At 60.1% G+C, this 108,941-nt stretch carries 119 protein-coding genes and 1 pseudogene (1 of these 120 running past the window's edge); 62 read left to right on the top strand and 58 right to left on the bottom strand.

The window, feature by feature from the left end; translation table 11 throughout:
- A protein-coding gene (gene glp / locus Q1A32_RS23945; protein ID WP_366141178.1) for a gephyrin-like molybdotransferase Glp crosses the window boundary here: on the top strand, positions 1 to 1,120 show its 3' portion. The gene continues 125 nt to the left of window position 1, outside the view; only the last 1,120 of its 1,245 coding nucleotides appear in the window; its start codon lies off the left edge, out of view; the stop codon is at positions 1,118 to 1,120.
- A gap of 60 nt (positions 1,121 to 1,180) precedes the next feature.
- Positions 1,181 to 1,759, top strand: coding sequence for a chemotaxis protein CheB (locus tag Q1A32_RS00590; RefSeq protein WP_299648094.1), 579 nt, complete (start codon positions 1,181 to 1,183; stop codon positions 1,757 to 1,759).
- 4 nt (positions 1,760 to 1,763) lie between these two features.
- On the opposite strand, the gene Q1A32_RS00585 is transcribed toward Q1A32_RS00590, so the two are convergent.
- The 3 genes from Q1A32_RS00585 to Q1A32_RS00575 form a co-directional block, all read right to left on the bottom strand.
- Positions 1,764 to 2,780, bottom strand: a complete 1,017-nt coding sequence (locus Q1A32_RS00585) for a hypothetical protein (RefSeq protein ID WP_299610598.1) — start codon at positions 2,778 to 2,780, stop codon at positions 1,764 to 1,766.
- A 4-nt stretch (positions 2,781 to 2,784) separates the two neighbouring features.
- Positions 2,785 to 3,255, bottom strand: a complete 471-nt coding sequence (greA, locus tag Q1A32_RS00580) for a transcription elongation factor GreA (RefSeq protein ID WP_299610600.1) — start codon at positions 3,253 to 3,255, stop codon at positions 2,785 to 2,787.
- Positions 3,256 to 3,467: 212 nt separating this feature from the next.
- On the bottom strand, positions 3,468 to 3,848 hold the full coding sequence (locus Q1A32_RS00575) for a VOC family protein (RefSeq protein WP_299648090.1): 381 nt from the start codon (positions 3,846 to 3,848) through the stop codon (positions 3,468 to 3,470).
- 92 nt (positions 3,849 to 3,940) lie between these two features.
- Here Q1A32_RS00575 and soxR point away from each other — a divergent pair, with 92 nt between their 5' ends.
- Positions 3,941 to 4,393, top strand: a complete 453-nt coding sequence (gene soxR, locus Q1A32_RS00570; protein WP_299610604.1) for a redox-sensitive transcriptional activator SoxR — start codon at positions 3,941 to 3,943, stop codon at positions 4,391 to 4,393.
- Here soxR and Q1A32_RS00565 read toward each other — a convergent pair.
- Positions 4,390 to 4,695, bottom strand: coding sequence for an EthD family reductase (locus tag Q1A32_RS00565; RefSeq protein ID WP_299648087.1), 306 nt, complete (start codon positions 4,693 to 4,695; stop codon positions 4,390 to 4,392). The two genes, soxR and Q1A32_RS00565, sit on opposite strands and share 4 nt — an antisense overlap.
- A gap of 194 nt (positions 4,696 to 4,889) precedes the next feature.
- Between Q1A32_RS00565 and Q1A32_RS00560 the strand changes: the two genes are divergently transcribed.
- The 3 genes from Q1A32_RS00560 (at position 4,890) to Q1A32_RS00550 (ending at position 9,189) form a co-directional block, all read left to right on the top strand.
- Complete coding sequence (locus Q1A32_RS00560) at positions 4,890 to 6,539, top strand: electron transfer flavoprotein-ubiquinone oxidoreductase (RefSeq protein ID WP_299648084.1); 1,650 nt, start codon at positions 4,890 to 4,892, stop codon at positions 6,537 to 6,539.
- 147 nt (positions 6,540 to 6,686) lie between these two features.
- Positions 6,687 to 8,399 (top strand): tetratricopeptide repeat protein, encoded by a 1,713-nt coding sequence (locus Q1A32_RS00555; protein ID WP_299648081.1) that lies wholly within the window; start codon positions 6,687 to 6,689, stop codon positions 8,397 to 8,399.
- Positions 8,389 to 9,189, top strand: coding sequence for a 4-(cytidine 5'-diphospho)-2-C-methyl-D-erythritol kinase (locus tag Q1A32_RS00550; protein WP_299648079.1), 801 nt, complete (start codon positions 8,389 to 8,391; stop codon positions 9,187 to 9,189). The genes Q1A32_RS00555 and Q1A32_RS00550 overlap by 11 nt, the downstream gene beginning before the upstream one ends.
- 6 nt (positions 9,190 to 9,195) lie before the next feature.
- Here the strand turns inward: Q1A32_RS00550 and Q1A32_RS00545 are convergent, their stop codons facing one another.
- A complete protein-coding gene (locus tag Q1A32_RS00545; RefSeq protein ID WP_299648076.1) occupies positions 9,196 to 10,194 on the bottom strand; it encodes a polyprenyl synthetase family protein in 999 nt (332 codons plus the stop codon).
- Positions 10,195 to 10,250: 56 nt separating this feature from the next.
- On the opposite strand from Q1A32_RS00545, the gene Q1A32_RS00540 reads away from it, so the two are divergent.
- From Q1A32_RS00540 to Q1A32_RS00530, 3 genes are all read left to right on the top strand, one after another.
- The gene (locus Q1A32_RS00540) at positions 10,251 to 10,466 is read left to right on the top strand and encodes a DUF2007 domain-containing protein (protein WP_299610618.1); all 216 of its coding nucleotides are present in this window, start codon (positions 10,251 to 10,253) and stop codon (positions 10,464 to 10,466) included.
- The gene (locus Q1A32_RS00535; RefSeq protein ID WP_299648073.1) at positions 10,444 to 11,187 is read left to right on the top strand and encodes a tRNA1(Val) (adenine(37)-N6)-methyltransferase; all 744 of its coding nucleotides are present in this window, start codon (positions 10,444 to 10,446) and stop codon (positions 11,185 to 11,187) included. The genes Q1A32_RS00540 and Q1A32_RS00535 overlap by 23 nt, the downstream gene beginning before the upstream one ends.
- A 111-nt stretch (positions 11,188 to 11,298) precedes the next feature.
- On the top strand, positions 11,299 to 11,463 hold the full coding sequence (locus tag Q1A32_RS00530) for a YdcH family protein (RefSeq protein ID WP_299610622.1): 165 nt from the start codon (positions 11,299 to 11,301) through the stop codon (positions 11,461 to 11,463).
- Here Q1A32_RS00530 and Q1A32_RS00525 read toward each other — a convergent pair.
- The 5 genes from Q1A32_RS00525 to Q1A32_RS00505 form a co-directional block, all read right to left on the bottom strand.
- A complete protein-coding gene (locus Q1A32_RS00525) occupies positions 11,444 to 12,328 on the bottom strand; it encodes a DMT family transporter (protein ID WP_299648070.1) in 885 nt (294 codons plus the stop codon). The two genes, Q1A32_RS00530 and Q1A32_RS00525, sit on opposite strands and share 20 nt — an antisense overlap.
- Positions 12,325 to 13,272 carry a transcriptional regulator GcvA gene (locus Q1A32_RS00520; protein WP_299648067.1) on the bottom strand — a complete coding sequence of 316 codons (948 nt, stop codon included), beginning with the start codon at positions 13,270 to 13,272 and terminating at the stop codon, positions 12,325 to 12,327. The genes Q1A32_RS00525 and Q1A32_RS00520 overlap by 4 nt, the downstream gene beginning before the upstream one ends.
- Before the next feature lie 379 nt (positions 13,273 to 13,651).
- On the bottom strand, positions 13,652 to 14,374 hold the full coding sequence (gene phbB, locus Q1A32_RS00515; RefSeq protein ID WP_299610629.1) for an acetoacetyl-CoA reductase: 723 nt from the start codon (positions 14,372 to 14,374) through the stop codon (positions 13,652 to 13,654).
- A 171-nt stretch (positions 14,375 to 14,545) separates the two neighbouring features.
- Positions 14,546 to 15,721 (bottom strand): acetyl-CoA C-acetyltransferase, encoded by a 1,176-nt coding sequence (locus Q1A32_RS00510; protein ID WP_299610632.1) that lies wholly within the window; start codon positions 15,719 to 15,721, stop codon positions 14,546 to 14,548.
- A gap of 146 nt (positions 15,722 to 15,867) precedes the next feature.
- Complete coding sequence (locus tag Q1A32_RS00505) at positions 15,868 to 16,716, bottom strand: EAL domain-containing protein (RefSeq protein ID WP_299648064.1); 849 nt, start codon at positions 16,714 to 16,716, stop codon at positions 15,868 to 15,870.
- A gap of 123 nt (positions 16,717 to 16,839) precedes the next feature.
- Between Q1A32_RS00505 and Q1A32_RS00500 the strand changes: the two genes are divergently transcribed.
- Positions 16,840 to 17,418, top strand: coding sequence for a DNA-3-methyladenine glycosylase I (locus tag Q1A32_RS00500; protein ID WP_299648061.1), 579 nt, complete (start codon positions 16,840 to 16,842; stop codon positions 17,416 to 17,418).
- Positions 17,419 to 17,557: 139 nt separating this feature from the next.
- The gene (rpsD, locus tag Q1A32_RS00495; RefSeq protein ID WP_189369417.1) at positions 17,558 to 18,178 is read left to right on the top strand and encodes a 30S ribosomal protein S4; all 621 of its coding nucleotides are present in this window, start codon (positions 17,558 to 17,560) and stop codon (positions 18,176 to 18,178) included.
- Between the two features lie 183 nt (positions 18,179 to 18,361).
- Here rpsD and Q1A32_RS00490 read toward each other — a convergent pair whose 3' ends face one another.
- Positions 18,362 to 18,658 (bottom strand): phage tail protein, encoded by a 297-nt coding sequence (locus tag Q1A32_RS00490; RefSeq protein WP_299648058.1) that lies wholly within the window; start codon positions 18,656 to 18,658, stop codon positions 18,362 to 18,364.
- Positions 18,659 to 18,826: 168 nt separating this feature from the next.
- Here Q1A32_RS00490 and Q1A32_RS00485 point away from each other — a divergent pair, with 168 nt between their 5' ends.
- On the top strand, positions 18,827 to 19,312 hold the full coding sequence (locus tag Q1A32_RS00485; protein ID WP_299648055.1) for a DUF2867 domain-containing protein: 486 nt from the start codon (positions 18,827 to 18,829) through the stop codon (positions 19,310 to 19,312).
- A gap of 50 nt (positions 19,313 to 19,362) precedes the next feature.
- Here the strand turns inward: Q1A32_RS00485 and Q1A32_RS00480 are convergent, their stop codons facing one another.
- Positions 19,363 to 20,142 carry a universal stress protein gene (locus tag Q1A32_RS00480; RefSeq protein ID WP_299648052.1) on the bottom strand — a complete coding sequence of 260 codons (780 nt, stop codon included), beginning with the start codon at positions 20,140 to 20,142 and terminating at the stop codon, positions 19,363 to 19,365.
- A gap of 119 nt (positions 20,143 to 20,261) precedes the next feature.
- Entirely contained in the window at positions 20,262 to 21,035 is a 774-nt protein-coding gene (locus Q1A32_RS00475; protein WP_299648049.1) for a helix-turn-helix domain-containing protein, read from the bottom strand.
- A gap of 107 nt (positions 21,036 to 21,142) precedes the next feature.
- Here Q1A32_RS00475 and Q1A32_RS00470 point away from each other — a divergent pair, with 107 nt between their 5' ends.
- The 5 genes from Q1A32_RS00470 (at position 21,143) to Q1A32_RS00450 (ending at position 25,557) form a co-directional block, all read left to right on the top strand.
- On the top strand, positions 21,143 to 21,568 hold the full coding sequence (locus Q1A32_RS00470) for a hypothetical protein (RefSeq protein ID WP_299610654.1): 426 nt from the start codon (positions 21,143 to 21,145) through the stop codon (positions 21,566 to 21,568).
- A gap of 69 nt (positions 21,569 to 21,637) precedes the next feature.
- Positions 21,638 to 22,675, top strand: coding sequence for an endonuclease/exonuclease/phosphatase family protein (locus Q1A32_RS00465; RefSeq protein WP_299648046.1), 1,038 nt, complete (start codon positions 21,638 to 21,640; stop codon positions 22,673 to 22,675).
- Between the two features lie 106 nt (positions 22,676 to 22,781).
- Positions 22,782 to 23,864 (top strand): histidinol-phosphate transaminase, encoded by a 1,083-nt coding sequence (hisC, locus tag Q1A32_RS00460; protein ID WP_299648043.1) that lies wholly within the window; start codon positions 22,782 to 22,784, stop codon positions 23,862 to 23,864.
- Positions 23,858 to 24,778 carry a prephenate/arogenate dehydrogenase family protein gene (locus Q1A32_RS00455; RefSeq protein ID WP_299652696.1) on the top strand — a complete coding sequence of 307 codons (921 nt, stop codon included), beginning with the start codon at positions 23,858 to 23,860 and terminating at the stop codon, positions 24,776 to 24,778. The genes hisC and Q1A32_RS00455 overlap by 7 nt, the downstream gene beginning before the upstream one ends.
- Positions 24,775 to 25,557 carry an extensin family protein gene (locus tag Q1A32_RS00450; RefSeq protein WP_299648040.1) on the top strand — a complete coding sequence of 261 codons (783 nt, stop codon included), beginning with the start codon at positions 24,775 to 24,777 and terminating at the stop codon, positions 25,555 to 25,557. Before Q1A32_RS00455 ends, Q1A32_RS00450 begins: the two co-directional genes overlap by 4 nt.
- A gap of 95 nt (positions 25,558 to 25,652) precedes the next feature.
- On the opposite strand, the gene Q1A32_RS00445 is transcribed toward Q1A32_RS00450, so the two are convergent.
- Entirely contained in the window at positions 25,653 to 26,651 is a 999-nt protein-coding gene (locus Q1A32_RS00445) for a DUF2125 domain-containing protein (RefSeq protein ID WP_299648037.1), read from the bottom strand.
- A gap of 65 nt (positions 26,652 to 26,716) precedes the next feature.
- Between Q1A32_RS00445 and Q1A32_RS00440 the strand changes: the two genes are divergently transcribed.
- The 3 genes from Q1A32_RS00440 (at position 26,717) to Q1A32_RS00430 (ending at position 31,012) form a co-directional block, all read left to right on the top strand.
- A complete protein-coding gene (locus Q1A32_RS00440; RefSeq protein WP_299648034.1) occupies positions 26,717 to 27,247 on the top strand; it encodes a gamma-glutamylcyclotransferase in 531 nt (176 codons plus the stop codon).
- Between the two features lie 73 nt (positions 27,248 to 27,320).
- Positions 27,321 to 28,526 carry a biopolymer transporter ExbB gene (locus Q1A32_RS00435; RefSeq protein ID WP_299610672.1) on the top strand — a complete coding sequence of 402 codons (1,206 nt, stop codon included), beginning with the start codon at positions 27,321 to 27,323 and terminating at the stop codon, positions 28,524 to 28,526.
- A 2-nt stretch (positions 28,527 to 28,528) separates the two neighbouring features.
- Positions 28,529 to 31,012 (top strand): peptidoglycan -binding protein, encoded by a 2,484-nt coding sequence (locus Q1A32_RS00430; protein WP_299648031.1) that lies wholly within the window; start codon positions 28,529 to 28,531, stop codon positions 31,010 to 31,012.
- A 75-nt stretch (positions 31,013 to 31,087) separates the two neighbouring features.
- Here the strand turns inward: Q1A32_RS00430 and Q1A32_RS00425 are convergent, their stop codons facing one another.
- From Q1A32_RS00425 to gloB, 3 genes are all read right to left on the bottom strand, one after another.
- Positions 31,088 to 32,059, bottom strand: coding sequence for a M23 family metallopeptidase (locus tag Q1A32_RS00425; RefSeq protein WP_299648028.1), 972 nt, complete (start codon positions 32,057 to 32,059; stop codon positions 31,088 to 31,090).
- Positions 32,059 to 34,380 (bottom strand): ATP-dependent Clp protease ATP-binding subunit ClpA, encoded by a 2,322-nt coding sequence (clpA, locus tag Q1A32_RS00420; RefSeq protein WP_299610681.1) that lies wholly within the window; start codon positions 34,378 to 34,380, stop codon positions 32,059 to 32,061. The genes Q1A32_RS00425 and clpA overlap by 1 nt, the downstream gene beginning before the upstream one ends.
- Positions 34,381 to 34,577: 197 nt before the next feature.
- Complete coding sequence (gene gloB, locus Q1A32_RS00415) at positions 34,578 to 35,345, bottom strand: hydroxyacylglutathione hydrolase (RefSeq protein ID WP_299648025.1); 768 nt, start codon at positions 35,343 to 35,345, stop codon at positions 34,578 to 34,580.
- A gap of 72 nt (positions 35,346 to 35,417) precedes the next feature.
- Here gloB and Q1A32_RS00410 point away from each other — a divergent pair, with 72 nt between their 5' ends.
- On the top strand, positions 35,418 to 36,161 hold the full coding sequence (locus Q1A32_RS00410; RefSeq protein ID WP_299648022.1) for a hypothetical protein: 744 nt from the start codon (positions 35,418 to 35,420) through the stop codon (positions 36,159 to 36,161).
- Positions 36,162 to 36,165: 4 nt separating this feature from the next.
- Here Q1A32_RS00410 and Q1A32_RS00405 read toward each other — a convergent pair whose 3' ends face one another.
- Positions 36,166 to 37,596, bottom strand: coding sequence for a hypothetical protein (locus Q1A32_RS00405; protein WP_299648019.1), 1,431 nt, complete (start codon positions 37,594 to 37,596; stop codon positions 36,166 to 36,168).
- Positions 37,597 to 38,026: 430 nt separating this feature from the next.
- Between Q1A32_RS00405 and Q1A32_RS00400 the strand changes: the two genes are divergently transcribed.
- The 6 genes from Q1A32_RS00400 to Q1A32_RS00375 all read left to right on the top strand — a co-directional run bounded on the left by Q1A32_RS00400 (position 38,027) and on the right by Q1A32_RS00375 (position 43,430).
- Positions 38,027 to 38,587 (top strand): F0F1 ATP synthase subunit delta, encoded by a 561-nt coding sequence (locus Q1A32_RS00400; protein WP_299610690.1) that lies wholly within the window; start codon positions 38,027 to 38,029, stop codon positions 38,585 to 38,587.
- Positions 38,588 to 40,129, top strand: a complete 1,542-nt coding sequence (gene atpA, locus Q1A32_RS00395; RefSeq protein ID WP_299648016.1) for a F0F1 ATP synthase subunit alpha — start codon at positions 38,588 to 38,590, stop codon at positions 40,127 to 40,129.
- Between the two features lie 12 nt (positions 40,130 to 40,141).
- Positions 40,142 to 41,014 (top strand): F0F1 ATP synthase subunit gamma, encoded by an 873-nt coding sequence (locus Q1A32_RS00390; RefSeq protein ID WP_299648013.1) that lies wholly within the window; start codon positions 40,142 to 40,144, stop codon positions 41,012 to 41,014.
- Positions 41,015 to 41,032: 18 nt separating this feature from the next.
- On the top strand, positions 41,033 to 42,457 hold the full coding sequence (gene atpD / locus Q1A32_RS00385) for a F0F1 ATP synthase subunit beta (protein WP_299648010.1): 1,425 nt from the start codon (positions 41,033 to 41,035) through the stop codon (positions 42,455 to 42,457).
- Positions 42,458 to 42,536: 79 nt separating this feature from the next.
- Positions 42,537 to 42,962, top strand: coding sequence for a F0F1 ATP synthase subunit epsilon (locus Q1A32_RS00380; RefSeq protein ID WP_299648006.1), 426 nt, complete (start codon positions 42,537 to 42,539; stop codon positions 42,960 to 42,962).
- Between the two features lie 117 nt (positions 42,963 to 43,079).
- Complete coding sequence (locus Q1A32_RS00375; RefSeq protein ID WP_299610703.1) at positions 43,080 to 43,430, top strand: H-type lectin domain-containing protein; 351 nt, start codon at positions 43,080 to 43,082, stop codon at positions 43,428 to 43,430.
- A gap of 95 nt (positions 43,431 to 43,525) precedes the next feature.
- On the opposite strand, the gene Q1A32_RS00370 is transcribed toward Q1A32_RS00375, so the two are convergent.
- From Q1A32_RS00370 to Q1A32_RS00355, 4 genes are all read right to left on the bottom strand, one after another.
- Positions 43,526 to 43,903 (bottom strand): NUDIX hydrolase, encoded by a 378-nt coding sequence (locus Q1A32_RS00370; protein WP_299648003.1) that lies wholly within the window; start codon positions 43,901 to 43,903, stop codon positions 43,526 to 43,528.
- A 210-nt stretch (positions 43,904 to 44,113) separates the two neighbouring features.
- On the bottom strand, positions 44,114 to 44,842 hold the full coding sequence (locus Q1A32_RS00365; protein ID WP_299648000.1) for an amino acid ABC transporter ATP-binding protein: 729 nt from the start codon (positions 44,840 to 44,842) through the stop codon (positions 44,114 to 44,116).
- Positions 44,829 to 45,638: an amino acid ABC transporter permease gene (locus Q1A32_RS00360; RefSeq protein WP_299647997.1), complete on the bottom strand. Its 810-nt coding sequence runs from the start codon at positions 45,636 to 45,638 to the stop codon at positions 44,829 to 44,831. The genes Q1A32_RS00365 and Q1A32_RS00360 overlap by 14 nt, the downstream gene beginning before the upstream one ends.
- Positions 45,635 to 46,450 (bottom strand): ABC transporter substrate-binding protein, encoded by an 816-nt coding sequence (locus tag Q1A32_RS00355; protein WP_299647994.1) that lies wholly within the window; start codon positions 46,448 to 46,450, stop codon positions 45,635 to 45,637. The genes Q1A32_RS00360 and Q1A32_RS00355 overlap by 4 nt, the downstream gene beginning before the upstream one ends.
- A 202-nt stretch (positions 46,451 to 46,652) precedes the next feature.
- On the opposite strand from Q1A32_RS00355, the gene Q1A32_RS00350 reads away from it, so the two are divergent.
- A complete protein-coding gene (locus tag Q1A32_RS00350; protein ID WP_299647991.1) occupies positions 46,653 to 47,399 on the top strand; it encodes a glycoside hydrolase family 25 protein in 747 nt (248 codons plus the stop codon).
- A gap of 2 nt (positions 47,400 to 47,401) precedes the next feature.
- Here Q1A32_RS00350 and Q1A32_RS00345 read toward each other — a convergent pair whose 3' ends face one another.
- Positions 47,402 to 48,421: a ribose-phosphate pyrophosphokinase gene (locus tag Q1A32_RS00345; RefSeq protein WP_299647989.1), complete on the bottom strand. Its 1,020-nt coding sequence runs from the start codon at positions 48,419 to 48,421 to the stop codon at positions 47,402 to 47,404.
- 105 nt (positions 48,422 to 48,526) lie between these two features.
- Between Q1A32_RS00345 and Q1A32_RS00340 the strand changes: the two genes are divergently transcribed.
- Together Q1A32_RS00340 and Q1A32_RS00335 are read left to right on the top strand one after the other, a co-directional pair.
- A complete protein-coding gene (locus Q1A32_RS00340; protein ID WP_299647986.1) occupies positions 48,527 to 49,126 on the top strand; it encodes a 2-hydroxychromene-2-carboxylate isomerase in 600 nt (199 codons plus the stop codon).
- On the top strand, positions 49,123 to 49,920 hold the full coding sequence (locus Q1A32_RS00335) for an alpha/beta fold hydrolase (protein WP_299647983.1): 798 nt from the start codon (positions 49,123 to 49,125) through the stop codon (positions 49,918 to 49,920). Before Q1A32_RS00340 ends, Q1A32_RS00335 begins: the two co-directional genes overlap by 4 nt.
- A gap of 5 nt (positions 49,921 to 49,925) precedes the next feature.
- Here the strand turns inward: Q1A32_RS00335 and Q1A32_RS00330 are convergent, their stop codons facing one another.
- From Q1A32_RS00330 to Q1A32_RS00310, 5 genes are all read right to left on the bottom strand, one after another.
- Positions 49,926 to 50,396: a YcgN family cysteine cluster protein gene (locus tag Q1A32_RS00330; RefSeq protein ID WP_299647980.1), complete on the bottom strand. Its 471-nt coding sequence runs from the start codon at positions 50,394 to 50,396 to the stop codon at positions 49,926 to 49,928.
- A complete protein-coding gene (locus Q1A32_RS00325) occupies positions 50,393 to 51,325 on the bottom strand; it encodes a bifunctional riboflavin kinase/FAD synthetase (RefSeq protein WP_299647975.1) in 933 nt (310 codons plus the stop codon). Before Q1A32_RS00325 ends, Q1A32_RS00330 begins: the two co-directional genes overlap by 4 nt.
- Positions 51,326 to 51,441: 116 nt before the next feature.
- A complete protein-coding gene (locus tag Q1A32_RS00320) occupies positions 51,442 to 51,885 on the bottom strand; it encodes a MaoC family dehydratase (RefSeq protein WP_299647972.1) in 444 nt (147 codons plus the stop codon).
- A gap of 88 nt (positions 51,886 to 51,973) precedes the next feature.
- Positions 51,974 to 52,846, bottom strand: a complete 873-nt coding sequence (locus Q1A32_RS00315) for a TIGR01459 family HAD-type hydrolase (RefSeq protein ID WP_299647969.1) — start codon at positions 52,844 to 52,846, stop codon at positions 51,974 to 51,976.
- A 111-nt stretch (positions 52,847 to 52,957) separates the two neighbouring features.
- Positions 52,958 to 53,878 carry a manganese-dependent inorganic pyrophosphatase gene (locus Q1A32_RS00310; protein WP_299647966.1) on the bottom strand — a complete coding sequence of 307 codons (921 nt, stop codon included), beginning with the start codon at positions 53,876 to 53,878 and terminating at the stop codon, positions 52,958 to 52,960.
- A 298-nt stretch (positions 53,879 to 54,176) separates the two neighbouring features.
- On the opposite strand from Q1A32_RS00310, the gene Q1A32_RS00305 reads away from it, so the two are divergent.
- On the top strand, positions 54,177 to 54,350 hold the full coding sequence (locus tag Q1A32_RS00305; protein ID WP_299647963.1) for a hypothetical protein: 174 nt from the start codon (positions 54,177 to 54,179) through the stop codon (positions 54,348 to 54,350).
- A gap of 62 nt (positions 54,351 to 54,412) precedes the next feature.
- Positions 54,413 to 55,087: a DUF2161 domain-containing phosphodiesterase gene (locus tag Q1A32_RS00300; RefSeq protein ID WP_299647960.1), complete on the top strand. Its 675-nt coding sequence runs from the start codon at positions 54,413 to 54,415 to the stop codon at positions 55,085 to 55,087.
- A gap of 8 nt (positions 55,088 to 55,095) precedes the next feature.
- On the opposite strand, the gene Q1A32_RS00295 is transcribed toward Q1A32_RS00300, so the two are convergent.
- Complete coding sequence (locus tag Q1A32_RS00295) at positions 55,096 to 56,091, bottom strand: TraB/GumN family protein (RefSeq protein ID WP_299647957.1); 996 nt, start codon at positions 56,089 to 56,091, stop codon at positions 55,096 to 55,098.
- A 213-nt stretch (positions 56,092 to 56,304) separates the two neighbouring features.
- Between Q1A32_RS00295 and Q1A32_RS00290 the strand changes: the two genes are divergently transcribed.
- Both Q1A32_RS00290 and groL read left to right on the top strand, forming a co-directional pair.
- On the top strand, positions 56,305 to 56,592 hold the full coding sequence (locus Q1A32_RS00290) for a co-chaperone GroES (RefSeq protein WP_299610746.1): 288 nt from the start codon (positions 56,305 to 56,307) through the stop codon (positions 56,590 to 56,592).
- A gap of 52 nt (positions 56,593 to 56,644) precedes the next feature.
- Positions 56,645 to 58,285, top strand: a complete 1,641-nt coding sequence (groL, locus tag Q1A32_RS00285) for a chaperonin GroEL (protein WP_299610749.1) — start codon at positions 56,645 to 56,647, stop codon at positions 58,283 to 58,285.
- A gap of 169 nt (positions 58,286 to 58,454) precedes the next feature.
- Here groL and Q1A32_RS00280 read toward each other — a convergent pair whose 3' ends face one another.
- On the bottom strand, positions 58,455 to 58,988 hold the full coding sequence (locus Q1A32_RS00280; RefSeq protein WP_299647954.1) for an AAA family ATPase: 534 nt from the start codon (positions 58,986 to 58,988) through the stop codon (positions 58,455 to 58,457).
- A gap of 236 nt (positions 58,989 to 59,224) precedes the next feature.
- Between Q1A32_RS00280 and Q1A32_RS00275 the strand changes: the two genes are divergently transcribed.
- Positions 59,225 to 59,770, top strand: coding sequence for an AAA family ATPase (locus Q1A32_RS00275; protein WP_299647951.1), 546 nt, complete (start codon positions 59,225 to 59,227; stop codon positions 59,768 to 59,770).
- Here the strand turns inward: Q1A32_RS00275 and Q1A32_RS23940 are convergent.
- Positions 59,680 to 60,234, bottom strand: coding sequence for a DUF2306 domain-containing protein (locus tag Q1A32_RS23940; RefSeq protein WP_366141218.1), 555 nt, complete (start codon positions 60,232 to 60,234; stop codon positions 59,680 to 59,682). The genes Q1A32_RS00275 and Q1A32_RS23940 overlap by 91 nt on opposite strands.
- Before the next feature lie 144 nt (positions 60,235 to 60,378).
- Here Q1A32_RS23940 and Q1A32_RS00270 point away from each other — a divergent pair, with 144 nt between their 5' ends.
- Positions 60,379 to 61,227, top strand: a complete 849-nt coding sequence (locus Q1A32_RS00270) for a DMT family transporter (protein WP_299647948.1) — start codon at positions 60,379 to 60,381, stop codon at positions 61,225 to 61,227.
- Here Q1A32_RS00270 and Q1A32_RS00265 read toward each other — a convergent pair.
- Entirely contained in the window at positions 61,193 to 61,645 is a 453-nt protein-coding gene (locus Q1A32_RS00265) for an NUDIX domain-containing protein (RefSeq protein WP_299647945.1), read from the bottom strand. The genes Q1A32_RS00270 and Q1A32_RS00265 overlap by 35 nt on opposite strands.
- A 70-nt stretch (positions 61,646 to 61,715) precedes the next feature.
- Between Q1A32_RS00265 and Q1A32_RS00260 the strand changes: the two genes are divergently transcribed.
- Positions 61,716 to 62,486 (top strand): triacylglycerol lipase, encoded by a 771-nt coding sequence (locus tag Q1A32_RS00260; protein WP_299647943.1) that lies wholly within the window; start codon positions 61,716 to 61,718, stop codon positions 62,484 to 62,486.
- Positions 62,473 to 63,612, top strand: a complete 1,140-nt coding sequence (locus tag Q1A32_RS00255; protein WP_299647940.1) for an alpha-D-ribose 1-methylphosphonate 5-triphosphate diphosphatase — start codon at positions 62,473 to 62,475, stop codon at positions 63,610 to 63,612. Before Q1A32_RS00260 ends, Q1A32_RS00255 begins: the two co-directional genes overlap by 14 nt.
- On the opposite strand, the gene Q1A32_RS00250 is transcribed toward Q1A32_RS00255, so the two are convergent.
- The 3 genes from Q1A32_RS00250 to Q1A32_RS00240 all read right to left on the bottom strand — a co-directional run bounded on the left by Q1A32_RS00250 (position 63,609) and on the right by Q1A32_RS00240 (position 65,455).
- Positions 63,609 to 64,676, bottom strand: coding sequence for a 5-(carboxyamino)imidazole ribonucleotide synthase (locus Q1A32_RS00250; RefSeq protein WP_299647938.1), 1,068 nt, complete (start codon positions 64,674 to 64,676; stop codon positions 63,609 to 63,611). The two genes, Q1A32_RS00255 and Q1A32_RS00250, sit on opposite strands and share 4 nt — an antisense overlap.
- Positions 64,669 to 65,163, bottom strand: a complete 495-nt coding sequence (gene purE, locus Q1A32_RS00245; protein WP_299647935.1) for a 5-(carboxyamino)imidazole ribonucleotide mutase — start codon at positions 65,161 to 65,163, stop codon at positions 64,669 to 64,671. Before purE ends, Q1A32_RS00250 begins: the two co-directional genes overlap by 8 nt.
- Before the next feature lie 67 nt (positions 65,164 to 65,230).
- Positions 65,231 to 65,455 (bottom strand): YdcH family protein, encoded by a 225-nt coding sequence (locus Q1A32_RS00240; protein ID WP_299610775.1) that lies wholly within the window; start codon positions 65,453 to 65,455, stop codon positions 65,231 to 65,233.
- Positions 65,456 to 65,611: 156 nt separating this feature from the next.
- Between Q1A32_RS00240 and Q1A32_RS00235 the strand changes: the two genes are divergently transcribed.
- The 3 genes from Q1A32_RS00235 to Q1A32_RS00225 all read left to right on the top strand — a co-directional run bounded on the left by Q1A32_RS00235 (position 65,612) and on the right by Q1A32_RS00225 (position 67,372).
- Positions 65,612 to 66,022, top strand: a complete 411-nt coding sequence (locus Q1A32_RS00235; protein WP_299610778.1) for an Hsp20 family protein — start codon at positions 65,612 to 65,614, stop codon at positions 66,020 to 66,022.
- A 3-nt stretch (positions 66,023 to 66,025) separates the two neighbouring features.
- Positions 66,026 to 66,250, top strand: coding sequence for a DUF1150 family protein (locus Q1A32_RS00230; RefSeq protein WP_299610780.1), 225 nt, complete (start codon positions 66,026 to 66,028; stop codon positions 66,248 to 66,250).
- Between the two features lie 252 nt (positions 66,251 to 66,502).
- Positions 66,503 to 67,372: a PhzF family phenazine biosynthesis protein gene (locus tag Q1A32_RS00225; RefSeq protein ID WP_299647932.1), complete on the top strand. Its 870-nt coding sequence runs from the start codon at positions 66,503 to 66,505 to the stop codon at positions 67,370 to 67,372.
- A 110-nt stretch (positions 67,373 to 67,482) separates the two neighbouring features.
- Here Q1A32_RS00225 and Q1A32_RS00220 read toward each other — a convergent pair whose 3' ends face one another.
- The 3 genes from Q1A32_RS00220 to trxB form a co-directional block, all read right to left on the bottom strand.
- Positions 67,483 to 69,558 (bottom strand): bifunctional sulfate adenylyltransferase/adenylylsulfate kinase, encoded by a 2,076-nt coding sequence (locus tag Q1A32_RS00220; RefSeq protein WP_299647929.1) that lies wholly within the window; start codon positions 69,556 to 69,558, stop codon positions 67,483 to 67,485.
- A 117-nt stretch (positions 69,559 to 69,675) separates the two neighbouring features.
- Positions 69,676 to 71,364, bottom strand: coding sequence for an adenylate/guanylate cyclase domain-containing protein (locus tag Q1A32_RS00215; protein WP_299647926.1), 1,689 nt, complete (start codon positions 71,362 to 71,364; stop codon positions 69,676 to 69,678).
- Between the two features lie 124 nt (positions 71,365 to 71,488).
- Positions 71,489 to 72,454, bottom strand: coding sequence for a thioredoxin-disulfide reductase (gene trxB / locus Q1A32_RS00210; RefSeq protein ID WP_299610788.1), 966 nt, complete (start codon positions 72,452 to 72,454; stop codon positions 71,489 to 71,491).
- A gap of 189 nt (positions 72,455 to 72,643) precedes the next feature.
- Between trxB and Q1A32_RS00205 the strand changes: the two genes are divergently transcribed.
- Positions 72,644 to 73,144, top strand: a complete 501-nt coding sequence (locus Q1A32_RS00205) for an Lrp/AsnC family transcriptional regulator (protein ID WP_299647923.1) — start codon at positions 72,644 to 72,646, stop codon at positions 73,142 to 73,144.
- Here the strand turns inward: Q1A32_RS00205 and Q1A32_RS00200 are convergent.
- The 5 genes from Q1A32_RS00200 to lgt form a co-directional block, all read right to left on the bottom strand.
- On the bottom strand, positions 73,141 to 73,824 hold the full coding sequence (locus Q1A32_RS00200) for a Hint domain-containing protein (RefSeq protein ID WP_299647920.1): 684 nt from the start codon (positions 73,822 to 73,824) through the stop codon (positions 73,141 to 73,143). The two genes, Q1A32_RS00205 and Q1A32_RS00200, sit on opposite strands and share 4 nt — an antisense overlap.
- Before the next feature lie 276 nt (positions 73,825 to 74,100).
- Positions 74,101 to 74,241, bottom strand: a complete 141-nt coding sequence (locus Q1A32_RS00195; RefSeq protein WP_299647917.1) for a hypothetical protein — start codon at positions 74,239 to 74,241, stop codon at positions 74,101 to 74,103.
- A gap of 235 nt (positions 74,242 to 74,476) precedes the next feature.
- Entirely contained in the window at positions 74,477 to 75,232 is a 756-nt protein-coding gene (gene pgeF / locus Q1A32_RS00190) for a peptidoglycan editing factor PgeF (protein ID WP_299647914.1), read from the bottom strand.
- Positions 75,229 to 76,290, bottom strand: a complete 1,062-nt coding sequence (locus Q1A32_RS00185; RefSeq protein WP_299647911.1) for a class I SAM-dependent methyltransferase — start codon at positions 76,288 to 76,290, stop codon at positions 75,229 to 75,231. The genes pgeF and Q1A32_RS00185 overlap by 4 nt, the downstream gene beginning before the upstream one ends.
- Positions 76,287 to 77,180, bottom strand: a complete 894-nt coding sequence (gene lgt, locus Q1A32_RS00180; protein WP_299647908.1) for a prolipoprotein diacylglyceryl transferase — start codon at positions 77,178 to 77,180, stop codon at positions 76,287 to 76,289. The genes Q1A32_RS00185 and lgt overlap by 4 nt, the downstream gene beginning before the upstream one ends.
- A gap of 95 nt (positions 77,181 to 77,275) precedes the next feature.
- Here lgt and Q1A32_RS00175 point away from each other — a divergent pair, with 95 nt between their 5' ends.
- From Q1A32_RS00175 to Q1A32_RS00165, 3 genes are all read left to right on the top strand, one after another.
- Positions 77,276 to 77,515: an accessory factor UbiK family protein gene (locus tag Q1A32_RS00175; RefSeq protein ID WP_076628345.1), complete on the top strand. Its 240-nt coding sequence runs from the start codon at positions 77,276 to 77,278 to the stop codon at positions 77,513 to 77,515.
- A gap of 223 nt (positions 77,516 to 77,738) precedes the next feature.
- Complete coding sequence (locus tag Q1A32_RS00170; protein WP_299647905.1) at positions 77,739 to 78,062, top strand: hypothetical protein; 324 nt, start codon at positions 77,739 to 77,741, stop codon at positions 78,060 to 78,062.
- A 322-nt stretch (positions 78,063 to 78,384) separates the two neighbouring features.
- Positions 78,385 to 78,801 (top strand): hypothetical protein, encoded by a 417-nt coding sequence (locus Q1A32_RS00165; protein WP_299647901.1) that lies wholly within the window; start codon positions 78,385 to 78,387, stop codon positions 78,799 to 78,801.
- 47 nt (positions 78,802 to 78,848) lie between these two features.
- Here Q1A32_RS00165 and Q1A32_RS00160 read toward each other — a convergent pair whose 3' ends face one another.
- Both Q1A32_RS00160 and Q1A32_RS00155 read right to left on the bottom strand, forming a co-directional pair.
- Positions 78,849 to 79,574 carry a VIT1/CCC1 transporter family protein gene (locus Q1A32_RS00160; RefSeq protein WP_299647898.1) on the bottom strand — a complete coding sequence of 242 codons (726 nt, stop codon included), beginning with the start codon at positions 79,572 to 79,574 and terminating at the stop codon, positions 78,849 to 78,851.
- Entirely contained in the window at positions 79,571 to 82,180 is a 2,610-nt protein-coding gene (locus tag Q1A32_RS00155) for a cation-transporting P-type ATPase (RefSeq protein WP_299647895.1), read from the bottom strand. Before Q1A32_RS00155 ends, Q1A32_RS00160 begins: the two co-directional genes overlap by 4 nt.
- Positions 82,181 to 82,306: 126 nt before the next feature.
- Between Q1A32_RS00155 and Q1A32_RS00150 the strand changes: the two genes are divergently transcribed.
- Entirely contained in the window at positions 82,307 to 82,684 is a 378-nt protein-coding gene (locus tag Q1A32_RS00150; protein ID WP_299647892.1) for a phasin family protein, read from the top strand.
- A gap of 4 nt (positions 82,685 to 82,688) precedes the next feature.
- On the opposite strand, the gene Q1A32_RS00145 is transcribed toward Q1A32_RS00150, so the two are convergent.
- The 5 genes from Q1A32_RS00145 to Q1A32_RS00125 are packed head-to-tail and all read right to left on the bottom strand — an operon-like array spanning position 82,689 to position 89,166.
- Positions 82,689 to 84,365, bottom strand: a complete 1,677-nt coding sequence (locus tag Q1A32_RS00145) for an alpha/beta hydrolase (RefSeq protein ID WP_299647889.1) — start codon at positions 84,363 to 84,365, stop codon at positions 82,689 to 82,691.
- A gap of 11 nt (positions 84,366 to 84,376) precedes the next feature.
- Positions 84,377 to 85,582 carry an efflux RND transporter periplasmic adaptor subunit gene (locus tag Q1A32_RS00140; protein ID WP_299647886.1) on the bottom strand — a complete coding sequence of 402 codons (1,206 nt, stop codon included), beginning with the start codon at positions 85,580 to 85,582 and terminating at the stop codon, positions 84,377 to 84,379.
- Positions 85,583 to 85,586: 4 nt separating this feature from the next.
- Positions 85,587 to 87,947, bottom strand: a complete 2,361-nt coding sequence (locus tag Q1A32_RS00135; protein ID WP_299647883.1) for an ABC transporter permease — start codon at positions 87,945 to 87,947, stop codon at positions 85,587 to 85,589.
- A gap of 5 nt (positions 87,948 to 87,952) precedes the next feature.
- Positions 87,953 to 88,663 (bottom strand): ABC transporter ATP-binding protein, encoded by a 711-nt coding sequence (locus Q1A32_RS00130; RefSeq protein WP_299647880.1) that lies wholly within the window; start codon positions 88,661 to 88,663, stop codon positions 87,953 to 87,955.
- Positions 88,660 to 89,166 (bottom strand): hypothetical protein, encoded by a 507-nt coding sequence (locus Q1A32_RS00125; RefSeq protein ID WP_299647877.1) that lies wholly within the window; start codon positions 89,164 to 89,166, stop codon positions 88,660 to 88,662. Before Q1A32_RS00125 ends, Q1A32_RS00130 begins: the two co-directional genes overlap by 4 nt.
- A 121-nt stretch (positions 89,167 to 89,287) precedes the next feature.
- On the opposite strand from Q1A32_RS00125, the gene adhP reads away from it, so the two are divergent.
- Complete coding sequence (gene adhP / locus Q1A32_RS00120) at positions 89,288 to 90,322, top strand: alcohol dehydrogenase AdhP (RefSeq protein WP_299647874.1); 1,035 nt, start codon at positions 89,288 to 89,290, stop codon at positions 90,320 to 90,322.
- Positions 90,323 to 90,423: 101 nt separating this feature from the next.
- Entirely contained in the window at positions 90,424 to 90,843 is a 420-nt protein-coding gene (locus Q1A32_RS00115; RefSeq protein ID WP_299647871.1) for a cytochrome c, read from the top strand.
- 4 nt (positions 90,844 to 90,847) lie between these two features.
- Here the strand turns inward: Q1A32_RS00115 and Q1A32_RS00110 are convergent, their stop codons facing one another.
- From Q1A32_RS00110 to Q1A32_RS00095, 4 genes are all read right to left on the bottom strand, one after another.
- On the bottom strand, positions 90,848 to 91,177 hold the full coding sequence (locus Q1A32_RS00110; protein WP_299647868.1) for a TraR/DksA family transcriptional regulator: 330 nt from the start codon (positions 91,175 to 91,177) through the stop codon (positions 90,848 to 90,850).
- A 15-nt stretch (positions 91,178 to 91,192) separates the two neighbouring features.
- Complete coding sequence (locus Q1A32_RS00105; RefSeq protein WP_299610840.1) at positions 91,193 to 91,405, bottom strand: DUF2892 domain-containing protein; 213 nt, start codon at positions 91,403 to 91,405, stop codon at positions 91,193 to 91,195.
- Positions 91,406 to 91,423: 18 nt separating this feature from the next.
- Positions 91,424 to 91,828 carry a hypothetical protein gene (locus Q1A32_RS00100; protein WP_299647865.1) on the bottom strand — a complete coding sequence of 135 codons (405 nt, stop codon included), beginning with the start codon at positions 91,826 to 91,828 and terminating at the stop codon, positions 91,424 to 91,426.
- Between the two features lie 94 nt (positions 91,829 to 91,922).
- On the bottom strand, positions 91,923 to 92,960 hold the full coding sequence (locus Q1A32_RS00095; protein ID WP_299647862.1) for a sodium:calcium antiporter: 1,038 nt from the start codon (positions 92,958 to 92,960) through the stop codon (positions 91,923 to 91,925).
- A gap of 287 nt (positions 92,961 to 93,247) precedes the next feature.
- On the opposite strand from Q1A32_RS00095, the gene Q1A32_RS00090 reads away from it, so the two are divergent.
- Entirely contained in the window at positions 93,248 to 94,249 is a 1,002-nt protein-coding gene (locus tag Q1A32_RS00090; RefSeq protein WP_299647859.1) for a site-2 protease family protein, read from the top strand.
- Positions 94,250 to 94,325: 76 nt separating this feature from the next.
- The gene (locus Q1A32_RS00085; protein WP_299647856.1) at positions 94,326 to 95,852 is read left to right on the top strand and encodes a PAS domain S-box protein; all 1,527 of its coding nucleotides are present in this window, start codon (positions 94,326 to 94,328) and stop codon (positions 95,850 to 95,852) included.
- Here the strand turns inward: Q1A32_RS00085 and Q1A32_RS00080 are convergent.
- Positions 95,837 to 96,610 (bottom strand): response regulator, encoded by a 774-nt coding sequence (locus Q1A32_RS00080; protein ID WP_299647853.1) that lies wholly within the window; start codon positions 96,608 to 96,610, stop codon positions 95,837 to 95,839. The two genes, Q1A32_RS00085 and Q1A32_RS00080, sit on opposite strands and share 16 nt — an antisense overlap.
- 165 nt (positions 96,611 to 96,775) lie before the next feature.
- Between Q1A32_RS00080 and Q1A32_RS00075 the strand changes: the two genes are divergently transcribed.
- Complete coding sequence (locus tag Q1A32_RS00075; protein WP_299610852.1) at positions 96,776 to 97,447, top strand: helix-turn-helix domain-containing protein; 672 nt, start codon at positions 96,776 to 96,778, stop codon at positions 97,445 to 97,447.
- A 6-nt stretch (positions 97,448 to 97,453) separates the two neighbouring features.
- Here the strand turns inward: Q1A32_RS00075 and Q1A32_RS00070 are convergent, their stop codons facing one another.
- Positions 97,454 to 97,876, bottom strand: coding sequence for a DUF2267 domain-containing protein (locus Q1A32_RS00070; RefSeq protein ID WP_299647850.1), 423 nt, complete (start codon positions 97,874 to 97,876; stop codon positions 97,454 to 97,456).
- 16 nt (positions 97,877 to 97,892) lie between these two features.
- Entirely contained in the window at positions 97,893 to 99,086 is a 1,194-nt protein-coding gene (locus Q1A32_RS00065) for a hypothetical protein (RefSeq protein WP_299647847.1), read from the bottom strand.
- 135 nt (positions 99,087 to 99,221) lie between these two features.
- Between Q1A32_RS00065 and Q1A32_RS00060 the strand changes: the two genes are divergently transcribed.
- Positions 99,222 to 99,692 (top strand): Hsp20/alpha crystallin family protein, encoded by a 471-nt coding sequence (locus Q1A32_RS00060; RefSeq protein ID WP_299647844.1) that lies wholly within the window; start codon positions 99,222 to 99,224, stop codon positions 99,690 to 99,692.
- A gap of 58 nt (positions 99,693 to 99,750) precedes the next feature.
- Complete coding sequence (locus Q1A32_RS00055; RefSeq protein WP_299647842.1) at positions 99,751 to 100,590, top strand: universal stress protein; 840 nt, start codon at positions 99,751 to 99,753, stop codon at positions 100,588 to 100,590.
- Between the two features lie 262 nt (positions 100,591 to 100,852).
- Here the strand turns inward: Q1A32_RS00055 and Q1A32_RS00050 are convergent, their stop codons facing one another.
- The gene (locus tag Q1A32_RS00050; RefSeq protein ID WP_299652693.1) at positions 100,853 to 101,872 is read right to left on the bottom strand and encodes a LacI family DNA-binding transcriptional regulator; all 1,020 of its coding nucleotides are present in this window, start codon (positions 101,870 to 101,872) and stop codon (positions 100,853 to 100,855) included.
- A gap of 145 nt (positions 101,873 to 102,017) precedes the next feature.
- On the opposite strand from Q1A32_RS00050, the gene Q1A32_RS00045 reads away from it, so the two are divergent.
- The 9 genes and pseudogenes from Q1A32_RS00045 to Q1A32_RS00005 all read left to right on the top strand — a co-directional run.
- On the top strand, positions 102,018 to 102,203 hold the full coding sequence (locus Q1A32_RS00045; protein WP_299610864.1) for a hypothetical protein: 186 nt from the start codon (positions 102,018 to 102,020) through the stop codon (positions 102,201 to 102,203).
- A 22-nt stretch (positions 102,204 to 102,225) separates the two neighbouring features.
- Positions 102,226 to 103,374, top strand: coding sequence for a TRAP transporter substrate-binding protein (locus Q1A32_RS00040; protein WP_299610865.1), 1,149 nt, complete (start codon positions 102,226 to 102,228; stop codon positions 103,372 to 103,374).
- Positions 103,375 to 103,479: 105 nt separating this feature from the next.
- Positions 103,480 to 103,992: a TRAP transporter small permease gene (locus tag Q1A32_RS00035; RefSeq protein WP_299647839.1), complete on the top strand. Its 513-nt coding sequence runs from the start codon at positions 103,480 to 103,482 to the stop codon at positions 103,990 to 103,992.
- A gap of 10 nt (positions 103,993 to 104,002) precedes the next feature.
- Entirely contained in the window at positions 104,003 to 105,331 is a 1,329-nt protein-coding gene (locus tag Q1A32_RS00030) for a TRAP transporter large permease (RefSeq protein ID WP_299610869.1), read from the top strand.
- A gap of 10 nt (positions 105,332 to 105,341) precedes the next feature.
- Positions 105,342 to 106,649 (top strand): histidinol dehydrogenase, encoded by a 1,308-nt coding sequence (gene hisD / locus Q1A32_RS00025; RefSeq protein ID WP_299647836.1) that lies wholly within the window; start codon positions 105,342 to 105,344, stop codon positions 106,647 to 106,649.
- Positions 106,642 to 107,403 (top strand): SDR family NAD(P)-dependent oxidoreductase, encoded by a 762-nt coding sequence (locus Q1A32_RS00020; protein WP_299647833.1) that lies wholly within the window; start codon positions 106,642 to 106,644, stop codon positions 107,401 to 107,403. The genes hisD and Q1A32_RS00020 overlap by 8 nt, the downstream gene beginning before the upstream one ends.
- A complete protein-coding gene (locus Q1A32_RS00015; RefSeq protein WP_299647830.1) occupies positions 107,400 to 108,380 on the top strand; it encodes an alcohol dehydrogenase catalytic domain-containing protein in 981 nt (326 codons plus the stop codon). The genes Q1A32_RS00020 and Q1A32_RS00015 overlap by 4 nt, the downstream gene beginning before the upstream one ends.
- A 30-nt stretch (positions 108,381 to 108,410) precedes the next feature.
- Positions 108,411 to 108,827, top strand: a complete 417-nt coding sequence (locus Q1A32_RS00010) for a universal stress protein (RefSeq protein ID WP_299647827.1) — start codon at positions 108,411 to 108,413, stop codon at positions 108,825 to 108,827.
- A 37-nt stretch (positions 108,828 to 108,864) separates the two neighbouring features.
- A pseudogene (locus tag Q1A32_RS00005) lies at positions 108,865 to 108,941 on the top strand (sulfopyruvate decarboxylase subunit alpha); the annotation flags it as partial.

The raw sequence follows: 108,941 nt of genomic DNA, 5'->3' as shown, positions 1-108,941 counted from the left end.
CGCAGAGGCCTTGGGCCGCATCCTCGCCACCGACATCACTGCCCCGCGCGCGCACCCACCACTGCCAAATACGGCCGTAGATGGTTACGGTTTCCTTAACGGGCGTGGGGAGGGGGACCACCATATCCCGCTGGTCGCACAACATATGCCAGCCGGTGCCATCCCCGACACAAGTGTCCCCGCGGGGACAGCCATCCGCATTCTCACCGGTGCAGCCCTCCCCGACGGCGTCGACACCGTGATCCTGCAAGAGGATGTGACGGTCAAAGACGGGGCGATCCACTTCACAGGACCCATCAAGCAAGGGTCAAACACGCGCAAGGCAGGCGAGGACGCGAAGACGGGTGACGCGATCGCGCACACGGGCCGCAAGCTGACGCCTGCGGACCTTGCGCTGCTCTCTGCTGTGGGCGTCGCCGAGGTGGCGGTGCGGCAGCTCTTGCGCGTCGGCATTTTGTCGACTGGGGATGAGTTGAAACAGCCCGGTGAGGACGCAGGACCCGGGCAAATCTACGACGCGAACCGGCCCATGCTGCACGGGTTGATCACACAACTGGGCCATGATCCTGTCGATCTGGGCCACGTCCCAGACAATCTCGACAGCTTGCGCACCCGGTTCGATGATGCGGCACTGAAAACGGACGTGATCCTCACCAGCGGAGGTGCCTCGGCGGGGGACGCCGACCACGTGTCGGCCCTGTTGAACGAGGCGGGGGCCATGGCGCTCTGGCGCATTGCGATCAAACCGGGACGACCCCTTGCGCTCGGCATGTGGGACGCCACGCCGGTCTTCGGTCTGCCCGGCAATCCGGTCGCTGCGATGGTCTGCACACTGGTCTTTGGCGCACCGGCGCTGGCCACACTCGCAGGCGCACACTGGACCGATCTGCAGGGGTTCATGGTGCCCGCAGCTTTTTCCAAAACCAAGAAGGCGGGGCGTCGGGAGTTTCTGCGCGCCCGCATGCGCGATGGCCGGGTCGAGGTCTTTGCCTCGGAAGGATCAGGGCGGATCAGTGGGTTATCTTGGGCCGAGGGGCTGGTAGATTTGCCAGATCACGCCATATCTATTACACAAGGCGATCTTGTACGCTTCATCCCCTGGGCCGGGTTCGGCACGTAATGCCCATTTTGCCGCGCGAATTCCCGCTTGGCGACGTTAGCCAGAATGGGCCCGATCAAAATGAATGAGAGTATTATCGTCATAGGCGCCTCCGCCGGTGGGCTCGAACCGATGATCGATGTCCTGAAGGTTCTGCCACCCAATCTGGATGCGCCCGTTGTGGTTGCCATTCATGGCGGTGAATTGAGCAAGCTGACCGAAGTGCTGACGACCAAGGTGAAGTTGCCGGTGCGCAAGGCCACCGATGGGCAGGCTCTGAACCGCGGTGTGATCGCGGTCTGTCCCGGCGGGGAACACACCCGGATTGAAGGGCGCGTACTGCGTCTGGGGCGGCTGTCCGATGCGGCGCGCTTTCAGCCGTCGGTGGACTTGCTGTTTCGCAGTGCGGCCGAAAGTTACGGGGCCGGGACGGTGGCAGTGGTTCTGTCGGGAAACCTGAATGACGGCACGTTGGGCGCACAGGCAATCCACGAGGCGGGAGGATGCACATTGGTGCAGGCCCCGGGGGAGGCTGCGTATTCGTCGATGCCGTCAAGTGTTGTGCTGCATGATCACCCCGACGCGGTGTTGAAAGCGCAGGATATTCCGGGACGATTGCTGGATCTTGTGGGTGAACGCGGTCTGGTTCGACCCGCTTAAGCGATCAGTCGAATGTGCCTGCCACCCGACCCAGCAACATGAATGCACGGGCCGTGCGGGTGTCGCTGAGCGCAGAAATATCCGAATCCGTTGCTGTTTCAGCAAAAGCGGACACCGTTTTGTCAAAGCGACGCAGGAAATGGTGCGCTGCATCCCGGAAGATCGGGTCCTGTTTCATCCGTCCTGCAGAAAGCGCCAGGGATGAACGATCCCTTACACCACCGAGCGGTGCCACCGCGCGCCCGCGCGCGCCGGAGGCGAACTGGCGCCACACCTCGGGCCGGGCGCGGTCGGGGCGCAGGTCGTCCATGTAGATGCCGTCCTGGCTGAGCAGGGTCAGGATGTCTTGGGCCGCCTGCACCAACTTCGCCGTCTCCCGGTCGCGCATCGCTTTGCGGAGTGCCGCGAACCCTTCTTCGTCTTCCGCCGTTTCGGGGAAGTTCAGGGCGCGGATGAAGTCCTCGGTGGCCAGCGGCGGTGCCATGTCTTCGGCGCTGGTGCCGAGGGCAAGGGCGGGTTGGTCGCTGCTGTTGTCTGTGGCTGGCGGTGCGGCGGGTTTCGCTGCGGGTGCCGCGTCGCGACGGCTTTGGAATGTGGCGAGCGCTGTTTCTGTTTTGCGGGTCGCTGCGGCGATCTCGTCGAGTTTGCGCGCGACGGAGGGCTCGTCCGCGACGTTCCGGCCTTGGTTCTGTGCGATGTAGGCTTGGCGGATCGCATCAATGGCGGTTTGCAGGCGCTGGCTTTCTTCACGCATCACCTTGCTGGAGCGGGCAGCCGTGGCCGCGACCCAGATCATCGCGATGGGCATGAACACCGCCAGCATCGTGATCAGAAAGCGCAGACCTTCGCCTGTCCCCGCGGGATCATCGCCTGCCAGAATGAAATAGGCCGCCGAGCCGACCAGCCAGATGGCGGTCAGGACCAGCGCTGCAATCTCGATACCCGTGACGCCCCCGGCGTCGGGTTTGTCATAGATACCCAGAGGGGTTGGGCGCGATTGAGGATCGGGCTTTTCGGCCATAACCTCAGCTATAGACGATTTTCAGGACTTCATAGGACTTTTCACCGCCCGGTGTGCGCACCTCGACGCTGTCGCCCTCATCCTTGCCGATCAGTGCCCGTGCGATGGGCGATTTTATGTTCAACAAGCCCTTTTCGATGTTGGCCTCATACTCGCCGACGATCTGGTAGGTCTTTTCTTCGTCCGTGTCCTCGTCCACCAAGGTCACTTTCGCGCCGAACTTGATCGAGCCTGACAGCTTCGAGGGATCAATGACTTCGGCCAGCGAAATCACGCCTTCGAGTTCCTTGATCCGGCCTTCGATAAAGGACTGCTTTTCCTTCGCCGAATGATATTCGGCGTTTTCGGACAGGTCGCCGTGTTCGCGCGCCTCTGCAATCGCCTTGATGATGGCGGGGCGTTCCTCGGACTTGAGGTGTTTCAATTCCGTTTCCAGTGCGGTCGCACCGGCGCGGGTCATTGGGATCTTTTCCATCGGCGTCGTCCTAATAACGAGCGGCGGCCCGCGTTGGAGCCGCCGTTGTTTGCGATGGGGGATACCTGACCCAATGGGGCGGGGGAATGCAAGGGGGTATGGGGCTTTGCCCCCGGCGCGGTGCGCCTCCCCCATGGTATTTTCAGTCAGAAGAATGAGCGGGCTTCCCGGAAACGGCCCGGGGACCGCCTCGCCCGGGAATGGGCGGAGCCCTAGTCGTATTGTACGACCTCGTATTCGATGTTGTCCGCATCGTGGAAATAGAAGCGGCGCCCCGGTTCGTAGTCGCCGTGGTTGCCGGTCGCGAATCCCTTGGCCTTGATTGCGTCCTCCATCCCGTCGAGGTCATCTGTGGTGACTGCGATGTGGTTCAGCCCGCCGATTGTTGCGTAGTTGTCATCGGTTGCCTTGTCCGGCGCGCCCGGCGTGTAGAGCGCGAGATAGTGCGCGTCGGTGCCCACGTGCACTGTGCGCCCGCCCGCCATCGCGGCTCCGGCCCACCGGATATGCCACCCAAAGAGGTCGCACATCCAGGCTGCGGTCGCGTCCGGGTTCGAGACGGTGAGGTTTGTGTGTTCGAGCATTGCGGGCATCATTTGGTCCTTTCGTCATATGGTCTTTCCTTTGCAGGTCGATGCGGGCATCCTGCGACCTCAAGTAAACTTGAGGTCAAGAAGTTTTTTCCATGGGTGCATCGGAGGGATTGAGCATTGGCGACATCGCCGCCCGGACCGGCTTGGCCGTGTCGGCCATTCGCTACTACGAGGAGGAAGGGTTGGTCGCGCCCTGGCGCAACGGGGCCGGGAGGCGGCGGTTTCAGCGTGCAGACATAAGGCGGCTGAGTTTCATCATGGTGGCGCAGCAATTCGGGTTCACGCTGGCCCAGATCAAGGCAGAGCTGGACCTGCTGCCGCGCCACCGCGCGCCGACCAAGCGGGATTGGGCGCGCATCAGTGCGGAGTTTCGCGACGGCTTGGATGCGCGCATCGCGCGGCTGGAAAAGCTGCGCGACACGTTGGATGGCTGCATTGGTTGTGGCTGTCTGAGCCTTGAGGCCTGTGCCCTTTACAATCCGGCGGACAGTGCCGCGGGCAAAGGGCAGGGACCGAGGTATCTGTTGGGCGACAGCCCGCCCTAGTAGGTTTGCCCGATCAGCATTTGCGGCGCCACATTGGTGAAGTTGGGCAGGTCGGCCAGTACCGGGCCGGAGGCGGCCAGTGTCGCATCGAGTGCACCCTGATCCGCAAAGACAAACGTGGCCACGGCGTGGAAACCCGGCGGGGTGTCAGGGCCGCCTGCCAATCCCTTTGTCACAACCTGGCTTTGGACGTGCGCGCCCATATGCTCATCCACGAGGGCCATGTGGGTGGACTGGTAATAGGCATCGTCGAACGTGGTTCCGTCGCTGATGGGATAGAGCACTTGTAGGGTCATGGGCATGAGGCTGGTCCTTGTTTGTGAATGTTACACCATGCGCCGTTTCCGGGTTTCAAGGAACAGTTGCGTGACACTTCGTTTCAGAACGGGTTTTTACGCGGTGTCGTGATTGCAATGATGCGGGCGCTGGTCTAGCTGGTTTGCAACCAATTTCTTGAGGCGCTGCGGTGCCTTGGTGTTTGAAAGGGAGCCGCCTGATGGCCGAGATTGAACGCGAAGCGATGGAATATGACGTGGTGATCGTGGGTGCCGGACCTGCGGGTCTGTCGGCTGCCATTCGCCTGAAACAGCTGGACGCTGACCTGAATGTGGTTGTGCTTGAGAAGGGGTCAGAAGTGGGTGCGCACATTCTGTCGGGTGCTGTGCTTGATCCCAGCGGTCTGGACGCGTTGATCCCCGACTGGAAGGAAAAGGGCGCGCCTCTGAACGTGCCGGTGAAGGACGACAATTTCTACATGCTGGGTGAGGCGGGGCAGGTCCGTATTCCCAACTTCCCGATGCCGCCTCTGATGAACAACCATGGCAACTACATCGTGTCGATGGGCAATGTGTGCCGCTGGATGGCTGAGCAGGCCGAAGGCATGGGGGTCGAGATATTCCCCGGCATGGCGTGTTCCGAGTTGGTCTATGGTGACAACGGCGAAGTGAAGGGCGTTGTGGCCGGGGTCTTCGGGCTTGAGGCCGATGGCTCCTATGGCGAGAACACAGAGCCCGGCATGGAGTTGCACGGCAAGTATGTGTTCCTGTCAGAAGGGGTGCGTGGGTCCCTGTCGAAAGAGGTTATTGCGAAGTACGACCTTGCCAAGGACAGCGAGCCGCAGAAATACGGCCTGGGCATGAAAGAGATTTGGGAGATTGATCCCGAGAAGCACAAAGAGGGCTCTGTCACCCACACGATGGGCTGGCCCTTGGGGTCCAACGCGGGCGGTGGGTCATTCATCTATCACCTTGAGAACAATCAGGTTTACGTCGGTTTCGTCGTTCACCTGAACTACAAGAACCCGCATCTTTTCCCCTATATGGAATTTCAGCGGTTCAAGCATCATCCGATGGTGGCCGAGTTGCTGAAAGGCGGGAAACGCGTGGCGTACGGTGCGCGGGCCATTTCCGAGGGTGGATTCCAGTCGATGCCCAAGATGGTGGCCCCCGGTGTGGCGCTGCTGGGCTGTTCGGTGGGCATGGTCAACGTGCCGCGCATCAAGGGCAACCATAATGCGATGCTGTCGGGCAAGGCCGCGGCAGAGGCTGCATTTGACGCGATCAAGGCGGACCGGTCGGGCGACGAATTGACAGCCTATGAGGCGGACGTGCGGGACGGGGCCATTGGGGCCGACCTGAAGAAGGTGCGCAATGTGAAGCCGCTGTGGTCCAAGTACGGTCTGGTGGCATCGCTTGTGGGTGGTGGTCTGGACATGTGGACCAACACGATGGGCTTTTCGCTGTTCGGCACTCTGGGGCATGGCAAGAACGATGCGGATGCGACGGAAGAAGCATCCAAACATCAGCCCATCGACTATCCCAAGCCGGATGGAAAGTTGTCCTTTGACCGGCTGACCAATGTGTCGTTCAGCTTTACCAATCACGAGGAAAGCCAGCCTGCGCATCTGCGTCTGAAGGATGACAGCGTGCCGGTGGCGCAGAACCTGCCGAAATATGCGGGGCCAAGCGCCCGGTATTGCCCGGCGGGGGTCTACGAGTTCGTCGAGGAAGAGGGCAAGGACACGCGCTTTGTCATCAATTTCCAGAACTGCGTGCACTGCAAGACCTGCGACATCAAGGACCCGGCCCAGAACATCACATGGACCACGCCGCAGGGCGGCGACGGGCCGAATTACCCCAATATGTGATCATATTCAGATCAATTGGAAAAGCCGGGCCACGCGCCCGGCTTTTTTCTTGGCACGCATTCGCTGACCTTTCCGCGAGGCCACATTGCACATGCGCGCAGACGTGCTAGCCTTGGTTGCAACAACAGACAAAAGGCAGTGCCCCCCGTGATCCGATCGCTTCTTTCCAGTGTTGCTTTGGCCGCCGTTCTGGTGACCACCCCCCACGTCGCCCCCGCGCAGTCGGTCGCTGGGTCGTACCTTGCCGGACGGCAGGCGGCGATCCTGAGCGATTTCGAGGCATCGGCGCGATATTACACCGCTGCTCTGGCGCGTGATCCGGGCAATGTGGACCTGATGGAAGATGCGGTCGTGTCTCAGTTGGCCCTTGGCCGCGTGGACCGCGCCCTTCCGATTGCAAAGCTTGTGGAGGAACGCGGCGAGCGTAGTCAGGCCGCGCACATGGTCATTATCGCGGAAATGCTCAAACAGGGCGATTTCGCGGGCTATCTGGAGCGTGACACTGACACCCAAGGCATTGGCCCATTGGTGGACGGATTGCTCAATGCCTGGGCGCTTGTCGGCAATGATGATGTCGAAGGGGCAATGGCCGCCTTTGATGCCGTGTCGGAACAGCGCGGCGTGCGGGGTTTTGCGATGTACCACAAGGCGATGGCGTTGGCGGGCCTGGGTCAGTTCGAGGAGGCGGGCGCGCTTTTCGAGACGGAAGGATCGGGCCCCCTGCAGCAGACGCGTCGTGGGGCGATGGCGCGCGCGGAAGTGCTGTCCCAACTTGGGCGAAACGAAGATGCGCTTGCCTCACTGGAAGCTGCTTTTGGCACCGTCAGTGACCCGGAACTGGACGCGATGACCCTCGCGCTCGAAGCGGGTGAAACGCTGGCCTTCACCCACATCACATCCGCGCGCGATGGCGTGGCAGAGGTGTTTTATTCTCTTGCGGGCGCATTGCGACAAGATGCGGGCGCGGACTACACGCTGCTTTACGGCCGGATTGCCCACTACTTGCGCCCAGACCATGTCGACGCGCTGCTGCTGAATGCGGATTTGCTGGAAACGCTGGAGCAGTTTGAACTTGCCAGTGCCACGTACAAGTTGGTGCCGGCGGATCACTCGGCGTTTCATGCCGCCGAATTGGGGCGCGCTGCGGCCTTGCGTCAATCGGGCAAACCCGATGCGGCGATTGAAGTGCTCGAACAGTTGGCAAAACGCTTTGGCGATTTGCCACTTGTCCATTCCACCCTTGGCGACGTGCTGCGCCAGCAAAACAGGTTCGAAGAGGCGGTCGCCTCGTATGACCGGGCTTTGGACTTGACCGATCCGGATGCGCGGGGGTCGTGGTTTCTGCACTATGCCCGCGCCATTTCGCACGAACGGCTGAAGGAATGGCCATCGGCGGAGGCCGACTTTCGCCGTGCGCTGGAGCTGAACCCCGGTCAACCGCAGGTTCTGAACTACCTTGGCTATTCGCTGGTCGAGAAGCAGATCAAGCTGGATGAAGCGCTGGAGATGATCGAGCAGGCCGTCGCGGCCAGCCCGGACAGCGGCTACATCGTGGACAGCCTTGGGTGGGTCCTGTACCGCCTCGGGCGCTACGAAGAGGCGGTAGAGCACATGGAGCGGGCCGTCGAGTTGATGCCCGTCGATCCGGTGGTGAACGATCATTTGGGCGACGTGTATTGGGCCGTCGGCCGCGACCGCGAAGCGCAATTCCAGTGGACGCGCGCGCTGAGCTTTGTGGACCCTGACGAGGTGGATGGCGAGGCGGACCCGGTCCGAATGCGCCGCAAGCTGGAGGTTGGCCTTGATGCCGTGTTGGCGGAAGAAGGGGCCGATCCATTGAAGGTGGCGAATGACGATTGAGGCCTTTGCGCCCGCCAAGATCAATCTGACCCTTCATGTCACTGGCCAGCGGGATGACGGCTACCATCTGCTTGATTCCCTTGTCGTTTTTGCAAATGTCGGTGACCATCTGGATATTGAACCCGCGCCTGAGATGGCGCTGGAGGTCACTGGACCCTTTGCCGACGGGGTGCCTTCGGATGCAAGCAACCTTGTCTGGCGTGCAGCACAGATGGCGGGTGTGACGGCGCGGATTGCCCTGACAAAGGAACTGCCCAACGGCGCTGGCATTGGCGGCGGGTCGTCGGATGCTGCGGCCGTGTTGCGGACGCTGGGCGGCGAAGCGCATGCCCTCGCCTTGGGGGCCGATGTTCCCGTGTGTTTGCTGGATTGCCCGCAACGGATGCGCGGCATTGGCGATGATGTCGCTCCGGTGGGCGGTGTGCCCCCGTTGGATCTGGTCCTCGTCAATCCGGGTGTGCATGTGCCGACGCAGGACGTCTTCAAACGATTGGCCAGCAAGGACAATGCGCCCATGGATGCCCACTTGAACTGGTCCGACCGGGCGGCGTTTCTGACGTGGCTTGGTGATCAGCGCAACGATTTGCAAGCGTCCGCTGCGGCGCAGACCTCCGAGATATCAAGCGCCTTGGACGCGTTAAAAGGCGCGCAATTGGTGCGGATGTCAGGCTCTGGCGCGACCTGCTACGGGGTCTATCCCGGCCCATGGCTGGCGCGCGAAGCGGCAGACCGCATTGCGGGCGCGCATCCTGACTGGTGGGTCAGGGCCGTCGGTACGGTCGGCGCATAAGCCCGGTCAGTTGATCCGTTCGACCACGTAATCTGCCAGATCAATCAGCATGTCGCGCAGGTCATGTGCGGGCAGAGTGCCGAGCGATGCCTTGGCTTTGTTCGCCCACGCAATGGCGTCGGTCTTGGTCGCCTCAAGCGCGCCGTGTTTGTGCAGCAAATCCAGCGCGTGGTTGAGATCGCCGTCGTCCTGCTGACCTTTCTCGATCGTGCGGGACCAGAAGGCGCGCTCTTCGGCGTCGGCCTTGGCCACAGCCTTGATCACAGGCAATGTCAGTTTGCGTTCGCGGAAATCGTCGCCGACATTTTTGCCCGTGGCTGAGGCTTGGCCTTGGTAATCCAGCAAATCGTCCACGATCTGGAAGGAAATACCCAAAGCGTCGCCATAGTCGAACAGCGCTTGCGTCGTCGCGGCGTCCTTGCCCGCGATAACACCGCCCACCTCCATCGCGGCAGAGAACAACGCGGCTGTTTTGCCGCGTACGACTTGCAGGTAGATCGCTTCGTCCGTCGCGAGGTCTTGGGCCGCCGTCATTTGCAGCACCTCGCCCTCGGCAATGGTGGCCGCAGCGTCAGACAGGATGCGCAGGACGTCGATATTGCCTGTCTCGGTCATCAGTTGGAAGCTGCGCGCAAACAGGTAGTCGCCCACAAGGACCGAAGACTTGTTGTCCCACAGCAGGTTGGCCGTGGGCCGCCCGCGCCGTTGCCCGCTTTCGTCGACCACGTCGTCATGCAACAGGGTCGCCGTGTGAATGAATTCGACTGTGGCGGCCAAATGCACGTGATAGGGGCCGGGATAGCCGCACAGATGCGCCGAAGCGAGCGTCAGCATGGGCCGCAGGCGCTTGCCGCCCGCTTCGACCAGATGCCGCGTGACTTCGGGGATGCGCGGTGCGTGTTCGGACGCCATCCGGTCGCGGATCAGGTCGTTGACGCCCTCCAGATCGGCCGCCAGATAGGCAGCCAGACGGTCGTGCGGCTTTGCGATTGTGGACGCGTCCATCACTTTCCTCATTGCACCCCTCGACAGCTAGGCCGGTGTGCCCCTACATCCATGATATGAAGGAACTTTTGCGCAGCACCGACCCGACGATCATCGCCTTTGCCTCCGCCCTTCTTCAGGGCGAGGATATAGACTGCTTTCAGATGGACGTAAATATGAGCATCCTTGAAGGCGGCATCGGAATTTTCCCGCGTCGATTGATGGTGCGGGCCGACGATTATGACGCCGCTTTGAAGGTGGTGACGGACAATGACATCGACCTTGGACGCTGATCTGACGCACGATGCTTTTCTGGGCGGGCAGCTGCATCTGTGGCAGCCGAAAGCGGGGTATCGGGCGGGGGTTGATCCGGTTTTGCTGGCGGCATCCGTGCCCGCGAAGGTTGGGCAATCGGTGCTGGATTTGGGCTGCGGCGTGGGCACGGCAGGTTTGTGTCTGCGCGCGCGGGTGCCGGGGCTGGACCTGGTGGGACTTGAGCGGCAGGCGGACTACGCCGCACTCGCCGGGCGCAATGGGCTGGAGACCTTTGTGGGGGATCTGACAGACATGCCAGAGGCGTTGCGGGATCGCAGTTTTGACCATGTGTTGGCAAACCCACCTTACTTTGACCGCAAGGCCGGGCGCGAGGCCACCGACACTGGGCGTGAGGCGGGGCGCGGGGCTGAGACACCCGTGGCGGCGTGGATCGATGCCGCGGCGCGGCGGCTCCGGCACAAGGGATACCTGCACATGATCAACCGGGTTGAGCGGGTGCCTGACCTGCTTGCCGCCGCTGCCGGGCGGCTTGGCAGCCCCGAAGTCTGGCCGCTGTGTCCACGGATTGGGAAAGCGGCAGAGCTGGTGATTTTCCGCGCGCGCAAGAATGGTCGCGCAAATTTTTGTCTGCATTTTCCGATCATTTTGCATGAGGGTGCACGTCACGAACGGGATGGTGAAAGCTATACACCTGAAATCAGTGCCGTTTTGCGCGAAGGGGCCGCGCTGCATCTTTAACCGGCTATTAACCATACCTACCTTTGTTTGTGTCTATGCTGCGCCTGCGGCGTGACTTGCGCACGAACCTGTGCTTCGCTGTGGGTGCACTTTATCAGCAAGGAGGACTGAATGAGCGTTGTCGCCCATCTCGAAGAGTTGAAAAAGAAGCACCAGAGCCTGAGTGATCAGGTGGACATGGCCCAGCGATCGCCCGGCATCGACCATGTCGAAGTGGCATCCATGAAAAAGCAGAAGCTGAAACTGAAAGAGGAAATCACCCGACTTTCGAGTTGATGTGACCCTTCAGGCTGGCGCGGGCTGCCAGGAGCGCCCCGCCAGTGATCAAAATGGCCGCCATGGCCAATGACCAACTGGGCGCGGCCACGCCAGCCACGATCAAAACCAAAGTCGACAAAAGCGGTGCCGCATAGGACGCAGTGCCGAGGATTTGGATATCGCCGCGTTTCACGCCGATGTCCCAGACATAAAACGCAAGGCCGACAGGGCCGAGGCCAAGCAGGACCGCGCTGGTCCAGCCCACGGTGCCTATTGGCCAGACCGTTTCTTCCAAAAGCAGATGCAGCGGCACGGACAGCACCGCGCTTGCGATGCAGAACACGGCCACCGATGCCGTCGGCACCGTGCCAAAACGCCGGGACAGCACGGAATAACTTGACCACGTGACCGCGCAGGCCATCGCCAGTAAATATCCGGGCATCGCGCTTGGATCAAAACCAGCCGCGCCGCCTGTCACGATCAACGCGGCGCCCGCAAATCCCACAAGTGCGCCGATGACGTGACCAGCCCGAAGTGATTCTCTGGGTAACAGGCCGGACAGAAGCACGATGAGAAGCGGCCAGAGGTAGGCGATCAGGCTCGCCTCGGCAGCGGGTGCCAAGCGCAGGGCGGAGAAATAAAGCGCATGATAGCCAAAAAGGCCCAGCGTCCCGATGAGATAGACATGCAACGGCACGGTGCGCAGCTGCCCAAGGCCACCGCTGGCAGCCGTCCAGATCAAACCCAGCGTGCCACCGATGGCAAAGCAAAGTGCATTGAGCAGAAAGGGCGGTGTGGGCGCGGACCCGACGGTCAGCAGTGCCAGCACACCCCAAAGCAGCACGGCCACAAAACCGATCAAGGTGGCGGTGGGCCGTGTCATTCGGCTTGGAAATCGGAAGAAGGCAGGCGGATCATTTGGTCGGTGATATGTCCGGTCTTCTCGATCTCTGCAAGGATCCAATCGCGGAAGGCGGCGATCTGGGGCCGCGTTTCTGCCCCTTCGCTGCACAGGAACCGGAACCGCACGCCCGTGTCGAGTGCGTTGGGATAGGGCGCGACAAGACGGCCATCGTCCAGATCCTTGACCACAAGCGATCTGCGACCCAGCACGACGCCAACCCCGGCCAAAGCGGCGTCTACGGCGTGATCCGCCTGGCTGAACCTCGGGCCAGCCGTGGGGGCGAAATCAACGCCCATCATCCGGAACCATGTGGCCCAATCGCTGGAGGGTTTCAGGAAGGCGATGCTGTCGTCAAAGATCAACGTGGCGTCCCGCAGGCTTTCGGGCGTGGGAAAGCGGGCAGCCATCTCGGGTGTCATCACGGGGCACACCCACTCTTCGACCAGCGGGACAGAGTAGACCCCTTCGTCCGTGCCTGGGCCAAAACGGATTGCAACATCGACGGCATCGCGGCTGAGGTCCACGAGTTTGAGGGTGGCTGAAAACCTAAGCTCAATCTCCGGGTGGGCTTGTGCGAAATCGTAAAGGCGTGGGGCCAACCATTTCGCGGTGAAGGCCGGGCCTGCTGTAACGGTCAAGGTTTCGTTGTCCAAAGTGCGCTCTGCGGCGCGCCAAGCAGCGGCAAGGGCCTGAAACCCGTCGGCCATTCCGGGGGCCATGGCGCGGCCTGCTTCGGTCAACTCGACTGCGCGGTTGAGGCGGCGAAAGACTTGTGCGCCTAAATATTCCTCAAGCGATTTGATCTGAAAGCTGAGCGCGGCGGGTGTGACGTGCAACTCCTCCGCCGCTTTTGCAAAGGACATATGGCGCGCGGCGGCGTCGAAGGCGCGGAGGGCGGTGAGCGGGGGGAGGCGGTCGGGCATAGTCAGTTAAGTACAGCTTGTGTGAAGCCTTGGAAAGTCTCGTTTGTCGGGTGGCGTAAATAAGCGCATATTCACATCAATCGAGACATAACGCTCCAGAGGATACCGACAATGTTTGAGACATCCGCCACCCCCGCCATCCGCCAAGGCCTTGAAAAAGCACATGCAGAACGTGGTGCCGTTCTGGCCGACGCTTGGAACTGGCTGTTTGGGGCGAAGACTTCCCGCTGATGCGCGCGCGCCATCTTACGGGATAAGACAGGGCCGGTGCATCGCTGCACCGGCCCTTTTTCTTGTCTGAAAGGGGGGGGTGACATCCGTACACCCCTTGTGCACCACCCGTACACCGGGTGTGCACCCCCTGAACCTTTTCAGGGACTTAGACGAAAAACTGCGCGCCGTTGGCTGAGATGGTCGAGCCATTGATGAAGCCCGAATCGTCGGAGGCCAGGAACACCACGCAGCGCGCGATCTCTTCCGGCTCGCCCAAGCGGCCTGCGGGGATCTGGCCAATGATCGACTCGCGCACTTTCTCCGGGACGGCCATGACCATTTCGGTCGCGATGTAGCCGGGGCAGATCGCGTTTGCGGTGATGCCTGCGCGCGCGCCTTCTTGTGCCAGCGATTTCACGATGCCCAGATCGCCCGCCTTGGTCGCGGCATAGTTCACTTGGGCGAACTGGCCTTTTTGACCGTTGATGGACGAGATCACGATGACACGGCCGAACTTGCGGTCGCGCATGCCGGTCCAGACCGGGTGCACCGTGTTGAACACGCCCGTCAGGTTGGTGTCGATGACCTGGTGCCATTGCTCGGGCGTCATTTTGTGGAACGGCGCGTCACGGGTGATGCCAGCGTTGGCGACGACGATGTCGATGGGGCCAAGATCAGCTTCGACCTGCGCGAGGCCCGCTTTCGATTCGTCGTAATCGGCCACGTTCCATTTGTAGGTCTTGATGCCGGTCTCGTCCGTGAATTTTGCGGCGGCTTCGTCATTGCCAGCGTATGTGGCGGCAACGGAATAGCCTGCGTCTTTCAGGGCTTTCGAGATGGCTTCGCCGATACCTCGGCTGCCGCCGGTGACGAGTGCTACGCGGGACATGGGAAACTCCTTTTATGTCTTTCAATATTCTTTCGCCGATATAGCGGTTTGGCGCAACTTTATTACGTGCAACCTGTGCCTGTAGGCGAAAACGTGATGGGAATGAGGGAGGCGGCACCGTATGGCACCGCCTTGGTTTAGATCAGTCGCGTCGACTGGTCGTCCAAGCGCTTATGGACGCTCAAGGCACATGGCAACGCCCATGCCGCCGCCGATGCAAAGAGTGGCGAGGCCTTTCTTGGCGTCACGACGCTTCATTTCGAACAGCAGGGTGTTCAGGATGCGCGCGCCCGAGGCGCCGATGGGGTGACCGATGGCGATTGCGCCGCCGTTCACGTTTACGATCGACGGGTCCCATCCCATGTCCTTGTTCACGGCGCAGGCTTGGGCGGCGAAGGCTTCGTTGGCTTCGACAAGGTCCAGATCTTCGGGCTTCCAACCGGCTTTTTCCAGCGCTTTGCGGCTGGCGTAGATTGGGCCCACACCCATGATCGACGGGTCAAGGCCGACAGTGGCATAGCTGGCGATGCGGGCCAAAGGCTCGATCCCGCGCTTTTCGGCGTTGTCGGCACTCATCAACAGGGCACCGGCAGCGCCGTCATTCAGGCCAGAGGCGTTGGCGGCTGTGACCGACCCATCTTTGGTGAAGGCGGGGCGCAATTTCTGCATGGCTTCCATGGTCGCGCCGTGACGGATGTATTCGTCGGCATCGACGATGGTGTCGCCCTTGCGGCCTTTCACGGTGAAGGCAGTGATTTCGTCGGCGAATTTGCCAGCCTTCTGGGCGGCTTCGGCCTTGTTCTGGCTGGCCACGGCGAATTCATCCTGCGCATCGCGCGTGATTTGCCACTGGTCGGCAACATTCTCTGCCGTCTGGCCCATGTGGTAGCCGTTGAAGGCGTCCCACAGACCGTCGCGGATCATGGTGTCGATGTATTTCATGTCGCCCATCTTGTGACCGGCGCGCAGGGCGGCAGCATGGGGGCTGAGTGTCATGTTTTCTTGACCACCGGCGGCGACGATGTCCGCGTCACCCAGTGCAATGTGCTGGGCACCCAGTGCCACAGCGCGCAGGCCGGAGCCGCAAACCTGGTTGATCGACCATGCAGCGCTTTCCTTGGGCAGGCCTGCGTTGATGTGCGCCTGACGGGCAGGGTTCTGGCCTTGGGCTGCGGTCAGGACCTGACCAAGGATTGTTTCGGAGACCTCGGACTTGTCGATGCCCGCACGCTCTACCACCGCTTCGAGCACGGTAGTGCCCAAATCGTGAGCAGGTGTGTTGGCGAATGAGCCACCAAAGCTGCCAACGGCAGTCCGGGCAGCTGAAGCGATGACGATGTTGGTCATAGTGTCAGGTCCTCTGTCAGTTGTCATGAGGACCAATCCGAGACTTTGCACGCCCGAGGCTTAACACGCAGGTGCGGGCCTCAGAATGGTCCCGCGCTGCGCGTGCAGTATCGGATTCGCTGCCATGCGGCAACGGACGTTATGTCTCAGGCGCGCATACCCGCCTGTTGCGTAGCGAGACGCTTGCCGAACAACCAATTCGGCCGCACCTGTGGCGCTTGAAAATAGAAACCTTGCAGACAGTCGACGCCCATCAATGTCAACCGCTCGACATCTTCCTGCCGTTCGACCCCCTCGGCCACCACGAGCATGTCGAAGTGGTGCCCGATCTGAATGATGGCCGCTGTCAGTGCCTGCATGTCGGGGTCATTGGCGATGCCATGGCAGAACTCCATGTCGATCTTGAGCACATCAAAGAAGAAGTCCTTGAAGTACCGTAATGCGGTGTACCCGGCGCCGAAATCATCCAGGGCAAAGCAGATGCCGCGGGTCGAGAGCCTGTCCATGAAGTCGACAACCAGTTCGGGCTGATCCATGGCCGACCCTTCGGTGATTTCGAGGATCAGGCGTTCCCCGACAGACGGGCATTTCTTGAGCCAGCGGTTCAGGGTCTGCATCCAGCGTTGATAGCCGATGGAGCGGGCAGACATGTTGATCGACAGGCGGATTTCGGGGTTATCGTACAGCGTCCGCAACCCCATGTTCAGCGCGACAGTGTCAATCTCCCGGCCTAGTTCCGCGCGTTCCACCACTGGCATGAAGTCTTTGGCGGGGATGATGCGCCCGGTGTCGTCCACCACACGGATCAGCCCCTCGTAAAACCCGACGCGGCCCGGGTCGCTGGCAATCACCACCGGCTGGAACGCCAACATCGTTTGCTGATGTTTCACCGCCTGCTCGACCATGGTCAGCGTGCTGCGGTCGCGGGCAGACACCGCAGCACTTAGCGGGTTGTCCGCCCCGGAGGGCATAAAGGGCATCTGGTTTTTCGTCATGGGCTGGCAGCGACCCTTTTGCTCAAAAACTGTAGCCACCATTGTCTTCCAGCCGTAAAAACAGTCTTAATGTTTGCATTTTGTTCCAATTTTATTCGTTAACCAAACGAAGGGAAAACTGGCATGTTGCACCGTTGCGGATGGGAGGGCGAGGCGCCCGACTATGTGGCGTATCACGACACCGAATGGGGGGTTCCGGAACACGATCCGCGCGCCCTTTGGGAGAAGCTGATCCTTGATGGATTTCAGGCCGGTCTGAGCTGGATCACGATATTGCGCAAGCGGGATGCGTTCCGCGCGGCGTTCGCCGGGTTCGATCCCGAGGTTGTGGCCGGATGGGGCGAGGCCGATGTGCAGCGCCTTCTGGCGGACCCTGGCATTGTGCGTCACAGGGGCAAGATTGAGGCGACAATAACCAATGCGCGCGCCTATCTGGAGGTTAATGCCGAGATGGGCTTCGATAAATTCTTATGGAAATACGTGGATGGCGCGCCCTTGCAGACGAATTTCGGCAGCCGCGATCTGGTCCCACCCAAGACCAAGCTGAGCGAACAGGTGTCGAAGGATTTGCGCGCGCGTGGCTTCAAGTTCGTAGGTCCGACGATTGTCTATGCCTTTATGGAAGCGACGGGATTGGTCAATGACCACATCACCCCATGTTTCCGTCATGCGGAATGTGCGGCGATGGGTGGGCCGAAGTAGCCGTTGACTCTGTCCGATCTGCCCGTATAAGCGCGGCTTCATTGGTGTTGGTGGCCCCCGCAAGGGGTTTCCTGTCGGTTCGGCAAAATCCGGACAGAGGACAACGCCCTTTGGAAACACAAACCGAAGGAGATCAGCCGTGACAAAACGCACGTCTGCCAAGTACAAAATCGATCGCCGCATGGGCGAAAACATTTGGGGTCGCCCCAAATCCCCCGTCAACCGTCGTGAATATGGCCCCGGCCAGCACGGTCAGCGCCGCAAGGGCAAGCTGTCCGACTTCGGCATCCAGCTGCGCGCCAAGCAAAAGCTCAAGGGCTACTATGGCGACCTGACCGAGAAACAGTTCCGCCGCATCTATGCCGAAGCGGTTCGTGTGGGCGGTGACACCGGTGAAAATCTTGTTGGTCTGCTGGAACGTCGCCTCGACGCCGTTGTGTATCGCGCGAAATTCGTGGCCACAGTCTTTGCCGCGCGTCAGTTCGTGAACCACGGCCACGTCAAAGTGAATGGCCGCAAGGTCAACATCCCCTCCTACCGCGTGAAAGAGGGTGACGTGATCGAGGTCCGTGACCGGTCCAAGCAACTGGCCGTGCTGCTGGAAGCAACACAACTGCCCGAGCGTGATGTGCCTGACTACATCGACGCAGATCACTCCAAGATGACTGCCACCTTCACCCGCACGCCCACATTGGGCGATGTGCCATACCCGGTGATGATGGAACCGAACCTGGTCGTCGAATTCTACGCCAAGAACTAAGGCGCGGCGGGGTCACACCTGCACCAAGATTTCAAAGGGCTGCCCAGATCGGGCGGCCCTTTTTCATTTGAGTAGAACGGCGATGCCGTCGTGGGCGAATTCGACGGAGCCCACCGCGATCCCGTTCCCGCCAGCTTGCATATCCGTACCGGTGACCTTGCCCGGAAAGGCATTGGCGCGTGTCTAAACCAGTGTTTGAGCGCCGCGTTCATCCGGCAGAGAGGTCGTAAGGCTCCCGCGTGAGATCGTGTTGATCTTAATCTCAGTGAACCAATCCCAGAATGCGTTGTCCTTGGCGAAAATGCCTTTCTTCAAGACAACATTGCCGCTTTTGGCCAGCCCGGGCTTTTTGACAGTCGAGAACACCGGGCTGTTTCCGGCGCGATGCTCTATGGTCTGCGTTTCTACATCGAGGCGGCCGGCGTCTTGAAACGCAATTTCCGTATTATCCCATGATGCCCGGACATAGAGTTTCGGCACAAGCCATGCGGTCTGTGGTGGGTCTTGGTCTGACTTAAATGCGTCCTGCGATAGTGCGAAGTGGCTGCACTGTAGCAGGATGGTTCCGCCATTGTGATTTCATGTCACATGGTGCCCGCGGGCTTGTGTGCTCAAGGTCGTCGGAGACAGCCGAAAAGGAGCGCATTCATGTTTTCCGCACCGCGTGTCACCGCATGCCCGCTTTCCCCCGACAGTGCATTGCACGCCCATATGCAAAGCGGCGATTTTCTGGACTGTTATTGCGTGGCCAGCACTGCCACCCCGCGTGCGGCGGCAGAGATCATCACCGCCTTTCCCGGTTGGGCGCAAATACTTGTCAAACTGCGCGCCCTGATCACGGCCCCGTTCGGGCTGTCGCAGGATGGACCGAAGGCTGAGGACAAGCTGGGCCCGTTTCCGGTCGAAAGCGAGACGGGAACGGAGCTGATTGCCGGATTTGATGACAAGCACCTGAACTTTCGCGTCTCGGTGCGGTCGGAAAATGGCAAAGTGTCACTTGCCACGTGGGTGCACCCGCACAACATCGGCGGTCGCATCTATCTGGCGGGGATCATGCCGTTCCATGTTCTGATTGTCCGGAACGCCTTGGCGCGGGTCGCGCGATCGGGCAGGGCGCCGCTGCAAACAGCGTGACCAGCTTGACGGTTTGAGCGTTCGGCGCGCTGGCCTGCCAAGTTGTGAGCCTATTTCCCGATCAACAGATCACAGTGCGGATTCCTGATCAGGTCAGCTGTAAATTTCCCGATGAAATAGCTGCCGCCCGTGGCCCGTGTATGTCCACCGATAGCCAGCAAATCGTAGCTGCCCTGACGCATCAGATCGTCCAATGCGTCTCGTGCCTTGGCTTCGACGAAAACGGGATCAGGCAGGTTCCTGGGAACGGGATGGACGGTTTTCCACGTGTCGAAATCCCGTCTTGCCTCTTTCCCGAAGGACGCTTCATGGGCGTGGAACAACACCAGATCGGCACCGGGCGCCACCGTGGGAAGCACTTTCAAGGCGGCTGTGCAGACAGGCGACAGGTCAATGCCACACAAGACATTGCCGTAGGGCGTATCGCCCGTCTTAGTCACCAAAAGCACGGGTATGTCGCTTGCGCGGATGAAATGCTCCATCGTCGTTTCTCTGATCTGGTCGAGAAACGTGCGCCGCCGGTGCCGACCAACGATCAGCAAGTCCGCCTTGGCTTTGGTGATGGTTGAACCGACCTCTGCAATCGGATCGCCGACGATCACATCGATGAAGTATTCAAGCGTTCGATCTCCGATATCTTCAGTGACCTGCTCAGCCAGAATGGCGCGCGCGCCCACCTGAACCTGACGTGCCAGATCATCGGGCACAGAATTGTTCACGACGTTCAAAATCGTAAGTTGTGCGTCCAAAGCGATGGCGAGATTGACGGCGCGGTGGACGGCGGGCCGCGACCGTTCGGACAAATCGCTTGCGACAACAATCGACTGCACTGTGCCTGCTCCTACGATGCCAAATCTGAAAGGTTAACGTTGATATATGGGGTTGGAACGGCGCCGCAAGATGACTGCGACAACCGATCCGCGTGCGACGTCGCATTTCGGTGCGTGGCTTAGGCGGGGGGGACATTGTCCAGCCCAATGGCCATCGTGCGCAGGGCTGCGTCGCTCTCTGCATCGGCTGGAAAATACAGCTCCACCTTCAGATCATCCAGCGCCACATCTTCGGGTGTCCCGAATTGCGCAATGGTGGCGAAGATCGACAACCGCATATGCCCAGTGTTCAGAATCGTGGGGATCACCGGGCTGGTTGGCGCGTGTTTTCGACCCGGCACCGCGCCAAGGTAATCAGCCACGCGGTCCAGAGCGGGCACGCCGCCTTGGGCCGCACTTTCCGTTCGCAACCTTTGGCAGGCGTGATGGGCGACATCAGGCCAGTTTTCGACCAACGACGGGAGGGTATCCGACATCATCAAGTCCAGCAGACTGCCGCCGAGGTCCAACCCCATCGTGCCAAAAAGCAGTTTGGCGGGACCGTTCATGTTGATCACCGTCCATAGCTTGTCGACCGCCACTGCAGGGTAAGGGCTGTGGGCCTGCAGCATGTGGCCCACGGCGGCCCGGATCGGCGCCATGTCTACATCGTCCCACGCCCGCGCCGGATAGCGCGCGGCAAAGCCCGCATGGGTCAGCATCTGGTTGCGGGCGTCCAGCGGCAAGGTCAGTGCATCGCTGAGCCGTCCGATCATGTCCCGGCTTGGCTGCGCCCGTCCGCTTTCCAGAAACGAGATGTGGCGGGCAGACACATCCGCCTCGCCCGCAAGGTCAAGCTGGCTGAAGCGCCGCGCCTTGCGCCATGTGCGAAGGGTGCCGGGGAAATCTGTCATGCAACCAGCCTAGCGCTGTCCCGTGGCCCAATCCATTACCTGCGAGGTAATTGATTGGCTGCATCTGTGCGCTGTACCTCTGTGTCGTAGCAGCAATGGAGGGGCACATGACCCACGATTTTCACAAATTCTGGCTCAGGATCACGGCTGTCGTCATCGCATCCTTTGCGCCGATCATGTTTTTGGGCAGCATGGTGTCAACGTCCGCGCCCTTGCAGTTTACGGTTGATCTGTTGGGCCTGCCTCTGGACGGTTTGCCCCGTTATGGCGACCCGGCCAGCCGCTTTCTGGCGGCCATCATGGGCGGGCTTCTGCTGGGTTGGGGCGCGACGATCTGGTGCCTGCAGGCATGGGTCTACGACGCCGCCCCCGATGGCGTGCGGCGCAGCGTCGTGACGGCGCTGTGTCTGTGGTTTGCCTTGGACAGCGCGGGGTCGATCCTGTCGGGCCATGCGTCCAACGTGCTGTTCAACATCGGCATTCTGCTGATGGCCGTGGGACCGATGTGGCGCCCTGCGCAGGTGACCGCATGATTTTCCATCCCTGAAATGCGCAACTTGTGGTAGCCTCCGGCCATTGATTTACGTGAATTGGAGACTGCCATGGGCGCGCGCGACATTTCCTTTGCGAGCTTCAACCTTCTGAACCTGCAAACCCCCGGTGATGCCATTTACGGCGACACTGATGGGTGGGACCCCATCATTTACCAGCGCAAGGTGGACTATACCGCGTCGGTCATTGGGCGTTTGGATGCAGATGTGGTGGGCCTGCAAGAGCTGTGGGCCGCACCCGCGCTGGATCAGGTTCTGATCGAGGCGGGGATGGACGGGGACTTCACGGCGCTTGTTCCCCCCGACCACGAAGGCGACAAGATTGTCTGTGCCGCCGCCGTGCGTAACGGAATGCTGGTGGGGGATCCGGAATGGATTGTCGACTTTCCCGATGAATACGAGCTGAAAACCGGGGGCGATGATCCGCAACAGGATTTCCTTGAGGTCTCCCTGAGCACCTTTTCCCGGCCCGTCCTGCACTTTCAGGTGCAGCCAGATGACCGGACCCCCGTCATCCATGTCTTTGTCTGTCATTTCAAATCCCGCCGTCCGACACAGATCTGGCGCGAGCGGAGCTGGTACGAAAAGGACGTGCATGGCCCCCATGTGAATGCATTGGGCTATGCCATCTCTACCGTGCGCCGCACGGCGGAGGCCGCAGCATTGCGCGTCATCATCACCAAGCTGGTGAAGAAGACGGACACGCCCGTTGTGGTGATTGGCGACATGAACGACGGCAAGGACAGCAACACGCTGAACATCCTGTCCGAGCAGCCCACATACCTGTCGCCCCTGTCCTCGGGCGGTGGGGACAACGCGCTGTATACCGCGCAGACGATGCAGGAATACCGGTCGGTGCGCGACGTCTATTACACCCATGTCTACAAAGGGCAGCGCGAAAGTCTGGACCACATCTTGTTCAGTCAGGAATTCTACGACAACTCCAAGCGCCGCAAATGGGCCTTTGACGAGATGGTTGTGCAGAACGACCACCTCAACCACGACGACCACAAGGAAAGTGGCACGAACGACCACGGTGTGATCCGGGTGGGGTTCAAGTGGAAGCCTGCGCCGGACGCGTCGAGTTGAGCGATACCGGTGGCTGCCTGCCTGTTGGCGAATAAGGCGCGCACTTTTGCCTCTGGCCACTCCTGCCATGCCCCCCTAAAACCTCTCTGAGATACGGAGAGGACCAATGGCACGCATCACACCGCAACCCGGCATCATGGACATCGCGCTCTATCAGGGCGGGGCGTCGCATTTGGCCGGTGTGGAGAAGGTGCTGAAGCTGTCGTCGAACGAAAACCCGGCGGGCCCGCCGCCCTCGGCCATTGCTGCTTTGCAAGAAGCGGCGACCGGCATGCACCTTTACCCGTCAACCGACCACGCGGCGCTGCGCACTGCCATCGCCGAGGTGTGGGGCGTGGACGCCGACCGCGTGATCTGCGGAGTTGGCAGCGACGAGGTTCTGCAATTTGTGACCCAGGCCTTCTCGGGACCGGGGGATGAGATCATCCACACGGCCCACGGGTTTTCCATGTATCCGATCCTTGCCAATATGGCCGGGGCCACGCCGGTGTGTGTGCCCGAGCACGAGCGGGTGGTGGATGTGGATGCGATCCTTGGTGCCGTGACCGAACGGACGCGTATCGTGCTTTTGACGAACCCGGGCAACCCAACCGGCACACGTTTGCCGGACAGTGAGATTGTGCGGTTGGCGGATGCGTTGCCTGCCCATGTGATCCTTGTGATTGACGGGGCTTATACCGAATATGCAGACGGGTATGATGGCGGGCTGTCTTTGGCTGAAACTCGGCCCAACGTGTTGATGACGCGCACCTTTTCCAAGATTTATGGCCTCGGCGGTCTGCGTGTTGGCTGGGGCTATGGCCCCAAGGACATGATCGACGTGATGACGCGTATTCGCCAGCCTTTCAACCTGTCGACTGTTGCCCTCAGCGCGGCGGAGGCAGCCGTGCGCGACACCAAATGGGTCGAGGATTGCGCAGCGTTGAACGCTGATCAACGGGCGCGTCTGACCGGGGCGCTGCGGCAATTGGGACTGGCCTGTGACGACAGCGACACGAACTTTGTGCTGGCCCGCGCGGCTTCTGTGGTCGAAGCAGATGCGGCAGAGGCGGCACTGAATGCAGACGGCATCTTGGTTCGGCGGGTCGCGGGCTATGGCTTCCCCGAAGGTATCCGCATCACCGTCGGCAATGCTGACCAAACGGGGCGCGTGATCGCCGCCCTCACCGAATGGCGGAATGTATCGTGAGCGTCATCTACGACAAGATCACCTTTATCGGCTTGGGTTTGATTGCGGGGTCGATGGCTTGGGCCACGCAGCGGGCGGGCGCGGCCACGACGATCAGCGGCTACGCCCGGTCAGAGGCGACGCGTGAGACTACCCGGCGCTTGGGCTTTTGTGATGTGGTCACGGACACGGCGGCAGAAGCCGTTGCGGACGCTGACCTTGTGGTACTGGCCGTACCTGTTGGCGCGATGGGATCGGTGATGGCGGAGATCAAAGGCGCGCTGAAGCCCGGTGCCACGGTGATCGACGTAGGTTCTGTCAAACAAGCGGTGTTCGATGCGGTGCTGCCGCACCTGCCCGAAGGCGTACACTTCGTCGGCACGCACCCCATGGCCGGGACCGAACACAGCGGACCGGAGAGCGGCTTTGCCGAGCTGTACGACAACCGCTGGACCTTGGTTGTCACGCCCGAGGGCGAGGACGACAGCGCGGTGTCGAAGGTGGAACAATACTGGAAGGCCCTCGGTGCGATGACGGACCGGATGGAGGTGCAGCACCACGACCGTGTCTGCGCCGTGGTCAGCCACATTCCGCACCTTATCGCCTACACGATGGTGGGCGTTGCCGACGATCTGCGCCGGGTGACGGACAGCGAAGTGATCAAGTTCTCTGCCGCCGGGTTTCGGGATTTCACCCGGATTGCGGCGAGTGATCCGACCATGTGGCGCGATGTGTTCCTGACCAACAAGGACGCAACGCTCGAAATTCTGGGCCGCTTCACGGAGGAGTTGTTCGCGCTGCAGCGGGCCATCCGCACGGGCGACGGCGACCATCTGTTCGACTATTTCACGCGCACGCGCGCCATCCGCCGCGGAATCATCGAAGCGGGTCAGGACACCGACGCGCCCGACTTTGGCCGGGGGGGGACCCGGTGAGGGCGCTTGCGCTCAGCCTGATGATAATCGCGGGGGTGGCGGCCGCCGCACCGGAGAGCTCCAAACGTCCCGTCGCGCGTGCGGGTACCGACGCGCGCAACGTGGTGCGCGAGGCTGCTGTGGCGCCGGTCGTCCCAACGGTTGTTTCTGCGCTGCCACAAGCAGCCGTTTTGCCGGAACGCGCCACGTCGCTGCGCCCCTTCCTGCGCCCAAAGGCCGTGGTCGAGAAAGCCATGGCGCGCAGGGCAGAACGCCAGCGTGGGCAAGTATGTGGCGATCCGGACCTGCAAGGCGACGTGGTGGGTTTTGTGCCCGGACGCATCAACGGCTGCGGGATTTCCGAGGCGGTGCGTGTGCGCTCAGTCTCGGGCGTGACGCTGAGCCAGTCAGCGTTGATGGATTGTACAACCGCCAAAGCCTTGAAAAAATGGACGGAAAGTGGGGCCAAGCCCGCGCTACGCAACACGGGCGGCGGGCTGGCCAGCTACCGCGTGGCCGCGCACTACGCTTGCCGCACCCGCAACAACCAACGCGGCGCGCGCATATCGGAACATGGCAAGGGGCGGGCCATTGATATCTCCGGATTTCAGCTCAAGGATGGCACATCGCTTACCGTGCTGAACGACTGGAATTCGCGTCACCGCCGTGCCTTGCGGTCGATGCACAAGTCCGCCTGCGGGCCGTTTGGCACCGTGTTGGGCCCAAATTCCGACCGGTTCCACCGTGACCACTTCCATTTTGACACAGCACGCTATCGCGGTGGGCCTTACTGCAAGTGACCTGAACGCCCGGGCTTTGTCGTTGGCATCGTCATTCGAACCGATGGTGCGGACATGCGAGCCCCCTGATGTTTTCTGTCGGAAACAACAGCAGATCAGCGCAGGATCAGACGTGGTGTTGGGGCCAGCGGGATAAAGCCAAGCCGGATTGCACCGTCTCTGAGAGCAAGTTCAACGTCCAACGTGTCCGCACCGCCCGAGGCATTGGCGAGCGCTTGGAGAATACCCTCGGCCTGACCGCGCAACTGGGCGGGCAGCATGCCGGCATTTTCTGCAAGATCCAGCATCGTGCGCCAGTTTTCGGCCTGAATGGCGACTGTCCCCGCGGGGACACCTGAGGTATCCACCGTCAGGTCAGCGCTGAGGTTGAATTGCAGATCGCCCCAGATCGCTTCGACCAGATGCAGGTCTATGACGCGCGGCTGGGGGCGGCGGTCGTCCAATGCGCGGCGATCCCATGGCTGATCGAATGTGATATCTGCACTCAGCTGCAGGCTGTCGAAAGAGCGTGGAAAGGTCTCGGGCAGACGCAGGCCGCGCCGCGCCGCGTCACCGGGGGTGAACGTGCTGGCCGACGCCGTCAGCGCATATTGCGCGCCTTCGGTCTGAACCATGGTCAGGGTTAAGTCGTCGGCTTGCGCTTGAACACCAATCGCGTCGCTGACCTGCCATGGGCCAGCCGTCCATCCCAGTGCCTCCAGCTCAAGCGCCGTGCCCGGATGCAGGTTCAGGGCCATGACGCCGTCCGCCATCGTCAGGGTGGACCGGCCCAGAGGGGAGGCGATGAGGATCGGTTCATCGTCCAATGCCACGGTGACATCGCCGGGCCACCACGCAGGGGCGGAGATATCAAGCGCATCGGTCTGGATTGCCAGCCCAGCCTGCGGATCGGCCAACGCCACGTCGCGCAAACCTGCCTGTAATGTCACTGGAAATCCGCCGCCCTGCACCTCGCGCAGTTCGGCCTGCCAGCCCTCGGCGGCACGCGCGTCGAACCAGCCTTGCACCCCGCCACGCAGGCCGGTCGAGGCGGCCCACCACCAGCCGCACCATGCCAGTACAGCAAGTGCGATGATCCACATCACTTTGCGCATGCGCACCCTTTCCCTTTGTCGCCAAATCGGGTCTACCCCACCGCGCAGCAAAAGGACCAGTGACAATGAGCATGTGGGTGTTTGGCTATGGCAGCCTGCTTTGGAACCCGGGGTTCGAAGTGGCGGAGCAGGTGCGGGGTACGTTGCCGGGCTGGGCGCGATCATTCTGCATGCGATCCATCCATCACCGGGGGTCCGAGATCGAGCCGGGGCTGGTACTGGCGCTGGATGCCGCCGCACATGCGGCTTGCGATGGCGTGGCGCTGCGTGTGGCACCGGGGACCGAAGAAACAACGCTGGCCTACCTGCGCGAGCGCGAGTTGATCTCGTCTGCGTATCTGGAAAAGATGCTGCATGTAGACCTGAGCGACAACCGCCGGGTCGAGGCGGTGACATACGTGATCGACCCCGATCATGTGCAATATTGCGGTGGCCTGCCCTTGGAAGAACAGGCGCAGATCATCGCTCATGCCCATGGCGGCCGGGGACCGAACAGTGAATATCTCTACAACACCGCGCAACACCTGACCGACATGGGGGTCGCGGACCCTGACCTTGATTGGCTGTCACGCCGCGTTGCAGCAATTCTGGCATAAATCCTTGGCGCTTTTGCACAAAAGCCGATAGATTGCGGCGAAAGCAAAACAGAGCAGGGGTCAGGAGCCAAAAATGGCACAGACCACACCCGAGGCGCAGCCGCACTTTTCGCAACCGGTTCAACAGATCTTTGCCATGGTCTTTGTGCTGGGCCTGTCGCTGTTTGGCGCCATCATTGCCTTGCCCCGCGTGCTGCCGGTGTTTCAGGCGAACCCGTATCTGAACGGCTTTATCGTCTTGGTCTTCATCATCGGGGTGATCGCCTGTTTCTGGCAGGTGTTCTCGCTGATCTCGTCCGTGAAATGGATCGAAGAGTTTGCCAGTGATCGGGCCGATGCCCAGACCAAAGCGCCGCAGCTTCTGGCGTCGCTTGCGTCGCTGTTGCGGTCGCGCGGGGCGCGGATGCAGCTTTCGGCCACGTCCACGCGGTCCATTCTGGATTCCGTAGCGACCCGGATCGACGAGGTGCGGGATATCACGCGCTATATCGTCAATATGCTGATTTTCTTGGGCCTTTTGGGGACATTCTATGGCCTGGCAACAACGGTTCCGGCGGTCGTCGATACGATCCGTAGCCTTGCGCCGCAGGAAGGCGAAGGCGGGGTCGAGGTATTCAACCGGCTGATGACAGGGCTTGAGGCGCAATTGGGCGGCATGGGCGTCGCCTTTGCCTCGTCCCTGCTGGGCCTTGCCGGGTCGTTGATCGTGGGCTTGCTCGAACTCTTTGCCGGTCGGGGTCAGAACCGGTTTTACCGCGAGCTTGAGGAGTGGCTCAGTTCCATCACCCGCGTCGGCCTGTCCGATGGCGAAGGCGGCAATGATCAAAGTGCGATGGCAGGTGTGATCGATCATCTGGCTGAACAGATGGAAAGCCTGCAAACCATGTTCACCCAGTCCGATATCAGCCGGTCCATGGTGGATGAAAAGCTGGGCAATCTGGCGGATTCCGTGGACCGGATGACGACCCGATTGGAAGCACAGGGCGGCGGCAATGATGCGCTGAACCGCGTGGCCGAAGGGCAGGACCGGTTGATCGAGGTGATCGAACGGCAAGGCACAGTCGACGGGATCGACGCGGAAAGTCGGATGCGGTTGCGGTCCATCGACGTGCAGATGTTGCGCATTCTGGAAGAGATCAGCGCGGGCCGGCAGGAAAGCATGGCCGAACTGCGGACCGACATCTCGGCCCTTGCCAGGGCATTGAGCCAGCCGCGCGGACAAGGGCGCAAGTCCGGCCAACCCGGAAACCGCCAAGGCCAATCCACAGGAGATAGCTGACCATGGCGCTGTCACGACGCACAGGGCAACGGTTCCAGGCGTCGATCTGGCCCGGTTTCGTGGACGCGATGACAGGTCTGCTGCTGGTGCTGATGTTCGTTCTCACCATCTTCATGATCGTCCAGTTTGTCCTGCGTGAGACGATCACGGGTCAGGAAACGGAACTGGACGCCTTGGCGGGGGAAGTGGCCGCTTTGGCCCAAGCCTTGGGGTTGGAAGAGCGTCGGGCAAATGAACTGGACACGCGCCTGTCGGCCCTGAACACGACGTTGTCTGACACCCGGTCTCAGCTTGATGTTCAGGCCGCAACGATCGCCGCGTTGACGGCGGAGCGTGACGCGCAAGACACCGCCTTGGCACAGGCAGAAACACGTATCACCAGCTTCGAAGCACAGGTCGCAGCCTTGATCGCTGACCGCGATACGGCTTTGAACACCGTGGCCGGGCTTGAGGCGGAACAAACGCGCCTCTTGTCGGAACAAGAGGCTTTGAACCTTGCGCTTGCTGCAGCGCGGGATGAGGTCGATGTTCAAGAAGAGGCTGCGCGCTTGGCGGTGGCGCGGACGGATGCCTTACAAGCGCTGATCGCTGATCTGCGCAGCCGCAATGCGGACAGCGCCGATCAGGCCGCAGCCCTGCAGGCTGATCTTGATACGGCGCAAGAAGCGTTGACGGCAGAGGAAGCGGCCCGGTTGGCCGAAGCGGCTGCGGCCGAAGCGCTGCGGGATCGTCTGGAAAACGCGGATGCGGAATTGACGGCCATGACCCTTGCACTGGAAGCCCAGCGTCAAGAGGCGGAGGATACTCTGACCTTGCTGGCGGCGGCCCGAGCGGCAGAGGAGAACCTGACCGACCGCCTTGCGGTGGCGTTGCTTGCCGCTGAGACATCCAGCGGATCGGCGGAGGCTGCACAGGCCCGGGTCGAGAACCTTGAGGCACAGCTTTCCTCTGCCTTATCTGCGGTTGAAGCGACAAGGTCGGAAAACTCGGCCCTGATGTCGGAACGCGCCAGCCTGGAGGATCAACTTGCGGCGGCGTTGCTGAATGCCGAAGGAGGGGCCGTCGCTGCGGCTGATCTTGAGGAGCAATTGGCCCGTGCACTGTCTGCATTGGACAGCTCAACCGCGAATGCCGCGACGTTGCAGGCCCGTCTGAGCGCGGCGGAGGAAGCTCTGGACGGCCGGACATCGACCACGGCAGCCTTGCAGACTGAATTGACGCAGGCGCAGGCCGACGTGGCGACAGCACAGGCGCGCGCGTCCGAGTTGGAAGCGCAATTGGCAGATGCACGCGGCGCGCGCGAGGCATCAGCGACAGATTTGGCGGCACTGCAAGCGCGGATGACCTCTGTTGAAGCCCGGTTGGCGGCGTCGAACCTCGATCTTTCTGAAGTGCGCGATCGGCTCGCTGCGGCTGTTGCGGCACGTACGGCGGCAGAAACCGAGCTTTCTGCGCAAGAGGTCGATCTGACTGCCTTGCGCACCCAATTGGCGACGGCCATTGCGGCCCGCGACGCAGCCCTTGTCGACGCGCAGGCCGCGGGCAGCAGCAATGCGGATGTGCGTGACCAGTTGGCCGCAGCCCTTGCCGCCAGGCTGGCGGCAGAGAACGCGCTGGAGAACGTGGATGGGGACACGCAAGAATTGAGGGCTGCTTTGGCGGCGGCCCTTGCTGAGAAAACAGCCGCAGAGGACGCTTTGGAGACACAGTCGTCCGAGGCGCAAGAGCGCGCGGCGCTTTTGGCTGCGGCGCGTGACGCGCTCAGCTCGGAAGAGGCCGCCACATTGGAGGCGCAACGCCAGACCGAACTTTTGAACCAGCAGGTGGCCAGTTTGCGCACGCAATTGGGGCAGTTGCAGGCCCTTTTGGATGATGCGGTTGCGCGGGATGCTGCGAACGAGGTGCAGTTGAGCACGCTGGGGCGTGATCTGAACACGGCATTGGCACGGGCGGCCCTGGAGGAACGGCGGCGGCGCGAACTGGAAGAGGAAGAGCGCAAGCGGCTTGAAGCGCAGGCGCAGGATCTGGAGCGGTATCGTTCGGAATTCTTCGGGCAGTTGCGTGACGTACTGGGCGCACAAGAGGGCGTCCGGATCGTGGGTGACCGCTTTGTCTTTTCTTCCGAAGTCCTGTTCCCGCCGGGAGGGGCTCAGTTGTCGATCGCAGGGGAAAGTGAGATTGCCAATATCGCGGGTATCTTGCGCGGTATCGCCGACGATATCCCGGATGGCATTGATTGGGTGCTGCAGGTCGATGGGCACACCGACAACGTTCCGCTATCAGGGCAGGGCGAATTCGCCGACAATTGGGAACTGAGCCAGGCGCGTGCCTTGTCGGTGGTGCGCTACATGGTGGACTTCCTCGGCCTGCCACCGGGCCGGTTGTCGGCCAACGGGTTCGGTCAATATCAGCCTATCAATCCCGAAGATACCGTTGACGCTCGGGCGCAGAACAGGCGTATTGAGCTGAAATTCACCGAGAAGTAAGCGGCGCACCACAGGTACGCCTTAAAGTTTTGCCAGCGCTCAGATCTGGCGGGACTTGCGCAGGTCACCTGCGCCTTACTGGACAATCGTTGTGTTCTGGACCCGGCTGATTTCCCGCTGTCCGCGGCGCAAGACAACTGTGCCGGTGTACTGTCCTGCAGGCCAACCAGCTGTTGTGCGTTTCTTGCCAAGAGCGCGAAAAAATTGCGCCTGATTGCGCTCAATCTCCACCTCGTCATCGATCAAGGTGCCGTCCGGGCCGTCGATGCGCAGCTGCAACCTGTCGCCCGCCTTGCCACCAAAAGCATAGCCGTAAACGACAATCGCGGGAGCGTCTGGCGGCAGCAGCGCAACGGTAGCAGTGCCCGCCTTGATGTCGTTGAAATCCGGCACACTGTCGGCAAACCCCACTTCCAAAACCCCGCCTGGGCGGTAGGGCGGGGGTGTGTCCCACAGCGTTTCTGTGCTGGGTGCCCCGCATTGCACATCCCCATCAGGGTCGAAGGGATCGATGACGTCTCCATCCTTGCGCACCGTCATGTGAACATGTGGAAATTGTGTACGTCCCGACAGTCCGACCTGTCCCAAAACGCTGGACGCTTCCACCAGATCGCCCTGCGCCACGGCGATACTGCCGCGTTTCAGGTGACAATACTGAGTGCTCCAGCCGTCGCCATGCTCGATCAGCACGCCGTTCCCGCAGTCGCGGCCATCAATGCGTTCGGCGTCACCGGTCCGGTAGAGACGGTCATCCATCCCGTCACGGGTGCCCTGCACAGTTCCAGGCGCGGCTGCGATCACATCCACGCCGCGCCGCATCTGTTCTATGGAACGGAGTGCGAAATCGGTGCCTTGATGCGTGTCGTAGCTCAGGTTGGAACAGCGGAAATCCATCGCCTGTCGCGATCGGTCGTGATCCACATATTGCTGGATGAAACATTCCGTGCCCAGATCGCAATCAATGGGCACGTTCAATACGATATCCCCCGCCACGAGCGATGTCGCGGCGAGGGATGTTGTCAAAGCGGCAATGGCTGCCGCCCGCATTAGTCAGCGGTCAGAAGCGGTGGCTTGTCGCCCGAAATACGGGGGCTGTCCGGGCCAGAGAGCTTGAGATCAAGCTCGCCATTCTTGACACCCACGCGGACAACGCCGCCCTTCATCAGCTTGCCAAAGAGCAACTCTTCGGCCAGCGGTTTCTTGATATGCTCCTGGATCACGCGGCCAAGGGGGCGTGCGCCCATCTTGTCGTCGTAGCCCTTGTCGGCCAGCCATTCGGCGGCAGGCTTGGTCAACTCGATGGTCACGTTGCGATCCATCAGCTGCGCTTCGAGCTGCAATACGAACTTTTCGACCACAGACAGGATTGTATCCTTGCCCAGCGGCGCAAAGCTGATCACCGCATCCAGACGGTTGCGGAATTCCGGCGTGAACGTGCGTTCGATGGCTGCCGTATCTTCGCCCTCGCGCCGGTCGCGACCAAAGCCAATCGCGGCTTTCGCCATATCCGCCGCACCTGCGTTCGATGTCATGATCAGGATCACGTTGCGGAAATCCACTGTCCGACCGTTGTGATCGGTCAGCTTGCCGTGGTCCATCACCTGCAACAGGATGTTGTAGACGTCCGGGTGTGCTTTCTCCATCTCGTCGAGCAGGAGCACACAGTGCGGATGTTGGTCGACACCGTCGGTCAGCATGCCACCCTGATCAAACCCAACATAGCCTGGAGGGGCACCGATCAGGCGACTAACCGCATGTTTCTCCATGTACTCCGACATGTCGAAGCGCAGCATTTCCACACCCAGCGTGTCCGCCAGTTGTTTGGCCACCTCGGTTTTACCGACACCGGTTGGACCCGCGAAAAGGTAGTTGCCGATGGGTTTCTCAGGTTCGCGCAATCCGGCACGTGCCAGCTTGATGGCCGAAGACAATGCCTCGATCGCGTTGTCCTGACCGAACACCACGCGTTTCAGCGACGCCTCCAGATCTTTCAGAGTCTCCGCATCGTCCTTGGACACGTTTTTCGGAGGAATGCGGGCAATTTTCGCCACGACATTCTCGATCTCCTTGGTGCCGATGGTCTTGCGACGCTTGGCGGCGGCGACAAGGTGTTGGGCAGCGCCCGCCTCGTCGATCACGTCGATGGCGCTGTCGGGCAGTTTGCGGTCGTTGATGTACCGGCTCGCCAATTCGACCGACGTTTTGATCGCGTCGGAGGTGTATTTGACGCCGTGGTGATCCTCGAAATAGGGTTTCAGGCCCTTGAGGATCTTCGTGGCATCTTCCACCGACGGCTCGTTCACGTCGATTTTCTGGAACCGCCGGCTCAGCGCGCGGTCCTTTTCGAAATGCTGACGGAATTCCTTGTAGGTGGTCGAGCCCATGGTGCGCAGCTTGCCGCCCTGCAAGGCAGGTTTCAGCAGGTTGGATGCGTCCATCGCACCGCCTGACGTGGCACCGGCACCGATCACAGTGTGAATCTCGTCGATGAAGAGAACAGCATCCTTATGCTCTTCCAGTTCAGTCACGACAGCTTTCAAGCGTTCCTCGAAATCGCCACGGTACCGCGTGCCAGCCAAGAGCGCGCCCATATCAAGCGAGTAGATTGTAGTTCCAGACAGCACCTCGGGCGTTTCGCCCGCAACGATCTTGCGCGCGAGCCCCTCCGCAATGGCGGTCTTGCCCACACCGGGATCGCCCACCAAAAGCGGGTTGTTCTTGCGGCGGCGGCACAGCACTTGAATACAGCGCTCCACCTCGGCCGAACGCCCGATCAGTGGGTCGATGTCGCCCTCGCGCGATTTCTCATTGAGGTCCACGCAATACTTGGCCAGCGCGCTTTCCTTCTTCTCACCCTCGGTGATGCCTTGCGGCTCCTCCTCGGACTCAGGTGCGCCGGACACAGGCCGCGCCTCGCCAAAGGCGGGGTCCTTGGCAACGCCGTGCGCAATGAAGTTCACAGCGTCATAGCGTGTCATATCCTGCTCTTGCAGGAAGTAGGCTGCGTTCGACTCACGCTCCGCAAAGATGGCAACCAGAACGTTGGCACCGGTTACTTCCGTGCGGCCCGAAGACTGCACGTGAATCGCGGCGCGTTGGATCACGCGTTGGAAGGCAGCGGTGGGGACGGCTTCGGAGCCGTCGATATCGGTGACAAGGTTCGACAGGTCATCATCCACAAACTCTTCGAGCGTGCCGCGCAACTCGTCAATGTCGACCGAACACGCCTGCATGACGCGGCGTGCATCGGGTTCATCGACCAGTGAAAGCAACAAATGCTCGAGGGTTGCGAATTCGTGCCGGCGTTCGTTGGCCAGCGCAAGCGCCTGATGAATGGATTTTTCCAGTGTCGTCGAGAATGAAGGCACGGCTTGTGCTCCTTTCGATCGGGGTCGGGTGGGGGGGCTCAAGGAATGTCGAGGCCCCGTACCAACCATGGCCTCATGTGTTTAAGTTTGGTTGAAGATCGCGCGGCTTCAAGGCTTTTCTTTGCCTTGACCCTCACATTATGCGTGAGAAACGTTACGATGGTGTCACATTGGGCGCATCCATGGAACCGAACGTCTCAGAAGTTGTCCTTCCGGGTGCGGATTTCGGTGAACACGTCGGTGGCGTTGGCGCCTTTCATGCCCAAGTGAGCTTGAATGGCGGGATCGTGGGCGCGCAGAAACGGATTTGTGGCCAGTTCCTCGGACAAAAGCGACGGAACGGTCGGGGTGCCTGATGCGCGTTTTTCGGCAACCTCGCGGACCCGAGATATAAGATCGGGATTTTCAGGATCAATGGTCAGGGCGAATTTCCCGTTGGCCGCCGTGTATTCGTGCCCCGAATAGACAACCGTGTCAGGGGGTAGCGCTGCCAGTTTTTGCAGGCTTTCGTGCATTTGAGGTTTGGTACCCTCGAACACACGCCCGCACCCCAACGCCATCAGGCTGTCAGCGGTGAAGACAGCCCGCGAGTCCGGAAAGTGAAATGCGATGTGGCCCACCGTGTGACCCGACACATCGATAATCGTTCCGGTCTCTGACCCGATGGTCACGGTGTCCCCTTCGGCCAGTTGTACATCCAGCGCAGGCAAGCGATGCGCATCGGCCTGCGCCCCGACAACCCGGGCGGGATGCTGGGCCAGGATCTCTGCCAAACCATCCACGTGATCGTAGTGGTGGTGCGTGATCAACACATCCGTCAGCCGCCAGCCTGCTTCCTCAAGTGCTGCGAGGATCGGCGTGGCCTCTGGCGCATCGATCAGGGCCGTGGCCCCGGTCGACGCATCATGGGCGAGATATGCGTAATTGTCGCTGAGGCAGGGGATGGTGCGGATTTCAAGGGGCATGGCAATTCGGCTCTTTGTGCTTACTGTTATGTCGAAGGTGGTCCAGCGGGGCCGGTAGGACAAGAGACGATCATGCATCTGGACGTGCAGGACCTGCGCAATTTCTACTATCGCAGCGCTCTGGGGCGGGCAGCACAGGCATCGCTGCGCCGACGAATGGTCGAGTTGTGGCCCGAAGCCAAGGGGCAGACCGTCGCCGGGTTCGGCTTTGCTGCTCCGTTGATGCGGCCTTACCTGAAAGACGCGCGCAGGGTGATTGCACTGATGCCCGGCCCGCAAGGTGTGATGCCGTGGCCTGCGGATATGCCGAATGTGTCGGTCCTGACCGAAGAAACGCTCTGGCCGATCGAGACCGGGCACGTGGACAAGCTGATCATGCTGCATGGGTTGGAAACGTCTGAACGGGCCTATGATCTGCTGGAGGAGGCGTGGCGCGTGCTGGGCCCGGGGGGCAAAGCCCTGTTTATCGTACCGAACCGGGCTGGGCTTTGGTCGCGCCGCGACCGCACACCCTTCGGTTTCGGGCGACCCTATTCCGCTAGCCAGCTGGAAACACAATTGCGCAAACACCAGTTCCTGCCCGAACGGCATGTGGGCGCGCTCTATCAGTTTCCGTCGGGGCGGCGGCTTTGGATGAAATCGGCTGGTGTGTTCGAACGAGTCGGACGGTGGATGCCGGGCATGGTGGCTGGCGGGGCTTTCATGGTGGAAGCGTCCAAACTGGTCTACCCGCCCAAGGGCAAGGTCATGCGGTCCAAGGCCAAGCGTCAGACGGTGCCCCAAGGGGTGACTGCACCGGTGGCCGGGCGGGTTTAGGGGGTCAAGCCACGGCGGTCGGTGCGGGTAGTTCGTTGACGATGGCCACGTCGCTTTCCGAGATATCCGGTGCGCCATCGAGATACAGCAAAACCCCAAACTCGGTCACTGTCATGGCCTCGACCGCCGGAACAGTGGCTCGTATCTCGGTCCGATCCTCGGCAAGATTGCGCACGATGGTCAGCTCGACCTCATCGGGATTTTCAACACCAAGAGCCAGAACCAACGCATCCTCGGCAGGATCGAAATCCGTGATGGTGATCGGCAACAGCGAATCGCGCAGTTCCGGGCCAAGGGCCACAAGGTCAGCGCCGTCGCCGGTTGTGATGGTGAAATCGAGTGCATTTGCAATAACGATCTGATCGTCGCCTGCGCCTGCATCAATCACCGCACCGTCGGTGAGCAATCCATCTTGGGCCAGAATGACATCATTGCCCGTGCCACCAAATGCGGTACCGGAGAAGCCTGCGTCGAGATCAAGCAAGTCATCGCCAGCGCCACCCTGAAGGGTCAGAGTGCCGGGCGCATCTTCGCCAAATGACAACGTATCATTCCCGCCACCGGCATCAATCGTGAGGTCCGCTTCGTATGGAGGTCGGTTCCAATCGGATAATTCGATCTGAAACTGTTCGTCGGCGTCTGTTGCGACGAAGGTGCCATCGCGCAGAATGGTTTCTTGCGTCAGCTGGCCTGAGTCGCTGCTGGCTGAAATACGAGAGGCCTCTATCCCAAAAGGTGACAAAAAGGTCAGACCGCTCCCACGTTCGGTGGGCGACCGTATGAAATCGGAATTGTCCTGGTCAGTGGTGTGAATGGTTATCTCGCGATTGGCCTCAATCACGGTATCGAGCGGCCGTGTGTCAGTTTCCGGTCTGTCCGGATTATCGTCAAGGGACTGGTCAAAGGACTGAACGCCAAGGTCCAATTCGGCAATCTGGTACTCGGACAACACCTCGAAATAGCTGTCACTCAGGAATGCGTCGCCAGACAATGTAAATGCGTCGGGATCGTCATCTTCGGTCAAGCGGGCGCGCTCATCCTCAAAGATTTGCCGCATCTCTTCATCCGTGGGCGGAAAGGTCGTGCCCTCCGGCACCAGGTAAACCTTTGCTGAAAAAAAGGTCCGCCCGGTGTTGTTCCCTTCGGTGACTTCACTGCGAATAACATGCAGCTCACCGGTGCTTTCCTCGTCAACGGTAATGGACAGTGTTTCGTTGGCCTCGTCAAATACGACCTCCGCCTGGCTGGCAGGATCAAACGGGGTGGGCTCGGGTGAGGGATCAACCGGATCAGGATCCAGCTCGGTCGGCGTTTCCGGTCCGTCCGTCGGCGTTTCGGGGTCGCCACTTCCAGCGCTACGGTTCGAGTCACTATCTTCCAAAACAGTCAAAAACAGGCCGCCCGTCAGCAGCGCCAGCAAAGTCAAAGCACCCATATTGCCTCCCCAGGACCTTTTTGGACCATATCTACATGAAGGTGACGCCATTCCGAGTCAACGGCAGAGCCAGCAAGGCAGCCATGTCGTATACAATGCAAGTGTCGCCGCAGGATTACAGAACAGGCGCATTACAATGGCTGTTTCGCAATGCGCTGACGGCGTATCGACCCGGAATCGCCCCCAAACGCGCACGTTTTGTGTCAGGATTCTTACAATTCCTGCGGGCCAATAGGTCGCAGTTTTTCTAACCACTTGAAAACGCTCATAAACCCCTCAGGCACCTGTTCACGAACATATGTTGCGGGGTGGCAAACCCTCTGCTACATCCCCCCTGATTTTCACGCCTTGGGCAAATCAGGGCGGTCCAACACCCCGGGCCATACATTGCGTGTGGACACCTCCGGGCCAAGACATCGAAAGGGTGGACGTGTCCGAACCAGCTTCGATCTCCACAGGCATCGCCGCGCGCTATGCCACAGCTGTCTTCGAGCTTGCCAAAGAAGGCAAAGCCGTCAAAAAACTTGAAGGCGACATTGATACACTGACCTCGGCCATGGCCGACAGCGGTGACTTCAATGCCCTGATCCACTCGCCCGTTTACAGCCGGGACGAGCAGGCCGCCGCCATCACAGCCATCTCGAAAAAGGCCGGATTGACCGACCTGATGTCGAACACGCTGACGCTGATGGCCGAAAAGCGCCGCCTGTTTGTGCTGCCGCAACTGGTCAAAGCGCTGCGCGACGTCATCGCCGAAGACAAGGGCGAAGTGACAGCAGAGGTCACAACCGCCAAGGCGCTGACCAAGACGCAAAGCGACAAACTCGCCAAAACGCTCAAGGCCCGCATGGGCAAGGACGTCACCATCAATGCAACCGTCGATGAAAGCCTTATCGGCGGTTTGATCGTAAAAGTGGGCTCGAAGATGATCGACACGTCGATCCGCTCCAAGCTCGCTTCCCTCCAGAATGCAATGAAAGAGGTCGGATAAATGGGTATCCAAGCAGCAGAAATTTCTGCGATCCTGAAAGACCAGATCAAGAACTTTGGTCAGGAAGCAGAAGTGGCCGAAGTGGGCCGCGTTTTGTCGGTAGGGGACGGGATTGCCCGCGTCTACGGCCTCGACAACGTGCAAGCCGGTGAGATGGTCGAATTCCCCGGGGGCATTCAGGGTATGGCCCTGAACCTCGAAAACGACAATGTCGGCGTCGTGATCTTCGGGTCCGACCGCGACATTAAAGAAGGCGACACCGTCAAGCGCACCAACTCCATCGTGGACGTGCCTGCAGGCAACGAGCTGCTGGGCCGCGTTGTGGACGGACTGGGCAACCCGCTGGACGGCAAGGGCCCGATCAACGCGTCCGAGCGCCGCGTCGCTGACGTCAAAGCCCCCGGCATCATCCCGCGTAAATCGGTGCACGAGCCGATGGCGACCGGCCTGAAAGCCGTTGACGCGATGATCCCAATTGGCCGTGGCCAGCGCGAACTGATCATCGGCGACCGTCAGACCGGCAAGACCGCCGTCGCACTTGACGCGATCCTGAACCAGAAATCCTACAACGACGCTGCCGGCGATGATGAGAGCAAGAAGCTCTACTGCATCTACGTCGCCGTTGGCCAGAAGCGTTCCACAGTGGCCCAGCTGGTGAAAAAGCTCGAAGAATCCGGCGCCATTGACTACTCGATCGTCGTGGCCGCCACCGCGTCTGACCCGGCGCCCATGCAGTTCCTGGCGCCGTACGCCGCGACCGCAATGGCTGAATTCTTCCGCGACAATGGCCGCCACGCGCTGATCATCTATGATGACCTGTCCAAGCAAGCCGTGTCCTACCGTCAGATGTCCCTGCTGCTGCGCCGCCCACCAGGCCGCGAAGCCTATCCCGGCGACGTTTTCTACCTTCACTCGCGCCTGCTGGAGCGTTCGGCCAAGCTGAACGAAGACAACGGTGCGGGCTCATTGACGGCCCTGCCGATCATCGAAACGCAAGGCGGCGACGTGTCGGCCTTTATCCCGACCAACGTGATCTCGATCACCGACGGCCAGATCTTCCTTGAGACGGAACTGTTCTACCAAGGCATCCGTCCGGCTGTGAACACCGGTTTGTCGGTATCCCGCGTGGGTTCATCCGCGCAAACAGACGCAATGTCGTCGGTTGCGGGTCCGGTCAAACTGTCGCTGGCCCAGTACCGCGAGATGGCGGCCTTCGCCCAGTTCGGTTCCGACCTTGATGCGGCCACCCAGCAGCTGCTGAACCGTGGTGCGCGCCTGACCGAGCTGATGAAACAGCCCCAGTACTCGCCCCTGACCAACGCAGAAATCGTCTGCGTGATCTTTGCGGGCACGAACGGCTACCTCGACAACATCCCTGTTGGCGATGTGGGCAAGTTCGAAACGGGTCTGCTCAGCTTCCTGCGCAGCCAGAAATCTGACTTCCTTGCATGGATTGCGAATGACGATCCCAAGTTCAAGGGTGGCGAGAACGTCGACAAGATGAAGGCGGTCCTCGACGAGTTCGCTTCGACCTTCGCATAAGGAGATCGGGCAATGCCAAATCTCAAGGATCTGAAAAACAGGATCGAGTCGGTCAAATCGACCCGCAAGATCACCAAGGCCATGCAAATGGTGGCCGCCGCAAAACTGCGGCGGGCCCAGGAAGCTGCCGAAATGTCACGTCCCTACGCTGAACGGTTCACAGCCGTGATGGCGGGGCTGGCCTCTGCGGCAGCAGGCTCTGATAGCGCGCCCAAACTGTTGTCGGGCACAGGGTCGGATCAAGTGCACTTGCTGGTGGTCATGACATCGGAGCGCGGGCTTTGCGGTGGGTTCAACACGAACATCGCCAAATTGGCTCGGGCCAAGGCCACCGAACTGCAAGGTGCGGGTAAAACGGTCAAGATCCTGACTGTGGGCAAAAAAGGCCGCGATCAGCTGAAACGCGACTTCGGCGATCACTTCGTCGGTCACGTGGACATGTCCGAGGTCAAACGCATGAGCTATGCGGATGCCCAAGGCGTGGCCAAGGACGTGCTGGGCCGCTTCGACGCGGGCGAGTTCGATGTGGCGACGATCTTCTTCTCGAAGTTCCAGAACGTCGTGACGCAGATCCCCACCGCTCAGCAGATCATCCCCTTCGCGATCCCCGAGGATTACGAAGGCAGCGACACGCTCTATGATTACGAGCCGGACGAAGAGGCGATCCTCGCCGACCTTCTGCCGCGCGGCGTGGCCACGGCGATCTTCTCTGGTCTGCTCGAAAACGGTGCCTCTGAACAGGGCGCCCGGATGAGCGCCATGGACAACGCCACCCGCAATGCGGGCGACATGATCGACAAGCTGACCATCGAGTTCAACCGCTCGCGTCAGGCCGTGATCACCAATGAGCTGATTGAAATCATTTCCGGCGCGGAAGCGCTGTAAGACATCCGGAGACGAAAAATGGCAAATGCTAAAGGCAAAATCACACAAGTCATCGGGGCCGTCTGCGACGTCCAGTTCGATGACCACCTGCCAGAGATTCTGAACGCTCTGGAAACCGACAACAACGGCAACAAGCTGGTCTTGGAAGTCGCGCAGCACCTTGGTGAAAACACCGTGCGCTGCATCGCGATGGACAGCTCCGAAGGTCTGGTGCGCGGTCAGGAAGTGACCGACACCGATGGGCCGATCATGGTGCCGGTGGGCCCCAAGACATTGGGTCGTATCCTGAACGTCGTGGGCGAGCCCGTTGACGAAGGTGGCCCCGTAGAGGCCGAAGAAAAACGCGCCATCCACCAGGACGCCCCGGAGTTTGCCGACCAGTCGACAGAATCCGAAGTCCTCGTGACCGGCATCAAGGTTGTGGACCTGCTGGCCCCTTACGCGAAGGGCGGCAAGATCGGCCTCTTCGGCGGTGCGGGCGTGGGCAAGACCGTTCTGATCATGGAACTGATCAACAACATCGCCAAAGTGCACTCGGGTTACTCCGTGTTCGCGGGTGTGGGTGAACGGACACGCGAAGGCAACGACCTCTATCACGAGATGATCGAGTCGAACGTGATCAAGCCCGACAACCTCGAAGAGTCTCAAGTGGCACTGGTCTATGGCCAGATGAACGAACCTCCGGGTGCGCGTGCCCGCGTGGCCCTGACCGGTCTGACACTGGCCGAACAGTTCCGCGATGCCTCCGGCACAGACGTTCTGTTCTTCGTCGACAACATCTTCCGCTTCACGCAAGCGGGTTCCGAAGTGTCGGCCCTGCTGGGCCGTATTCCTTCGGCGGTGGGCTACCAGCCCACACTGGCGACCGACATGGGCGCGATGCAGGAACGGATCACCTCGACCAAGTCGGGCTCGATCACCTCGATCCAGGCCGTGTACGTGCCTGCGGACGACTTGACCGACCCCGCGCCTGCGACCACCTTCGCGCACTTGGACGCGACAACGGTTCTGTCCCGTGCGATTTCGGAGCTGGGCATCTACCCCGCCGTGGATCCGCTCGACAGCTCTTCGCGTCTGATGGACCCGCAGATCGTGGGGGAAGAACACTATAAGGTCGCCTCCGACGTGCAGCAGATCCTGCAGCGCTACAAGTCGCTGCAAGACATCATCGCCATCCTTGGGATGGACGAACTGTCGGAAGAGGACAAGCTGACCGTGGCCCGTGCCCGGAAAATCCAGCGCTTCCTGTCGCAGCCTTTCGACGTGGCCAAAGTGTTCACTGGCTCTGACGGCGTGCAGGTTCCGCTCGAAGATACGATTGCCTCGTTCAAGGCGGTTGTGGCTGGCGAATATGACCACCTGCCCGAAGGCGCCTTCTACATGGTTGGTGGCATCGAGGAAGTGAAAGCCAAGGCCGAGAAAATGGCCGCGGACGCAGCATAGTTTGGTGCGGGTCCCAGAAAATTCGCCGAATTTTCTGGGACCCGCCAAATTGGTACGACCTTCCTGAAGGAGGAAGCCCATGCAATTTGATTTGGTATCGCCCGAACGCAGCCTTGCGTCGATGGAAGCGAACTCTGTACAGATCCCCGGCGCCGATGGCGACATGACTGTGATGGCCGACCACGCCCCCACGATCACGACCCTGCGCCCCGGTGTTCTCAAGGTCGACGCGGGCAACGAGACCCACGAATACGTTGTCACCGGCGGCTTTGCCGAGATCGGCACCGCAGGCGTGTCCGTGCTGGCCGAACAGGCAGTGTCCACGGGCGACATGACCCAGGACCAGATGGACGCAATGTTCGACGAGGCGCAAGAGATCTACAGCCGCGCCAAGGACAATTTCCAGAACGAACCCGGTCCTGTGGACGACGCGGCCAAGCTGCTCGCGGACATGGTTGCCGTAGGTGGCGAGATCGGTCTGAGCACAAAACAGCCCAGCCTGTAACACACTGTCAGAATATGTGAGGAAGGCTCCGCCCTGTGCGGAGCCTTTTTTGCGTTTTGGCCCTTAACCTGCGGCTCCGACGTGATACCAGAGAGCAATTGATTTAAGCCCGGCCTGATGAAACGATTACGCAACCACTTGATAGGAATTGACCAGGGCGACACGGTCCTGTTTTCCGATTTCGAAGATGGCGGAGAGATGTGGACCGGCCGCGGCCAACGCGAACGCCGCCGCCGTATCGCCTTTTCCGAACCGTTCCGAACGGAACCGTCTGTGCACGTGTCCATTTCCATGTGGGACATCGACACTGCTACCGCCGTGCGCGCTGATGTTGTAGCGGAGACCATCACCAAGGACGGCTTTGATCTGGTCTTCCGCACGTGGGGCGACACGCGCGTTGCCCGCGTGCGCCTTGCTTGGATGGCGATGGGTGAACTGCGTCAGGCCGACGACTGGGACCTGTATTAAAAGGCGACGCCTAACGTCGGTGTTAGGCACGTTTCTCTTTTGATCTGCGGTGTCGCGTAGGTCCGAATTACGAGACCTTGCTGCAATTGTTCGATTTAATTGCAGATCCCGCTGTATGACCGTTTCGCAGGAGGTCGAATAGAAGTGTTTTCCTTGAAAACAACGGAAAGGCCAAAGTCCACAACCTCGACCCTGTTCAGTTGTTGGACGTCTTCGATTGTGAACCACGCAGCACCAACCGTCGTGTCGTCATCCCTGAAATCACCGTTGAGTTCGCCAACACAATTCCGCACCCCGAATATCAAGCGGAGTGCGAGAGGGCGTTGTCCCGCGTCAGAGGTGCGTTCATCAAACCACTTTGACTGTGCACCCAACAAAGGGCCGATATCCGCATATAAGCCAGTCTCTTCCTTTAGTGCGCGCAATGCTGTCTCATGAGCTTCTTCGGCCCATTCCATACCGCCACCTGGCAACGTTCAAGCGCCTGACTTGGGATGACTCTTTTTCTCACATTGAGTAAGCAAGACCCGCTGCTGAGCATCAAGTGAGACGACGCAGGCAGCTGCTCTTTGCCAAACAGTATTCATGTCCGCGCCTATTTTCATCGTTTCCAAAACAGGCATTGGTGGCAACGCAGCATGCTTACAAGTTGGGGTCGGCATCAGACGTTCGATTCCACACTTCTACCGCAGCACACTCGCCAAAAACCGCCGCGTTCGTTCCCGCTCGGGGGCCGAGAATATGCGCTCGGGCACCCCTTCCTCCGCCACCACTCCTTGGTCCATGAACACCACCCGGTCTGCCACCTCACGGGCGAACGCCATCTCGTGCGTGGCCAGCACCATCGTCATGCCGTCGTCGCGCAAGCGGCGCAGCACGTCCAGCACCTCTCCCACCAGTTCGGGATCAAGGGCCGAGGTGATCTCGTCCAGCAGCATCGTCTGGGGTCGCATCGCCAGCGCGCGGATCACCGCCACGCGCTGTTGTTGCCCGCCGGACAACTGGTCGGGGTATTTGCGCATGTGGTCGGCCAGACCGAACCGGGCAAACAGCGCTTCAATTCGCTCGCGCGCGTCTTCGCCCAGCACTCGGCGGGGGGCGAGTGCGACGTTGTCATAGGCCGTCATGTGCGGAAACAGGTTGAAGGACTGGAACACGATCCCGATGCGCCGCCGTATGGGGCCAAGGTCGAACCCCGGTTCGGCAATGTCCACATCGTCGAGCCGCACCGCGCCATCGTCCACCGGCTCCAGCCCGTTCATGCACCGCAGAAGGGTGGATTTGCCCGACCCGGACGCGCCGATCAGGCAGACCATTTCACCGGGCGCGATGTCCATGTCGATGCCGCGCAAGACCTGCACGTCGCCAAAGCTTTTGGTCACGCCGCGCAAGGACAGCCTAGGATCGGGCATCGCGGTCCCTGTTCATCAGGTAGTCGGCATAGCGCGTGGCAGGCACGGTGATGCACAGAAAGATCACGGCTGCGGCCACGTAAGGTGTGAAATTGGCCAGCAGGGATTTGAAGATACCCGCCTGTCGCAAAATCTCGACCGGGCCGATGAAGCTTAGCAGTGCCACGTCCTTTTGCAGGGCCACCAGCATGTTCATGTTGGCGGGCACCACACGGCGGATGGCTTGCGGCAGGATCACGTAGCGCATCGTGTCCCGTTCGCTCAGCCCTAGGCAGATGGCGGCGTTGCGCTGGCTGGCGTGGATGCTTTCGATGCCTGAGCGCAGCACTTCGGCCACGTAAGCCGAGTAGGTCAGCACCAGCGCGACGGTGCCCCAGATGTAAGGAGAATTCCATGGGCGCGGCAGGCCCAGACCGGGAATGCCGAAGCCCACCAGATAGACCAGCAGAACCACCGGGATGCCGCGGAAGAGGTCCACATAGACCGCCCCGAAGATGCGCAGCGGGAAGAGCGCCGGGTTCGTATTGCCCCGCGCCAGCGCGATGGCGAGGCCAAGGGCAAAGATCATCGGCACAGACCACGCAAAGATCGCCACATCCAGCGTGAACGCGCGCAGAAGGTCCGGGAACACGCGCACGAACACTTCGCCGTCAAAGAAGGAGGCGCGCACTGCGTCCCATCCCGGCGCGAGAGGGACCAGAACGACAACAAGGGCCAGCGCGACGCATGTGCTGACCCCCGCAATCATGTTGGCCCGGCGTTTCTGCCGGGCCTCGTAAGCGGCACGTCTGGTCACTTGATCAGCGGCACCCCGGTGGCTTCCTGCAGCCACTGCGCCTCGATCTCGGCCAGCTTGCCGCTGTCGGTCATGGCGGCCAGCGCTTCGTCCACACAAGTCTTGAGGGCCGAGCCTTCGGGCATGAGCATGCCGAACTGGTCGGGGTTTTCGGCGGCATCGGGGTCGAACTGGCCCAGCACCACGCCGTTTTCCATAAGCACGGCGGCGGTGAACAGCGCTGTGGGCAGATCGAACAGCGCCGCATCGATCTGGCCTGCCTGCATGGCGGCGGTGATATTGGCGTTGTCGTCGTAAACCAGCGGCGACTGATCGGGCTGGATGCGGTCCATCACCACAGGCAAGGCGGTGGTGGAGGCGACGACACCCCATTTTAGGCCCTTGAGGCTTTCCAGCGTCGGTGCGGCCCCGCCGTCCACAACGGGCTGCGTGGTCATCACGGCCTGCGGCGCGGTGTAGTAGGGGGCTGAGAAATCAACCACTTTGTCGCGCTCGGGCGTGATCGAATATTGCTGCATGTTCAGGTCGAAATTCTTGGCGCCGGGCTGGATTGCTTCGTCAAAGGATGTCCGCACCCACGTCACCGCATCGGCGGCAAAGCCCATCTCTTCGGCCAGCGCATAGGCCACGGCAGCCTCAAATCCCTCGCCGGCCTCGGGCGCGTCGTTCAGAACCCATGGATAATACGCAGGATTGCCGGTCGCGATGGTCAGTGTGCCATCAGTCAATGTTTTGCCCGCAGCGCAATGACCCGCTGCCATGGCACCGGTGGCAGCAAAGCTGAGCAGGGCGGCAGTCAGAACATTCTTCATGTGAAATCTCCCCATTGTTTTGCGGGGATATTCAGGCAAGGGCGCAAGGGTGTCCAGAGCGGAGACGCGAGTGGGTGCGCGGCACAGCATGGGCTGCTCAGAGCATGGGCATAGCCCAATAGTCGACTTTGATACCGCCAAATGTATACTCATGGTTGAAATTTCAGGTATTGCACGATCCATTCACATCCGGAATATTTCCATGACGCACCTCTTTGACATGCGAACCGCAACGATTGTCCTTGGCGCCGCACTGGCCTTGTCGGGCTGTGACATGCTGACAACCGCGCTCACTCCCTCTGCTCAGCCACCGCAAAGCGCGCAACCCTTCAAACCAGACCTGTCACTAAAGACCCCGGGGCTTGACGTTTCACATTTCCAAGGCACTGACATCTCGTGGAGCGACCTGAAAACCGAAGGGATCGCCTTTGTCATGATCAAGGCCAGCCAGGGCGTCAGTTCCCCCGATCCCGAATTTACAAACCACGTGGCAGGTGCTGACAGCGTCGACATACCGACCGGGGCCTACCACTTCTTTCAGCTGGGAGATCCGGGTGTGGCTCAAGCCGATTTCTTCCTCAAAACCATCGCCGGGCAATCGCTCGAACTGCCGCCTGTACTCGACCTCGAGGGGGCGCCTAGCGAGGCCGACTTCAAGGCCGCACTCGATTGGATGACCCACGTCAAGACAGAAACAGGTTGCCAACCCGTGCTGTACATCGACGAGGCGAACTACCGGGTGATGGCCCCCATGCTGGACACCACCCAACCGATCTGGCTTGCTGCCTACACGCGGACGTTGCCTGGTACGGGTCTGCCAACAAATCTTTGGTATTGGCAGCACACGTCACAGGCGGACTACACCGGCGTGTCCGGCAATGTGGATTCCGATTGGTTCTTTGGCACCCCGGCTGACCTCGCAACGCTTGGTTGCGCAGGAACGGGCTAGGATCACTCCGCTGCGTACATTCCGTCGTAGATCGGGCTGAGCGTCTCGGCCTCGAACAGGGACGACACGGATGTGCCGTGCCAGATGTTCAGGATGGCCTGCGCGAACACGGGTGCTGTGGGCACGATACGGATGTTGGGCGCTGCCTTGACCGCCTCGGTTGGTTGAATGCTGTCGGTGATCACCAGCGATTTCATCACCGATTTGATCACGCGCTCGACCGCTGGGCCGGACATCACGCCATGCGAGATGTAGGCGTGCACTTCCTTTGCCCCGTTTTCGATCAGCACCTCGGCGGCCTTGCACAGGGTTCCGGCGGTGTCACACATGTCATCGACGATGATGCAGGTCTTGTCCGTAACGTCGCCGATCACCGTCATCTCGGCCACTTCGCCCGCTTTCTCGCGGCGCTTGTCGACGATGGACAGGGGCGCGCCCAGGCGTTTGGCCAGATCGCGGGCACGGGCTACGCCACCGACGTCAGGGGATACCACCATCAGGTCCTCCATCTGGCCCGCCAGCTCGGTCTTGATATCCAGCGCAAAGATGGGAGAGGCATAGAGGTTGTCCACGGGAATGTCGAAGAACCCCTGGATCTGTGCCGCGTGCAGGTCCATGGTCAAGACCCGCTCGATCCCGGCACCCACCAGCATATTCGCCACCAGCTTGGAGGAGATCGGCGTGCGCGCCTTGGTCCGGCGGTCCTGCCGTGCGTAGCCGAAATAGGGGATCACAGCCGTGATCCGCGCCGCCGATGACCGGCGCAGCGCGTCGCACATGATCAAGAGTTCCATCAGATTGTCATTGGCCGGGTTCGACGTGGGCTGGATGATAAACATGTCCTCGCCGCGCACATTCTCGAACACCTCGACAAAAATCTCACCGTCGTTGAAGCGTTCCACACGGGCCTCGACCAGCCCCACATTGACGCCCCGGTGCAGCGACATGCGTCGTGCGATGGCATTCGCCAATGGCAGATTGGCGTTGCCCGAGATCAGCTTGGGCTCTTGGATATTTGGCATGTCGTGTCCCCGCGCAGCACGATTGTGACAGATTCGTGATGTTGACACCGCTTAACACGGGCGTACCGTCGCGCGAAACAGCAGACCCTGCGACAGGAGACTAAATTGGCCCATATCGACTACTATTTTGCAACGCTCTCGCCCTACACCTACCTGGCCGGGAAACGGTTCGAGACGTTGGCGGAACAACACGGGGCCACGATCACCTACAAACCGCTGGACGTGATTGCGCTGTTCGGGCGCACGGGCGGCACACCGCCCAAGGATCGGCACATCAACCGGATCGAGTACCGGGCGCAGGAACTGGTGCGGCAGGCAAAGAAATACGACATGCCGTTCAACCTGAAGCCTGCGCATTGGCCCACCAACGCGGCCCCATCGTCCTACGCCATCATCGCAGCGCAAAACGCAGGCGGCGGCGACCTGGGCACGCTGGTGCACGCGACCCTGCGCGCCGTCTGGGCCGAGGACAAGGACATCGCCCAGGACGACGTGATCAAGGCGTGCCTGACCGAGGCCGGGTTCGATCCATCCCTCGCCGACAGCGGTCTGCTGTCCGGTGCCGAAACCTATGCCGCCAATCTGGAAGAGGCGGTGGACAAGGGCGTCTTCGGCGCGCCATTCTACATCGTCGACGGCGATCAGCGGTTTTGGGGTCAGGACAAGCTCGAAGACCTGGATCTGCACCTGTCCGGCAAGCTGTGATCCCATATATCAACACCCGGACCTTCGGGTCCGGGCCTCGGCCCGCGCTGGCCATCCACTGCTCTTTGGGGCACGCGGGCGCGTGGCGCGGTGTGGCGGCGGCACTGGAGGATCAGGTCACGCTGTACGCCTATGATCTGCCCAATCACGGCCAGTCTGGCGATTGGGACGGGCAGGGGATCATGCACGACACCGCCACGGCCATGGCGCTCAAGGTCATGGACGGGATCAGTGCGGACCCCATCGATATCATCGGCCACAGTTTTGGTGCCACGGTCGCGCTGCGGCTGGCCATTGAACACCCGGGCCGGGTGCGCAGCGTGGCAATGTACGAGCCGGTCTATTTCGCGCCTGCCATGGCGGACGATCCGGGATTTCGCACACGGTATGCGGCCGATACATCCGATTTCGACGCCGCGATTGATGCAGGCGACAGTGTGGCGGCGGCCCGTGCCTTTAACCGTGCGTGGGCCGAAGGCCCGGCATGGGCTGACATCCCGGACCAGACGCGCGCCTATATGGCCGACCGCATCCACTTTGTGCGCGACTCCGGCCCGTTCCTTGCTGAAGATAGTGCGGGCCTTCTGGCTCCGGGCCGGTTTGAGCGCGCAAGGATGCCTGCGCTTCTGATGGGCGGGGCCACCTCGCGCTGGGCGGCGGAGGTCAACGGTGCCATTGCCCGTCGCCTGCCGCGGGTCACGTCGCACATGTTCGATGGCATCGGTCATATGGGGCCGGTCACGAACCCGGAGGCTGTGGCGGCTGTGTGGTCAGAGTTCCTGGCGCGTGGCTGACGGGATCAGGTCGGCTCTTCTATGATGTGGTCTTCCCAGTCCTCGTCCGCGATGTCGAACTCGCTATAGGTCTGCCCGTGCATCGAGACTCCCGCCGCATGCACCGTCTCTGCGGTGCCCGAGATCAGCGGATGCCAGTCGAACAGGGGTTTGCCTTCGTAAACACGGCGATAGGCGCAGGTTTGCGGGATCCAGTACAGGTGTTCTGCGATATTCGACGGCTTCAGCACAATGCAATCGGGTACAAACTGATGGCGAATGTCGTACTGCCCGCAGCGGCAGGTCTGGTCATCCAGGAGCCGACACGCCACGCGCGTCAGCGCAACCTCGCCCGTTTCCTCGTCTTCCAGCTTGTTCAGACAGCATTTTCCACACCCGTCACACAGCGCTTCCCATTCTTTACGGGACAGTTTGTGGATTGGCTTTTTCTCCCAGAAACGGGGGCTTAGTCCGGCTCGGTCAATCGGGTCGCTCATAGTTTTGCCAGGATGTCACGCGCCTGCGCGCTGTCCGCATCCATCTGGGCAATCAGCGCGTCCAGACCGTCGAACTTCTCTTCCCCTCGCAGATGCGCCACAAGCGCCACCGACACCGGGGCGCCGTATAAATCACCTGATAAATCAAAGACATAGGTTTCAAGGTTTGGCTTGTTTTCGCCAAACATCGGTCGCACGCCCATCGACGCCACCCCGTGATAGGCCCCTTTGTGCGGCCCATCGAGCACATTGAAAAGAACGGCGTAGACGCCGAATGCGGGCGGGTGCAGCCCGTCGATCGACATGTTCGCCGTGGGGTAGCCCAAGGTGCGGCCCCGCTGTTCGCCGCCAATCACAGGACCTTCTATCCGGTGCCAGTGGCCCAGCATTTCTGCTGCATCCTGTGGTCGCCCGTCGCTGAGCGCCTGCCGGATGGCGGTCGAGGACACGGTGTTTTCCCCCCGCGCCAGCAGGGGGGCGACGGTCACGCCAAAGCCCATGTCGGCTCCGAACTGTACAAGGTGTTTGGCGGTCCCGGCGCGCTTTTTGCCAAAGCAAAAATCAGCGCCCACAACCACGTGGCTCAGGCCCAGACCGTCACAGATCACGTCGCGTGCGAATTCTTCGGGGCTTAAGCCCGCCAGACCGGAATGAAACGGCAATTCAAAGAGATAGCTGATCCCCATCTTCTCCAGCCTGCTTGCGCGCGCGGCCTGGCTCATCAGCCGGAACGGGGGGGCGTCGGGGGCGAAATACTCGCGCGGATGCGGCTCGAATGTGAGCACGCCAACGGGGGCATCGGGTGCCGCCGACTGCGCCAATTCGATCACCGACCGATGGCCCAGATGCACGCCGTCGAAATTGCCAATTGCCACGCTCGCCCCATGATCGGCTGCGTCAACGAACTGATAATCCCGGATAATCTTCATGCCCCCTGCCTAGCCAAGCGACCAAACAAGGGCAAGTATCCGTTTCTTCCGGTTGGATATGTTGTGGGGTGAGGACGAGGGGTTGGGCCCCGCCTTTCCCTTACCAAAACAGCGGCTTAGTCGAATTTGCGGGATGGGGCCAACACGGTCGCTTCGCCCACCAGAACCTTCTTGCCCTCGACCGAACAATGGCAATCCAGCTTCACCCGCCGCTTGGAAAAGTCGATGTCGATCACCTTGACCTCGGCATAGACCATGTCGCCCGGGCGCACGGGGGCGAGAAACTTCAACGATTGGCCCATATAGACCGTGCCATGTCCGGGCAGCTGTTCTCCGATCACGGCAGAGACCAGGCCAGCCGTCAGCATTCCGTGTGCAATGCGCCCCGCAAAGATCGTGTCGCGGGCATAGTCATCGTCCAGATGCACCGGATTCCGGTCCGTGGACACCTGCGCGAACATCTCGATGTCTTCGTCCGTCACGGTTTTGCGCAGGTGACGGGACATGCCCATTTCGATGTCTTCAATGCAGATCGTGCCGCGGGGCAGGTTGTCCAACATGGCTGGCTCCGGTAATTTTCTGACCGCAAGTGCGGCGCATACGCAACTTAATGACTTTGCATGCGCAGAAAATCAAGGAAAAAGAAGGTCAGCGCAGATGCCCTATTGCGAAGGTCGGAGACGACATTTCCGTTTCAAGATAAGCGCTTAGCGCATCCGCGTCCGGTTGGTGCGACGTTTTGGTTTCCGCTGCTGCCAGCCCGCCCGAGATGAACAGGGAATCAATGTCCTCGCCCATCGCGCCCGCAATGTCGGTCAGAACGCCGTCGCCGATGGCCAGGATTCCGCTGTCAGGCACGTCCACGCCCAGTTCCGCCAACCGCCGCCGGGCGAGATCATAGATGGGAGGATGGGGTTTTCCGAAATACAGGCTTTCCCCGCCCATCTCGGTATAAAGCTTCGCCAACGCGCCCGCGCACCACTCGCGCACCTCGCCCCGGTCCACGATGATATCGGGGTTGGCGCAGAGCAGTTTCAAGCCCAATTGCTTGGCCATCAGAAACTCGGGGCGCATCACATCCGGGTCCGCCATCGGGTCGCGCGGGCCGGTGCAGACGATGCCTTCGGCTTCGTCAAGCGGCACCATCTCGATCTTCACCGGGTCCTTGATCACCCCGATGGGTTCAAAGAATTTCTCTTCCCCCGGCTGCCCGATGAAATGCACTTTGGTGCCGACAATCCCTCGAAACATGGCCGCACGCGCACTGTCGCCAGAGGTGGCAATCGTGTCCCACGCGTCATCGGGCACGCCGAAATGCACCAGTTGTTTGGTCACGCCGGCACGAGGCCGGGGGGAGTTGGTGACCAGCACGACCTTGCCGCCTCTGCTGCGGTACTCCTGCAGGGCTGCCACCGCCTCGGGCAGTGCATGCACGCCGTTGTGCACGCAGCCCCACAGGTCCACGAACAACGCGTCATAGCGGTCGGAAATCTCGGCCAGCGAGGATACGATCTGGGCCATCAGTGCACTCCGTCTTCAAAAAAGTAAGGCGGACCCATGGTCCGCCCATCCCGCGGCACCATAGGCCACGGCGCGTTAAATGTAAGGCGGAGGTGTCCTCCGCCCACCCGGTCACACCTTGAGGTTCGGAATGATCTGCTTCTTCCGGCTCATGATGCCGGGCAGCACAACGGTGTCCCCAGACACGGTCGTGTCAAAGCTCTTCTCGGCCACGCCCTTCACCCGGTCATTGGGGATCAGCATGGTGGCTTCCTCGTTCAAAATGTCGACGACGAACAGCAGAACCTCGTCCGCGCCGTCCTCTTTTGCCACGTCGACCATGGAGGCCATCAGGCTGTCCTTGCGGTCCAGCACCAGCTTGGGCGCAGTGGTTTCCAGCACGGACACGCGGAACTGCGTGCCGTCCACGGCGTATTCCTTGCTGTCCATGCGCAGCAACTCGGCGTCGGAAAACGCGGACACATCCGACTTCGCCTCGAACATCTCGGACGCATAGGCCGACAGGTCCACGCACAGATCCTTGGCCAGATCATGGGCAATCGCTTTGTCTTCCTGCGTTGTGGTGGGCGAGCGGAATTCAAGCGTGTCGGACAGGATGCAGGACAGCATCGCGCCTTTCACGCCTGTGGGCATCTGCGCCATGTCCTTGCCGATCATCTTCCACATGATGGTGGCGGTGCAGGCCAGCGGCTCGATCCGGATGTCGATGGGGCCCTTGGTTTCCAGCCCGCCGACCAGCTTGTGATGGTCGATGATGGCGGTGATATCCGCATCGTTGATGGCGTCGGGCAGTTCGGCCGGGTTGTTGGTGTCCACGATCACCACGGGCTGGTCTGTGTCCACACTGTCGATGATGCGCGGCTTGGGCAGGTCCCACTTCTCAAGGACAAAGGCCGCTTCGGTGTTGGGCTCACCCAGCAAGACGGGTTCGGCTGCGACACCCTTGATCTCGTTCAGGTACCACGCCCAGATGATGGGCGAGCCTGTGGAATCGGTGTCAGGGGATTTATGGCCAAAAACAAGCGTCGACATGCGAATGCGTCCTTTGAGAGGAGAGAATTTCGCGCCCTTATAGCAACCTCTGCTGACGTGTCACGGGGGCGGCAGGGGCGCAATTGTCGCGGCGGCCAAACCGGTGTATCATAGGGTCATCAACACGAGGAGTACTCTGAAAATGAACAATCTGGTCTGACCGCCACACCGTTCCGCGCCGCCTGTGCGCATTTTTCAGAGGAGTGTTTTCCAATGGACAAGCCTGCCTGACCCGCATTCGCGGGGATCGTTCTGCATTCTGTGCAGTCCCATCCATTTCAGACAGAAGGGGCACCTCATGCCCAGATCCAAGAAACCCGCCCGCAAACCGGGCGACACCCGTACCACGTCCAAACCTCGCCAACCGGTGGCTGAGCAGCGCAATCTGAAACGGCATCCGGATCATGCCGCGCGCGGTCAGATCAGGGGTGGCCGTCCGCCACGCTTCCCCGGGCGCACCGGCGGGCGATAAGACTTGCCAACGGCCCCGTGCGAGGGTTTCTTCGCACGGGCCAACCTTGTCGGACCAATCACGTGACCACCCGCGAAATCGACCTTTACCCCGCCGTCAAAGCTTTCCTTGAGGGGCAGGGATACGTGGTGAAGTCAGAAGTGGGGGCTGCAGATGTCGTGGCGATGCGCGGTGGAGAGCCCCCGGTTATTGTTGAGTTGAAGCTCGGCTTTTCGCTGGCCCTCGTGCACCAATGCGTCGCCCGAATGGGCGTCACCGATGACGTTTACATGGCGGTGGAGCGGGGCAAGGGGAAGCGGTTCCAGAAGGCGGTCAAGGACATGACGCGGCTGTGTCGGCGCTTGGGCCTCGGGCTGATGACTGTGCGCTTGTCGGATGATCTTGTGCAGGTCCATTGCGATCCGGGGCCTTACGCACCGCGCAAGAATGCAAAACGGCAAGGCAAGCTTCTCAAGGAATTTGCAGCCCGACAGGGTGACCCCAACGATGGCGGGCAAACCCGCGTTGGTCTTATTACCGCCTACCGACAGGACGCCTTGAAGCTGGCAATGTATCTTTACGAGGCGGGTGCCAGCAAAGGCGCGGACGTGGCACGCGAAACCGGAGTGACGCGGGCCACCACGATGATGCGCGATGATCACTACGGATGGTTCGAAAAGGTCGAAAAGGGGGTCTATGGCCTTACCCCGAAAGGTGCCGAGGCGGTGGCAGGGTCAGGTCAGGCCTTGGGCAGCTGAAAAGCGGGTCAAAAGGGCCGACGCTCCAACGCGAAGCCGCGTTGTGAGAGTTGGTTCAGCAATCCTGTTTCGCCGGACAAATGTGCCGCTCCTACTGCGATCACAATGTCCTCTTCGGCACGCTCGTCGATACGCTGCATCCACATCAGATTGCGCTGATCCAAAAGTGTTTCCATCATGTCATCGAACAGTGCCTCGAACTCTTCCGGGGGGAATTCGATCTGGTCGCGCGTGTAGACGCGGGAAAAGGCCAAAAGCGCGCCGTGCTGTTCTTCGAAATAGGCTGCGATGGTGGTGGCCATGGCATCGTCGACCGTATGCTCCATCTGTGCAACGAGGGGGAGAAAGCGCACCTGCTCTTCAATTGGGTCAGCTGCCAGCAGGTCAATGACCTCTCGGTGGGTCTCAAGGGCAGCAATAGGCACGTTTGCCTGCACGGCCTCTGCCATGATCATTTTGTCCAACCCAACCTTGCCTTCATGCAGGTCCGCCATGGCACAGGGGGCGATGGCGAGGGTCAGAGACAAGAACCACGGCTGGTACTTTGCCGCCATGAAAGGTGGAACGCCACGTTTCTGCGCTGCCTCTGCCAGAGCCGCCCATACCTCCGGCGATACGCGTTCAATCAGGCTGGGACCCTCGGTCAGAAATGCGACGGTCGGGTCGGTCGCGATAGTTCTCAAAAGTGCGGCTTCTTCGTCGCTCGTGATTTCGACCAGCAACAGGTCTGCGGTTTCGATGGTCGGGGCCAGGCGCCGGACAACAGGTGCCATCCGTGGATCATGCAAGTGCATTGTGCCGACCACCGTGATGGTTTGATCCCTGCGTGTTGCGCGCCAGTGATTGCCTTCGGCAAAGGGCAGGGCGGCCGTGCGGTTCGCTATTTCTGACTGCGCGGCGGGCTCGAGAAGCGGGCGGACATCGACGCCCGAGCAGGCCGCGTGCACCATCGCGGGCAACAGCAACACAAACGTATAGACAACATATCTGGCTAGTTTTCGCATCGTGCCCTGATCCCTTTTGGGAAAGGCTATGCATTAGGGTGGCCATTGCCAAGGTGACCGTGCAAATGCGCGGCAGATTTTGCAGTGTCACCCGGTTGACTCATGCCGGTCGCTTCCTTACCTACGCCTCGTTATCACTCGGATACGATGAGTGCTAACGGCCCCGAAACCGGGGTCAGGGAGTAAAACTTTGAGCCTCAAGGAGCTGCAAAGATGGCATTGAAACCGCTTCATGACCGCGTGCTGGTACGCCGCACGGAAAGCGAAGAGAAAACCGCTGGCGGATTGATCATCCCCGATAGCGCCAAGGAAAAGCCAAGCGAAGGCGAAATCGTGTCCGCAGGCCCCGGTGCCCGCAAGGACAGTGGTGAGCTGATCGAAATGGGCGTCAAAGCCGGCGACAAAGTGCTGTTCGGCAAATGGTCCGGCACCGAAGTCAACATCGACGGCGAAGAGCTGCTGATGATGAAAGAATCCGACATCATGGGGATCATTGAGTAAGCGCGCGTCGCTTCTCTGATCCTCTTCCCCACATTCTCAAAGGAGATAACACATGGCTAAGGACGTCAAATTCGACACAGATGCCCGCAACCGCATGCTGAGCGGCGTAAACATCCTCGCTGACGCAGTCAAAGTCACGCTGGGCCCCAAAGGTCGCAACGTGGTTCTGGACAAATCCTTCGGCGCGCCCCGCATCACCAAGGACGGTGTATCGGTCGCCAAGGAAATCGAGCTGGAAGACAAGTTCGAGAACATGGGCGCGCAAATGGTCAAAGAAGTGGCCCAGCGTACCAACGACGAAGCAGGTGACGGCACAACGACCGCCACTGTTCTGGCCCAAGCCATCGTCAAGGAAGGCATGAAATCGGTTGCCGCTGGCATGAACCCGATGGACCTCAAGCGCGGTATCGATCTGGCCACCTCGAAAGTGGTCGAAGCGGTTAAATCCGCGTCCCGCGAAGTGTCCGACAGCGCCGAAGTTGCACAGGTCGGCACCATCTCTGCCAATGGCGAAAGCGATATCGGCCAGCAGATCGCAGACGCGATGCAGAAAGTCGGCAACGAGGGTGTGATCACCGTCGAAGAGAACAAGGGTCTGGAAACAGAGACCGATGTTGTCGAAGGCATGCAGTTCGACCGCGGCTACCTGTCGCCTTACTTCGTGACCAACGCCGACAAGATGACAACCGAGCTGGAAGACTGCATGATCCTGCTGCACGAGAAGAAACTCTCGTCGTTGCAGCCCATGGTTCCGCTGCTCGAGTCTGTGATCCAGTCGCAGAAACCACTGATGATCATCGCGGAAGACGTCGAAGGCGAAGCGCTGGCGACCCTGGTGGTCAACAAGTTGCGCGGTGGCCTGAAAATCGCTGCCGTCAAAGCCCCCGGCTTTGGTGACCGTCGCAAGGCCATGCTGCAGGACATCGCGATCCTGACAGGCGGTCAGGTGATTTCCGAAGACCTCGGCATGAAGCTGGAAAACGTGACCATGGAAATGCTTGGCACCGCCAAGCGCGTTCAGATCACCAAGGACGAGACCACAGTCATCGATGGCGCTGGCGAGAAAGCCGAGATCGAAGCACGCGTTGCCCAGATCCGTGGCCAGATCGAAGAAACCACGTCGGACTACGACCGTGAGAAGCTGCAAGAGCGCGTTGCCAAACTGGCGGGCGGTGTTGCTGTGATCCGCGTCGGCGGCATGACCGAAGTTGAAGTGAAAGAACGCAAGGACCGCGTCGATGACGCCCTGAACGCAACCCGCGCTGCTGTGCAAGAAGGTGTTGTTGTCGGTGGTGGCGTTGCTCTGGTTCAAGCCGCGAAATCGCTCGACGGTCTGGAAGGCGTGAACAACGACCAGAATGTTGGCATCAACATTGTACGCAAGGCCATTGAATCGCCCCTGCGTCAGATCGCTGAAAATGCTGGTGTCGACGGTGCCGTGGTTGCGGGCAAGATCCGCGAAAGCGATGACCTGACCTTTGGCTTCAACGCGCAGACCGAAGAATATGGCGACATGTTCGCTTTCGGTGTGATCGACCCTGCGAAAGTGGTGCGTACAGCTTTGCAAGACGCCGCATCTGTTGCGTCGCTGCTGATCACCACAGAGGCGATGGTTGCCGACAAGCCTGCCAAAGACGGCGCACCCGCCGGTGGCGGCATGCCTGACATGGGCGGCATGGGCGGCATGATGTAAGCCACCCAAGACGGCACCAAGCCGACTTGTCATAATACTGAAAAGCAAAGGCCCCACGAGGGGCCTTTGTCATTTTTTGCGAATGAAATGCCATTAGACTTTCCAAAGATGCATCGAAGCCGGACGCTGATTTTATATCCGCAATACCGAAGAGTGCTGTGCGCCGGCCCTATTCACCCCCGACCCTTTGCAGTACGAAATCCGCCCGTTCCTGTACTGTCACTTTGGGAAGCATCACGACCTCGTAGCCCAAGTCTTGCAGTGAGGAGTTCAGCTGCTCGAATTCCTGAACCGCAGCCTTTATGCCATGGCGACGGTCTTCGTCCTGCACAAATATCTCCGGCCAAGGCGGGGCGAGGAAAACGGTCCTGTCATAATGCCTATGCGTGCCAATTGTATCCCTGACGCATGACCCTGAGGCGGTTTGCAGACCGACGGCCGCGTCTACCAAACCTCGGTCGAAAAAGATAAGACCCGTCTCGCGCTCAGCCATAATCAGATCTGATCGCGCCATTTCCATCGCGCGGCGGGCAAAGGCTTCTGGATTGAACCAAGGAAGCGCTGCCCCGACCCCCGCCTTTTCCTCGGCTACAATACGTCGTCCGGGCTCCGGAACAGTCGCAAAACCTCGCTTCCCAAGCTCTTCCAGCAAAGTGGACTTCCCGCCGGACGAACATCCTGAAATGAGAATGCGCCGGTTCATGGCATTCCCCGTTTTCTGCAAAAGGTCATATTTTGGCTCGTATCATAGTCACTCTGTATTGCATGCGCGCCAGTCCCAGCATGATGATGTCAAACGCTCCCAACCAACTCTTATGAGGTGCCTGGAAGGTCCACAGCCATCGCGGAAAGGCAGAGATACGCCCGAAATAGAGCTGCTCAAGTCTCAGCCATGTTGCGGTCTTGCGCGCACTTGTACCTTGCGCCACCCTTGGTCACATGCAGCGCGTCATGATCATAGGACAGCCCGGTTCGGGCAAATCGACACTTGCGCGTCGCTTGGGTGACAAGACATTCCTTCCGGTCATCCATATCGATCATATCCACTGGAAATCTGGGTGGGTTGAACGCGACCGTGCCGACAAAACCCGCATGACGCTTGAGGCCAGCAACCGGCCTGCATGGATATTCGAAGGGGGACACAGCAAGACGTGGCCCGAACGGCTTGCCCGCGCAGACACGCTGATCTGGCTTGATCTGCCACTTGGCCTGCGGGCACGTCGAGTGTTGTGGCGGACGTTGCGCTCTTACGGCAAGACCCGCCCGGATTTGCCGGACGGTTGCCCCGAACAGATCAGTCTGGAATTCTGGTCCTGGATATGGCGCACGCGCCACTCTGCGCGGGTCAACATGCGTGCTCTGTATGACGGCGCCCCTGCGGACAAGACCAAGTATCACTTCACGTCGAAAGCGCAGGTGAACGCGTTCCTGTCGGACCTCGGTACAGCGCTTGCGGTGGGAAACCTCGGCATTCCACACCGTTGATTTACGACTTCAGCCGTTCGGCCCGGACCATGACGACGAGACCAACAGACACCGTTACCGCAATAAACGCAATTCGCGATTGGCATCGACGGTCCAAAGGTCAACTGTCCCAGCAACCGCTGCGGCAGGAACGTAAACCCACCAGCGATCAGCAGCCCGGCAGCATAGAGTGACTGCATATGCGCCCCGTGCACTTGCATCCGGCGTGGACGTTGCCGGATCGCCCGCAGGCCCAGAAAGACTGAGATCAAAGTCCATACCGACAGCAGGTGGATTGGGCTCGGCCCACCGTTAAACAGCTCCGAGATGAAGAAGGAACTGACAGCGCCCACCACCATCAAACCTACCCACAGCCGACCCGCGATCCGGTGAGATCGCGTGCCCTTGGGACGCAACAGAACAAAAGCACCCAACAGAAGTGCTACGGTGACCGCGCCCAAGTGCACCCAAATGGCCGGTGTCATTTCCGAAATCAGCTCAAGGCGCCGCTCCATGCAGGGGCTCCAGATGAAAGGATTGGCAAAATCGTGATGGAGTGTTCGGTCTGGTACAAGCGTTTTTTGAACCGCCCGCCTGTCCATCCTTGGCGAAGGATGCAAAGTAGGACTATGCGCCTGATATTGCTTACTTGCCTCACCATGATTGCCTTTGCCGCCAATTCGGTTCTGAACCGAATGGCAGTAGATAGCGGGGCCATCGACCCGTCCAGCTTTGCGATGATACGTGTTCTGGCGGGCGCTGTGGCGTTGTGCATGATTTTGACAGTTCGCGGCGGTGGGTTGCCTTTGAGGGAACGGGGGCGGGTCGTCGGCGCTCTTAGCCTCGCAGCCTACATGATCGGGTTTTCGCTGGCTTATGTCACGCTCGACGCGGGCCTTGGTGCGCTGATCCTATTTGGGACGGTGCAGGTCACAATGTTCGGCTGGTCCGCTCTGCGGGGCGCCAACCCAACCATGCGACAGATGGCCGGCGCTGGTATCGCCTTTGTGGGTCTCCTCATCGCGCTCTGGCCCAAGGATGGTGCTGCCGGTGGCATCTCCGGTGCAGTGCTGATGGTGGTCGCCGGGCTCGGGTGGGCCGCCTACACGCTTGTTGGCAAAGGGGCCAAGGACCCCCTGGCGGCCACAGCCGCGAACTTCGTTCTCACCTTGCCAATCCTCGCTGCTCTGTTGCTTGGGGCGGGGCTGCACGCAGCACCATCCGGAATCGCGCTCGCCATCATCTCGGGCGCGGTCACATCCGGCCTTGGCTACGCCCTGTGGTACAGCATACTGCCTAGGCTCGCTGGGCAAGCGGCGGCCGTCATCCAACTGAGTGTACCGATCATTGCCATCGCTGGCGGCGCGCTCTTGCTTGGCGAAGCGCTCACACTCAGCCTCGCTTTTGCAGCGGCCCTTGTAGTCGGTGGTATCGCGGTGGCGGTCACCGCATCAATGGTTCCAACGGATCGTAGCTGACGCCCGGGTTGCCAAATGCCACGGCCCCAAGGCTGTCAGGTTTATGAGGCACCTGCGCCATTTCCTGCGCGGTCAGCCAACGGCGCTCGGTCACCACAGCCTCGCTGTCATGCCAGACTTCCGGGCGCAGGGTCCCGGGGACAACGGTGCAACGAAAGAACACCTCCACCTGATGAAACTGGCTGGGTGCGTCGTGGTATTCATTGACCAGACACGGCGCGCCGACCTCGATCGTCAAACCTGTTTCCTCATGCACTTCACGGGCCAGGTTCGCAGTTAGGCTGGCGCCCACCTCGACCCCGCCACCGGGGGCGCACATCAGGTCGCTCTTGTCGGTGTGCCATGCGTTGACAAGCAACAGTCGCCCATCTTCGACAATGACAGCACGCACGGCGAGACGCGGAGATTTCGGGCGCATGAGCAAACCTTTCCAGATGCGACGACGCGTTATCATTCCATAAGCGGCTCCAAGGGGCTATCTGAAAGGTATGAAATGGATTGCTGCCCTTGTTCTGGCCCTTCTGGCCACCACTGCCCGCGCCGATTGCGTGGTGTTGCTGCATGGCTTGGCTCGGACTGAAACGTCCCTGCTGGTCATGGAACAGGCGCTGCTTGCCGATGGCTATCGGGTTGTGCGGCCCGGCTATCCGTCAACAACCGAAACGGTAGAAACGCTCGCGCTTGACGTCATGCCCCGCGCGGTGGCGGCATGCGGTGACGACACCGTCCATTTCGTAACCCATTCCATGGGCGGCATCCTTGTCCGCTACTGGTTGGCATTTGCACAAAGGCCCGAAAATCTGGGGCGCACGGTGATGATGGGCCCGCCCAATCGCGGCAGCGAGGTCGTAGACGAGTTGGGCGATCTTGAAGCCTTTGGCTGGTTCAACGGCCCTGCGGGGCGGCAGCTTGGCACTGGTCCGGCCAGCCTGCCGCGCAACCTGCCCGCCGTGGACTACCCGGTGGGGATCATCGCGGGGGAGCAATCGCTCAACCCCTATTTCTCGTCCCTCCTGCCGGGGCGGGACGATGGCAAGGTGGCCGTCATCTCAACCCCGGTTGCGGGCATGACGGATCACCTCGTGCTGCCTGTCACACACACCTTCATGATGAATAATCCCAATGTCATCGCACAGGTCCTGACCTTTCTTGAGAATGGCAAGTTCGACCGTGACTTACGCTGGGTCGACGCGGTCTTGGAACAGCTTGGCTGCCCCGAGGGTGACTGCTTTGCCGGGGACGACGATGATCGCAATTGATCTGGTCGGGGGAGACGTGCTGATGCCCTCCGGCCTTGAAAAGACGCGCCTGTCGATGGCCGAAGGTGTCATCGCAGATCGCCCAAAGGGCCGAACCGTAGACCTGAGCGGCTACCGGATCCTGCCCGGTATAATTGACGTGCATGGCGACGGGTTCGAACGGCACATGGCCCCGCGCCGGGGCGCCATGAAACAAATGAACGAAGGCATCGTCGCCGCCGAGGCTGAGATCGCCGCCAATGGCATCACCACTGCTGTTATGGCCCAGTTCGTCAGTTGGGAGGGCGGGCTGCGTAGCCTGGAATTCGCGGATCAGGTTTTCAATGCCATGATCGCAACCCGCGGCGATGTGGTCACCGACCTGCGCCCACAACTGCGCTTCGAGACGCATATGCTTGATCTTTATGCCGATCTGCCCGCGCGCATCACCGACTGGCAGGTCGGGTATGTCGTTTTCAACGACCACCTTCCCCATGACCGTCTGGCCGAAGGGCGCAAACCGCCGCGTCTGACAGGGCAGGCGCTGAAGGCAGGGCGGAACCCGGATGTCCACTTTCAGATGCTTCTGGATATGCATGCGCGGGGGGGCGAGGTGCCACCGGCGCTTGATACCCTCTGTGCAACGCTCAATACACAAGGTGTGCAACTGGGCAGCCATGATGACCAGACGGCAGAAGAGCGCGCGACATGGCGGGCTCGCGGGGCGCAGGTTGCCGAATTTCCCGAAACGCCTGAGGCGGCAGAGGCCGCGCATCACGGCGGTGATCTGGTGGTACTGGGATCGCCCAACGTGGTGCGGGGCGGCTCGCACAAGGGCAACGCATCCGCCCTCGATCTGATCGCCATGGGGCTCTGCGACGCCATCGCGTCGGATTATCACTACCCTTCCCCGCGCCGTGCTGCGCTGATGCTGGCCAAAAGCGGGTTGATGGATTTGTTGGGTGCTTGGGCGCTGGTGTCGTCCGGCCCCGCTGCCGTGCTGGGCCTGACGGACCGTGGCACGCTGGAGCCGGGCAAACGCGCCGATCTGGTGATCCTTGATGATCGCGACCGGGTGGCGGCCACGATGTCAGGCGGCCGCGTCAGTTACATGTCCGGCGACATCGCGCAGCGTTTCGTGGCCTAACCGACAATCCGGTTCACATGGCCCATCTTGCGGCCTTTGCGCGCCTCGGCCTTGCCGTACAGATGCAGCGCCGTGGCAGGATCGCGCGCCAACTCAGGCACCCGGCCCATATCGTCGCCAATCAGGTTCTCCATCACCACATCCGCATGCCGCTTGCCATCGCCCAAAGGCCATCCGGCAATGGCGCGGATGTGCTGTTCGAACTGATCCACGACGCAGCCATTTTGAGTCCAGTGCCCGGAATTGTGCACGCGCGGCGCAATCTCGTTCACGATCAGGCCTTGCGGCGTGACAAACAATTCCACGCCCAGCACACCCACATAATCCAGCGCATTCAGGATGTTGGCGGCCAGCAGCACCGCATCGGTGCGTTGTGATGCACTCAGGCGCGCAGGCACTGTGGTCGTGTGCAGTATGCCATCGCGGTGCACGTTCTCGCCTGGATCAAAGCAGGACACAGCCCCATCTGGCCCACGGGCCGCAATAACTGACACCTCGTGGCTGAAGTCTACAAAGCCTTCAAGGATCGCGGGCGCACCTTGCATCTCGGCCAGTGCCGCTTCTGCGCTCGTAGGGTCCATGATCCGCACCTGACCCTTGCCGTCATAGCCAAAGCGCCGCGTCTTCAAGATGGCAGGCGTGCCGATTTGGGTCAGGGCGGTAGCGAGTGCGGCCATGTCCGGCACGTCGGCAAAGGGGGCGGTTTTCAGGCCCAACCCTTGCAAGAACTCTTTCTCCACCAGGCGGTCCTGACTAACCCGCAAAGCCTCGCGCCCCGGGCGGATCGGCGCGTGGTCTTCCAGCGCGTCCAGCGTCAGGGTGGGGATATTCTCGAACTCGTAGGTGACGACATCGACCGTGGTTGCAAATGCAAAGATCGCGTCATTGTCCTCGTACGGGGCGGTTGTCACCAAGTGCGCCACGTCACCCGCCGGGGGCAGCGCGCCGGGTTCATAGATATGGGTCCGAAACCCCAACCGGCTGGCCGCAACGGACAGCATGCGCCCCAACTGACCGCCACCAAGGATGCCAATGGTGGACCCCTGCGCCAGCGGGTCAGTCATCGCTTGGCACCTCGGGGATGGACGCCGAAAGGGCCTCGCGCCACGCATCCAGACGCGCAGCCAACGCCTCATCCGACACGGCCAGTATGCCCGCCGCCATCAGCCCCGCATTCGCAGCACCCGCCGCACCAATTGCCATGGTCGCCACCGGAAAGCCGCGCGGCATCTGCAAAATGGAATAAAGGCTATCGACACCGCTCAAGGCTTTGGTCTGCACGGGCACGCCGATCACCGGTACGCGGGTCTTCGACGCCATCATGCCCGGCAAATGCGCGGCCCCTCCGGCACCGGCAATGATCACCTTCACCCCCCGGTCCACAGCCGTCTTGCCATAGTCCCACAAGCGATCGGGCGTGCGGTGTGCCGACACGATCCGCGTTTCGTAAGGGATCTCAAGCGCGTCCAGCATCTCGGCCGCCTCGCGCATGGTGGGCCAATCGGACTGGCTGCCCATGATGATGCCAACAGGGGTTTGGGTCTGGGTCATTGTTCGCTGCTCTGAGGTCAGAAAACGCGCAATATAACCAGATCGGACAGGGTGGCAATGCCGACGCTCAGGCGATTATGTCCGGGGTCAGGCGGTCTTCGATGATCGCAATCTGATCCTTCAAGCGCAGCTTTTTCTTCTTCAACCGCTGGATGGTCAGTTGATCGCCGGTAGCTTTTTCCTGCAACGCCTGAATGGCCTCATCAAGATCGCGGTGCTCGCGGCGGAACACTTCAAGTTCAACGCGCAGCACCTCTTCTGTCTTCATGGAGATATCAGAAGGGGCATTCATGGCGCGATTCCAAGCAATTGCGGAGCCTTTAATATAATCACAACCCTGCGATACGCCTAGACCTTGTTCCCAATAAGGTTTCTGCCCATATTTAGAACATCCGCTGCCGCATCAGGGGCGGGTACTGACTGTCGCTTGACCAAAAGGACGTGTCGCATGACGAAAATGACCCTTGCCTCATACCCCCATATGCTGGGGTTCGAGCAACTGGAACGGCTGCTGGAGCGCACGGCCAAAAGCGCTGAAGGCTATCCGCCGTTCAATATCGAACAGACGTCGGACTTTTCCTACCGCATTACCTTGGCCGTGGCCGGATTTGCGGAAGAGAACCTGTCGATCACCGTGGAAGACCGCCAGTTGGTCATCCGTGGGCGCCAATCCGAAGACACCGAAGAGCGCGTTTTTCTGCACCGCGGCATTGCCGCTCGCCAATTTCAACGTAGCTTTGTACTAGCTGACGGGGTCGAGGTGGGCGAAGCGATCATGGAAAACGGCCTGCTGCACGTCGACCTGACCCGCGCCAAGCCCGAGACAATCGTCCAGACGATCAACATACGGAAAGGATAAGTCATGAACACGCCCTATGATTTGAACGCCGATGTGGGCCGTATGGTCTATGTCAAACCCATCGACATCGACGCCTTGCCACAAGAAGTGCAGGATCAGGCCGAGGGGCTCGACCAGCTTTTCGCCGTGCACGATGCCGAAGGGCAGCAGCTGGCCCTGGTCGCTGACATGAAGCTGGCCTATGCGCTCGCGCGCCAGCACGACTACGCGCCTCAACCTTTGCACTGATGCTAAAGAATTTGGCCCGCGGCTTCATGCTGTGGGCTGGATCCAGCGCCACACAATGTGGCGTTGCTTGGTTGTATCCCAGACGCCATGATACTGACGCACTTTTGACTACCTCCACGCGCCGATCGCGAAAGGAATGCACGGGGTGCACCGAGGTCTTTGGCTTGACCCCCGCCGCCTGCAACGCGCTGTTCGGGACTTGTTCCGGGATTATGAAGCGGTGCGTAAGTTTGGCAGATAAGGGGACAGGCCGTGAGCTTCGATGTGGATTGGGTGGACGCCTTTACCGACAAGGCCTTTGGAGGCAACGGCTGCGCTGTCGTGCATGACGGCGCAGGACTGGACGACGCCACCTGCATGGAATTTGTCCGCGAAACGTCGCTCGTGGAATGCACCTTCACCGGCCCGTCAGACGTGGCAGACATTCGGGTACGCTACTTCCTTGCCAGCCGGCAAATCCCTTTCGCCGGTCATCCTACCGTCGCGACGGTCGCTGCACTTCGCCATCGTGGTCTGATATCTCACGGTCCTTTAACGCTGGAAACCGGCGCGGGCATCGTTCCGGTCGAAATGTCAGGCACATCCGTCCGCATGACCCAGATCGCGCCCACATTTGGCGCACGGCCGGACGCCGCGCTGGTTGCCGCTGTTGGTGGACTAAGCGCGGACGACATCATCCACCCGCCTCGCGTCACGTCCACCGGGTTGCCTTTCACGATCACAGTGCTCAAAGACCGCGCAACATTAGAACGGGCACAATTCAACCTTGGTGCGTTCCAAACCTATCTGGAAGCGCTGGGTGTCCATGGCACCGATGTGATGGAGCCATTCTGGTGCACGCTCGAAGGGGCCACTGACCAGGGCGACACCTTTGCCCGCCTGCTCATGGCCCCGCCGAGCCCGGCCGAAGATCCGTTCACCGGCTCTGCCACCGGCGCCATGGCTGCCTATCTCTGGTCCGAAGGGTTAATTGAGAGCCCGAACTTTGTCGCTGAACAGGGCCACGGCCTTGGCCGCCCGGGTCAGGCAAAGGTCGAAGTGCTGGGCCCACGCGACGCCATCGCTGGCGTTGTGGTCGAGGGCCGCGCCCACGTCCTGATGAGCGGAACGCTGTACCTGTAAGGCGCATTTCAATGCGCCGCCCAATCTGTCCCCGCGGGGACAAACGGAAAAAGGCGCACAAAGGTGCGCCTTACGGGTAAGGCGGAGGTGTCCTCCGCCCCTCCGGTCATTTACTCAGCGGCAATCAGCCCCATGCTTTCCAGCTTCAGCAGAACCTGGTGCGCACAATTGTCCACATCGACATTCTCCGTCTCAACGCTGAGCTCGGGGTTCGCAGGCACGTCATAAGGGTCGGAAATTCCGGTGAATTCCTTGATCTTGCCCTCACGCGCCAGCTTGTACAGACCCTTCCGGTCCCGGCGCTCGCACTCTTCGATGGATGTGGCCACGTGGACTTCGACAAAGGCACCAAAGCTTTCGATATCCTCGCGCACGGCTCGGCGGGTCGTCGCATACGGCGCGATAGGCGCACAGATCGCGATGCCACCGTTTTTGGTGATCTCTGATGCGACATAGCCGATGCGACGGATGTTCAGATCGCGGTGCTCTTTCGAAAAGCCCAGTTCAGACGACAGATTCTTACGGACGATATCGCCATCCAGAAGGGTTACGGGACGGCCCCCCATTTCCATCAGCTTGACCATCAACGCATTGGCGATGGTGGATTTGCCGGACCCGGAGAAGCCTGTGAAGAATACGGTAAAGCCTTGCTGCGAACGTGGCGGCTTGGTGCGGCGCAATTCCTTGACCACCTCGGGGAACGAGAACCACTCGGGGATCTCGAGACCCTCGGCCAGACGGCGGCGCAGCTCGGTGCCCGAGATGTTCAGGATGGTGATGTCATCCTTGTCCTTGATCTCGTCGATGGCCTCGTATTGGGCGCGTTCCTGCACCCAGACCATGTGTTTGAAGTCGACCATCTCAATGCCCATTTCCTCCTCATGCTCGCGGAACAAGTCCTGCGCATCATAGGGGCCATAGAAATCTTCGCCGGCCGAGTTCGAACCGGGCCCCGCGTGATCGCGGCCCACGATGAAGTGAGTGCAGCCGTGGTTCTTGCGGATCAGACCGTGCCACACAGCCTCGCGTGGGCCCGCCATGCGCATGGCAAGGTTCAGCAGGGACATGGATGTGGTGGCCTGCGGGTACTTGTCCAGCACAGCCTCATAGCAGCGCACGCGAGTGAAGTGATCGACGTCGCCGGGCTTTGTCAGACCGACAACGGGATGGATCAGCAGGTTGGCCTGGGCTTCACGGGCGGCACGGAACGTCAGTTCCTGATGTGCGCGGTGCAACGGGTTGCGGGTCTGGAAGGCCACAACCTTGCGCCAGCCCATTTTGCGAAAATAGGCGCGCAATTCGTTGGGCGTGTCGCGGCGGCCGCGGAAATCATAGTGCACAGGCTGCTGGATGCCTGTCACGGGGCCGCCGAGATAGATGTCACCGGCAGTATTGTGCAGGTAATTCACGGCCGGGTGCGCGCTGTCATCAGCCCCGAACACCTTTTCCGCCTCATGTGCCTTGTTGGGCGTCCAGCGGTCGGTGACGGTCATGGTGGCAAGGATCACGCCTTCTTGGTCGCGCAGGGCGATGTCCTGACCGATCTCAAGGCCATCGGCAAACTGTTTGTTCACGTCCAGATTGATGGGCATGGGCCACAGCGCGCCATCGGCGGTCCGCATCGTGTCCACAACGCTGTTGTAATCGGCCTCTGACAGGAAGCCCTTCAACGGGTTGAAACCGCCATTCATCAGCAGTTCCAGATCGCAGATCTGGCGCGGGGTCAGGTCCCAGCTCACCAGCTCGGCGGCGTCCATCTTCATCTTCTGGGCACTGTCATAGGAGACATACAGCTCAGGGATCGGAGCGAGGTTGTTTTCCATCAATTTGGTCCTGTGTTTCAGGGGGTTAAGCCCTGACGTGGTGCCGGTCAATTCGGCAAAAAGGGCGTCATATTCCGCGAATTTGCGGGCAAGGAACTGGTCGGTGAGCCGGTTTTTCTCTCCGGCACCGCGGGGGGTGAGCGCATAGGAAAAGCGTTGCCTCTTGTCGGGGCTGTCCATGCCGCCGACCTGCACAAAACCCGCTTGTGTCGCTTGTTTGAGCAGGGCATTGAGACGCCCCAAAGACACACCGATCGCCTGGGCCATGGCGCGTTGCGAGGCACTTGGAGCCTCGTCCAGCTGGCGCAGCAGGCGAAAGAGCTGGTCTTCGGCCTCAGGGTTGGGTTTGGGGGCGGCGGACATTACGCAGACCTATTTACGTTCACGGGTGAACATATGTCGCAAAAAGTCTGTTCACGCCAGAACAAACTTTGTCGCAGAGCGGAAATCCGCAATTGTGGTAAATGCGTAACGGACCGGTCAGACCATACGCGGCTGACCGGTCTTGAACACGCTGATATCTGCGGCATCCATCAAAGGCACGGTCGCAAGGGGTGCCTCGCGCCCGCGTAAGTTCAGCGATACAAACGCATCCTCGGACGCGGTCAGCCCGGCGGCTTGGATCACATCAATGGAAATCAATGCCTGGGCGCCGCGTGCCTTGGTCTCGCTTTCCAGTCTTGAAGCAATGTTGACCGTATCCCCGATCAATGTGCGCGGGGCCTGACCTGCTGCGCCAATCTCACCCAGCACCACATTGCCCAGATGCACTCCAATGCCGATCGCAACCGGGGCGCTGCCTTCACCTGCCAGCTTGTTATTAAACGCTTGCAAGGCCGCGCCAATACCTTGCACCGCCTTGATCGCCGCCTTGGCCGACGCCTCTGCACTGTCCGTTTCAAACACAGCCATAAGCCCGTCGCCCATGTACTTGTCTACCGTGCCGCCCGCGGCGTTGATCGGGGGCACAATCTCGTCAAAGAAACGGTTGAGCAGATGCACCACGTCATACGGCAATTGCCCATCCGTGCGCGCCGTAAATCCGCGCATGTCCAGAAAGAGCACGGCCAACTGGGCCTCTTTCCCTTGGCTCGCATGGGCGCGGCTTTGCTTGCCGTCACGGTCAAAGACGCGGAACACGCGCACCGACTGCGTGGGCCGGACCTGGCAGGCAAGCCGTGCATTGGGCGGCGCGCCGACAGCGGCAAGACTGCGGGCTTCGGCTTCGGACGGGGCGGGCAGGTTGTCCAACCCGTCTTCTACAATCACCCTGCAAGTGGTGCATCGGCCGCGTCCACCGCACAGAGCGGTATGCGCCACTGCACTGGTGCGCGAGGTTTCCAGAATGGTCTGTCCGCGTGGTGCACGCACGCTGGGGCCGTCCACGTAATGAATGCGAATAGGCCGCGCGATGGCCGCAATGATGCGTCGCGCAAGAAAGGCTGTGATAGCGATACCTAGGATCGCCCATACCGCATAGGTCATGTTTGTCGAGGCAGTGGCGAGTGCTGCAAAGCCTGCCGCATCGGGCCAATTCCACGCCGCATGCGCCACCTGTTCAGCTTGGCTGTTACTCAGCAGCCCGTCGATGGTGCGCGCAAATGTCACAAAGCCCACAAGTGCAAGGATTGGCAGCGTCACGGCCACCCCAATAAGCCATGGTACCCAGGCGCGCCACCACGCCGTCAGCCGCAGCCACATGTGCAAACCAATGGCCCCATGCACCCACGCGATGATCATAAGGGCCGCTTGCCCCCATCCGTCTGCAGTGCCCCAAATCAGACGGTTGACGTATCCGAACATCGTGGTCACGCCCAGCATCTCATGTGCTGCGCGCGTATAGATCAGGTGATCAACCAGCATGATCGGTATCAAAAGGCCCAAGCTGATCTGCACCCAGTCCGTCAGCGGCATGCGCAAGGTGCGCGCCACCACCACCTTGCCCAGCGACAGGACCATGTGGGACAGCATCGCGCCCATGATGATGACAGTCCCTGGATCGGACCGGATCACCCACAGACGCGCGGCCTGAAAGGCGTCGAAGGCTGTGGGGGAAATCAGTATCACCGCCAGATTAAGGATGTGCAGTGTGAGATACAGCATCAGGATCAGTCCGCTGACGATCCTGACCTTCGTTGCCCAACTGCCGCGCCAAATCGCGTGCGCCATGCCTGCACCTTATTCTGGTTGTTGGTCGCAGCGTGGCGGCCTCGGGGCTTGGGGTCAAGCGTGGGGCGTTGCACCCGCAGCTCTGCCGGCCGGTGTAGTATCAACGGTCAGAAGAACGGACGCGTTACTCGGCTGCGAGGTCCGCGCTGTCTTCATTTTCCGCTAGGAACCGTTCGGCTTCCAGCGCGGCCTGACAGCCCATGCCCGCCGACGTGATCGCCTGCCGGTACTGGTAGTCGGTGATGTCGCCAGCGGCAAATACGCCGGGGATCGACGTTTCCGTGCTGTCCGGTTTGGTCACCACATAACCGCCCATGTGGGTTTCCAGCGTGTCCTTGACCAACTCGTTGGCAGGTGCGTGGCCGATGGCGATGAACACACCCTTGGCGGGGATGTCCGTGATTTCGCCCGTCTTCACGTTCTTCACCTTGACCCCTTCGACGCCCAACGGGCTGTCGGTGCCGTACACCTCTTCCAACTGGTTGAACCACAGCGGTTCGATCTTTGGGTTCTTGAACAGCCGGTCCTGAAGGATTTTCTCGGCCCGCAACTCATCCCGGCGGTGCACCAGCGTCACCTTGGAGGCGAAGTTGGTCAGAAACAGCGCCTCTTCGACAGCCGTGTTGCCGCCGCCGATCACGACGATCTCCTGTCCACGGTAGAAGAATCCGTCACAGGTGGCACAGGCCGACACGCCAAAGCCTTTGAATTTCTCTTCGGACGCCATACCCAGCCACTTCGCCCGCGCACCTGTGGCAAGGATGACGGAATCGGCCACGTATTCGGTGCCGCTGTCGGATTGCGCAACGAAGGGACGCTTGGACCAATCAACAGAGGTGATGATGTCGCCGATGATCTCGGTGCCCATCGCCTTTGCATGGTCCTGCATGCGGATCATCAAATCAGGGCCCTGCACCTCGGTGTCGCCGGGCCAGTTCTCGACCTCCGTGGTGGTGGTCAACTGTCCGCCGGGTTCGATCCCTTGGACAAGGATGGGCTTCAGCATCGCGCGGCTGGCATAGACGCCCGCGGTGTAGCCCGCAGGGCCGGAACCGATGATCAGAACCTTGGTGCGCTTTGTCTCTGCCATGATGACCCCCGTCGGTGATGTGAAAGCCCATCCGATATAGACGCGCCGGGCACGGGTTTGAAGCCAGAAAACGGGGAGCCGGTTTGCGCTATCTGCAAGGCTTCCGTTTCTTAATGTTGCGCGCTTGTGAAACTTTATTGCGCGCGCCTGCATTGTTGCTATAACAACCGCAAATTCAGGGGGCACACCATGGCAAGCACGCGACTCGATCCGATTGACCGAAAGATTCTGGCAGAGTTGCAGGCCGATGGGCGCATGACCAACGTGGAACTGGCAAAGCGCGTGGGCATCTCGGCCCCGCCGTGCCTACGCCGCGTGCGTACGCTTGAAGAAAGCGGCTATATCCGCGGCTACCACGCAGATGTGGATGCGCACGAGTTGGGGTTCGAGGTTCAGGTGTTCGCCAATGTAGGTCTCGCCAGCCAGGCCGAAGCTGACCTGAGCGCGTTCGAAGACAAATGCCGCGCGTGGCCGTTGGTCCGCGAATGCCACATGCTGAACGGTGAGGTGGACTTTATCCTTAAATGCGTGGCCCCCGACCTGTCGAGCTTTCAAAGCTTCCTGACGGGTGAGTTGCTGACAACGCCCAACGTCGCCTCGGTCAAGACATCGCTGGTGATCCGGCAGGCCAAGGATGCCCCCGGCGTGCCGTTTGATGTGCTGGAAGAGCGGTTGGCGAAGTCGGCCTAGCCCACCATATCCGGTTCCGGTGCGCGCGGATGCGCCAGCGGTCCAAAGTCTGTCACGTGAGCAATGTGCGGGAACATCGACAGGAACAGGTCGCGCTGTGCATAGGTCACCTGCTTGGTTGCATTCAGCCCCGGATGGAAGGTTTCCGCTTCGATCCCTCCGACATTCACCGCGGCGTGTCGCGTCAGGCAGATGTGGAAAAGACGTATGGGCGTAGGTGGCACGACCTCGATCACGTTCACATTGTCCACGAATTCCGACGCCGGGGTTAGGACCGATGCGCCGCCGGTGGTGCCGCGCAGATGCGCCGGTGTTTGCAGCAGTCGTGCACCGGGACCGACGGTTATGAAAGACGTTGGACGGTTCTGACCAAAACTGTCCGCCATCACGCGGATCAGTGGCATTCGCCGTCCGGTATCTGACGGCACGAAGCTGGACGATCCGATCCAAACCACTTGTGCCGGTTGTCCGGAAGAGGTGTTCAGCCAGTCTCCGGGCAGTAGATCCTCAATTGCGATGCCACCGTCGGGGGCTTGAAGCACGACACCACGGGCAAAAGCCGAGAATGCGGATTCGAACAGGGGCAGGGCCGGGGCCTTGAATGTGGCGATGCTGCGCGTTCCATCGGCGCGCAGAGCGGCAACCTCGAAGGTGCGCAAAGGGATATCTGTCCGTGTCATGGGGGCAGTATATCGATGGTCGCGCGTGCGCGGTATGCGCAGTGCAGCAGGGGACGTCATATGTAACCTCGTCGTACTGGTCACATCCGTGTCGGCCCCCACCGACGACGACAGATGGAGGGTGTCCATGTGTCAAAGTGATGGAAAGTAATTCTGAAATTTGCCGCAAATTGTCAAAGTATTGGCGACATAAACCGTAAACGGTGCACCAATAGGACGCCGAGGGCGGCATTGTTCACTGGCAAAAGAGTAGGTTTGCCACAATCTGATTCGAGATCAGGCCGACTTGCGCTGCTCTGACGCGGCTTTGCGTTTTGCAATATAAACCGCGCGGCGCGCGCCTCGCGCCCATGGCAGCTGTGGTGTGTCCTGCTGGGCGGTGTCGGTGACGGACTTGATGAAGCGTGCGTTTGTCATGGTCTATCCTGTGCTCAATTATCTGGGTCTGAATGCCCGTTGAGGACAACAATGACGACGCAATTGGGCAGGTTTGGGGCCGGTACCAAGAATTTTCGGAAAATCTGAAACGTGCGGTGGCGGAAATGTGACCCCGCGCAAACGCTTTGTTTTCAGGGCTTAGACACGCCAATTGGTGTCAATCTGGAAACAATGGGACGGCAGCATGGCAAGTTGTGCCCGAATTGCGCCGCAATCAAAGAACGATGGTTGAAATCAGTCGTCCGTAGTCGGGGTCTTTGTCATGCACCGAGCGACGATAGGAATAGAACCGGTCCGGATCGAAATACGTGCAGTGCCGTGTCCATTCCGCAGACGCGATACCTGCGTCACGCAGGCGCATCAGGCCATAGCCTGGCAAGTCAAAATGCATCCGGTCTCCGTCACCGCCTGCGAAAAAGCGGGTGTTTTCTGGATCTTCATCCAGAAATACATCAAAGAATTCCGGTCCGACTTCGTATGCACGCTGACTGATGGTGGGACCTATCACAGCATGGATGGCGTTCCGGGCAGCTCCAAGCGCCACCATAGCATCGACCGTCGCTTCCAAGATGCCGGCTTGTGCCCCTTTCCAACCCGCATGAGCAGCGCCGATCACCTGCGCCTTTGCATCGGCAAGCAGAACAGGTTGGCAATCTGCTGTCAGAACAGACAGCGCCACCCCGGGTGTCGCAGTGACCAGTGCATCCGCCTTCGGCTTTGGGTCAAGCGGAGTTGTAACCGCAACAGCATCTGCAGAATGGACTTGGTGCACCCCCGCCAGCTTTTCCGCGCCCACACCCATGGCGTCAGCGGCCCTGCTGCGGTTGATGGCGACGATCTCTGTTTGATCCGAACTGCCGGTCCCGCAATTGAGACCGGAAAAAATGCCCGACGATGCGCCGCCCTTGCGGGTGAAAAAACCGTGCCGGATCGGCGAAAGGCTGTCAGCAGTCAGGATTTCCAGCGTCATATTTCCAGTCCGGGCGGCGGGGCAGCGGTTGTGGGGAAAAGCCCCAGCACCTTGAACAGGTTTCCCATTTCCGCGGGGTGCGTCAACCGCCGATGTGCCGCGACATGCGCTTCCAGTGCCGGACCGTCCAGTTTCGCGGCTAGGGCCTGTGCCCGGGCGGTGATGCCCAACCGCTCGAGAAACACGCCTTGTGGTGTGATACGAGTGTGCGCTGCTGGGGTGGCGGACTGGGCCAACGCTTCGAAATCCACATGGGTGGTCAGATCCGCTTGACCCGGATCTGCAAGGGGATCGGTGGGCTCATGGTGCCGCAAGGCTTGCAGGGTGTCGCCCAGCGACCGCCAATCACCGTAGTCGATGATCAGAGCCGCACCGCCATGCGCTTCGATCCGGGCGCCTATGGCTGACAGGATGGATGGTGCGGAGGGACATACCTCCACCAACCAGCCGTTTTCGGTGTCATCCAATCGGTGGTTCAGGCTGGCTTGCGGCCCAACAGGCGACAGCCCAAAGGACAGTTTACCTGCATCCAGCCCCACACAACGCTCGCGCCACCCCGCGCCATCGCGCTGAAATTGGCGAATGGGCAGAGCATCAAAGAACTCGTTTGCCACCAGCCAAAGGGGCGCTTCGGGCAAATCATCTGGGGTCTCCGCGTATGTTACCTCATGGCCTGCCAGCGTTTTCCGTTGCACGTCGCGCAGCGTGTCGGAGGCTTCAACCAAGGTGATCCGTGCGGCCCCAAGGAACCCCGGTACCCGCGCCGTCGCCCGCAAGATGTCGGCCATCAACGTTCCCCGCCCTGGCCCCAATTCTGCCAGCGTAAACGGAGACGGCGCCCCCTGATCCAACCAGCTTTGGGCTAGGCTCAGCCCCACCAACTCGCCAAACATCTGGCTGATCTCCGGCGCAGTGGTAAAATCCCCTTCGGCCCCAAGCGGATCGCGGGTGGAATAGTAGCCATAGGTTGGATGCAACAACGCCTCGGCCATATACTCGGCCACCGTGATCGGCCCCTGCGCCGCAATCCGCGCAGCCAAGTCATCGCGCAGGCTCATGCCAGCACAGCACGCCGCCGTGCTCGTGTGATCAGGAATAGACCCAGCAGGATCATGGGCAGCGACAACAGTTGGCCCATCGTCAGCCCATAGCCCCCGATATGCCACGCCAATCCCAACGGGTTCCCGTCCGAGATAAACTGCGCATCTGGTTGGCGTACAAACTCAACGGCAAAGCGGCTGGCCCCGTAGCCCAGCAAAAACACTCCCGTCATAAACCCAGGCCGTTTGAACCCCTCGCGCCGCCACGCCAGCCACAACAGGACAATTAGCAGGACAAAGCCCTCAAGGAATGCCTCGTATAGCTGCGAAGGATGCCGCGCGCAGGCCCCTACAATATCGGGACAATACTGCGCCGCCTGACCGGGGAATACGACGCCCCAAGGCAGCTCCGTCGGCCGCCCCCAAAGCTCTGCATTGATAAAATTCGCCATCCGACCCAGCAACAACCCCGGCGGAACACCCAAAGCCACAGCATCGGCCGTGGTCAACAACGGGGCACCATGCCGCCGCGTGTAAAGCCAAAAGGCAAGGATCACGCCCAACATGCCCCCATGAAAGGACATGCCGCCCTCCCAAATTGCTATGATGGAAAGCGGGTCGTCCAGATAAGCACCGGGCTGATAAAACAGCACATAGCCAATGCGCCCACCCAACAGCACGCCCAGGATGATCCAGGTCAGCATGTCCTCGGTCTGGCCAGGGGACAGCGGGGGCGTCTGTCCGGGCCAAAGGCGCGGCGCTTTCAGTGCCATCACCACCAACCGCCAGCCAATGATGATGCCCACGATGTAAGCAAGCGCATACCAGCGCAGAGCCAACTCGAAGCCGAAGATCGAGATCGAAAAAATCTCGGGAGAGATATCGGGAAAGGGAAGGGCGCCTGTCATCTGCGTCTGAATGCCTCTGCTTGAGGGGCAGGTCAACCTTGCCCCTGTGCTCGCTCATGCCCATATAGGGGTCAGGTTTCAAAGGACACGACATCATGCAAGCACGCGGCAAGATTTTCGACGACATCTCGCAACTGATGACCAACGCAATGGGCGTGGCCCAAGGCGCGCGGGACGAGGCCGAGACAGCGATGAAATCCATGATGGACCGATGGCTGGCGGACCGTGACTTCGTCACGCGCGAAGAATTCGACGCCGTGCGGGCCATGGCGCAGAAAGCCCGCGAAGAGAACGAAGCGCTCAAGGCTCGGATCGAAGCCCTGGAAGGCAAGTAGGCGTTCCCACAGTCTGACACAGTGAAAGCCCGGTCCACGCCGGGCTTTTTGTTGGCCGCACGTCGCGTGATTCGGCGCATTTAACTTGCTGATACGCATTGGCGAACTTCCGCTGGCATCTGCAGCCTTGAGCGGTGGCGTGCGCCGCACGCTGGGCAAAGGGCGATACCGTGATAAGCTGACCGAGAGTTGTGCGATCAACAGCCTCAGAAGTGGATCCGTAATGTCCTTCAAAACCTCGTCCCTTGCTTTGGTGCTTTCTCTGTTGGCCACAAGTGCTGTCGCGGACCTGATCGTTATCAACGGGCGCTACATCGTCGCCAAAGACAGCGTGCGGGGCTACTTCTACCGTCAAAGCGATCAGCGTACGGTCTTTGATGTCCGGTGGAATGATTGGTCCACCCAGTACCGCTGCGAGGACGAATACGACCGCAGCCGGGTCGAGGCCGCATCGCTGAATCTGGTCCTGCAAATCGGAGACGCCCGCGCCATGGATTTTGCGGATTTTCTGGAAAGCGAAGGTTTTGTGGACTGCGAGAAGTTCTGATGGACGGCAGGGTAGAGACCCAAGTACCCGCAGGGCATTTTTGTTGAGATCGCCAACCGAAGATGATTGCAGGGCAAGGCTTTCGTTTGAAGCAGTCTGATCTTTGCAGATCTGCAGGGCATTTTTTCGCCGCGATAAACCGCTGTGCTCTGGGAATGGGATCGCCGAAATACTGGTCCGGTCCGAGGTGCTTGCGCGCGTTCAATTCCGCTGTGTGAAGCAGTGGAAAGTCGATTTTCATGACCTTTGCGCCCCATCCGGGATATCGAGAACGATAGCCTCGCCAATAACGTGCCAAGAGCCTGTCACGCGCAGAGTATCCGTGAAAATCGAACGCTATTTTGCCATTCGTCACAAACATATGGGTCCCGGTGAAGCCTTCGTCCGGGACAATCCACTCGCCGAAAAATCCATCAATTGGCGGGTCTTCAAGAAATACACCAGCCAGAATATGGCAGGCTCCGAAACCGAAGAAGATGCGGTCCGGCTGGTTCCAGCGCCGTTCGGGGTGATTTTTTATGCCGGGAATTGGCCAATACATTCGTGCGATCTTAGCCCTTGCCTCCAAGGCATGCAAAGCCGGTTTAGGTGCTTATTGCCATGGTCAGTCGCTACGAAGAATTTGATCGCGGCTTGTCGGTGGCGCCAAAAAAGTCGCGCCAGTCAATCATGCAAACTGGAAGCGGGCTTGTCAGGTAACATGCAACTGATGAGTTGCAACGCGTATCAAAATTCATAGTCGACCCCCGGCGATACTCTTTGGAGTGTTGGCGGCGTGAGGCTTGCTTACGCGTCGAACAAGCCGCCCACGAGATATGCGATGGCCGCGGCAATCCCACCGACAATGACTGTTTCAAGTGCGGTCAACCAACTGGACCGCAATGACCAGACACCGCGCAGGGCGCCAATCAGGACGAACACCGCAAATGTCATGACGAGCGAAACGGTAAACGCATCGTCCAGATTCAGAAGGTAAGGCAAGAGCGGCACAAAACCGGCGACCAGAAAGGCAAAGAACGTCGCCAATGCAGCGCGCATTGGTGCAGGCGCAAGCGGTGATACGCCGTATTCATCGACCAACATCATGTCGATCCACGCGCTTTCGCGGCTGCAAATCGCATCCACAGCCTGTTCCAAGGGTGCGCCGGACAGACCCTTGGCCGCAAGTATCTGGTGCAATTCTTCGCGTTCGCCGTCCGGTGCACGTTGGATATGGTCCGCTTCAATGGCGCGCAGGCGTGCGACGTCCTCGGCCTCGGCCCGCGTGCCTGCAAAGTTGCCTGCGGCCATCGAAAATCCGTCGGCCAGAATGTTCGCAAAACCGAGTGCAATAATAACCGTGTGGGAAAAGCCTGCCCCTTGAACACCAGCCACGATGGCAAGCGTCGTGACCGCACCATCTATCCCGCCATAGACAAGGTCCTTGAGCACACTGGGTGTCTTGGCCTGCTGCAATCGTTTTGCGATCGCGTCTGCGCTGTGGTCGTGGATCGGGGGCAATTGTCGTGTCATGCTTGTACGCCTTGATTGGAGGTACGCCACATCACGATGCCCTTGATGAGTTCCGGCAGGATGATGAGCGGTGCGGCTAGAAGGCAAATCGTCCACCAATGACCCGGTGACAGGGGCACTGTGCGCAGCAGGTGTTGCAGCGGCGGCCAGTACACGGCGAGGACCTGCAACCCGACGCTGACTGAAAACGCAAGAACCAGAACCGGGTTGGAAAACCAGCCGATTGCGCTGACTGGTCGGTGCAGCGAGCGAAAGGCAAAAACGCTGACCTTTTCGAAAATCAGCATGGCCGTGAATGCGGCGGTGCGCGCCAAATCCACACCCAGCGGCATGAACGTATAGAACACCCACAAGCTCGCCGATGCCGTGTAAATGCCAAAGACCGCGATCAGCGCAAAGCCGGACCGCCCGAGGATCGCTTCGTTGGGCTTGCGCGGCGGGCGCTGCATCTGGTCGGGCTCTTCCTTTTCCAGCCCCAGTGCCACGGCCGTTACGCTGTCCGTGATCAGGTTCATCCACAGGATTTGTGTGGCCAGAAAGATCAAAGGCCCCCCGATCATCAGGTTGACCATGATCGCAAAGACTTCGCCCGCGTTGGACGACAGCAGGTAGCGCACGAATTTGCGCACGTTGTCGAATTGGCGGCGGCCTTCGCCAATGGCGTTCACGATGGTGGAAAAGTCATCGTCCAACAGGATCAGGTCAGCCGCACTTTTCGACACTTCGGTCCCGCGCACACCCATGGCCACCCCGATGTTGGCCTGTTTCAAAGCTGGCGCATCGTTGACCCCATCCCCGGTCATCGCCACGATCTGGCCGTTGGCCTGCAATGCCTTGACGATGCGCAATTTGTGTTCGGGCCGTGTGCGCGCAAAGAGCACGTCGCCCCGCAAACGCGCTGCCAGCGTTTCAGCATCCATCGCGTCAATGTCCCGCCCTTCAATCAGGTCGGGTTTGCCCAGCCCGATCTGGTTCGCGATGGCGGCAGCGGTAATGGCCCCATCGCCGGTGATCATGATGACGCGGATGCCTGCCGCACGTGCAAGGCGCAGGGCCGGTCGGATCTCCGCCCGTGGGGGATCGATCATGCCGACGAGGCCAAGAAAGGTCAGCCGTGCCTCTTCCGTGTCGTGTTGGCCCGCGTCGCGCAGGGCAAGTGATAGCACGCGCAGACCATCCTGAGCCATGGACTGGTATGCTTGTGTGATCAGGGCCGCGTCGGCCGGTGCCAGTTGACGTGGGCCGCTTTGGGTCATGATGTGGGTACAGCGCGCCTGCACGACCTCTGGCGCGCCTTTGACGAACAATCGGACGTCGTTCCCGTCCCGCGCCAGAACGCTCATGCGCTTGCGTTCGCTGGTGAACGGCGTTTCCGAAATCAGGCTGCCTTGCGCCACTGGCGGCGCCCATCCCTTGAACGCAAGCGTGACGAGAGCGCCCTCGGTCGGGGCACCGATCATATGCCAGTGACCATCTTCGTTTTGCAGCGACGCGTGGGTGCAGGTCAGGCTCGCTTTCAGGATATCGGCCAGCACGGCGTCATGCACCGCGCGCACAGGCACCCCGTCAGTTTCGATGTGACCTGTGGGATCATACCCTTCGCCGGTAACGTCATAGCTCCGGTCGACCGTCCAGACATGTGTGGCTGTCATTTGATTTTCGGTCAGGGTTCCCGTCTTGTCCGTACAAATCACCGATGCCGCGCCGAGCGTTTCGACCGCTTGCAACCTGCGCGCAAGCGCCTTTTTGCGCGCCATGGCCGACGCACCGATGGCCAGCGTAATGGTGACAACTGCGGGCAGCCCTTCGGGCACCATGGCCACGGCCAGCGACAGGCCGGTCATGAACATCTCGAACAGGGGGCGACCCGCAATCAGGCCGATGCCGACGATAATGGCGGCGACGGCAATGGCGGCGATGCCGATTTGTTGCGCCAGTTGGCCCAAGCGCATTTGCAGGTTTGTCTTCTTCTCGCCAACCGTGCCCGTCAGCTTTGCAATGTGTCCGAACCGGGTGTTGTGGCCGATCTGTTCCACGACACCCAGCGCGCGGCCCTCGACCAGCGCCGTTCCGGCAAAGAGCTGGCCCGTTTCGTCATCGCCGCCTTCAGTCTTGTCCACTGGAACGGATTCTCCGGTCAGCACACTTTCATCCGCGCGCAGTTCGGTGCCGGACAGGATGTGCAAATCCGCCGGCACCGCCGCACCGGGCGAGATGATGACCACGTCGCCCGGTACAAGTTCGCGGGCGAGGATATCGACCTCGCGCCCGTCCCGGACCGCAATCGCATGAGGTGTCAGCATCGAGCGCAAGGCATCAAGCGCCGTTTCGGCGCGCCACTCCTGCCCAAACCCCAAGGCTGCATTCAGAAGCAGCACCAGAGCAATCGCCAGCGCGTCGATCTGTTCGCCAAGGGCCAGGGCAATCAGGGCAGCGGCGGCAAGGATCAGGACCAGCATGCTGGTGAACTGGCGCAACAGGACGGTTGGCCAGCCGGGAGGTTTCTGGCGCGGCAACTCATTCCAACCGTGGATCTGCCGCAGCGCGTCAATCTGGTCCGATGTCAGTCCATTGGCGTGCTGTGCAGATGCTTGCGTGTCGTGCATGTCACGGCCTCCGGTGTCGCGTGTAACCGCTAGCAGGAGGGCAAGGCGCAACTATTGAGAAAGATCAATCAGACGAGGCCCGGTGCACGATAGTGTCCCCTCATCACGTTTTGATGGGAGATCGAAATGCCAACCAAAGACCCTTCAAAGACACTTGGAACCGTACCTCTGACCGAGGACAACCCAGCCACCAGAATGGCAAGTGATGCCGCAGCCCTGCAAGATCAGGGGCTGAAGGCGATGTCGCAATTTGGCATGGCTTGGGCCGAAGGTCTGAGCAACATGGGCAGCGAAGTGCTGTCATTCGTTGCGGACCGGATCAAGGAAGATGTCGCAACGCAGCACAAGCTGCTGCATTGCAAGGATGTCGCCGACTTTCAGCAAATCCAATCAGAGTTCATGCAAAAGGCCATTGACCAATACACGGCCGAAACCGGCAAGCTGGTTCAAATGAGCCAGGAACTTTACCCCAATACCGTCGGCGAGGATGACAAGGCAAACTGACGCCTTACCCAAAGACATAAGTACCCGGCGCCGGTCCCAGTGACTGGCGCTTTTCTGTTTGAGGCTTGCGCAGTCCGCTGCTGTGATCGGCCAACCAGGCTGACCATTCGGGCCACCATGATCCCTGCACAAGTTCGGCGCGTTCCATCCAAGCGGTTGCGGGCACATGATGCTGCCCTTCGGTCTTCGTGAGCAGCCGGTAGTGGCGGTTCTTGTGCCCGGGCTCGGACAGAACACCACTGTTGTGGCCCCCGGACGTCAAGCAGAAGGTCACGTCTGTATCCGTCAGCAATTGCAGTTTGAAGACGGAGGACCACGGCGACACGTGGTCGGCCTCGGTCGCAAGGCAAAAGATCGGCATGCGCAGATCGGTCAACGCAACGTGTCGCCCATCAACCTTGAATTGTCCCTTGGCAAGGCGGTTTTGCAGGAACATTTGGCGTAAGTATTCTGAATGCATCCGGGCGGGCATCCGCGTGGCGTCGGCGTTCCACGCCATGAGGTCATTCATAGGTGTGCGTTCGCCCAGTAGGTAATGGCGCACGACCCGGCTCCAGATCAAGTCGGTCGAACGCAGCATGCGAAACGCCCCGGCCATCTGGTCCGCGCGCAGATACCCTTGGGTCGCCATGATATCTTCGAGAAAGGCCACCTGGTTTTCGTTGATGAACAGCGAGAGCTCACCCGGTTCTGAAAAATCCACCTGTGCGGCCAACACAGACATGCTGCACAAGCGTGCATCGTGGTCGCGCGCCATAGCAGCGGCCCCCGCCGCCAGCAATGTGCCGCCAAGGCAGTAGCCCACTGCGTGCACCCGGCCGTCGGGTCGCGGTGCGACATGATCCAATGCGCCAAACAGACCGAGGGACAGGTAGTCCTCCAGAGACAGGTGCGCGTCGGTCTTGTCGGGGTTTTTCCACGATATGATGTAAACCTCGAACCCCTGATCACGCAGGTATGCCACCAGTGAATTGTGCTCCGACAGATCGAGGATGTAGTATTTCATGATCCACGCGGGCACGATCAGGATGGGTTCCGCCTGCACCTTGTCCGTCGTGGGGCGGTAGCGGATCAGTTCGATCAGCCGGTTCTGATATACAACATCGCCTTCAGTCACCGCGATGGTTTCGCCGACGCGGTAGTCGGGATGAACCTTGGGTGTCTGGCTGATGATCTGGTTGAAGTCTTCAAGCCAGTTTTGCCAACCTTGCACGAAATTCTGGCCGCGCTGTTCCAGTGTCTTGCCCAGTACATCCGGGTTGGTGAATGCAAAATTGGCCGGTGATATCGTGTCGAGGATTTGCCGTGCGGCAAAGGCGACAATGCGTTGATGCGCAGGATCGACACCGGCGATGGGGGCGGTGGCCTCTTGCCACCATGCTTCTTGCAGATGAAACCAGTGGCGCAACTGAGTGTAGGGCGGACGGTTCCATGCCGCGCTGGCAAATCTCTTGTCCGGTCCGGCTGCCTCAGTACCTGCCCACGTTGTCGCCCACGCTTCGAACGCTTTGCTCCAACCGCTGGCGACCAATTGCATCTGCCGTTCGGGTGACCCGACCAAGTGCAAGGCCCAGTCCAGCCACGCGGTGCTGAGTGCTGTGGGCGACAGCCCACCGGTCGAGCGCCCGATGGCGCTGTGCAGGATGCGGTCAAGGTTTCTGTCAGCTGGGTCGTCGGGCATTGTCGGTCCCCCTAAAACGTGGTGCGTTCTTCGATCAGCGCACCGTCGGTCAGATCATCGCGCGGGTGTTCGACGATGCGCATTCCCGGCTCCAGCCCGCTTTCGGCCACCGCATAGCGCCCGTTGCGGGCTCCCAGCGTGACAGGCACCCGCGTGACCCGGTTGCCATCGGCGCGAAACACGGCCCACCCGTCACCCAAACGGAACGCCGCACTCAAAGGTACCAACAGCGCATCCGCCTCTTCGTAGGTGACAACACGCAGATACACGGCAAACTCATGGCCCAAATCGCGCCGATCATTTGCCGGTGTTTCAATGTCAAATATTACGTCGACACGCTGTTCTTCGATCCCCAGCGCGGAGACCTTCATCCGGGCCGCGGGTTCGATATAGGCCAACCGCGCCTCCAGCGGCGCGCCGCCCCAGCGTTCAACTGTGGCCCGCGCCCGGTTTGGCAGGCCCACCGCGTCGGAGGTCAACATGTCGGCGACCAGTTCAATTCGCGTCGGATCCCCGACAGTCAGCAGGCGCTCTCCGGCCGTGACCGGGCGCGCGCTGACTTCATCAATGTCCAGCACAACGCCATCTGATGGCGACATGAGTGACACACAACAATTGCCCATATCATCGTCACCCGACGTCTCAACCAACGCCGCTTGCGCGCGGCGCAGCCCCCCTTGTGCCTGCGCGATCCGCGCATTTGCAGCCTCAAGCGCCGCATCCGCGATGGCGAATTGCTGTTGCGCCTCCTCCAACCGTGTGATGGTGGCCACGCCGCGTTCGACCAGCGCGCTGGTGCGCTCGAATTGCGAGGTGGCGTACACATGGTCTTCTCGCGCGCGTGCCCGTTCTGTCTCGGCCACGTGCAAGGCCGCCTCGGCCTCGCTGACTGACGCTTCGGCTTGCAGACGCGCACGGGCATCCAGCAGGCCGGGTGCAATCGGCTCAACCAGAGCGACCACCGTTTCGCCCGCCACCACCGCATCACCGACGCGCACGGGCGAGCGTTGCGACAGACCGGCAATGGGGGCGGACACTTCGAACACTTCGACCACGCGCGTGGTGCCATCGACGTCCACGGTGATTTCGAAATGACCGGTTTCGACTGTGTGCAGATCGACCGGGACGGGCTCCGGGCGGAAGGTCACAAACACGAGCCCCCCGACGATTCCGGCCCCGATCAGGCCAAGTATGATGTTGCGACTGGTCTGTGCCATGGTGTCACTCTCTGGTTTTCATCACGGATACGAGGTTGATGCGGTCAAGCTTGCGCCGCACGATCAGCACGGACACAAACGCAGCGCTCAGCACGATCAGGCTGGCCGACGCAAAGGTGGCCGCGTTTACCACAAGCGGCATGCTGTAAAGATCGCTGGTGTAGCTTTCGGTCAGCAGCTTCGCCACGCCCCAGCCGATCCACCAGCCAAGGGGCTGCGCCAGCACCGCCAGCAGCATGATCTCGCCCACCAGTACAAAGCCGACCTCACCCCGGGTGAAGCCAAGGATGCGCAGGCTGGCCAACTCGCGCGCCCGTTCCGACAGCTGGATGCGCGCGCCATTATAGGCAACGCCGACGGTGATCAGCGTGCCAAGGATGGCATAGATTGTGGTGGTGATCAGGATATTGCGGCTGATCGTTTCTTCAAACCCGGCGCGATTTTCGGCCAGCATCGCGCGCCCGGCAAGGCGGGGCAGGTCCTTGAGGCTGTTCTGGAACGCAACGTTGAAATCGGGATCGAGTGTCACGTTCACGATTGCCACGCGCGGGTCTTGCTGGAAGAGCCGATTGGCCGTGGCCTGATCCATATACGCCCCCAACCCGAAAAACTGCGTGACCAACTGCGTCACGGGCAGGTTGTAAGTACCTTGATGAACGCCAAGAAACTTGGCCTCGATCACATCGCCGACGGTCGCGCCAAGCTGTGAGGCCAGGCGCTCAGACAACATGATGCCACCCGGTGGGGCGTCCACGATCTGCCCTTGGGCTGATACGATGCGGCTGAGGTTCATGCCGGGACGCCGGGCCTCGACTGTCGCGCGTTTGCTGCGATGTTCAAAACGCAAAACGGCTGTCATCACCTGCTGCCCTTCGGCCTGCAGTACGCCCGGCAGGCGGCTGGCTTCGGTTACGGCGTCCTCGGCCATTTCGTCGTTGAAGAAAAGGACCGCATGTTGACGGTTCGACTGATAGAACGCCGTGTCGATGATGAGGTCCAGCGCGTCGGGAAAGAAGTTGGACGACACGAGAATACCGACGGCCAAGGCCATGCCCAGCACGCTCAGGCTGGCGCGGACGGGCCAGCGGATGATGCTGCGCAGGATCATCATCGTGGGCTGGCTGATGCGGATGGCGTGCAGCGCGCGGTCCACCCAACTGGTGCCAAAGTTCGGCGGGGCCGGAGGCGACATGGCGGTGGCCGGGGCCAAACGGGCCGCCGTCCAGGCCGAACGGGCCGCACCGGTCCCTGCCGCCAGCAAGCCCAGCACCCCGGCAACCACGTAGGTGTTCCACGACACCGAATAGATAAGGTACGGGAACTTCAGGAAGTCCGCATAAAGCTGCGCCAATTGGTAGCTGAGCCAGCTTCCCGCCACATAGCCAATCGTCACCCCAACCACACCTACAAGCCCCGCCAGCAGCAGATAGTGCATCAGGATCGCGCCATCGGAATACCCAAGCGCCTTGAGCAACCCGATCTCTGCCCGTTCCAACGCCACGATCCGCCCCATCACCATGTTCACAAGAAATATGGTGATCCCCAGAAAGATCGGCGGGAGAGTATAGGCGAGGGTTTCCAACTGCGTGATTTCCGCATCGATAAACGAATTCGACACCTGCTCTGTCCGGTCAATCGCGCCCAATGCGCCATACGGTTCGAGCAGCCGGTCCAACTCGTCAATCACGGGATCGACCCTGTAGCCGGGGCGCAATTTGACGGTCAGATTGTTGAACGCGCCTGTGCGGTCGAGTGCGGCGGCCAGCGCATCTTCGGGCATCCAGATCACGCCGAAATCTTCATCATCCGGGATCAGGCTGCCGGGGCCGATGGTGTAAATAAACTCGGGCGACAACGCCCAGCCGGTGACGGTCAGGGTGCGCTTGGTGCCATTGATATTTGCCGTGAAGGTGTCGCCGGGCCAAAGGTCATTCGCCTCACCAAAGGGCGCGTTCAGCACCACGGCATCGGTCGCCGTGGCGTCGGGCCAATTGCCAAGGCGCAGGATCAACTGGTTCAGATCGGCGCCGTCGTCGGGCAAGGACGCGACAAAAGCAACGGTGGCGTCCACCTTGGCTGGAATATCCAGCGTGGCGTAGGTGGTCACACGTGCCTCGGCAGAGGCGATGCCGTCGATGTCACGAATTATTTCCAGCATCGCGTTCGGCGCGCGTTTCAGGTCAACAAAGATGTCAGCAAAGCGGTTGCGTTCGTAATAGGTGGTTCGCGTCTCCTCCAGCGCGTCGGACATACCAAAGGACATCAGCAGCACCGCAACACCGGCACCCAGCACGAGGGCGATGGCCAGAAACTGGGACCAGAGCCTGCGAAAATCGCGCATGAGCTTGAGGTCGAGCGCTTTCATGCCACTCACCACGCGATTTCGGCCGGTTCGAGCCGCGTTTCGTTGATGTCGATGTTCGCGATCTTGCCGTCCTGAAACCAGATCACGCGGTGGGCCATCTTACGGATCTCGGCGGCGTGGGTGATGACAACCGTTGAGGTGCCAAGCTCCTCGTTCACCTGCTTGAGCACTTCGAGCACCTGAATGCCAGTTTTGCTGTCGAGCGCGCCGGTGGGCTCATCACATAGCAGGATTTCAGGGCGTTTCGCCACAGCGCGGGCGATGGCGACGCGTTGCTGTTCGCCGCCCGACAGCTGGGCTGGAAAGTGGTCCATTCGGTGGGCAAGGCCGACACGGTCCAACGCCTCTTCGGGGCGCATGGGGTTACGGGCCACATCGGTGACAAGCTGGACGTTCTCGCGTGCCGACAGGCTGGGTACAAGGTTATAGAACTGAAAGACAAAGCCGACATGGTCGCGCCGGTACTGGGTCAGCCCCCTGTCGCGCAGGTTGGTCAGTTCCAGATCGCGAAACCAGACCCGGCCTTCGGTAGCGTGATCCAGACCCCCAAGGATGTTCAGAAGCGTTGACTTGCCGCTGCCCGATGGGCCGAGCAACACCGTCAACTCACCTGCATAGAGATCAAGGTCGACGCCATCGAGTGCATAGACCTTAACCTCGCCGGTGTCGTAGACTTTGGTCAGGCCTGCGGTGCGAAACACCCTGTCGGCCTTCATGCGGCACCGATGGATGCACCGGGTGCCATGGCCGTGGCAAAGCGAGTGATTTGCCGCGTCATCTCTTCTGTGCCGACGAATTTGCTTTGGATACTCACATGCGCGACCAAGGGGCGCCCAAGTACCGCTTCAGCGGTCTGGGCGTATTTGACCTGCTCCACTGATCTGCCACACGTTGTCAGCAACCCAACCGGAATGCTGGTACCGGCAAGCGTTTCCAAGACGCTGCGACCGGGTGGCGCAAGTTGATCTGCCCAAATCGGCCCGGCCACAACGATCCAAGGACGTTTTGCCGGTACAACATATCCGGTGCGCAGTCGCGGGGCATTGGAGCGCCCTACATCCCAGATCGCGCGACACATCCACAGCAGGGGCACCCGGTAGCGATTAACCTCGATCGGCACGATCTCGGCCCCGGTGATCTGCGCGAATGCCTCGGCGGCGCGGCGGGTGTTCCCTGATTTTGAGTACCAATAGATGGCGGGACGTGGGGTGTCAGACATGGTTCCGGCTCCTTTCGGCCCCGGTTTACTGCCGCCAGCAGATCCAGGATTGAGCAATGTCAATTTGACCGGCCAATCGTCATGGCAAGCAAAAGCCATATCAACCGCAAGGAGCCAAGATATGCCAGACGCGCTGCCAAAGACCATGAAAGCCGCCGTCGTGACCGAGCTGGGCAAACCGCTCGATATCCGCGAGCTGCCCGTGCCGAAAATCGGTCCGCGCGATGTTCTGGTGCGCGTGCGCGCGTCGGGTGTGTGTCATACCGATCTGCACGCGGCGATGGGCGATTGGCCGGTCAAGCCGGTGGCTCCGTTCATCCCCGGCCACGAGGGTGTGGGCGAAGTCGCAGCACTGGGGCGGGACGTCACCCATCTGAAAGAGGGCGACCGCGTGGGTGTCCCGTGGCTGCATAGCGCCTGCGGCAGGTGCGAGCATTGTTCAGGCGGGTGGGAAACCCTGTGCGAGAGCCAGCAGAATACGGGCTATTCCGTCGATGGCGGCTATGCCGAATTTGTGCGTGCGGACGCGGATTACGTCGGTGCGTTGCCGGACAGGCTAGAGTTTGGCCCTGCGTCACCGGTGCTGTGCGCAGGCGTCACAGTCTACAAGGGCCTGAAAGAGACTGAGGTGCGTCCAGGCCAGTGGGTCGCGATCAGTGGGATTGGCGGGCTGGGTCACATGGCGGTGCAATACGCCAAGGCGATGGGGATTCATGTCGTGGCCGTCGATGTCGCTGACGACAAGCTGGCGCTGGCCAAGGCGCTGGGCGCGGACGTGACGATCAATGCGACCACCACCGACCCGGTCAAGGAGGTAACGGACCATCTGGGCGGCGTGCACGGCGCGCTTGTGACCGCCGTCAGCACACAGGCGTTTGCGCAGGCCACCGGCATGCTGCGGCGCCATGGCACGATGAGCCTTGTGGGCTTGCCGCCGGGCTCTTTTCCCTTGCCGATCTTTGACGTCGTTTTGAAGCGGCTCACCATCCGCGGCTCAATCGTGGGGACACGTCTGGACCTGGCAGAGTCGCTCAGCATCGCGGCGGATGGGCTTGTCGCGACACATTTCGAGTGGGACAGGCTCGAGAATATCAACGCGATCTTCAACCAAATGAAAGCCGGGCAGATCACTGGACGAATTGTCTTGGAAATATGATGTGCATGGGCGTGAGGTGTCATCTATGTGATTTGATATCCATCAAGTTCACGGCCCTCTGCACTCGCTATGGTCAGGGAAACAACAAAGGCGAGCATGCAATGACATCCCACTCCAATCTCTTCACGAGCCTTGTGGCAGCGGCGTTGCTGACCGCCTGCGCCCCCGATACGCGCGACCCCGATATCAGCGTCGAACGAGGCAAGCAGCTATATGACCAGAAATGTGCGGCCTGTCATGGCGCGGATGCTGTGGGGGCGGGTCCGGAATCACTTGGCCTTGGGACACCGCCACCGGATTTGACGACGCTCAAGGCTCAAAACCGCGGCATCTTCCCGCAGAACTTTGTGATGAGTGTGATCGACGGGTTCGATCGGCGCGATCACCTCAATTCGGTCATGCCAGAGTTTGGAAACGAAGACCTTGGGCCAAACGTGCAGGTCGAAGATGGGGGCGTCTCAACTCCCATCCCCTCAGACCTGATTGCGTTGTCCGCCTATCTGGAAAGCATCCAGCGCTGATTTTTCAGGTGCTGGCCGCTTGCGCGCAGTCGCGGCAGACAACGGCATAAAGCACAGCCCGCAGGCGCGCATCGGAAATCGGGTCGCCGCATTTCTGGCAGGTGCCATAGGTCCCGTCAGCAATGCGCCCGAGCGCATCGTGCAACAGCGCTGTCTCCTTCTGAGCCACCAGGCCGACTCCTTCAAGCACCTCGTCATCTTCGAGATCTACGGCCTGTTCCCCGAGGTCCTTGGACTTCGGAAGGTCAAGTTCGGTTTCGATGTCTGACAGGCGCGCGCCCAGTTCATTCAGGCGCGCGTCGATCAGGGTTTTGTATGTGGCAAGATCCGGCATCCGTTTCCCCGCCTTTCACGTCTTGCAGGTTGAAATGCCAACCACGCGGTAAAGTGGACAGAAGCGGATGAAAGCTGTGGCGATCAGAACCACACCAACTCCCATCGAAACATATGCCGCTAATCCGCTGTCCCAGATGGGCGGAATATTTCCCAGCGGTGCCATAATCAGTATCAAGCCAATCAAGGCTCTGATCAGTCGATCGGCGCGTCCCAAATTCGCTATCATTGTGGTTCCCCTTTTTGGTCAGTGAATACGCGGTATCGCCTCGGGTGAAACGACAGCCAACAGTGTCTGGAGACGTGAACTGAAGGCGATATAGAACAGATCCCGGAACGCGGGATTGTCGTGTATCAAAGCGCGACAGGTTTCGAGGCTCATGCTCAGAAGTCGGAGGTCTTGCGCGACGCAAATGTATGACTTTTCGATGTCCGATTTCAGGACAAGGGTGGGACCACAGATATGCGCGGCAAACCCGGATCTGGATGCGGTGCGCACCGCACCGGACAGGACGATGGCCAAATCGGCCCGGTCATGTAACCGCATCGGGTGACCTCTGGTGATCGTATCCGTCATGACGCATCCGTGCTGTTCCAGACCGCAACCCACGAGATAGCCCAGCTCGTCACTGATAAGATTTTCCCCCAGCATAGTGCTCCATTCCGCTCTTTTTTCTGCTTTTGACAAACCTAGCGCGTCCCTGCGCGTGCCCCTTGAGATTTGTCAAAGTGGATGGGCCGCGTATTCAGCGCAGCTGGTAGTAGACAAAAAGACTTGCAGCAAAGCTGATGAGGACAAGCACGGAGTCGACGCCTACAGCGCCGACCTTGGGCTTGCGTCGGATCAATAGCCCCGTAAGGAAAATCGCCGTGACAACAATGGCAAACCCAAGCGACGCGATCACCATGGGCGCATCTGTTCTCAGGATCGGACCGTCGCGGAACAGGATGTCCGCGGGAAAGACCAAGACCAGCATGATGAGGTTGCTGCCAAATATGTTGGAAATGGCCAGCGTATAGGCCCCCATGCGAACGGCCGTGATGCTGGTGGTCAGTTCGGGCAACGAGGTCGCAGCGGCCAACAGGGTCACACCCACAAAGCTGGTGCCAAGCCCGGTTTGCACAGCAAGCCGTTCCGCGCTGATGACAAGCAGGAAGCCAAAAACGAGGATCGCTCCGCAGGCGATCAATGCCTGAGTGATGAGGTTCGGTGTGGAGGCATCCGCCAATCCGGTGGGGGCCGGGAAGGGCAGGGGATCCGGATCAGGCAGATCGACCGGCACCCAATCGTTGGCCCCGTCATAGGTTCGCAGCAGCCACAAGGCCCCAGCATAGACCAGCGCGATGATGACAGAGCCGATGCCGACGCCTCCGAAAGACAGCGGTTCGCCCAGCATCAGAACCACGATTACGACGCCAAGCATCAGCACCAGAAGCGTCGCTTCAAGTGCGTGGTTGGCTTTGCGCGGATAGTTCGTGATTGCCCCGTGCGCCCAGAAATCCGACATCGCAAGGATCGCGGTTTGCAACGCGATGCCGCCGAACAGGTTGTTCAACACCAGCGCGCGGGCCTCTTGCACGGCGGCGGTCAGGGTGGTGGCAATCTCGGGCAACGACGTAGCCGTGGACAGAAACACAAGACCGACCACTGATTTGGCGAGCTTCATCCGGTCCGACAGGGCGTCAGCCAGATAGGCCAGACGCGCGCCTGCCACCCAGACGGAAAAGGCGCTGATGGCAAAAGTGGCAAAAGTCAGCGCGAGCGTACCGGTCAGGTGTTCCATGCCGTCCGCTTACGCCTGCGGGCAGAGCATGTGCTGATATTTCTCAATTCGCCCCGCAGCGCATCCGGGTTGAGCGAAATCAATGGCGCTGGTTGAGCCGGGTTTATCGTTGGGGAAAAAGGACGGTCGCCATGTTTTCAAACGCCCGAACCATCGTCACCCTTTTTGGATTTGATATAAGGATTGATCCAAGTTGGGGCCTGATCGCTGCCTTGATTACATGGAGCTTGTGTCAACATACCTTTCCCGCTGCCCTGCCGGGTTTGTCGCAGTGGAGTTATGCAGCAATGGCCGTTCTGGCGATGTTGTTGTTCTTCGCGTCACTGGTGGGGCATGAACTGGCGCACGCCGTGACAGCCCGTCGGTTTGGAGTGGAGACACGGCATATCACGCTGTTTTTGTTTGGTGGCGTTGCTGAACTGGCTCAAGAGCCGACAAAGGCTGTGCACGAACTCTGGATCGCCGCCGCGGGCCCGGCAATGAGCTTCGGTCTCGCATTTACCTTTTGGACATTGGCGGGTGCGGGTGCGGTCCTTGTCGGCGCCGGGCCGGTGGTCGCAGTGTTGAACTATCTGGCTTTGATCAATCTGATCCTCGCGCTGTTCAATCTGCTCCCTGCCTTTCCGCTTGATGGTGGGCGTATCCTGCGTGCTTGGCTGTGGCGGCGTAGCGGTGACATGCTGGCCGCAACGGAAACAGCGGCGCGCGCTGGCACGATCCTTGCCTATGGGCTTATGGGATTGGGTCTGCTTGGGTTGTTTCAGGGCGCGATGGTCAGCGGGTTCTGGCAAATCCTCATCGGGGTTTTCGTTTTGGCGGCCGCGCGCAGCAGTGTCGATGCACAGCGGACCAAGTCCCTATTGGGCGACCGGACGGTCGGCCAACTGATGACTGCAGAGACTGTGATCGTGGATCCCAAGGCGACCCTTTCCGCTTTGGTCAATCAGGTGATATTGGCGAAGCGGATCGGCTTTGTGCCAGTGGTCGACGCAGGTGTGCTTCTGGGCCATATCGATACAGGTGTCTTGTCGAGCATCGACCGCGAAAATTGGGCCAACACAACGGTGGGCGACATCTTCGTTGATCTGGACCCCAACAATTGCGTCCCACCGGACCTTCCGGTCTTGGAGCTATTTGAACGCATCGCGCAAACCGGGCAGCGCAAATTTATGGTTGTCGAAGGCCGGCGGCTGCTTGGTGTTATTACGCTATCTGATTTGACCCGGCATCTTGGCTTGCTCGCCAGCCTCGGCAAGCAGGCCGGGACAAATACGGCGGCGCATGTCTGACGGTCTTGCCTTGACCCAGATCATGTCGGTTTGTTCAACTTGGTTCAAAGTCGCATGAGGCAATTGGGAAAAATTCGTGGATCACAGCCAGGATACAGCTCTGTTGACAGCCCTGATGGAGGCCGCGGCCGATGCGATCATTGTGGCCGACGACCATGGTCTGATGCAACGAACCAACCCCGCAGCGGATCGGTTGTTTGGGTACGATGAAGGCACGCTCATTGGGCAAAGCGTCAACGTGTTGATGCCAAAGGTTTTGGCCGATTTACACGATGGCTTCATGTCCCATCATCTCAAAACAGGAGAGAAGCGGATCATCGGTATCGGTCGTGATGTCGAAGGGCAGCGAAAAGACGGCACGGTGTTTCCGTTGCATTTGTCAGTTGGTCGCGCGGATATCGCTGGCACGCCAATGTTCATCGGCATCCTGCACAACCTCACCGCACGCCGCGCTGCGCAAGAGGCCCTCGCACGGTCACAACGGCTGGATGCGGTGGGTCAACTGACCGGCGGAATTGCCCATGATTTCAACAACCTTCTCACCGTCATCATCGGCAACCTCGAGCTGTTGCAGATGCGGGGCGTGGACGAGCGACAGACCGATCTAATTGATGATGCATTGGCGTCGGCTGAATTGGGCGCTGATCTGACCTCTCGCCTGCTGGTGTTCGCGCGCAAGGGTGATTTGAAGCCCACGCGCGTCGATTTGCGCCAACAGTGCCGCGATGCACTTGCGATCCTTCGGCGCACCATCGGAGAGCGGTACACCATCCGTACCGAGTTCGCCAAAACGCTGAGTGCGGTGATGGTTGATCCGGTGCAGCTACAATCTGCGCTGATCAACCTTGCCTTGAACGCGCGGGACGCAATGCCAAACGGTGGTGAGTTTCTGATCTCGGTCGCGGATGTGAGAATCGACGACGAATACATGGCGCAGGAAACCGATATCGAACCCGGGGACTACGTCCGGTTGTTCATCAGTGACGATGGCGAAGGCATGAGCATCGATGCGCAGCGCCGCGCGTTCGAACCCTTCTTTACCACCAAGGCCGATAAGGGTGGCACAGGCCTTGGGCTGGCGATGGTGTACGGTTTTGTCCGACAGTCCGGTGGGCACATCACGCTCTACAGCGAACTGGGGCACGGCACGAGTTTCGGCCTGTACTTTCCAGCACTAAAAAATACGAATGCGGCGAAAGGAAAACTGAGTGGTGCAGAGGCAAGCGACATGCCGTTTGGGACCGGGCAAGTTGTTCTGGTTGTGGAGGACAATCCGCGTGTGCGCAGGCTGTCGATAGAACGGGTACGTGATCTGGGCTACAAAACCGAAGAGGCCGAAAATGGTGACGAGGCCTTTGCTTTGCTGTCTGCCGGGGCGCAAGTGGATCTGGTGTTCTCCGATCTGGTCATGCCTGGCACGCTCAACGGTTACGATCTCGCGGCAAAAGTTCGACAAGAATTTCCCCACATCAAGATCTTGCTGACCTCGGGTTATGCGAGCGACGTGATCAGCGGCAAGATGGGCGGCAGCGCGGACGATCGGATATTGCACAAACCCTATCGGCAGTCGGAACTGGCCGAACGGCTTCAGGCGCTTTTGTGAAGTGTGTCATGTTCGGACTGGCAGTCCACGTCGCAGGCGAAGGTGTAGCCAACGCCACGCACGGTTTTGATAATCCGGGGGTCTGACGGATTGCGCTCGATCTTCTTGCGCAAGCGGGCGACCTGATTGTCGATGGTGCGGTCCAGAGGCGTCCAGGAAATGCCGCCCGTCAGATCCATAAGCTGATCGCGCGACAGCACCCGTTTCGGCCGTTCCAGAAACACCTTCAGCAAGTTGAAATCGCCCGTGGTCAGCGCGCAATCCTTCCCGGTGCGGTCGATTACTTGCATGCGATCCGGCACCGCCATCATGCCGTCAAAGCAATACTTGGCACTGTCGCGCGTGTCCTGCACCGGTTCGATGGACTGTTGCGCGTCATTCGTTGCAAACTGATGCCGCCGCAGGACCGCACGAATGCGTGCAATGACCTCGCGCACATGGAATGGTTTCGCAATGTAGTCATCCGCGCCAATCTCGAGGCCGACAACACGGTCGATCACATCGTCTTTGCCGGTGACCATGACAATTGGCACGGTCGATATCTTGCGAATGTCCCGTGCCAGATCGAGACCGCTTTCGGCGCCCAGGTTTATATCTAACGTGACGAGGCTGAGGTCATTGTTTTGCACAAAGCCGAGTGTAGAGGCTGCGTCGCCCGCCTCAAGCACATCAAAACCATCATCCTCCAGCACGTTGCGCAAAAGCGCTCGGACTTTCAGATCGTCTTCGACAACCAGTATGGACAGCGGTTGGCTCACCTTTCGCTCCGTACCCGTGGCGCGGTTGCGCCTGCTTCCCCTCGAACGCGCACGTGGTGGCCGAGGTTGCTGTTACAAATTGATACAAATCTCACTCACCCAACCGTACGTCAGATTACACAGCGCGTCCAACAAGGTCCTGGCAAAAACAGGGGGACCACACACATGTACATTACGCTGTCAGCGGAAAATCGCCCCGACACCAGTCTTTTGGCGCAAGACAAGGGGCATCGCACGTCGCCGCGCACATTGCTCAAGAAAGGCAAGCACCTTTATCGCGAGGGGGATGAAGTCGAACGTATCTACCAGGTTGAAACCGGCGTTGTGCGCCTGACCCGAATGCTCGAAGACGGTCGGCGGCAAGTCATCGCGTTTGGCTACCCTGGCGACATTATCGGGTTTCCTGCGGACGGGTGCCACCATACCGACTGCGAAGCGCTGGTCGATACGACGTTGCAGGCCTATAACCGCGCGGCGCTGGATCATGGGAATGGCGATCCAGATTTGCATATGGCGTTGTTGCATGCAGCGCTGAGAGAAATCAGCGCGATGCAGGACCACGTCATGATGCTCGGACGGAAATCGGCCGCAGAAAAGGTTGCGTCGTTCCTGAATGTGATCACCCAACGGTACGGCGAAGATCTGGGTGTTTATCGCCAGATCGACCTGCCGATGAGCCGCAGCGACATCGCAGATTTCCTTGGACTGACCACTGAAACCGTCAGCCGAGCCTTCACTGCGTTGCGCCTGTCCGGCGTGATTGCCTTGGACGGCGCGCAAACGATCATCGTCATGCAGCCTGCCATGTTGCAAGACCTGTCTCGGGGCAGCAATTAAGCCCAATCAGGGCGCCGTCCAATATGCGCGTATGTCTTGTGGAAGGCAGGCGCGCATATCTTCGACCTCACCCCGGCTGATGCGCGCATTCAGCAGGTCAAACACGTATTTGGTATCCTCTGGGCCGCGGAATTCGGACGTGTCCTGCATTTCGGTGATCACGTGTTTTTGGAACACCAGCGCCGTTTTGGGCACCAGTTTGGGCTGCCAGCCCTCGAACATGACACCGCGCACCAACAGCGGCAACTGTGCTGAAAACTGGGCCATCTCGTCCTGAGGCACCCGATCACGCAAGATTTGCAGCACCGTACGCAGCAATCGCAGCGCACTGCGTTTGGAAGAATACCCCACGCGTTCCGCCAGTTCATTGATCCATTCATGGGTCAGATGCACGGTTTGATCGATCACTTCGAGACCTTGATTGGACATAGTCGCTCTCCTCTATTCAGGTTGTAACGTCATCGCGGTCAGCGGGCCGCATATCTGCGTCTAAGGCAGGATCGATATCGGGGATAAGCGCAAGGAAAACCGCATGGGTCATGGCGCCGACACCCAGCAGAACCAGGGTGTAGTTCGCCACCCATCCGACAAAGGGGATGAAGTTCATCAACGCCACGCAAATGATAGCTGTCGCAAAGACCATCAACCGTGTGAGTATTGCCGGGTCCATCTCGCCCCCAAGGCCGGTCCAAAGCCGCATCGCAACGGCATAGGCACCAAGCGCATAGGCCAGCGTCCAGACTGCCACGATGCCCAATAGGGCGATGGGAACGAAGGGCAGGCCAATGATTGTCAGTCCAATGACCGGAATTGCGCCAAACAGGATCGACAAGCCCACCACACCTTGCAGCAATGTCCGCCCCGGCGCGGAGCCGATGGATTTGCGCAACCAGGACACTTGTTTCGGAGCAAATCCCAAAGTGATTGCACCCAAGAGGACAAAGAACAGCAGGGTGACGACGAATCCAAAGAAGACCGATGCGAAGGTCGGGAAACCGGGCATGTCCCCAATTCCTTCCCATGCACCCCGCAATCCATCGCGCGTCAACGGCTCAAAAGCGACACGGGCGGCCGGGGCCACGCGCGCTGGCACGTCAATGCGTGCCTCGGTGGTGTATATCAGACGCCCAGACACCACCGCCTCGGGTCCAAAGCGCAGTGAGCGGGCTACAATGCGCGTGTCGCCTGCGACCGGGGCGTTCAGTAAGACATCGCGCCCCGTCACAGACAAAGCACCGTCGACCGGTCCATCAACAACCACCGTTGCACCGGCCAGCCGGGTGTTTCCAGCAACGCGCGACATGGCCTCAGTTCGAACGGTGAAGCCGGCTGCGGACAGATCCTTGCCAATGGTGCTCTTGAGGGTAACGGTTGCGCCTGCCGCATAGGCATCTTCGTCCACGTCGATATCAATGACGACGTCAAACCCGGACGCGTGGAAATCACCCTCCGCATGTCCCAAAACAGTTGTGGAGCGTCCCGCAACAAAGACGTCGCCGCTTGCATCAAGGGTTTGCGTCACCGTTTCACCCGCGACGAATGTGTCGCCGCCATGCTCGGACAATCTGGGTTCTGAGACTGCAGGCGCTGCGGCCAGCGCTGCCATCGCGCTTACGACCAATAGGAAATTCTGACGCATCTCAACCGCTCCATTGCTGCGCCAATTTCGTAACGCAGAATCCGAAGTCGGAATTGATAACGATCAATCGGTTGTGAGGTGGATTTGTTAGATCATCATAATCCAAAACCCAAATCACCCAAAGGGAGGCTCACAATGTCGAACTCCAATCTTACCGGACCCAATACCAGTTTGTACCAGCCCTTCTTTCAGTCGTTTCAAAGGGAAATGGCGCAGATGCTGGATCATCTACGCGGTACGTCGGTCCTGCAACCGACCGAGGACAGTGGCCCACTGACCCCAGCCATTGATGTGGCTGAAACTGAAACGGGTCTGGAAATCACCGCCGACGTGCCGGGTGTAAACGCAGAAGACCTTGATGCATCGGTCCATGGTGACACGCTGGTCATCAAGGGCGAGAAAAGCGCGGATCGTGAAGCAAAAGACAAGGATTACCACCTTGTGGAGCGCCGCTATGGCAGTTTTCGTCGACATATCCCATTGGGATTTGTCCCCGAAAATGGCGCGGTGAAAGCGGAATTTTCCAACGGCGTTCTGACCCTCCGGATTGACAGACCGGAGACCGCTCCGACGGGCGTTCAGAAAATCGAAATCGGCGCATCGTGACCGATGGATCCCGGCGCAATACGCGCCGGGACAAAAATGTAAGTCTGGAGGGGACCCGATGGAACCGAAAACAATTCTTGTCTGTCTGACAACTGAGGAACACGCCGCGACGCTGATGAAAGTGGCCGTTCCTCTGGCACGGCGCACAGGAGCACACCTGATCGGCCTGCACACGCTTGAAGCACTCGAGGTCTATCCCGGCATCGCGATACACGTGCCCGACAACGCCTTTAAGTTCTTCAATGACAGTCAAAAGGCGAAGGCGAGCGAGATAAAAAAGATATTCGACGCACATACACATGCCGAAGGGTTTGTCAGCGAGTTTCGTCTTGTTCAGGCGCAATCGAATACAGCATCAGAACGGATGATCGAAAGCGCTCGCGCGGCCGATCTGGTGATCATGGCGCACGAAGACAAGGAAGTGGACCGGTACGACCAGCGGCGGGTGCAGGCCGAGGTCGTCCGCCAAAGTGGGCGCCCCGTCATCGTGGTCCCACTCAACTACGACGGTCCAGAGATTGGCAATAAGGTCCTGTTGGGCTGGAGCGATACACGCGAGGCGGCTCGTGCAGCCCATGATATGCTTGGCGTCACAGTGCCAGATGCGGAAATTGTTGTGCTACGCGTCAAAGGCAGGGACATGGACGAGATGCAGGATGCCGACATGCTCGACCTGACGTCCGCCTTGTCACGCCACGGGCGCAAGGTGGAATTGCGACATCTCAATCAAGCGGGCCAGGCCATTGCTGAGGTGTTGATGGAGTGTGCATTTGAGCAAGGCGCTGATCTGGTTGTCACTGGCGCGTTTGGGCATTCAAACGCCTATGATTTCGTGGTTGGTGCGACAAGCAAGGCTCTGTTGCGCAACGCGCGATTGCCGGTGTTGCTGTGCAAATAGTGGCGCGCCTCGATTGAAGGGTTGCTTGGCCAGCTTTGGCCCGTTCTCCAACCGAGGGAACAGCCGATGCGCGTGCCACGCTCACACCTGTGTGCCCGGTGGCAGTCCGCCGCGCCAGGTACTAGTGGTATGAAGAACGCGTTCTCTCGCCGGTGAAGCTATGTCGGTGCAGCCGAGCGATGCTCCGACAACAAACACAACACGGTCGAAGCTCGTAGATAAAGGTCAACCATCGTGCTTCTACTGGATCGCAGAAAAGCCATCAATTAAGTGACTTCAGCGAACCGCGCAGCTTCAGTGAGCTTTCCAGCTGTTCCGAAACACCAACGCTTTTCTGCTCCACCATTCTGACCAGTTCGGCTGCCGCTCTGCGTCCCATCTCGCGGTGGGGAACGTGCACTGTTGTCAACGCAGGCGTTAGGATGCGTGCCAGTTCGATATCATCGAAACCGGTGATCGAGATGTCGTCTGGCACCGACAAGTTGAGTTCGCGCGCGCGGCGCATTGCACCTGCCGCGAGCACATCATTTCCACACATCACGACACTTGGAGAAGCCGGTGATTGCATCAGCTGATCAAACGCCTTGGCCCCGGACTCGATCTCGTATGAGGTCTCGATGACGGGCATACTGCTCGGGTCCAGACCGTTTTCGACCAATGCGTCCTTTATGCCCTGCAATCGTCCGTCTGCGCGATCGTTCCCCTCAACGATACCGGAAATCACAGCAACTTTTTGATGCCCCATCGATATGACCGTGTTTGCCAGCGCGCGCATTGACGCGCGATTGTCGAAGCCGATGCAGGCTTGATCGCTGTTTGGCGCGAAGGCCCAGGCGATCAGTGCGGGGATCGAACGTTGGTGCAGATAGGCATAGAGTTCAGGATCGCGCGCATATCCGATCAACAAAAGACCATCTGCGCCGCGTGCAACAAGTGAGCGCACTTGTTCTGCTTCGATCTCCGGCCGGTAGGCGGTGCTGGATACAAGCAACGTATAGCCCCGTGTGTGCAACTCTTCCTGAAAGGCCTGCAAGCCGCGGGCGAAAATCGCGTTTTCCATGGTCGGGATAATGGCACCGATCGTAAACGTACGCTTGGCGGCCATCACACGTGCGCCGAAATTGGGTGTGTATCCCAGCTGTTCGACTGCACTCATGACTTTGTTGCGGGTGCGTTCAATCACCTGTTCCGGAGAATTCAAGCAGCGCGATACCGTTGCAGTGGACACACCTGCCTTCCTTGCAACATCATCAAGCGTTGGAACATTTCGGGCTCGCGCCATTTCATTGACCTGCAGTGGCTTTAAGCTTCCTTGAACAGAATATTTCAAAAAGTCAAAGAGTTCACTGGAAATGTAAGCGCTTGCACGAATCAAATGTAAGCGCTTACACTGATCGCAGAACCACAACCGCTACGGATATCCGTCCATGTTTCTTGCTGCTTCCCTGATCGTCTTTGTCGTCTATTTCGCCAACGTCGCTCTGGGGGCGTTCGCAGGAAGCGCTTTTCTGGGCGACGTTGGCGAGATGCTGGTTCTGTTTGCTGCGTCGATCCTTTTTGTCGTCGCCATTCTTCAAAAAGAAGCTGACCGAAAAAACAAAGACGGCAGTTAAAGGCTTTCTGGGAGGAAATCTTATGGACAAAGACCGCAAGGAAATTGCGTCGGCAACACGCCGGAATTTTTTGAAACTGACTGCGACCGGTGGTTTCACCGCGGCAATGGTTGCCGGTGCCGGAGGCATGCTTTGGTCATCGCAAGCTGCCGCACAAACTGCCAACGAAGAGCGTGACCGCGAAAAGGCCGCCGAGCACGTAATGACCATCGCCACGGCCTATGTGCTTGGTGCATCGCGCAGCTATCCGATCATGCAGCTTGATCTCAAGGAAAACATCCAGAACGCCACCAACGGCAAGGTCTATGTTAAGCTGGCACCGGGCGGGCAACTTGGCGCAGGCGGATCACTGGTGCAAAAAGTGCAGGGCGGCACCATCCAGGCGGCGCAACACTCGCTGTCGAACTTTGCGCCCTTCGCATCGACCGTCGATCTGATCAACATGCCCTATCTGTGCGGATCGAACCAACGGTTCACCAATCTTGTTACCTCGGATTTCTGGAACAGCGAAGTGCATCCCAAGGTAGAGGCCAACGGGTTCAAGGCGCTGTTCTACGTCAACATCGATCCGCGTGTCGTTGCGGTGCGCAAAGGCGGGGCAGGTGCCGTGCTGAGCCCGAGCGATCTGTCCGGAGTGAAGTTCCGCGTCCCCGGTTCCAAGATGCTGCAGCAATACTATCGCATGGTCGGCGCGAACCCGACACCTGTAGCCTGGGGTGAGACACCTTCCGCCATCAAACAGGGTGTGGCCGATGCGCTCGATCCATCTGTCGGCGCGCTCTTCGTCTTTGGCTTCAAGGATATCCTCAGCCACGTGACGTTCACTCAGGCCGTACCGGACAGCCAAGTCTATTCCTGTAATCTGGAATGGTTCAATTCGATGCCTGCCGACGTGCAGGAAGGTATCATGTGGGGCTCGGAAATGACCGCGCACCAGAACCTGTCCAAGGTCCCGTCGGCGCGCGCCTATGCGATGTCCGAATTGGCCAAGGCGGGTGTTGAATTCCATAGCCTGAGCGACGACCAGCTTGGTGAATGGAAGGACGCAGGGGGCTATCAGCGCCCTGAGTGGGACGAGTTCAAGACTGAACTGGCCGGGTCCATGGACGCCTTTGACAAGATGGAAGAGGCCGCAAGCACACAAGGCAAATACTACGTGCACGACGCGTAATTGCCGAAGCGGGCGTGCCTGTGCGCGCCCGCCACGTTTCCCGCCGCAGCATGATCCTGTCGCGTCCGCGCGCTCGGTCTGCTTGGCAACCCAGCAGGTTCAGACATGGATATTTTGCGCCGAATTGATCGCGATGCCGAAAGGTGGTTGCTTCTGGTCTTTTACGTCATGCTCGTCATCACGATGGCCATCGAAGTGCTGCGACGTGAAATATTCTCGTTTTCTTCGATCTGGGGCGAAGAGATCGTTCGCTACTCCTTCATTTATCTCGCATGGATCGGGGCCGCTGCTGCGGTAAAGGAACGTGCCCACATCCGCATTGATGTGCTGATGCACTACCTTGGGCCCCGTCCCAAAGCGCTGCTATATATCTTTGGCGATCTGGTGATGTTCGTGGTCGCGCTCATCGCCCTGTATTGGTCCTACGAAGCTGTGCATGTGTCCGCCAAGTTTGGTTCGGTCACGGATGGGCTGCGCATTTCAAAAGTCTGGTTCCTCATGGCTGTGCCGCTGGGCTTTGCCCTGATCGTCTTGCGGTTGATTCAGTCGTACCTGCGCGATGTCCACTCCCTCAGAACGGGCAAGCCCGTTTTCGAGGGTGACAAGCTGTTTGATTGAGGGCCGCGCTATGCTTTGGAACACAGTAAATCAAACGGTCGAACTGGGCTGGGATTTCTATCTGCCCGTGATCATGTTCGTGGCTCTGATCGCGCTGGCCGTGCCTGTGTGGGCGGCCATCGGTGCGTCCGCCATCCTTATGCTGATGATGTCGGGTGATCTGCCGCTCAGCCTGGTCGGCGAAAGCCTGTTTGCTGGCATCGATGCCTTTGCCCTGACCGCGGTGCCGCTTTTTATCCTGACCGGCGATGTGCTTGTCCGAACCGGTCTATCCCGCAAATTCCTTGATGTTGCAGAGGCGTTGACCTGTTTTACCAAGGGTGGCTTCGGATCGGCCACCGTATTGGTCTGCGGCATGTTTGCAGCGATTTCAGGGTCGGATGCTGCCGGTGCGGCGGCCGTCGGGCGCATGACCATATCCCGGCTGGTCGAAAGCGGTTATCCCCGCCCATATGCATGTGCCCTGGTGGCGGCGGGGGCATGTACGGGCATTCTCATTCCCCCATCTATTGCTTACATCATCATCGGTCTGGTGTTGGGCATATCCGCTTCGACGCTGTTCCTCGCGGCGTTAATCCCAGGTGTGGCCATTCTGCTGTCCATCCTGATCACCAACCTAATAGTGAACCGCATCTATGCTTATGAGGGCGGTGGCCAGATGACCCTCAGCGAATGGCTGGGCAACCTCGGGCGGTCGCTGAAATCCGGCTGGTACGCGTTCATTGTGCCCGGGATCATCTTCTACGGCATCTTTTCGGGCCGATTGACCCCGACCGAAGCGGGGGCCACTGCAGTCGTCGTGACCATCATCATGGGCTTTGTTCTGCGCACACTAAGCCTTGCAGATTTCCCTGCAATGCTGGTCAGTTCCGCCAAGGTGAACGGGGTGATCCTGCCCATCATTGCCTTTTCTGCCCCTCTTGCGGAGGCTCTGGCGATCATGGGCGTTCCCCAAGGGTTTGTGACCTCCGTAACCAGCCTCACGAATGAGCCTTGGTTGCTGATCCTGTTGATGATCGGGATACTGATCGCGGCAGGCTGCGTCATGGAGACGACGCCGAACATCGTGATCCTTGCGCCGATCCTGAAACCGCTCGCGGACAACATCGGCATGAACGAGATTCAGTTCTGCATCATGATGATCACCGCCCTGGGCGTCGGGTTCATCACCCCTCCACTTGGGCTCAACCTGTTTGTGGTGTCAGGTATCACCGGCGAATCCATCCTCAAGATTGCCGCCCGCGCGGTGCCCTTCGTTCTATGCATGTTCCTGGTGGTTTTGCTGATCGCCTATGTGCCAGCAATCTCGACCACCTTCCTGCCAGAAATCTACAAGTAGGACCTTAGAAATGTCTCGTGAATACCTGAAGAAAGCGACTTTGACGGCGAAGTCTGATGCGTCCGAAGTGCATGAAACCGTCAAGACAATCCTCGCCGATATCGAGGCGGGTGGTGATGCCAAGGCCATGGAATACGCCGCCAAGTTTGATCGCTATGATGGCAATGTGATGCTGACAGCGCAAGAAATCGAAGCGGCCGCTGCGCTGGTGCCCGAAAAGCTCAAGGCTGACATCCGGTTTGCCCATGCCAACGTAAAGCGTTTTGCCGAGGCTCAGAAAGCAACCGTATCGGATGTCGAGGTTGAGATCGTTCCGGGTATGATTGCGGGTCAAAAGGCGATCCCTGTCGATGCCGCAGGGTGCTATGTGCCGGGGGGGCGGTACAGCCACATTGCCAGCGCCATCATGACGGTAACCACGGCCAAGGTGGCTGGATGCCATCATATCACCGCCTGTTCCCCGCCGCGGCCGGGCGTCGGCGTTGCTCCGGCCATCATCTACGCGGCCAACCTGTGTGGCGCAGACAAGATTATGGCGCTGGGGGGCGTGCAGGGGGTTGCGGCAATGACCTTTGGCCTTTTTGGTCTGCCAAAGGCCAACATCCTTGTGGGGCCGGGCAATCAGTTCGTGGCCGAAGCCAAGCGCATCTTGTTTGGCCGTGTGGGCATCGACATGATTGCCGGACCAACCGACAGCTTGATACTGGCCGATGCTACCGCGGACGCGCATATCGTCGCCACCGACTTGGTGAGCCAGGCCGAACACGGCTACAACTCGCCCGTCTGGCTTGTGACGGATGACCGCGTGTTGGCGGAGAAGGTCATGGCGATGGTGCCAGACCTGATCGATGATCTGCCCGAGGTGAACCGCGAGAATGCAGCCGCGGCCTGGCGCGACTATGCCGAGGTTATCGTCTGTGCCGATCGCGAAGAGATGGCAGCGTGTTCAGATGATTACGCGCCCGAGCATCTGACCGTGCAGGCCGAGGATCTGAACTGGTGGCTTGATCGCCTCACCTGCTACGGTTCGCTGTTCCTCGGCGAAGAGACCACCGTGTCCTACGGCGACAAGGCAACCGGTACAAACCATGTGCTGCCCACATCGGGTGCGGCCAATTACACGGGCGGCCTTTCGGTCCACAAGTATATGAAAATCGTCACGTGGCAGCGCGCCACCCGAGATGGTGCCAAGGCCGTTGCCGAGGCGACCGCCCGCATCTCGCGTCTTGAGGGGATGGAAGGGCACGCCCGCGCCGCAGATGTACGCCTTGCCAAGTATTTCCCGGACGAAGAGTTCGATCTGACCGCAAATGGCTGACCCGCGCGATCTTTTTGACCTGACAGGCCGGGTGGCGTGCGTCACCGGTGCAAGCTCTGGCCTTGGGCGTCGTGCCGCAGTTACGTTGGCGCGGGCGGGTGCCAGCGTCGTTGGCGTGGCTCGACGTGCCGAAGAGCTGGAGACACTGAAGCACGAGATTGGAGCACAAGCGGACTTCGTCGTTGCGGATATCGCAGAGCGCGAAAAAGTTTCAGCGCTCGCAAAGGCCATCAGCGCGCCTTTCGGTGCACCGGATATTGTCGTTCATGCAGCAGGCATCAATACGCGCCAAGCGGCCGATGATGTGACAGCAGAGGGCTGGGACACAACGTTGGCGTTAAACATGACAGCACCTTTCTTCCTAAGTCAGGCCTTGGTGCCAGCGATGAAAGCCAAAGGTTGGGGGCGTATCGTCAATTTCGCGTCGCTTCAGACGACGCGCGCGTTTCCCGGAGGTATTGCCTATGGAACGACTAAGGCTGGTATTGCGCAGATGACCCGCGCAATGGCCGAGGCATGGTCGCCCTATGGTATTAGCGCAAACGCCATTGGACCGGGTTTTTTCCCCACAGAACTGACGCAGGCCGTTTTTTCCGATGCCGAGCGGTCTCAGCGAAACGCCCTGCAAACCTGCATACAGCGAAACGGACAACTTGAAGACATTGATGGCCCAATTCTGTTTTTGTGTTCGGACGCGTCCGGGTATGTCACCGGACAAACACTCATGGTTGACGGAGGGTTCACCGCCAAATGAAAGCGCTGGTATATGAGGGTGTCGAAACACTGGGATTACGTGATCTGCCAGATCCAGTGGCAGACGCGGGACAGTCGCTGGTGCGTATTGCCGCGTCCGGGATCTGCGGGTCCGATATGCACGCATATCTGGGGCATGACGAACGGCGACCGGCCCCGTTGATCCTTGGCCACGAGGCCGCGGGCGTGATCGAAGGCGGGGCGCGGGATGGAACGCGGGTCACGATCAATCCTTTGGTCAGTTGTGGGCAGTGCACTGCCTGTGCATCGGGTCGCGAAAACCTGTGCCCGGACCGCTTGATTATTTCGATGCCACCGCGCGAGGGCGCCTTTGCCCAATACGTGGCGATGCGGGACGAAAACCTGGTCGTTGTTCCGGATCACGTTCCGCTGGAAAAGGCTGCGCTGGCCGAACCTCTGGCCGTCAGTTGGCATTCCGTGCGGCTTGGTTTGGCGGCCCACGACCGCGCGCTTGGACAGACCGCCCTGGTGATAGGTGGGGGCGCTATCGGTCTTGCGGCCGCGCTGGCGCTCAAGGCGCAGGGCATCGACGATGTGACAATCGTCGAGCCAAATGCGACCCGGCGCGCATACCTTTCCGACGTATGTGGCGCACAGGCCATCGCCGCCGCGACTGACGACTATGCGATCGTAATCGACGCCGTCGGATATGCTGCGACGCGCGCCATGGCCTCCGCGCTTTGCAGCCCAGGTGGCGTGATCGTTCACATCGGGTTGGGCGAAGATACAGGGGGGCTGGATGTTCGCCGCATGACCCTTCAGGAGATCACGTTTATCGGCACGTACACCTATACACGTCAGGATTTCCGGGACACCTGTGCTGCCATCTTCGCCGGATCATTTGGGGCGCTCAACTGGATTGAACGCCGTGGTCTGGATGAAGGGCCACAAGCGTTTCGCGATCTGAGGGCGGGCACTGTCGCCGCGCCGAAGATCGTCCTTGATCCGTGGGCATAGAACCCGCCGCCAATTGGATGGAGACACCGTATGTATAAGAAAATTCTGGTTCCGATGGCACTGGACCATGGTGTGTCGAACCACACGCTCGAAATTGCCAATGCGCTGCGGGCCGCGGATGGCTCAGTCATTGCGCTGCACGTGCATGAAGCGCCGCAAGGGTCCGTCAGCGCCTATCTCGACGAAGAAACGGTTCTGGCAGGCTTTGAAAAGGCTCGGGACGATCTTGCAGACAAACTGTCCGGCCAACCTGACATAGAGCCCGTGATCGTCAAAGGGCACTCTGCGCGCACAATCATCGATTACGCGGATGCCAATGGTGTCGATTGTATTGTGATCGGATCGCACAAACCCGGCCTCAGCGACTATTTTCTAGGGTCCACCGCGGCCCGTGTCGTCCGCCATGCTGGCTGCGCCGTGCATGTACATCGCACCCCATCCCAATGATACGACATCCCACATTTCAGAAAGGTCCTCTCGAAACATGAACATCGACAAGAAGATAACGGATGATTTGGTTGCGAACGACATTTCGTTTGTGACGACGGTTCCGTGCAAGCA

The organism is uncultured Tateyamaria sp. (assembly GCF_947503415.1).
Taxonomy (GTDB): domain Bacteria; phylum Pseudomonadota; class Alphaproteobacteria; order Rhodobacterales; family Rhodobacteraceae; genus Tateyamaria.
Note: the sequence above shows the minus strand (reverse complement) of the source record. Positions and strands in the feature narration are given on the sequence as shown.

Bases quoted from the DNA above. Each gene is read 5' to 3' on its own strand.
- Q1A32_RS00590 (WP_299648094.1), top strand. From the start codon at position 1,181: ATGAATGAGAGTATTATCGTCATAGGCGCCTCCGCCGGTGGGCTCGAA.
- Q1A32_RS00585 (WP_299610598.1), bottom strand. From the start codon at position 2,780: ATGGCCGAAAAGCCCGATCCTCAATCGCGCCCAACCCCTCTGGGTATC.
- greA (WP_299610600.1), bottom strand. From the start codon at position 3,255: ATGGAAAAGATCCCAATGACCCGCGCCGGTGCGACCGCACTGGAAACG.
- Q1A32_RS00575 (WP_299648090.1), bottom strand. From the start codon at position 3,848: ATGCCCGCAATGCTCGAACACACAAACCTCACCGTCTCGAACCCGGAC.
- soxR (WP_299610604.1), top strand. From the start codon at position 3,941: ATGGGTGCATCGGAGGGATTGAGCATTGGCGACATCGCCGCCCGGACC.
- Q1A32_RS00565 (WP_299648087.1), bottom strand. From the start codon at position 4,695: ATGCCCATGACCCTACAAGTGCTCTATCCCATCAGCGACGGAACCACG.
- Q1A32_RS00560 (WP_299648084.1), top strand. From the start codon at position 4,890: ATGGCCGAGATTGAACGCGAAGCGATGGAATATGACGTGGTGATCGTG.
- Q1A32_RS00550 (WP_299648079.1), top strand. From the start codon at position 8,389: ATGACGATTGAGGCCTTTGCGCCCGCCAAGATCAATCTGACCCTTCAT.
- Q1A32_RS00545 (WP_299648076.1), bottom strand. From the start codon at position 10,194: ATGGACGCGTCCACAATCGCAAAGCCGCACGACCGTCTGGCTGCCTAT.
- Q1A32_RS00540 (WP_299610618.1), top strand. From the start codon at position 10,251: ATGAAGGAACTTTTGCGCAGCACCGACCCGACGATCATCGCCTTTGCC.
- Q1A32_RS00535 (WP_299648073.1), top strand. From the start codon at position 10,444: ATGACATCGACCTTGGACGCTGATCTGACGCACGATGCTTTTCTGGGC.
- Q1A32_RS00530 (WP_299610622.1), top strand. From the start codon at position 11,299: ATGAGCGTTGTCGCCCATCTCGAAGAGTTGAAAAAGAAGCACCAGAGC.
- Q1A32_RS00525 (WP_299648070.1), bottom strand. From the start codon at position 12,328: ATGACACGGCCCACCGCCACCTTGATCGGTTTTGTGGCCGTGCTGCTT.
- Q1A32_RS00520 (WP_299648067.1), bottom strand. From the start codon at position 13,272: ATGCCCGACCGCCTCCCCCCGCTCACCGCCCTCCGCGCCTTCGACGCC.
- phbB (WP_299610629.1), bottom strand. From the start codon at position 14,374: ATGTCCCGCGTAGCACTCGTCACCGGCGGCAGCCGAGGTATCGGCGAA.
- Q1A32_RS00510 (WP_299610632.1), bottom strand. From the start codon at position 15,721: ATGACCAACATCGTCATCGCTTCAGCTGCCCGGACTGCCGTTGGCAGC.
- Q1A32_RS00505 (WP_299648064.1), bottom strand. From the start codon at position 16,716: ATGACGAAAAACCAGATGCCCTTTATGCCCTCCGGGGCGGACAACCCG.
- Q1A32_RS00500 (WP_299648061.1), top strand. From the start codon at position 16,840: ATGTTGCACCGTTGCGGATGGGAGGGCGAGGCGCCCGACTATGTGGCG.
- Q1A32_RS00485 (WP_299648055.1), top strand. From the start codon at position 18,827: ATGTTTTCCGCACCGCGTGTCACCGCATGCCCGCTTTCCCCCGACAGT.
- Q1A32_RS00475 (WP_299648049.1), bottom strand. From the start codon at position 21,035: ATGACAGATTTCCCCGGCACCCTTCGCACATGGCGCAAGGCGCGGCGC.
- Q1A32_RS00470 (WP_299610654.1), top strand. From the start codon at position 21,143: ATGACCCACGATTTTCACAAATTCTGGCTCAGGATCACGGCTGTCGTC.
- Q1A32_RS00465 (WP_299648046.1), top strand. From the start codon at position 21,638: ATGGGCGCGCGCGACATTTCCTTTGCGAGCTTCAACCTTCTGAACCTG.
- hisC (WP_299648043.1), top strand. From the start codon at position 22,782: ATGGCACGCATCACACCGCAACCCGGCATCATGGACATCGCGCTCTAT.
- Q1A32_RS00445 (WP_299648037.1), bottom strand. From the start codon at position 26,651: ATGCGCAAAGTGATGTGGATCATCGCACTTGCTGTACTGGCATGGTGC.
- Q1A32_RS00440 (WP_299648034.1), top strand. From the start codon at position 26,717: ATGAGCATGTGGGTGTTTGGCTATGGCAGCCTGCTTTGGAACCCGGGG.
- Q1A32_RS00435 (WP_299610672.1), top strand. From the start codon at position 27,321: ATGGCACAGACCACACCCGAGGCGCAGCCGCACTTTTCGCAACCGGTT.
- Q1A32_RS00430 (WP_299648031.1), top strand. From the start codon at position 28,529: ATGGCGCTGTCACGACGCACAGGGCAACGGTTCCAGGCGTCGATCTGG.
- Q1A32_RS00425 (WP_299648028.1), bottom strand. From the start codon at position 32,059: ATGCGGGCGGCAGCCATTGCCGCTTTGACAACATCCCTCGCCGCGACA.
- gloB (WP_299648025.1), bottom strand. From the start codon at position 35,345: ATGCCCCTTGAAATCCGCACCATCCCCTGCCTCAGCGACAATTACGCA.
- Q1A32_RS00410 (WP_299648022.1), top strand. From the start codon at position 35,418: ATGCATCTGGACGTGCAGGACCTGCGCAATTTCTACTATCGCAGCGCT.
- Q1A32_RS00405 (WP_299648019.1), bottom strand. From the start codon at position 37,596: ATGGGTGCTTTGACTTTGCTGGCGCTGCTGACGGGCGGCCTGTTTTTG.
- atpA (WP_299648016.1), top strand. From the start codon at position 38,588: ATGGGTATCCAAGCAGCAGAAATTTCTGCGATCCTGAAAGACCAGATC.
- Q1A32_RS00390 (WP_299648013.1), top strand. From the start codon at position 40,142: ATGCCAAATCTCAAGGATCTGAAAAACAGGATCGAGTCGGTCAAATCG.
- atpD (WP_299648010.1), top strand. From the start codon at position 41,033: ATGGCAAATGCTAAAGGCAAAATCACACAAGTCATCGGGGCCGTCTGC.
- Q1A32_RS00380 (WP_299648006.1), top strand. From the start codon at position 42,537: ATGCAATTTGATTTGGTATCGCCCGAACGCAGCCTTGCGTCGATGGAA.
- Q1A32_RS00375 (WP_299610703.1), top strand. From the start codon at position 43,080: ATGAAACGATTACGCAACCACTTGATAGGAATTGACCAGGGCGACACG.
- Q1A32_RS00365 (WP_299648000.1), bottom strand. From the start codon at position 44,842: ATGCCCGATCCTAGGCTGTCCTTGCGCGGCGTGACCAAAAGCTTTGGC.
- Q1A32_RS00355 (WP_299647994.1), bottom strand. From the start codon at position 46,450: ATGAAGAATGTTCTGACTGCCGCCCTGCTCAGCTTTGCTGCCACCGGT.
- Q1A32_RS00350 (WP_299647991.1), top strand. From the start codon at position 46,653: ATGACGCACCTCTTTGACATGCGAACCGCAACGATTGTCCTTGGCGCC.
- Q1A32_RS00345 (WP_299647989.1), bottom strand. From the start codon at position 48,421: ATGCCAAATATCCAAGAGCCCAAGCTGATCTCGGGCAACGCCAATCTG.
- Q1A32_RS00330 (WP_299647980.1), bottom strand. From the start codon at position 50,396: ATGAGCGACCCGATTGACCGAGCCGGACTAAGCCCCCGTTTCTGGGAG.
- Q1A32_RS00325 (WP_299647975.1), bottom strand. From the start codon at position 51,325: ATGAAGATTATCCGGGATTATCAGTTCGTTGACGCAGCCGATCATGGG.
- Q1A32_RS00320 (WP_299647972.1), bottom strand. From the start codon at position 51,885: ATGTTGGACAACCTGCCCCGCGGCACGATCTGCATTGAAGACATCGAA.
- Q1A32_RS00315 (WP_299647969.1), bottom strand. From the start codon at position 52,846: ATGGCCCAGATCGTATCCTCGCTGGCCGAGATTTCCGACCGCTATGAC.
- Q1A32_RS00310 (WP_299647966.1), bottom strand. From the start codon at position 53,878: ATGTCGACGCTTGTTTTTGGCCATAAATCCCCTGACACCGATTCCACA.
- Q1A32_RS00305 (WP_299647963.1), top strand. From the start codon at position 54,177: ATGCCCAGATCCAAGAAACCCGCCCGCAAACCGGGCGACACCCGTACC.
- Q1A32_RS00295 (WP_299647957.1), bottom strand. From the start codon at position 56,091: ATGCGAAAACTAGCCAGATATGTTGTCTATACGTTTGTGTTGCTGTTG.
- Q1A32_RS00290 (WP_299610746.1), top strand. From the start codon at position 56,305: ATGGCATTGAAACCGCTTCATGACCGCGTGCTGGTACGCCGCACGGAA.
- groL (WP_299610749.1), top strand. From the start codon at position 56,645: ATGGCTAAGGACGTCAAATTCGACACAGATGCCCGCAACCGCATGCTG.
- Q1A32_RS00280 (WP_299647954.1), bottom strand. From the start codon at position 58,988: ATGAACCGGCGCATTCTCATTTCAGGATGTTCGTCCGGCGGGAAGTCC.
- Q1A32_RS00275 (WP_299647951.1), top strand. From the start codon at position 59,225: ATGCAGCGCGTCATGATCATAGGACAGCCCGGTTCGGGCAAATCGACA.
- Q1A32_RS23940 (WP_366141218.1), bottom strand. From the start codon at position 60,234: ATGACACCGGCCATTTGGGTGCACTTGGGCGCGGTCACCGTAGCACTT.
- Q1A32_RS00270 (WP_299647948.1), top strand. From the start codon at position 60,379: ATGCGCCTGATATTGCTTACTTGCCTCACCATGATTGCCTTTGCCGCC.
- Q1A32_RS00265 (WP_299647945.1), bottom strand. From the start codon at position 61,645: ATGCGCCCGAAATCTCCGCGTCTCGCCGTGCGTGCTGTCATTGTCGAA.
- Q1A32_RS00260 (WP_299647943.1), top strand. From the start codon at position 61,716: ATGAAATGGATTGCTGCCCTTGTTCTGGCCCTTCTGGCCACCACTGCC.
- Q1A32_RS00255 (WP_299647940.1), top strand. From the start codon at position 62,473: ATGATCGCAATTGATCTGGTCGGGGGAGACGTGCTGATGCCCTCCGGC.
- Q1A32_RS00250 (WP_299647938.1), bottom strand. From the start codon at position 64,676: ATGACTGACCCGCTGGCGCAGGGGTCCACCATTGGCATCCTTGGTGGC.
- purE (WP_299647935.1), bottom strand. From the start codon at position 65,163: ATGACCCAGACCCAAACCCCTGTTGGCATCATCATGGGCAGCCAGTCC.
- Q1A32_RS00240 (WP_299610775.1), bottom strand. From the start codon at position 65,455: ATGAATGCCCCTTCTGATATCTCCATGAAGACAGAAGAGGTGCTGCGC.
- Q1A32_RS00235 (WP_299610778.1), top strand. From the start codon at position 65,612: ATGACGAAAATGACCCTTGCCTCATACCCCCATATGCTGGGGTTCGAG.
- Q1A32_RS00230 (WP_299610780.1), top strand. From the start codon at position 66,026: ATGAACACGCCCTATGATTTGAACGCCGATGTGGGCCGTATGGTCTAT.
- Q1A32_RS00220 (WP_299647929.1), bottom strand. From the start codon at position 69,558: ATGTCCGCCGCCCCCAAACCCAACCCTGAGGCCGAAGACCAGCTCTTT.
- Q1A32_RS00215 (WP_299647926.1), bottom strand. From the start codon at position 71,364: ATGGCGCACGCGATTTGGCGCGGCAGTTGGGCAACGAAGGTCAGGATC.
- trxB (WP_299610788.1), bottom strand. From the start codon at position 72,454: ATGGCAGAGACAAAGCGCACCAAGGTTCTGATCATCGGTTCCGGCCCT.
- Q1A32_RS00205 (WP_299647923.1), top strand. From the start codon at position 72,644: ATGGCAAGCACGCGACTCGATCCGATTGACCGAAAGATTCTGGCAGAG.
- Q1A32_RS00200 (WP_299647920.1), bottom strand. From the start codon at position 73,824: ATGACACGGACAGATATCCCTTTGCGCACCTTCGAGGTTGCCGCTCTG.
- Q1A32_RS00195 (WP_299647917.1), bottom strand. From the start codon at position 74,241: ATGACAAACGCACGCTTCATCAAGTCCGTCACCGACACCGCCCAGCAG.
- pgeF (WP_299647914.1), bottom strand. From the start codon at position 75,232: ATGACGCTGGAAATCCTGACTGCTGACAGCCTTTCGCCGATCCGGCAC.
- Q1A32_RS00185 (WP_299647911.1), bottom strand. From the start codon at position 76,290: ATGAGCCTGCGCGATGACTTGGCTGCGCGGATTGCGGCGCAGGGGCCG.
- lgt (WP_299647908.1), bottom strand. From the start codon at position 77,180: ATGACAGGCGCCCTTCCCTTTCCCGATATCTCTCCCGAGATTTTTTCG.
- Q1A32_RS00175 (WP_076628345.1), top strand. From the start codon at position 77,276: ATGCAAGCACGCGGCAAGATTTTCGACGACATCTCGCAACTGATGACC.
- Q1A32_RS00170 (WP_299647905.1), top strand. From the start codon at position 77,739: ATGTCCTTCAAAACCTCGTCCCTTGCTTTGGTGCTTTCTCTGTTGGCC.
- Q1A32_RS00160 (WP_299647898.1), bottom strand. From the start codon at position 79,574: ATGACACGACAATTGCCCCCGATCCACGACCACAGCGCAGACGCGATC.
- Q1A32_RS00155 (WP_299647895.1), bottom strand. From the start codon at position 82,180: ATGCACGACACGCAAGCATCTGCACAGCACGCCAATGGACTGACATCG.
- Q1A32_RS00150 (WP_299647892.1), top strand. From the start codon at position 82,307: ATGCCAACCAAAGACCCTTCAAAGACACTTGGAACCGTACCTCTGACC.
- Q1A32_RS00145 (WP_299647889.1), bottom strand. From the start codon at position 84,365: ATGCCCGACGACCCAGCTGACAGAAACCTTGACCGCATCCTGCACAGC.
- Q1A32_RS00140 (WP_299647886.1), bottom strand. From the start codon at position 85,582: ATGGCACAGACCAGTCGCAACATCATACTTGGCCTGATCGGGGCCGGA.
- Q1A32_RS00135 (WP_299647883.1), bottom strand. From the start codon at position 87,947: ATGAAAGCGCTCGACCTCAAGCTCATGCGCGATTTTCGCAGGCTCTGG.
- Q1A32_RS00130 (WP_299647880.1), bottom strand. From the start codon at position 88,663: ATGAAGGCCGACAGGGTGTTTCGCACCGCAGGCCTGACCAAAGTCTAC.
- Q1A32_RS00125 (WP_299647877.1), bottom strand. From the start codon at position 89,166: ATGTCTGACACCCCACGTCCCGCCATCTATTGGTACTCAAAATCAGGG.
- adhP (WP_299647874.1), top strand. From the start codon at position 89,288: ATGCCAGACGCGCTGCCAAAGACCATGAAAGCCGCCGTCGTGACCGAG.
- Q1A32_RS00115 (WP_299647871.1), top strand. From the start codon at position 90,424: ATGACATCCCACTCCAATCTCTTCACGAGCCTTGTGGCAGCGGCGTTG.
- Q1A32_RS00110 (WP_299647868.1), bottom strand. From the start codon at position 91,177: ATGCCGGATCTTGCCACATACAAAACCCTGATCGACGCGCGCCTGAAT.
- Q1A32_RS00105 (WP_299610840.1), bottom strand. From the start codon at position 91,405: ATGATAGCGAATTTGGGACGCGCCGATCGACTGATCAGAGCCTTGATT.
- Q1A32_RS00100 (WP_299647865.1), bottom strand. From the start codon at position 91,828: ATGCTGGGGGAAAATCTTATCAGTGACGAGCTGGGCTATCTCGTGGGT.
- Q1A32_RS00095 (WP_299647862.1), bottom strand. From the start codon at position 92,960: ATGGAACACCTGACCGGTACGCTCGCGCTGACTTTTGCCACTTTTGCC.
- Q1A32_RS00090 (WP_299647859.1), top strand. From the start codon at position 93,248: ATGGCCGTTCTGGCGATGTTGTTGTTCTTCGCGTCACTGGTGGGGCAT.
- Q1A32_RS00075 (WP_299610852.1), top strand. From the start codon at position 96,776: ATGTACATTACGCTGTCAGCGGAAAATCGCCCCGACACCAGTCTTTTG.
- Q1A32_RS00070 (WP_299647850.1), bottom strand. From the start codon at position 97,876: ATGTCCAATCAAGGTCTCGAAGTGATCGATCAAACCGTGCATCTGACC.
- Q1A32_RS00065 (WP_299647847.1), bottom strand. From the start codon at position 99,086: ATGCGTCAGAATTTCCTATTGGTCGTAAGCGCGATGGCAGCGCTGGCC.
- Q1A32_RS00060 (WP_299647844.1), top strand. From the start codon at position 99,222: ATGTCGAACTCCAATCTTACCGGACCCAATACCAGTTTGTACCAGCCC.
- Q1A32_RS00055 (WP_299647842.1), top strand. From the start codon at position 99,751: ATGGAACCGAAAACAATTCTTGTCTGTCTGACAACTGAGGAACACGCC.
- Q1A32_RS00050 (WP_299652693.1), bottom strand. From the start codon at position 101,872: ATGGCGCGAGCCCGAAATGTTCCAACGCTTGATGATGTTGCAAGGAAG.
- Q1A32_RS00045 (WP_299610864.1), top strand. From the start codon at position 102,018: ATGTTTCTTGCTGCTTCCCTGATCGTCTTTGTCGTCTATTTCGCCAAC.
- Q1A32_RS00040 (WP_299610865.1), top strand. From the start codon at position 102,226: ATGGACAAAGACCGCAAGGAAATTGCGTCGGCAACACGCCGGAATTTT.
- Q1A32_RS00035 (WP_299647839.1), top strand. From the start codon at position 103,480: ATGGATATTTTGCGCCGAATTGATCGCGATGCCGAAAGGTGGTTGCTT.
- Q1A32_RS00030 (WP_299610869.1), top strand. From the start codon at position 104,003: ATGCTTTGGAACACAGTAAATCAAACGGTCGAACTGGGCTGGGATTTC.
- hisD (WP_299647836.1), top strand. From the start codon at position 105,342: ATGTCTCGTGAATACCTGAAGAAAGCGACTTTGACGGCGAAGTCTGAT.
- Q1A32_RS00020 (WP_299647833.1), top strand. From the start codon at position 106,642: ATGGCTGACCCGCGCGATCTTTTTGACCTGACAGGCCGGGTGGCGTGC.
- Q1A32_RS00015 (WP_299647830.1), top strand. From the start codon at position 107,400: ATGAAAGCGCTGGTATATGAGGGTGTCGAAACACTGGGATTACGTGAT.
- Q1A32_RS00010 (WP_299647827.1), top strand. From the start codon at position 108,411: ATGTATAAGAAAATTCTGGTTCCGATGGCACTGGACCATGGTGTGTCG.